Origin of the sequence: Methylomonas paludis, from assembly GCF_018734325.1 — a bacterium.
In the GTDB taxonomy this organism is placed as follows: Bacteria; Pseudomonadota; Gammaproteobacteria; order Methylococcales; family Methylomonadaceae; genus Methylomonas; species Methylomonas paludis.
In genome coordinates this window covers 230025-344683 of record NZ_CP073754.1, presented here as the reverse complement: position 1 = coordinate 344683, position 114659 = coordinate 230025, and the positions used below count along the sequence as shown (strand labels likewise).

Genomic DNA, 114659 nt, shown 5'->3' with positions numbered 1-114659 from the left:
AATAAGGCCAGGGTTTTCAGGCGTTCTGAAATGATTTCCGGCAGCGGTGAGAACACATCATAGGGGAGTGTTTCCCAATCCGGGAACAGCAGAATCGGTAATGAATTGTCCAGAAAGAATGCCAGTTCATGCTCAAGGCGCAAGGCCGTTTGATGATCCGGCGTGACTATCACCCATAAATGCTGTTCCTGTTTGATTGCAGTTGCCAGCGCCAACGCATCGCCACAGCCGGTTAAGCCCGACCAGAAAATACACTGGTCAGGCTGTTGGGGAATGGCCGAGGCAGGAATCAGCGGTAAAAACATGGGTAATTATGGGTGTAAGCAAAGCTTGGCATTATAACCTCTCCAGCTCAACCGGGAAAAACCGATTGCATATCAATAATGCAATCTTGATTTTTGGTTGCTATTTCATAAACAAGAGATTTTGTATAAAAAATAATGCCTATTATGAAAAGTTTGAGGACAACTAAATTGATAACAAAATCAATTTTTCTGTAATTTCTTTAAAATATCAGCATGAAATACCTGAGCAATTTTCATGGTTGCATCAGCTGTAAAATGACCATCATCGACAAAATTTCTAGCGTTTGTACTTGGAGCAATGGTGTGCGTGCTTAAATAAGGAATATCTAATTGTTTAAGCTGGGATTCAAAGGCTAAGGCAAGATGGTTTTTATAACCTTTATCCTGAATTAGCAATACATAAGGAATTTGGCCTTTAGCTTTTACATCGGCAGCAAAGTCAGCGATAAGGGCATTGGCAACATCCAAAATCCCATCGGTATTGGTAAATCCATTTGGATTCCAGTATCTGGCCGTGGCATCGTATACATGCTTTTGGCCAATACTACGGCGCACCAATCTTGCTAAAGAGGAATAATCAAACCAATCAGACTCGAATATCCAGCTATTGTAGGTTGGAGTGGTTCTGAGCATTGCCAAATATTCGTTCCAGACAGCGGGTTTACTCCACAGGGCAATTCGCAACTCTTCCAGGGAATGAATAATGGGATCCTGAGCTGACAGATGCTCATTTTTCAAGGAATAAAGCGGGTATGTATAGGGGACCGCTCCCTCAAAATTTATTGTCGATATCGTTGGTGCCATCATATAGGGCAAGGATGATGCCAATATCCCCAACACGACTACATCGGCCCGCTGATGCTGGGAATCGATTTTGTAAAAAGCATGTGAATGCGACAAAGTCGCGGCCGGCCCCCCTTTAAGACGCAGTTCAAAACGCGGATCCAGACTGTTTAGGGCCTTGCATATATTGTAGGTAAATGATTGTCCGTATGCTGCAACCAAAATGCGGCCTGGACTGGATGGTGCCTTTGGCTGCTGATCAATGCTCTCCTCTACCAGCCAACCGGCATACGCAATTTTGGCTGTAGATTCTTGATCAGTACCAACCATTCTTCTGAATTTACTTTCAACTGAACGACCATGATCAAAAAACTTTTGCAGCTTACTTGGCTGCTCAAGCGGTGAATCCGGCATCACAAACAATGCACTTAGCGATATATCTATCAAGATCAGCCAAAGCAATGCCCACAAACAAGCGGCGAATATTCGGCGGCCAGTTAAAACCGGTAAGGCAGTGTTGTGCAATTCAGAATTGGAAATAGATGAATTGCTGACTGTCATTTGACAACCCCATTATGAACAAAAATATAAGTAAAGCATATACACCACCATGTGCAAAGGCAGGAAAACCCGCATAGAAATGTATATTTTTAGTTTTGAACTGATAGACTTCTATTGAACTTAAAATAAAAATACCTAATAAAGCACTTAAAGGCGGGATTTTCATATGCAAGGACATATCAGATAAATCACCGATTAATATTTGTGTGAATGTATTGATTTGATCGAAAGATGCAGCCCGAAACAATAACCAGCCATAACAAATAAACACGAAAAAAAACACCATTCGCGGCAAACGTAACAACAATGATCCGGCAAATTCTTTTGGCTTGCTACCGACGTATAAGCGATGAATAATCAGCATGGCGCCCTGGTAACCACCCCAAAGCAGAAAGTTCCAGGCGGCACCATGCCATAAGCCGCCAAGCACCATAGTCAACATCAAATTCCGATATGTCATGATTTCCGATCCGCGATTTCCTCCCAACGGAATATACAAATAATCCCGTAACCATGTTGACAGACTGATATGCCAACGTCGCCAAAACTCTGAAGGATTCAAGGAAAAATACGGTTGATCAAAGTTTTTTAATAATTCAATGCCAAACCAAAGTGAGACACCACAGGCTATGTCAGAATAACCTGAAAAATCGCAATATATCTGTATTGCAAATGCCACGGTTGCGGTTACGATGTCCAACCAGCCTACGTCACCAGTGGTGTTGTAAATTGAAGATACTGAACCTGCCAATCCATCAGCAATGGCCATTTTTTTTACCAGACCAAGCAGAATAAGATACGCACCCTGACAGATACTTTCAAAGCTGATGCGTCTGTCTCCCAAGATTCGCGGAATCAAATGCGAGGCACGTTCGATAGGGCCGGCAACCAATGGCGGAAAATAGGCTGCAAATAAGGCAAAATCCCTTAACCGAGAAACCGGCTGCATTTTGCCCCAATAGACATCGCAGACATAACTTAGTGTTTGAAATGTATAAAAAGAAATACCAATAGGCAGAATAATATCTAAATGCATGCTAGGCACATCAAAGCCTACACTTTTTGCACACGCCTCAGCTTCAGCAACAAAAAAATTATAATATTTAAACACGCCTAGCATGCCTAATTGACCAATCAGACTGCATCTTAAAAAGAAAAGACGTTTTGTCTTTTCCGGCATATGCTTAATCACATAAGGGTAAGCTATATTCGCCACGGCTACACCTAATGCAGATAAAGCCAAAACTTTAAGTCCAAAAGATGTTGGAGCAAGTAATCGTACCCAATCGATACTTCCTAAAGACATGCCTTGAAATCTTACCGCACGCCAATCGGGTACCAGAAAAAACAAGGCAAATCCCAGCAGATGACATGAGGGGGCGAGTCGTTGCGATATAGTCATTCGCCCATTGGCTATCATCAAACCCGTGCAGAAATCCAGAACGGTGGATAAGGAAACCAAATACAAGAATCGTATATCCCATACACCATAAAAAATATAACCGGCAATCAACAAAATCCAATTTTGGTAGCGCTTAGCCGATAGATAATAAAAAATGAGTACGATCGGCAAGAAAATGGCGAACGAAAGCGAATTAAAAATCATTTTAATAAATCAGGGGGTTTGAATTGAGAATCGGGTTTAATTTAATAATTACTAGGAACACAAAACACCGTTAACTCTCTTTCAGTTATAAAAAAACAGGTGATTAGTCGGCGTAACACTGCATAACCATCTCAAATAACTTCTGTTAGCTTGGAATACTGCGCTGCGTTTACCACATCTTACAACCGACTGTTTATTGATAGGGAAAAACTAATGCTGCGTAGTTGCAAAAATAGTTAAATGAAAACTATTAATCTCTGTTTTGGATTAAGATAAAAAACCTCTGGTATTATTTTTTCCATAGTAATAATCTTTTAATTTAAAGCAGTAAACCCAAAATTTATCGCCTAATTTTGAGTTCCACTGATCTAGACAAAGTACGAATCCAAGTGCTTGTGGTTTTACGTGGTTTTCCTCAAGCTGTCAATTTTATATTGTCGCTTGGTTAGCCACAAATCAAGCCATCAAATACCGGGCGTTCGAGCATAGAATAAAGCATGCTTTTATCGGCAAATGCGCGGTAACTGTAGCTGTGCCGCATACTTACAAAACGGGACTTCAACTGCCGCAAGGTTTCCGTATAAGGAGGGCTAATCCGGCGCTGCTACCCAGTCAAGCTGACAATAAATCAAACGCCCACCCGGCAAAACTGCTAAAATCAAGTTCTTTTCGTACCCCTTAAATGTCAGCCGCTAACAGGGCGCAAAAAGTAAATGACAAAATTCATCTTTATCACTGGTGGAGTGGTTTCTTCCTTGGGCAAAGGGATAGCGGCCTCTTCTCTGGCAGCGATTCTTGAAGATCGCGGCTTAAAAGTCACCATCACCAAACTTGATCCTTATATAAACGTCGATCCCGGCACCATGAGCCCGTTTCAGCATGGCGAAGTGTTTGTCACCGAAGACGGCGCAGAAACTGATTTGGACTTAGGTCATTATGAGCGGTTTTTAAAAACCACTATGACCAAAAAGAACAATTTTACCACCGGCCAGGTTTACGAACAGGTGTTACGTAATGAGCGGAAGGGCGATTATTTAGGCGCCACCGTACAGGTCATTCCTCATATTACCGACGAAATCAAACGGCGCATCTACGCCAGCGCCGAAGGCACTGATGTGGCACTGATCGAAGTTGGCGGCACAGTCGGCGATATTGAATCGCTGCCCTTTCTGGAAACCATCCGGCAAATGGGTGTGGAACTTGGCCGGGATCGGGCGCTGTTCATGCATCTGACCTTGGTGCCGTACATTAAATCCGCCGGGGAAATCAAAACCAAGCCCACCCAACATTCTGTGAAAGAATTGCGCAGCATTGGTATTCAGCCAGATATTCTGATCTGCCGTTCCGAAAAAACCATACCGGCCAGTGATCGTCAGAAAATCGCGCTGTTTACCAATGTCAGTGAGAAAGCTGTCATTTCTGCCGTGGATGCCGACACCATTTACCGTATGCCGCTGCTGCTGCGTGATCAAGGTCTGGATGATATCGTGGTTGATCAATTGCGTCTGGATGTGCCGCCTGCAGATTTGTCGGCCTGGGAAAAAGTGGTTGACGGCCTGATGCACCCTACCGACGAAGTCAGCATTGCTATCGTCGGCAAATATGTCGACCATACCGATGCTTACAAATCATTGAACGAAGCCTTATTGCACGCCGGCATTCAGACCCGGCACAAAGTTCAAATCAAATACATCGATTCCGAAACCATAGAAGCTGAAGGCACCAATCAGTTGAAGGATGTCGATGCCATTCTGGTACCGGGCGGCTTTGGCGAACGCGGTGTAGAAGGCAAAATTTCCACTGCACGGTTTGCCAGAGAAAACCGCATACCTTATCTGGGAATCTGTTTGGGCATGCAGTCGGCAGTGATAGAATTCGCCCGTGATGTGGTGGGTCTGGAAGGAGCACACAGCACCGAATTCCTACCCAATACCCCGCACCCGGTAATCGGTTTGATTACCGAGTGGATGGACGAAGCCGGCCAGATATTTACCCGTGACGAAGAAACCGATTTAGGCGGGTCTATGCGTCTGGGCGGACAAAAATGTCAGCTCAAACCAGAAACGCTGGCATTCCAGCTTTATCAAAAAGATGTGATTACCGAGCGTCATCGTCACCGTTACGAATTCAACAACCAGTATTTAAAGCAACTGGAGGCGGCTGGTATGCGTTTTTCCGGCAAATCGCTGGATGGCCGTCTGGTGGAAATTATCGAACTGCCCGACCATCCCTGGTTTCTGGCTTGCCAGTTCCATCCGGAATTCACCTCGACACCGCGTAACGGACATCCTTTGTTCGCCGGTTTTGTCAGTGCCGCCGCACAACATAAAAAGAAAGGTTAAGCATGAAATTATGTCATTTTGAAGCCGGCCTGGATCAGCCCCTGTTCCTGATCGCCGGTACCTGTGTGATCGAAAGCGAGCAAATGACGTTGGACACCGCCGGCAAGCTCCAGGAAATTACCAGTGCGCTGAATATTAACTTTATTTATAAATCCTCTTTTGATAAGGCCAACCGCTCTTCAATGAGCAGTTTTCGCGGCCTGGGTCTGGAAAAAGGTCTGGAAATTCTGGAAAAGGTCAAACAGCAAATCAAGGTGCCGGTGCTGACCGATGTTCATGAAGATACCCCGTTAAATGAGGTTGCCGCCGTTGTCGATGTCTTGCAAACACCGGCATTTTTGTGCAGACAAACCAATTTTATTCAAAGCGTCGCCGCACTAGGCAAACCGGTTAATATCAAAAAAGGCCAGTTTCTGGCGCCCTGGGATATGGTCAATGTGGTGACCAAAGCCAAAGCAACCGGAAATCAACAAATTATGGTTTGCGAACGCGGCGTATCCTTTGGTTATAATAATCTGGTATCTGATATGCGGGCACTGGCGGTGATGCGTGATACCGGTTGTCCGGTGGTGTTTGACGCCACCCATTCTGTGCAACTGCCCGGCGGCCAGGGTAATTGTTCCGGCGGCCAGCGCGAACATGTGCCGGTATTGGCCAGAGCGGCTGTGGCGGCGGGTATTGCCGGACTCTTTATGGAAACCCATCCTAATCCTGCTGAAGCATTGAGTGACGGCCCCAACTCCTGGCCTTTACACCGTATCCAAGAATTGCTTGAAACATTAGTAACAATAGACCGGGCTGTTAAATCCGCCAGCCTGATTGAAACCACGCTTTAAATACACATATAGGTTAGCAAATGGCAAGAATAGTAGATGTAAAAGCGAGAGAAGTGCTTGATTCACGTGGTAATCCGACGGTAGAAGCTGAAGTTTATCTGGCTTCCGGCATTGTCGGTACAGCGATGGTGCCATCTGGTGCCTCTACTGGTGAACGCGAAGCAATTGAATTGCGCGATGGCGACAAAGCCCGTTATCTGGGCAAAGGCGTGCTGAACGCTGTCAAATTCGTCAACACTGAAATCCGCGATGCTATTATTGGTATGGATGCCAGTAAGCAAGCCGTACTTGACCAAAAACTCATCGACCTGGACGGCACCCCCAGCAAAAGCCGGCTCGGCGCCAATGCCATTTTGGGTGTGTCTCTGGCTGCTGCCCGTGCCGCCGCTGAAGAAGCCGATGTGCCTTTATACCGTTATCTAAACACCAGCGGCGAATTTATTTTGCCTGTGCCGATGATGAACATTATCAACGGCGGTTCACATGCCGACAACAGTGTAGACTTGCAGGAATTCATGATTCTGCCGGTTGGCGCTCCTTCGTTTCGCGAAGCCATCCGTTATGGCGCAGAAGTATTCCATAACCTGAAAAAAGTTTTGACTTCCCGCGGTCTGGCTACTACTGTTGGTGACGAAGGCGGTTTTGCACCGAATCTGTCTTCCAATGAAGAAGCCATTGAAGTGATTCTGGAAGCCATCGAAAAAGCTGGTTACAAAGCCGGTGAAGACATCTATCTGGGTATGGATGCTGCCAGCTCTGAATATTATAAAGATGGCCTCTATGTGTTGTCTGCCGAGGGCAAAAGCTATAACTCCGAAGAAATGACTGATTTCTTTGTAAAATGGGTGGAAAAATACCCCATTATCTCTATTGAAGACGGTCTTGACCAAAACGACTGGACCGGCTGGAAATATCATACCGAACAACTGGGCGACAAAGTACAGTTGGTGGGCGATGATTTGTTCGTAACCAACCCAGCCATTCTGAAGGAAGGTATCGAAAAAGGTATTGCTAACTCCATTCTGATCAAGGTTAACCAAATCGGCACTCTGACTGAAACCCTGGAAGCGATCAATATTGCTAAAGCAGCAGGTTACAGCGCGGTGGTTTCCCATCGCTCCGGTGAAACCGAAGACACCACTATTGCCGATCTGGCAGTGGCTACCGGTACCGGCCAGATCAAAACCGGCTCATTAAGCCGTTCTGACCGGGTTGCCAAATACAACCGTCTGCTGAAAATCGAAGACGAGCTGGGCGACAAAGCCATTTATGCCGGACGCAGTGCATTTAAACTGTTTTCCTGATCTGTTTTAGATTAATACCCGCCGGGTCAGGCCTCAGTGCCTGGCCCGGCATTTTTCCGGTATCGTCTGGAGCATAACCATTAAACTGCTCATTCTCATCCTTATTTGCTTGATTATGCACTTCCAATATCGTTTATGGCTGGGAGATGCGAGTCTTGCACGCCTGCAGGAATCCCGGCAGCGTTTGGAACAACTCAGCAAAGACGTACAGGAAAAAAAGGAAAGAAACAATTCTCTACTGGCCGAGGTCAATGACTTACGCAAGGGTCAGGAAACAATAGAAGAACGTGCCCGTTACGACTTGGGAATGATCAAGGAAACCGAAACTTTCTTTCAAGTGCTAGAGTAACACATGAATTCAACACAGGCCTGTTGGGCAGTGGTACCAGCTGCTGGTGTCGGCAAGCGCATGCAAGCTGACCGCCCCAAACAATATTTAGTGCTGGCGGACAAAACTGTCATCGAACACACCCTCAACCGCCTAATCCAATCTGCGGCATTTCAGGCAATTGCCGTTGCCATTTCCTCAGAAGACCCGTACTGGCCGGAACTGGCGATAGCCAGCCATCCCCAGGTTATTACCGCGCCCGGCGGTAAGGAACGCGCCGATTCGGTATTGTCTGCCCTAAAAGCCTTGCAAGGTAAAGCTGATGAGCAGGATTGGGTGCTGGTACATGATGCTGCCCGCCCCTGTTTAACCAGTGCTGACATCCATCTGTTGATCAACAGCCTGACAAACGACGCAGTCGGCGGGATTTTGGCTTTGTCTTCCCACGATACGCTGAAGCACGTAGAAGGTAATACCATTTCCGCCAGCGTGGATCGTAAACACATTTGGCGGGCTTTGACCCCGCAGATGTTTCGTTATGGCATGCTGCGCGATGCTCTGCAGCAAACCGAAGGCAATCCGGCCATTACAGACGAGGCCAGCGCGCTGGAATTATTGGGTTATCAACCCAAGATAGTCGAAGGCCGGCCCGATAATCTAAAAATTACCCGCCCTGAAGATCTGGCGCTGGCACAATTCTATATGGAGCAACAAGATGATTAGAGTCGGTCAAGGCTACGATGTCCACCGTTTTAACAATGGCGATTACATTATCCTGGGTGGCGTAAAAATCCCTTACGAACAAGGTCTGGAAGCCCATTCTGATGGTGATGTGGTATTACACGCGTTGAGTGATGCCTTGTTGGGCGCTGCGGCGCTAGGCGATATCGGCAAACACTTTCCAGATACTGACCCGGAATTTAAAGGTGCCGACAGCCGGGTATTATTGCGCCATGTCTACGCTATCGTGCAGAAAAAAGGTTATCACCTGATCAATGCCGACATCACCATTATTGCTCAGGCGCCGAAAATGGCTCCGCATATTACTGCCATGTGCGCCCATATCGCTGAGGATTTGCACGTTGATATCGAGTTTATCAATGTAAAAGCCACTACTACCGAACAACTGGGTTTTGAAGGCCGTAAAGAAGGTATTGCCGTTCAGGCTGTCGTCCTGATTGAGAATTAGGCGATGCCAACCGCATTTAGTCTGGACTGGCCGTACGCATTTGGTGGCCCCTGCGGCAATGGACTGATCAAAATCCAGCCCGACGATTTTTTTGTTGCCGAAATCCTGGGATTTGTGCCGGAAGGCAGCGGTGAACATGTGTTTTTACACGTTGAAAAAATCGGCGAGAATACTGAATACATTGCCCGGTTGCTGGCGCGACATGCTCAGGTTCGTCAGCGTGATGTCAGCTTTGCCGGATTAAAAGACCGCCATGCGCGAACCCGGCAATGGTTTAGCGTATGGTTACCTGGTAAAGCCGATCCGGACTGGGCCGCACTGGAATCGCCGCAACTGCAAATTTTGCAAACCGTGCGCCACGCTCGTAAACTGAAACGCGGCGTATTGGCCGGCAATCGGTTTGAACTGGTGATACGCAACTGGCAAGGCGACCAGGAAACCGCTATCCAGCGACTCAACGCCATTCAACAATTTGGTTTTCCCAATTATTTTGGTGAACAACGCTTTGGCCGCCACGGCCATAATCTGCACAGAGCCCTGGAGTTGTTTCAGGGAACGAAATTCAAACGCGAGCAGCACAGTATTTATTTATCTGCAGCACGTTCTTATTTGTTTAATTTAATTCTGGCGGAACGGGTTACTTCACAAAGCTGGCGGCAAGGCATGCCAGGCGATGTGTTTAATCTTAATCACAGTCACAGCTTTTTTAAAGCCGACAATCTGGACGCCAGTTTGATTGAGCGGCTAGGCAGCGGGGATATTCATCCCACCGGCGCCTTATGGGGCAAAGGCGACAGTGGCGCTCAGGGCGAGGTGCAGGCGCTGGAACATGCCATTATATCGGCCCAAACTGAACTGGCCGCTGGCCTGATTAAGGCTGGCCTGGAAACTGACCGCCGACCTTTGCGGGTTATCCCGGAAAAGCTGTGTTGGTCGTTTGAGCCGGATCAGATACTAAAGCTGGCATTCGAATTACCTGCCGGCAGCTATGCCACGGCGTTGATACGTGAGCTTATTAAAACGGATCAGGTAGACGATGGCTAATGGGCGGGTTTAAGCTGAATACACTAGCGATTTTGCGCTTCCGGCCAGCGATATACCAGAGAATCCAGTAAATTTGACGATTATGATGTCCACTATTTCTGACACCAAGCACTGTCTATGCGGATCGGATTTGAGTTATGCCGATTGCTGCCAACGCTATCATAGCGGCGCAGCGCAGGCCCCTAGTGCTGAAGCTTTGATGCGTTCCCGGTTTAGTGCCTATGCCATGCGCAATGTCGATTATTTACTGGTCAGTTGGGATGTGGCCAAACGCCCGGCCGAGATTGATTTTTCCAAAGAAACCGCACAATGGCAGCATTTACAGATTATCAATTGTAAAAAGGGTGGTATTCAGGACAGTAAAGGCATCGTGGAATTTAAGGCATTTTATACTCAGGATGGTGATGAGTTTTTTATGCATGAAATCAGCCGCTTTGTCAAAAACGGCCAGCGCTGGCTGTATCTGGATGGCATCGTCAAATCGGTCAGCAAAGTTGGTTTGCAAAACCAGACTGGCCGTAACGCAGCATGTGCTTGCGGCAGCGGTTTGAAATTTAAGCGGTGTTGCGGCAAATAGTGCTTCCCACCCTATAGCTGATATTAAATGGCAGCGCCTGATTCAGCACAAAATTCTCAGGTGTTATACCCGCTTTCGCGTTGCCGCATCGAGACTAGGGGTTGCCCGACATTACTTTGGGAAGTGCTAAAGGATGTGCCGACTCTGAAGGTGCATGGTTCGCGATTGATGCGTATCACTGCGTTCAGCGCATCCTACGCCGTATCCGTCAAAATAAGATTGGTACACTACTAGGAGAATAAATTGATGTTTAACGGCCAAGGCCCACAGATCATGGGCATTCTTAACGTCACGCCAGATAGTTTTTCCGATGGCGGCAGATATTGTAGCCTGACTGCGGCACTGAACCAGGCGGAAAACATGATAGCTGAAGGTGCCGATCTGATTGATGTGGGTGGCGAATCCACTCGGCCTGGCTCCAGTCCGGTACCTGCGGAAGAGCAAATACGCCGGGTTATTCCGGTGATTACCGCCCTGCGTACCTTGCATCCCAATATCAGCATTAGTATAGACACCACCCTGAGTACGGTAGCCGACGCAGCCATTCTGGCTGGGGCCAGAATTATTAATGATGTCAGTGCTGGCTTGGGCGATGCGCGAATGCTGGAATTTGCGGCTGCCAGCCGCACCCCGATCATTTTGATGCACGCTCAGGGAACGCCGCAAACCATGCAGGATAATCCCTATTATGCGGATGTGGTGGTTGAGGTGAAAAGTACTTTGCAACTGCGGGTTACTGCCGCTTTGTCAGCCGGAGTAAAACCGGAAAATATTTTGCTCGATCCGGGTATTGGTTTTGGTAAACGCCGGCAGGACAATATTGATCTGTTGGCGCATCTGGCGCAATTTGTGGCATTGGGGTTTCCGGTACTGCTGGGGACGAGTCGCAAACGCTTTATGGGTAATTTGCTAAAGTTAACCGATCCCGGCGAATTGGTAACGGCTACGGCAGTAACCACAGCATTGGGGGTAATGGCCGGCGTGCAGATGTTTAGAGTGCATGATGTCAAAGCCAACCGTCAGGCTGCCGATGTGGCCTGGGCCATCAAGCAGGCACAATAACTTGACTTTACACCCGCGCTTGCAGATGCTGGCGCAGCAATTAGCTACGACGCCCTTGCAACGGATTGATGATGCCGAATTTCGGCAGCGCCAAGTTGAATTATGGATAAAACGCGATGATTTACTGCATACGGTGATATCCGGTAATAAATGGCGCAAATTAAAATATATTTTGGATGATGTCTTGCACAGCGGCTCCGACAGCATTGTCAGCATGGGCGGCTGTTATTCCAATCATTTACATGCCCTGGCATTTGCCGGGCAGGCGCTGGGCCTGAACACGGCGGCATTGGTGCGCGGTGAAGAGCCGGCACAGTTTAACCCGACTTTGGCTGATTTACGTGGCTGGGGCATGAGCTTACGCTTTATCTCACGCGATGCTTACCGACAGTTGCGGCATTACAAAACACCCGATAGTCTGCCGGGCCTGACGGCGGGTGAATACTGGCTGCCGGAAGGCGGTGCCTGTGGTTTGGCGCTGCAGGGCGTGGCCGAGATTATCCGGGAAATAGATATGTCTTATGATGTGCTGGCAGTAGCCTGCGGCACGGGCACCACTTTGGCAGGGCTGATTAGTCAGGCACCGGTAAGCAGCCGGGTGTTGGGAGTGGCGGCGCTAAAAAATGCCGGTTTTCTGGTAGCGGATGTGCAAGCCATGCTGGCCGAACAGGGAATTTACCGGGATAGCTGGCAGGTGTTGTTGGATTATCATTTTGGCGGCTTTGGTAAAACCAGCCCGGATTTACTGGCTTTTATGCGCCAATTTCAGGCCGAACATGACATAGCACTGGAGCCGATCTATACTGGTAAACTGTTGTTTGCCCTGTATGATTTATTGAAACAAGGCTATTTTTCGGCCGGACAGCGTATAGTGGTATTACATACCGGGGGCTTGCAGGGTTGGCGAATATAATCACAAAGTAGGCGCACTCCGGTTACAAACTGAATTAACAAGAAACAACCATACAGTATGATAAAAGTTGCAATGATAGGCTGCGGCAAGCTTGGCCTGCCGACCGCAGAACTGATGGCTAAACACTATGATGTTGTTGGTTATGATTTAGTGGCCGACCCCCAGTCGAAAATCACCATGAAAGTCAGTATTGCCGAAGCAATGCTGGAGCGCGATATTATTTTTGTGGCGGTGCCTACCGCACATGAACCGGAATACGGCGGTGAAAAGCCGATTGCCGAATTGCCGGCCCGAGATTTTAATTATGCTGTTGTTAAAGATGTATTAACCACGATTAGTTTATATGCCACCGATAGCCAATTGATTGTCTTAATCAGTACGGTATTGCCGGGCACTATCCGTCAGCAATTACGCCCGTTACTGACTAAAGGCCGGTTTATCTACAATCCCTATGTTGCCGCCATGGGTTCCATCAAACAGGACATGACCAATCCTGAGTGTTTGATTATCGGCACGGAAAATGGTGATATGAGTGAAGATGCTGCGACCATTGTTGATTTTTATCTGCCTATTTGCGGGAATCAATGCCCAATAAATATCGGCACCTGGGATGAAGCCGAAGCCATCAAGGTGTTTTATAACACCTATATTTCGGCAAAAATCAGCCTGGTAAATATGATTCAGGATGTTGCTGAACGCAATGGCAATATTAATGTTGATGTGGTGACGGATGCGCTGATTTCAGCTACTCAAAGGATAACCAGCGCCAAATATTTAACTGCTGGGCTGGGTGATGCCGGGCCTTGTCATCCTCGAGATAATATTGCCCTTAGGCATTTGTCGGAACGGCTTGATTTGGGCTATGATTTATTTCAAGCCATCATGGTCAGCCGGGAAAGTCAGGCTGAGAACTTGGCGAAACGTTTGGTTGGCATTGCCAATGAACGCCAGTTACCGGTAGTAATACACGGTAAAACTTATAAACCACATATTCCTTATACTCACGGCAGCTATAGTCTACTGGTGGGACATTTTGTTGCTGCAGCCGGCGTGACAGTTTTTTACGTGGATCCACTGACTGATGATGCCCTGGCAGAAACCATACCCGCCGTTTATTTGATGGCGCATAATGCTGCTGTTAGTTACGCCGGCACTGATCTTTCCAGTAAACCAGAGGAGTTTTACTGCCCGATTCCGGCTGGTTCGGTTATTCTTGACCCTTGGCGCAGCATTTTGGCCCACCCTGGCTGTGAGGTGATTCATTACGGTAATACCCGCGGCAGACACTGATGGTTTAAACAGGACAACGGCAATGGCTGGTGATAAATAGCATGCTGAATTTTTTTAATAAACCAGTTGCCGACCGGCACTTATTCATTCTGGAGTTTAATTTAAGCTCGCTATCCGGCCATTACTTTAATCAACTGCTCGGTTTTAAGTACGCCGCGGCAGAATACGGCATAAAACCCTACATCTTGTTAAATCAGGATGCCGATCCCGTCCTGGCTGAACAACTGGATGCATTTAGGGTAATTAGCTGGCAGCCAGTGGATATTAATCTGCTGGATTATCAATTTGATATTTTTGCGGCCGGCGATAAGCAATTGCAACCGGTTTGGGAAAAGCTTGAAGAACTGCAGATATCCAGCCAAGATATGCTACTGGTTTTATCCGAGAACCCGGTTTTTATTTACAGCCTGGGTGCCTGGTTTGGACGTATTGCGGCGGTCGCACGTCCAACAGTTTTTATGCGCTTTGTCAGTGCCGCCAATTATCTGGATTTAAAAACCCTGGATTACCATGAACAGAGCTGGATGTATCGATTTGCCGGCCAGGATCTGGCCTTGCGGCCCGGTCAGGAAAAAGTATTTTTTCTGGCCAATAATCACCGGGCGCTGACCGATTTGGGCCGCTTATGCTCGCGGCGGATTTTTTATATGCCGCTGCCAAAATATTATGGTGATGCGTTTCCGGCTCACAGGCTGAATATTACCGCACCGGTGGTTTATATTCATCTGAATATTCGTGCCGGGGCTTTGATTGCTGAGATTGTGTCGGTAATAACTGCCATACTGGCCAACTGGAATAATATAAAATTTAAGCTAAAAACCTGTATCGCTTTAAACCGGGGGGTGACCGAGCAGTTAAACCCATATCTGCAGGAAAATTTACTGGAATGGCTGCCGGAACAGCAATCCCATGAAGAATATATGCAGGCGATTGCACAAAGCGACATTATGATTTTGCCTTATCAGGCGCAGGAATATCAAATCCATCATTCCGGGGTATTTGCCGAAGGCGCAGCGCTGGGTAAAGTGATGATATACCCGGCTGAAACCTGGATGGCTGAACAGGTAGCAGCCGGCCATGCCGCCGGGGTGAGCTTTGCGGCTGCCGGCCAGGATGACATCAGATCGACTTTGCTGACGGTGTTGACACAATTGCCGACTTTGGCCGAACAGGCTTATCATCGTGCCGAGCGGTTTAGAACAGAACATAGCTGCCAACGCAATCTGTATTTAATGACTGACTATGCGAGACATGAACAAGATATGCGCTTGGTTTATGTTTTGGGCAATGTGATTCATTTTAATAAACGTGCTACTTCCAGAGGCTATATGGCTGAAGGCTGGGGTGAAACGGAAACCGGTGGCGTGTGGACGGTAAGCAGCGCAGCCAAATTAAGACTGAACCTTGGCCAAAAACCAGAGACAGCGCTGTTATTGCAGCTTTTATATACCCCTTTTGTATATGGCGACATTCAGCAGGGTGTTATGATTAGTATTAATGGTCATGATCTGCAGGACTGGGATTATTTTACCAGTATGCAAACTTATCCGCTGCGGTTAAGCTATAGGCTACCCATTAAGCCTATTTGATGGTAGTGAATTGTGTATCGAAATCCAAATCAAAAGCCCAACGGCACCTCAGCAGTTGGGGTTATCTACTGATGGCCGCTTATTGGGGGTAATGTTGCATGAGCTGGTGGTTACTGAAATTTAGCGGCCCATAGCGGATAATTAAAGTTAACTTGCAAACCTATTGTAAAAATTGCTCAACAAAATCCAAATTTCTAGCCTAGCCGAACTTAAACATCGCGCGGTCAACTAACACTGTTACTAACCTTTTTCTTTCTGTTATGAACTGGCTATATCTAAGCATTGCAATTATTTCTGAAGTTATTGCGACATCGGCATTAAAGGCGACGAATGGCTTTTCGAATTTAGTCCCGTCTCTCATCGTAGTTTTTGGTTATGGTCTGGCTTTCTTTTTTTTATCACTAACGCTCAAAACTATTCCAGTGGGCATTGCCTATGCTGTTTGGTCGGGTGCCGGTATCGTGCTGGTTTCTTTGGTTGGGTGGCTAGTCTATGGTCAACGGCTGGATATTGGGGCTATTGTGGGCATGGCGCTTATCGTAGTCGGGGTTATTGTGTTGAATGTTTTTTCTAAAGCGGTGGGGCATTGACCGATAGGCTGGACACTTTTGCTGGAATTTGTCAGCCGGGTTCCGACAGAATTATCCTGATGGTCTCAAGTGTCATGAACAATGTGATTGGCTGAATTGGTGATGACACGAAGCCACGAGACAGATAAAACTGTTTGGCCGGTTCGGAAAGTGCTTGCACCAATAGCGCAAATAAGTCGGCTTCTCCTGACACACTGAGTGCCCCTCAGCATTACATCACGTAACAGCACCTGTCCAAGACTGTGGTTGTGCGACTGCGAGTCTAGCCAGCAGCAAAATGGGCAAGGGATTAGGCATATTGCGACGCATGTTGTTTACCTGAAAGTGTGCAACTATATGCAGTGTCATCAACTGTAAGCCCGTAAAACCAATCTCAATTCCGCGTTGCTAAATTGAGACAACATGGAATCGCTACTAAAACCATTTTGGAATCAGATCATGATTGAAATCCATCCCGCCCAACGCCGAGGCACTGCCAATTTTGACTGGCTGTTCTCTCGACACACATTTTCTTTTGGCCAGTATTATGATCCGCAGCAAAACGGCTTTTCTGATTTGCGGGTGATTAACGAGGATATTGTCCAATCTGGTAAAGGCTTTGGCACTCACCCGCACCGGGATATGGAAATATTTACTTATGTGATAGACGGCGCCCTGGAACATAAAGATTCTATGGGTACTGGTTCGGTGATCGAAACCGGTGATGTGCAGTTGATGAGTGCCGGCAGTGGTATTACCCATAGTGAATTTAACCATTCCGAGCAAGAGTTGGTGCATTTTCTGCAAATTTGGCTGATTCCAGATCAAAAAGGCATTCAGCCAAGTTATCAACAAAGTCACTTTAGTGCGGCAGAAAAGCAAGGGCAACTGCGTCTGGTTATTTCGCCTGATGGTAGAGACGGTTCTTTGTCTATACATCAGGATGTACAGGTATATGCTGGCTGTTTTGACGGGGATGAACAGACGCAATTAGTATTGGCCGACAAGCGTTACGTTTTTGTACACATGGTACGCGGCAGTTTGACAGTTAGCGGCACGGTGCTAAATGCCGGTGATGGCGCACGCATACGCGACGAAAATCTGATTAGTTTTGGCCAAGGCCAGAATGCTGAGGTTTTGGTGTTTGACTTGCGCCCTTTTGAACTCGCCGGCGCTTAAGTAGTTGCGTCGAATTCTGATAAATTTAAGCTGTTGTTTTAAATTGGGCTGATTCCGTGAAGATATCCGCCAAGCGCCTGACGCCTGGCCCGGCACAGTCTGGATTAGCCAGAATCAGGTAGAGCGGTGCTTCACGGATGTGGCCTTCCCGCAAGGGTAAAGGTTTTAACAGGCCAGTTTCCAATTCCTGACTGATATGTGCTTCGGGTAGCCAGGCAAAGCCATAGCCCATACACACGGCCTTTATTGAGGTTGCCACCTGGCTAACTGTCCAGCGTTGATCAACTTCTATGGTTAGGGTACGTTTATCACGCTTGGCACCGGAATCGCGAATCACCACATGGCGCTGGGCTTGTAAGTCGCGATAGCTTAATGGGCGCCCCTGATGATGCAGGGGGTGATCGGCATGGGCAACGGCCAGCAGGCGGATACGTGTTAACACATTCCCCAAAAAACCCGGCGGGAGCTGCGGCGAAATGACTAAATCAACATTGCCGCTAAGCAAGGCATCCGAGGTGCCGCCCAGCACAGACTCAATCAATTCCACCCGAGTGCCGGGACTTTCCTGACCAAAACGATCCAGACAGCTTAATAGCAGGTCAGTGGGAAATAAAATTTCAGCGGCTATGGTAATGATTGCTTCCCAGCCAGCTGAGAGCTTATGTGCGGCGCGTTCTAAATCATTGGCTTCGTTGACTAACGCGAGTGCCCGTCTATACAGCATTTGTCCCGTGGGAGTAAGTACCGCCTTACGCCCTTGAATTTCAAAGGCTTTGACATTGAGCAGTGATTCGATTTTTTGGACGGCATAACTGACAGCCGATTGGCTTTTACAGAGCTTTTCTGCTGCCTGGGCGTAGCCGCCGGCATCCACGACGGCAATTAAGGATTGCCATTGTTCCAGGGTAATATAGGGAGCCATAAAAAATCCTATCCAATAAACTGATTATTTTTAGCCAATTATTATGCTTTTTTATCTGATTAATAAGAAGTTAAATATACACACCTTCACTGACTTAAGGAACAAAGCCATGACTACTCTCTTACAACTTAATTCCAGCCTATTCTTAGCCGACGGTCAGTCCAGTCAGCTTGCCAATGAATTTGTCGCCACCTGGCACGCAGTAAATCCCAATGGCCTGATTAAGCTGCGTGATCTGGCCAAGGAACCCTTGCCACATCTGGATGCCCAACGGGTTACCGCATTTTTTACTCCGGCTGAAGCCAGAACGCCTGAACAGCAAACTTTTGTGGCTGAATCTGATGCGCTTATCGAGGAGATTAAACAAGCTGACATTATTGTGCTTGGCTTACCCATGTACAACTTTGGCATTCCTTCGACACTGAAAGCCTATTTTGACCAGATAGCGCGCGCTGGGGTAACTTTTAATTATACGGCGAATGGCCCAGTAGGGTTGCTTACCAGAAAAAAGGTTTATGTTTTTGCCACTCGCGGCGGGATTTATGCCGGTACCGCGCTGGATAGCCAAACGGCTTATGTACGTGATTTTCTGAATTTTCTGGGCATCAGCGATGTCGAGTTTGTTTATGCGGAAGGTTTGAACAAAAGCGGCGATGTCAAAGAAAAAGCCTTAGCCAGCGCCAAGCAACGTCTGGCAGAACTGGCGGATTGACTTAGGCACCAGTCATTTTACAGGAGCAGCAATGAACCATAATCATTACACCACGACTGCAATTTGCCTGCATTGGTTGATGGCCTTATTGCTGATTGGCTTATTTGCGGTGGGCATTTATATGCATGATCTAGCGCTATCTCCCTGGAAGTTGCAAATCTATGCCTGGCATAAATGGGCGGGTGTAACCGCTTTTTTGCTGGTGGTTTTACGTTTGCTATGGCGGTTTAGCCATCGTCCACCGGCGTTACCTGGCAGATCATCAGCCTTCATGCGTCGGTTGGCCCAGATTAGTCACGCTACGCTATACCTGTTAATGGTAGCCATCCCTGTGTCCGGTTGGCTGATGAGTTCGGCAAAGGGATTTCAGACGGTTTATTTTGGCATTTTGCCGATACCGGATTTGTTGAGTAAGGATAAGTCTCTGGCTGAATTGCTGGAAACCGTACATCAAAGTCTGAACTTTTTGCTGATTGGACTAGTGATGGCTCATGCAGGTGCCTCCGTTAAGCATCATTGGCTGGACAAGGATGAGGTGCTGGTGCGGATGTTGTTTCAACACAAATCTTAACCTGGGAGAGCTACTGATGAAAATCCATATGCTACCGCTGTTGCTTACCGGCCTTGCCCTAAGCCCATTAGCTGAGGCCAGCGAATTTAACCGTATCCTGACTGACCGTAGCACTGTGAGTTTTGTCTATAAGCAAATGGGAGTGCCGATGGCAGGACGTTTACAAAAGTTTGCGGCACAGCTCAGTTTTGACCCGGATCAGTTATCAACCGCTAAAGCCGTATTTGATATGGATCTAACCAGTATTGATGCGGGTAGTGACGAAGCCAATGCTGAAATCAGCAATAAGGACTGGTTCAACACGCCCACGTTTTCCCAAGCCAAATTTGTATCCACAGACATCAAGACCTTGGCTGGAAACCGTTATGAAGTGCGCGGCAAAATGACAATTAAAGGCAAAACCCAAAATGTAACGGCCAATTTTACCTGTACCACGCAACACAATACCGCTGTTTTTGACGGTAGGTTCACGCTGAATCGGGCCGACTTTGCTATTGGCGAGGGAGCCTGGGCCGACTTTGACGTTATTGCCAACGAAGTTTTAATTCAGTTTCATTTTCTGGCTTAGGCTGGAAAATAACGTTTTATTTTGTACCTATTCACTGCAAAGAATACGCCCTTATTGAAGTCGTGCAATCAAGGGATTCATAGCCTACATCCTCGATTCCGCGTTGCTGCATCGAGGCTACCCTGAGTTTTACCTGTTTTTGCTAACCCAACCCTAATCTTAGGAGATTTACCATGAAACGTATGACATTTTTAGCTTTAATTGCCACATTTTCAGGCACTACTCTGGCTGCTCCAGACACCTATGTGATTGATAACAGCCATACTTTACCGCGTTTTTCTTACAGCCATTTTGGTTACTCTAATCAGGAGAGCCGCTTTGACAAAACCTCCGGCAAAATTGTACTGGATCGCCAGGCGAAAACCGGTGCTGTTGAAGTCAGCGTTGATACCACCTCGGTGGATACTGGCTCCACTTTATTTAACGAACACATTCAAGGTGAAGATTTTCTGGATACCGCCAAGTATCCCACCATGACTTTCTCTTCGAGCAAGCTGAAATTCGAAGGTGAAAAATTGGTGGCAGTTGAAGGTACGCTGACGTTGAAAGGTGTCAGCAAACCAGTGGAACTGACCGTGACATCTTTCCATTGTATGCCGCACCCTATGCTTAAAAAAGATGCCTGCGGCGCTAATGCAACGACTGTTGTGAAACGTACCGATTTTAATATGGGCAAATATGCGCCGCATGTGGGTGATGAAGTAACAATTACCATTCCAGTTGAAGCCGTTAAAGAATAAGTTGTAACTGAGTCTACGGCAACAGGCAGGTTTGTTGCCGTCTGCAAAATCAGGAGTGAGACATGAGCACACGTATACTGCAACAAATCATTCCAGCCATTGCCACATCGGATGGCGACGGCGTTAAGTTGCATCGGAGCCTTGGCCAAACCCAAACATTGAGGCTAGATCCTTTTTTAATGCTGGATGAGTTTTCGTCAAGCAATGCTGATGATTATATTGCCGGTTTTCCCGACCATCCGCATCGCGGCTTTGAGACAGTGACTTATATGCTGGACGGTCATATGCTGCATCAGGATCATCTGGGTAATCAGGGGAATTTGCAAAGTGGCGGTGCCCAGTGGATGAGTGCGGGGCGCGGTATTATTCATTCTGAAATGCCGCAGCAGGAAAGTGGCCGGATGCGTGGCTTTCAGCTTTGGGTTAATTTGCCAGCCAAGGAGAAAATGAAACCGGCCAGTTACCAGGATGTGCAGCCGGCAGAAATTCCGTTACTAAGCTTGGCTGAGGGCGGTGAAGTAAAAATTATTGCGGGTATTGCCGAGATAGATGGCCAAAGTATTAAAGGGCCGATTCAAGGTATCAGTGCCGATGTGCTTTATCTGGATGTACGACTGCCGGCAGGAGGCTTTTTTGCCCATGCGCTGATTGCAGAGCACAATGCTTTTGTTTACCCCTATGAGGGTAAGGTGATGATTGGGCCTATCACTAACAGGCGTACCCTGAAAGCTGAAAATACCGGTGTACTTGCCAGTGGCGATCGGGTGGAAATCCTGGCCGGCGACCAGGGATCCGCATTTTTATTATTGGCCGGCCGGCCATTACGCGAGCCGATTGCTCAATACGGGCCGTTTGTGATGAATACCCGGGAAGAGATAGAACAGGCTATGGCCGACTATCGTAATGGCGAGTTGGTATAAGCGCTTAGCGGCATAATATTCCACTAATTAATTGTTATGGGGAATTGCTGCACGTTGAACTAGAGGTGCACCAGCTTGACGAGCTTGCCAAAGATCGTAGGCAGCGCTTGTTCAGCAATCCAGATATCGGCGCTACCGCCATTTTCAACGCCTAACCAGCTTTCTATTCTTAATGCCATTTGCGGCGACATGGCCGCCTTGCCATTTAATACCCTTGATAACGATGCACAAGTAACGCCAAGCTGTTTTGCTGCTTCTGTGATGGTTAGCCCTAAAGTTGGTAACACTCTTCCCGTAAGGTTTCGCCCGGATAAGGCGGCTCGTAAATTTGTGACATGTTGAAGCTCCTAGTGGTAATCAAGATAATCGACCAAAACAACATCTTCACCAGCAAATTTAAAAATAATCCGCCAGTTACCATTAACGACTATCGAATAATAACCAAGCAAATTACCGGAGAGTTGATGCAGGCGCCAGCCAGGCAAATTGACGTCATTGACACTCTTGGCTATATCGAGCCTGGTTAATGTTTTAAGGCATGATCTGAATTTATACCAGCCGCTTATTTCCCGATACAGAAAGCACAGTAAGTATATAAATCAATTTCTTGTGCTATATGAGGGGTAATACAGGGGTAAATAATCAAGTTTTACAGCTTGGCTTAGGTGCGTTAATGTGGAATCGCGGCCCGCTGTACCGACAGCGATCCGGCTAGACTGGCCTGCCGTAAATCATGAAATGACGAACAACAATGGACATGTGACAATAAAAAACCCGCCTAAGCGGGTTTCTAAGAATGCTTGATTAGGCTATTGCCGTTTGATTTCCGAGATCGTAAATTGTTGTATCAAAGGGCTTAAGTCCTTTTTTTGCTTTGTTAAGCATTCTGCGTTCGTTGAGCAAGTGAAAATTCAATGCCATTTTAATTACGAATGCGAAAGGGAACAAGACTGGTGACGTAAGTCCAAGATGGGCAAGCATCACAAAATGCATTTCATTATGTAACGCAAGTATCTTTTTTTTCTGATTTAAGTTTAGGTTTTGCATGCACTTTTCGAAATGCGTGTCATATTGGTCTTGAATGTTTTTATTATGTTTTTTCTGTACCCAGATAGCTAACAGCAAATCTGTCAACGTGAGGCGATGCGCAAACCGAAGAGAGCCGTTGATTATGGTTCTAGTCAAAATGTAAGCAGGATCATCAAAGGAAATTTTGCCGTCTTCAGCGAACGCAAATAATTTGTCTCTTAAGAGAAAAAGTCGATAACGTAAAACATCTATGCGATAGTCATAGTGTAGCCAGACAAAAAAACACCAGATTGCTGCCAATAACATGTAGAAGATTATGGTATGTGTGATCATGGTTCACCTGTCTTTTGGGTGTGTTGAGCCATCACCTAGTAGTCCACTAGTGGAGCGATTCGGGTCTATCATCTTTTCGTATTTCTCTTTGTAACCAGCTAGATTTTCAATGGTATTTTTGCGTAATGTACGCTGATTGAAACCGTAACTTATTGCTGTTGCACATAAAACCGCTGATAAAGCTGCTATCCAATATGGCCAATTAGCACACGCTTCATCTGGGTTAAAAATGGCACTAGCTTTTAAATCAATTGTTGCATCTGTAGTTTTCCCGCTTAAATAGCCAATAGCTGTTGTTCCTTGTACAGCGATAAAAGCCAATGCACCCCATTTAATCGCAGGAGAGATGATTTTGCTGACATTGTCCCAAAAACAATTGGCTTTTACTCTATTTAATTCATTTTTTAAGCTGCTTAACTCTGCTTCTAACTGTTCTACCTTACTGTGTTTCGTCATGCTAAAGGCTATTTTAGTTCAATAGTAGTTCTATATTATTTATTTATTTATTGTTATTTGCGACTTGCATCATGGAAACCAGCTTAAACAGATAGTCAATAAGCACTGGTGCGCAGCAGATTACAGGTTTTCTAACTTTATTGTCACTTTCTTTATCTGTTAGTGTCAAGTTATGCAAATGGAAGATAAGCGGAGTAGTCATTATTGCATGCAAATAAAGTATACATTATTTTACACCACCAGCCACCCCCGCAAACCCGCAATCTATCGTGTAAATAAAAGTTAATTTGACATTTTATTTACACATGATAAGCTTAGTCTAAGACTTTATTTTACACTTAGCGGGGCAAGATCATGAAAGGTCAACACATTGGATACATCCGGGTAAGCTCAACTTCTCAAAACACAGAACGCCAATTGGCAGACGTGCAACTAGACCGCACCTTTATCGACAAAGCCAGCGGCAAAGACGCAAACCGGCCAGAACTCACCAACTGCCTTAACCATTTAAGAGAAGGTGACATTTTACATGTCCACAGCATCGACCGGTTAGCCAGGAACTTAAAAGACCTGCAAACCTTAATCGAAGCGTTAACCCTAAAAGGCGTAACCGTTAAATTCTACAAAGAGCATTTAACCTTTGAGGCCGCCAACACCTCACCCATGCAAACCCTTATGCTGCAAATGCTGGGCGCGTTTGCAGAATTTGAAAGAACCCTGATTAAAGAAAGACAACGGGAAGGCATAGAAGTCGCCAAAGCCCAAGGCAAAAAGCTGGGCGCACCGGCTAAACTGACAGCCGACCAGGTAGCGGCCATCAAAGCCCGAATTGAACAGGGCCAAGATAAAAGCAAAGTAGCCAAAGAATACGGGATTAGCAGACCAACTTTATACAAGCTGATTGCTGCATAACCGGCTTAATGCACAACTACACCGCTTTATTTGCTATATTTCTAATAGCTGGACGAAAGGCGAGCAGTGTCACCCTTTCGGTTAATCTCAATAGTGTCCGTCCTCGTATTGTCTCCAGCCTCAGATTGACCAATACCAAGCCACCAAACGCACAAAGGCTGCGTTAACTTGATAACACCAGGCTAACCCTGGAACAATCAAGCCAAGCGGCCTTTTTCGGCTAATCGGCAACCACGGCTAATTGATCAAATCAGCCCATGCTCAGCAAACGAAAAATAACCCCGTTTGCTGACAATAAAATGATCTAACACCCGAATATCAACCAGCGCCAAAGCCTTAACCAGCTTTTCGGTGATGTATTTGTCTTCATTACTGGGCGATAAAATACCGCTGGGGTGATTATGAGCAAAGATCAGGGCTGCTGCATTTAACTGTAAAGCCCGTTTCAGTACTTCGCGCGGATAAACAGACGCGCCATCTATCGTACCCCTGAATAGCTGTTCAGCATTAATGATACGGTGCTGGTTATCCAGGAACAGACAAACAAATACTTCATGTTCTAAATCACGGTAATGGGCTTGCAGCCAGGTGGCGGTAAAATTTGGACTGGTCAGCGCCACGCCTTGGCTGATTTGCCTATTCAACAGCACCTTGGCCGCCTTAATGATTTGCGCTTCAGTCAGGGCTGCTCTAGCACGATACCTGCCGCGTTCATCACAAACAAAATGCGGGATCTTAATTATGCTGCCTGAATCGGCTGAGTGATTGCTAACCGCTCTCATTGCACACCCCCGACGCGACTGGCGCGAATAGACTTAACCAGGGCGGCCAGTGCTTCACACTCGCTTTGTAGGCAAACCAAGGCGCTGCCGGTCAATTCATTGCGTTCAATCTCTTTGGCCGTCATACCATAGCAGAACGCCAACCCGGCAAAGGATTGATGCAGATTATTAAGAATGCTTTGATTATGCTCGATTTGAGCGGGATTATTGGTGCTGTTCATGGCAGTTACTCCGATGCTGAAATATAAACCACCACCCGTGATTCTCACGTCATGGGTGACGGGATTGCAAGGGGTGAGAATACCGCGCATCGGTGCGGCCAGCCTTGCGACTGCCCAAACAACCCCGCCATAACAGAAAGCAATTAACGCCACGCAAAATAGCGGGCATAAAAAAGCCACTGGCAAAAGTGGCGATTATTCGCCGGTGCAAACGGGTTCTCACGCCCGGCCTTGCTGCTGCAAGACGGTTTGATTGTGGCACTATGCAAGTAGGGTGTCAACAGAGAAAACCAACAATTCGCCGCCGGCTGATCAATCAAAACAAAAAAGCCTTTACCGAAGCAAAGGCTTTTAATCCGGTGGCGAGACGCAACAATCGCGATGGCCACAACGTCAGATCGGCAATAAGGATAGTTAATCCCGATAATCTTGTCAAACACACCCCGCGCCCCTATTTTCCACGCCATGAGTAGCGGGCAAAGCCCGATTGGTAACGCCTAAACCAGTGCTTTTATACTCAAAACCCGACAATTTATGCATAACCTATTGAAAAAATTTTCAAAATGTCATGATTTGTCATGTTTTGTCGGGTGTCCGGCAAGGCCAAAACAAAACCAAAACACCGGCCAGGCATCCAGCGCCCATCCATTCACAAAAATGGGTTTTCCCATTTCATTAATTTTGCCCATGACCGGCCATCTTGAGAACGCTACCTTATAAAATATTTATACCCCCCCATGTGTGAAAACTTGGGGAGTTGGGGAGATAGGCCGCTAGGCCAGTAATGACACGGCCTACAGCCTCCCCAACACTTGGGGAGCTCCCCAAATAAAATAGGCTATTTTTAGGGGAGACGGCAAAAATCCGCCTAATTCTTGAATACTGGCCTTTTGACTGCCTCCCCTAAATTTTTGGGGATTTCCCCAACTATAAAAAACTTTTGGGGAGGCTGTAAGCCTTGGTATCTATAGGCTTAAGTAGTATTTCCCCAAATTCCCCAAAAATTTATATATACCCTATAACTGTTTTTCAGCATTGAGCGGTTAAACTCACAAAAAACCGGCCTTCAAAGCGGCTGACAGCTATCCTATGGCGTAAATTTCGGGGGGTGCGGGGATTAACCAGACTCAATTAATTCAGCAGACAGCACCATCACACGAACAGAACGCCCGGCAACTGTGCGCTTAACGGCTGTACGCGGTTTTTTAGACTTGGTATCCGGTTCAGTTTTCAATATCAAGCCTTTTTCCTGCATCCGCCGCCATAAGCTAGGCTGACTTATTAGAAAGGTTTCACCTTGACCTCTGGCGAACTGTTGCACGACCTTAAAAACGCATTCCGGTTGTAGCCAGACTTCAGCTGGCCCGGCTGAACTGATTTCAGAATACCACCCAATCAAATCACCTTTAGGGCTGAGTATTTTATCCCCTGTAACATCGGTACCCGCATCACGCCAACCCCATGAAAATGGCCGCTCATTCGGTGGCCCTTGGTTTAATCTATCGGCTATATGGGCCTCACCACTACTTAACGCGGCCTGTAATAGCTTTAAGAATCGCTCGGTTTCGTCTTGTTCGGTCTGGTACTCTGTTTGCTCGGTAAAGGCCTGTTTTAAGCTGGTTTCAATCGCCAGTAACAGGCTATTGCTTTGCACTGATGTTACCGCTTCAACATCCGTTAAGAACTCCAGAAAAGTATCAATCCCGGCCATCAGGTTGGCATAAATTTCAGGGGCGCGTGGGTGACTGGCAGCAAAGCCTTCACGAATAGCCAGGCTGCGTAACTGCTGTATCATTTCCGGGAAACTGCGCTTTAGATCATCCAGGCGCGGCGCTAACCATTGCAGATAGGCAGACATTAGACCTGTAAATTGTTCTAACGCTGCAGCCCGCTGTAATTCGGATAAAACCGCGTTATCAACATCCATTCGGTTTAATTCAAGAATCAGCAAGCGGCCAAGCAAGGATTGACCACGCGGTAAGTCTTCCGCTGTAATCAGCATCATAGAACGATTAAAAGGCGCGGCCTTGGCCTGCATATTAGAATCCCGCCGCCCACGCCCGGCCTGATTGCCAGTGTTTCTAATCAACCGTTCCGCCATAGCGTGCAGTTTGGCCGCTTCGGCTTGGCTGACACTGGGCTTAAAATCGTCTACCGTAAAAACGCCATCTTTGGCTTGATGAGCTTTCATTTCACAATCGTTGACGGAATCCGACCAGTTACCGGGAAAACCCCGGTTAGCATCAAAATTGCCAAAAAAGGCTTGGACAATGGCGGCCAGCGCCGATTTGCGCGAACCGGTTAAACCATGCAGCCAGATAGCAAAAGCAGTGGGGTGGCATTCACCCAACGGGGCACGAACCGCAGCGGCCAGCAATGCCGCGCCTATATGTGGTTTTGTCGGGCAGACTTTCAACAACATTAAGGCATTATTCACTGCTTGTTTAAGTCCATCACCAGCCAAAGGCGCGGGTAACTGGTAATTGCCCATCTGGCCCCGGCCAAGATCAACGGTAAAGCCATCCGTCAGACCGGTGGCGGATATAGCCCCCGTACCAGTCAAATACAGCCAGTGTTCGTCTATTTCTTTCCAGCCGCCGTGCTTATAAACGGTGGTTACTGGAATATCACCATCAAGCCTAGAATACATTTGAATACATACCCTGATATTGTCCATTTTTTGAGAACCCGCCAATACCAGTGCCTTCATTCCCCAGGCGTCCGTAATCCAGGTGGTTTGCCTGGAAGAGAAGCTTTTAGTCGATACTTCAACGCGTCTTAACAGTTGACCATTTTCACGCACCCCCTCAATAATCAAGATGCTTTCTTCACTTAAACCATCATCAGTCAGTCTTTCTTCAATCACTTTACATGAAAAATCACAAAGTTTAATTTTTTCAAAACCGCCATCATTCTTTGATTTCAAATGATAAAAACAATTATCAATGATTTGATAATTGCCAAATTGTCGCCCTTCATTCTTGCTTTTCCCGCCCCCCTGGCCACTACCACCTCCAACATTACCGGCTTTTTTGGTCGGTGGTTTATTGGCGGAATCAATCAATTTCAATACAGGCTTAGTGTCCTTATCCGACATGGCCCACCTCGCGTAAATACAGCGCATAGTCGTTAAAATCCCCCACAATCGGGGGAACGGCCACACTGCCGCCAACGTCAGCCGCCGCTTCGGTGGCTTTGGTCAGGCCAGGATTACCGGCTGATTGATCATTATCAGCACAAAACACAATCTCAGCCGCCGGTAACTTAGCCCGCACAATCCGCCCCACGGCCATCAGGTTATTGGCCGTAAACGCCAGGTAAACCCGATAACCGCTTTCTTCATGCAAAGTGGCCCCGGTAGCGTAGCCTTCACAAATCAGCACCTTGTCAGTTTTTGCCCCCAGCCACCAAAACAAGCCAGCTAGACCTCCACTAGGCAAAAAGTCTTTATCACGATCTAAAACCGGGTGCTTATCCGGAAAAATCGCCTGCAAACTACTCAGCGTACCTGTTTCGCAAAACATCGGTACCAACAAACAACCCTCAATTAATAACGTGTTATGCCTGCCGTCATCGGTTTTAATCACCCGCTTCCAGCAGCCCAACCGCAAACCATAAGGCTTAACTTGCTTACGCGCCAGGTAAGGATGATCAACTGGCGCGGGAGCAGCCGCCGACCAGATGGCTTGCGCCCGCCGACTAGCCTTTTCCAACTGCTCTAACTGTTCCGCCGTCCGCCGGCGCTGTTCCGCTTTAATACGCGCCCGCTCGGCGGCTTGTACCGGGGTAGATTTATCAATTGTGTTATTAACGAAAAAGCTCTGTTTCTGGCCGCTTTTGTGATTCCAAACGATACCGCCTTGCCGATCAGGAAAAACCTTAATCCGGCCATCGTTACGGCCCCGGTGATCGTCCACCAAATCAGCCACATGAAAACGGCCATCACTAGGCACAGCCTTATATTCAACGCCAATGGCCAGGCAGGCCACCCGGCAAGCGTCATCAATGCTTTGCCGGGTCATAATTCACCCCTACTAAGATTTTTCAAGGTATCAGGCGATAAAAACTTATTAATATCAGACTGGATGTCTTGAATAATTGGTAACAAAACATCCCAATCATCAATTTCTAATTGATTCAATGTTCCAAACCGCCCCATGATCTGCTTATGTTGGTTAACAAAACAAGAAGCCCTGATGCTATCAACCCTAATAATAAGGTCGTCTGCAAATTGGTTAATGACTTCCTGTTCTTTGCTATGCGGCCAATTGCGAAGACTCATAATATTGACCAAAACACCATTAATAATTGGTAACAATGACTCCCATTGCTCGCGACCATATTCGTTTACACTGATACAACCAATTATTTGATTAACCTTACTAATTTTTGCAGATAACGCCGTTAACAGATCAAACTCTTTCAATTTTCGGCGAGCTATTAATGAATTGCTGCTTAACTTCCGAAAATTCCCAGGCTTGTAGTTATGAATAGATTTATATTTAAATCGCCAGCCGTTAGTAACGAGTTCATCAATTAATAAATCATCAATTTCTAACCATCCACCATCAAGGAATTTAGCTAATAATTCACGTTGTGCCGAACTTGTAATTTTGCGCCGCATTACACACCCCTGCTAATATCGTGTAACAGCTTTATATCCATCCTTTTTAAGCGTACCTTGCGATCAGTCAAAACATAATTCCACCAACACGCCAAGTTACTAAAAACAGTTTTAGAAGAATACACCCGACCATTCGGCGCAATACAAACATAGCTGCTTTCAAAAACGCCAATAGGGGTAATTGGCTTAATCTCAGTTTCGTGGACTTGCCAACCGACTATGTGATATTTTTTCAAAGTCATAATGTCCGACCTCTTAAAACTATCAAGCTCTTTCTGGCTAACTTTTAAGGCGTACCAACCTTCACGTGCAGATGTAATTCTCATTACACACCGCCCGCGACATGATTAGCCGCTTCCTTATTGATTTCATCGATTGATTTAATACGACGCTGAAGCAACCATCTTTCCAACTCAGCCCGATCAAAATACAACATCTTGCCGCGTGGTTTATAGTGGGGGATTTCTTGGGTAGAAGTTAGCTTGTAAAGATAACTAACAGCCAACCCTGTAAAGGCTGCTGCTTCATCAATATTTAAAGCATTTTTATTGCTGAGAACAGCCGTTATAAGTACATCCAGACGGCTTAATATGTCATCAAGCGTAATAGGTTTCTTTATTTCTGCCATTTTTTTACTACCTTGCTATTGTTAGCGGTTGTTAAAGCTGGCAGGAATATTAATCACATAAAACTGATTTGTGTAGGTGTAACTGTTCCAGGGGATGGGGTTGTTGGGAGGTGGTTAGGTTATAAATAAACAATTAATTTCAAATAGTTAGCAGGTGGTTATGTTATTTTTGATAGCTATGTTAATTTTTTAAGGTGTGGAAGGTGCGCCGCCGGCTTTATCTGGATTCAGCATAGTAGCAATACGGTTTTTCGCTTCATCTGATAATATGTCTAATGATTTAGGATAAGAATCTTCTAACCATCGTTCAATTAACTTTTTTCTACTACCTTGGTTTGGTCTATCTGGATTGCACTTTAAAACAGCCTCCCATGCATCAATAGCGATCTTCAATTCTTTACTATGCATAGGGTGACTTGTATCAAGATATGATGGCGTAACAACCCTATTATTATGTATTGGTATATCTAAATTATCCCTCAAAAAATTCTTAACTCCCAAGGCGTCAATTATTTCTATCGCATATTCCTTATTAACAGAATAATCGAGCTTTTCCTTATATCTGTTAAAACTATCATCAGCCTCATATATTCTAAAGTTTGGTGTATAAGGAAACGGATTTTCTTTTTCAAGCTTTTTTTTATTTAAAAAATTAAGTATATCCGAATACATTCTATTTAATAAATGCGTAGAATTCGTGCAAGCATGATTTTTGTTTTCTGGCTCTAAATCGCAAGCTAAATATGTTAACTCAAGATAGGTATAAGTCTCCCGATTTTTCCAAATAGGATTAATTGCCATTCAACACCCCTTCAAAGTGCCAGCCCTCAAAATAGAAACCAAGCCAGCCGGCTGAAGGTATCCGGCTTTCACCCCGTCGGGCTAGACTTGGTTAAACTGATTTATAAGCCTATGTCCGGTATCCGATGCATAGCTTCTTTTCTAACGCTGTCGATAATATCCGCGTAGATTTGCGTAGTTTTTACCTCACTATGCCCCAACAATTTAGATACAGTGTAAATATCCACGCCATTACTAAGCAGGCTTACCGCGAACGTATGCCGTCCGGTGTGAAAGGTAACGTGTTTGCTTATCCCTGCCGCCATAGCCCAACGTAATAATTCAACATTCATGTAGTCAGAATATTTCAAGCCCTGAAAAGCCCGGCCTTCCTTTTCCGGTTCGCCCAGTAAATTGTAAGCCTGCTGAGTAATATCTAAATATTGCAAGTTCCTGGTTTTTTTATGATTAAAGGTTATCCGGTACACCCCATCAAATTGGCTAACTTCATCCCATTCCAGTTTATTTATATCGCTCCAGCGTAAACCGGTCAGGCAGGAAAATAGAAAGGCCCGTTTCAGCACATCATACCGACAATCAGTTTTAACCAGGTTCCGCACCTCTTCAATAGTCAGGTAGACCCGTTCTGCCTGTTCGGCCTTAATACCTTTAACTTGCGCCAATGGGTTACGGGTAATCATGCCTTTTGCATAGGCCGCATTGATAACAGCCCTAACCTTATTGAAATAAGATGAAGCGCTGCCTTTGCTAATCAGATTACCGCTTTTGGTTTTGGCTTGAGTATCAAAGAACTTCCGCACCCCTTCCAACCATTCCGGAGTGACTTGTTCAAACGTGAGGCTTTCATCTGGGTGATGACGCTTTAATTGAATAAGGCAACACTGCCACACGCTGTAATTGCTACTGCTTTCATTGGTTTTTTTGGTTTCCATAATCTGATTATAAAAACTAAAAAAACTAGCTTTTAACTTGGTTTCATTGGTAAAACCATACTGACCACTGGCCGCCTCTGTAATCCTCTTAGCTTTGATAGCTTCGACCAGTTGCAAGGTTTCTTTATTGTGCAGCTTTTCAACCTTGCTTTTAGGGTTGACGTATAAAAATTGGTCTAATTGTTCACGCTTTCTATCGTGTACCAGCTTACCATCTTTAAGGTGGCTACCGTACCAGTACACAAGCCGAATGCTTTGCTTGTCGCCCTCGGAGTTGATGCGTTTTTCGATGGTCACTTTCACGAATTTTACCCCTTTTTACCCCTTGAAATGCTTAAGGGGTAATATAGGGGTAAAAAATGGTAAAGTAAAGTCAAAAATCAGAAAACAAAAAGGGTTAAATTTCTTTAACCCTTTGTATTATTTGCCTTTGATTGCCGGTTTCTTTCCCTTGTTTTACCACTTTACTTTCCGATACAAAAACTGCCAAAAATCTCACCTAACAGGTCATCGGCGCTGAATTCACCGGTGATTTCGGCGAGACTGAGCTGGGCCTGACGGAGATCTTCGGCGACCAGTTCCGGGGCGTGGCTGTCCAGTTGGGCAGCGGCGCTTTGCAGGACGGCGGCGGCCTGATCAAGCGCCTGAATATGGCGGCGGCGGGCGGTGAATACGCTGTCGCTGGTTTCGGTATAACCCGCGCTGTGTTTGAGATGCTGTTTTAATAAATCCATGCCGATGCCGGTTTTGACGGACAGGTAGATTTCCCAACCCTGGGGTGTTTGGCTGATTCTGGCGGTTTCGCCCAGCAAATCGATTTTGTTGAAGATTTTGGTGAGATGGATATCGGCTGGAATGCTGTCGAGTATGGCGGCGGTTTCCGGTCGGGTGCTGTCTATCAGCACCAGCACCTGATCGGCTTTACGGATTTCTTGATGGGCGCGGCGGATGCCTTCCTGTTCGACCGGGTTTTCGCTTTCGCGCAGTCCGGCGGTGTCAATGATGTGGAGCGGCATGCCATCCAGTTGGATGCGTTCGCGCAGTACATCACGGGTGGTGCCGGCAATATCGGTGACAATGGCGGCTTCGTGGCCGGCCAAGGCGTTGAGCAGACTGGATTTGCCTGCATTGGGCTCACCGGCCAGCACCACATTCATGCCGTCGTGCAGTAAGCGGCCTTGCCGGGCGGTGGCGTAAATGGCCAGCACTCTTTGATGCAGACCGGCTATTTTGGCGGCGACGAGACCATCGTGAAGAAAGTCGATTTCTTCATCAACAAAGTCGATGGCGGCTTCGATATACACGCGCAGTTCGATTAATTCATCGACCAGTTCGTTAATTTTTGCGGAAAATTCGCCCTGCATGGAGCGTTGTGCGGAGCGTACCGCTTGCTCGGTGCTGCTGCTGATTAGATCGGCTATGGCTTCGGCCTGGGCTAAATCCAGTTTGTTGTTAAGAAAGGCGCGCTGGCTGAATTCGCCGGGTTGGGCCAGACGTGCTCCCAAGGCCAAAACCCGGCGTAACAGCATGTCTAACACGACTCTGCCGCCGTGGCCGTGCAATTCCAGGCTGTCTTCGCCGGTAAATGAGGCGGGGCCGGGAAAGTAAAGCATTAAGCCGCTATCAAGACTGCTGCCGTCTGCCTCCAGAAACTGCACAAAATAGGCGTAGCGGGGTTTTGGGATTTTACGGCTAAGTTGTTTGGCAATAGGCCCGGCTGCCGGGCCTGAGATACGGATGATGCCGACACCGCCGTTACCCGGCGGTGTGGCGATAGCGGCTATGGTGTCGCCACTAGTGAGCATGGCTTAATGAGCGTGGTTGTCTGCTTCCAGGATGTGTTTGGTGATGTACCACTGCTGGATGATGGACAGACTGTTGTTGCAAATCCAGTACAGTACCAATCCTGAGGGGAAAAACAGGAAGAACACGGTGAAAATGATAGGGAACATTTTCATGACTTTGGCTTGCAGCGGATCAATAGGGGCCGGATTCAGACTTTGCTGAATTTTCATGGTGATGCCATACACAATCGGCAACAGATAGAACGGGTCTTGGGCGGACAAATCCTGAATCCACAGGGCAAAATCAGCCTGACGCAATTCTACGGTTTCGATTAATACCCAGTACAGGGAAATAAACACCGGAATCTGTACCATGATGGGCAAGCAGCCACCCAGTGGGTTAACTTTTTCGCGCTTGTACATGGACATCATTTCGGTGTTGAATTTCTGTCTGTCATCGGCATAGCGTTCTTGCAGTTCTTTCAGGCGCGGCTGTATTTTGCGCATTTTAGCCATAGACTGGTAGCTGGCTTTGGAAAGTTTGAAGAACAGTAATTTGATGAAGAAGGTCACACCCAGGATGGCCAGTCCCCAATTGTTGATATAGCTGTGCAATTGGTTCAACAACCAATAAATTGGTTTGGCAATGATGGTTAACCAGCTGTAGTCGACGGTCAATTCCAGGCCTGGTGCGGTGGCTTCCAGAACCGGCTGGATTTTTGGGCCGGCAAACAGTTCGGCACGAAATACGCCTTCGCTATTGGGCTGAACGGTGGTATCCGGTGAATATGAGCCTATTACATAACGAAAATCGTTAAGTGCTTTAGTATAAAAATGATTTTCCTGGTCAACAGGCGGTATCCAGGCGCTGGCGAAATAATGCTGGATCATGCCGCTCCAACCACCTGCAGCTGTAATGTTGACGTTATCACCCATATCGGCATATTTGACTTTTTTGAATTTGTCTTTGTCGGTATAGATTACGCCGCCGGAATAGGTTCTGATGAAGTTGTTGCCGCTTTTATCGCTATGCTCTATTCTCAACAGTTGATCGTACTGTCTGCCTGACCAGGGTTTGGCTGACTGGTTGACGATTTTTTGTTCCAGGCCAATTGCATAACTACCGCGTTTAAGGGTAAAGGTTTTGGTTACCTTGAGGCCTTGTTGATCTGTCCAGGTCAGGGGAATACTGATTTGATCCTGACCTTCGGCTAATACATATTCTGTTTTTTCTGCATTAAATTGAGCGTGATGATCCGGCGCTACAGCAGAGCTTTCGCTGGCAACCAGACCGCTTTGAGCTAAAAACAGGTTTTCCGGGCTATTGTCGAACAGGCGAATCGGGGAAAGGTTCTTCACCGGTGCTGCCAAACCGATCAGGGCATAGGCTTTGTTGACGATGGTGTTTTCTTTTTCGTGCGGGTATTTCAACAAATCCAGATTGCGTAATGTGCCGCCATTGGTGTCGATTTCCAACGCAAATACGTCAGTTTTGACGCTGATGATTTTGTCCTGGCTATGTGCGGCCGGCACTGGCACGTTGCTGTTTTGTTGACCGGTAAGCGACTGGGCTTGATTTGGGCTTGCCGTTGTAGACTCGGTACTGCTAACGACTGGGGTGTCGGAGATAATAGCTTGCGGTTTTGGGCCATAATCAATTTGCCATGACTCCCAAAGCATATAGGAGATCATCAACATCGCCATGACAAGTACAAATCTAATGTTATCCATTGTTATTTACTCAATTTTTCTGGAACAGGGTCAATGCCGCCCTCGTGAAAAGGGTGGCATTTCAATAATCGGCGAATAGTGAGATAGGAGCCATTGGCGGCACCATGTAACTGGATAGCCTCCAAGCCATAACTTGAACAACTGGGATAAAATCGGCACGTTGGTCCCAGTAAAGGACTTATGAAGTATTTGTATGCCTTAATTAGAGCTATCAGCAGGATACGCATCGTTCAACCAATTTAAGCCAATGCTTTTCCAATGACTTTCTCAATACCAACAAGGGTGCGCTTGCAGCATCTCCTCGCGCCAATACAACTATATCTATGCCGACGATATGCTGCCGTTGCAATCTAAAGCTTTCTCTGGCAGTTCTTTTTATGCGATTCCTTGCGACTGCTTTTTTTATTGTTTTTTTTGCTATCGCCAGCCCTAACCGAGAGTACGACAAATCGTTCCGGATTGCTAAAACCGTGAAATATTTGTCTGTAGACTTTACAGGATTGGTAAATACATTTTTAAAATCAGCGGGTGTCCCTAGTCGAAACTGAACCGGAAAGCCGTAATCTTCCGCCGACAATTAAACTGTCAAGGAAGCGCGGCCTTTGGCTCTGCGCGCGTTGATAACTCTGCGGCCACCTACTGTTGCCATTCTGGCACGAAAACCGTGGGTTCTGGCGCGTTTAAGTTTGCTTGGTTGGTATGTTCTTTTCATTTGTAGAAAACCTGTTTAAGAAACGAATAAAAAAGACTGGGAATAATACGTTATGCTGAGCCGTTCTGTCAATTTGATGTCGTTATCGGCAACCAGCATCGCCATTCCACAGCGGATTAAAAGCATAGTCTACCAGACAAATATGTCTTTTTAGTGGTTCTCTAAATTAGAGCAATGTGAATGGGGCTATTGACACTGTCGATTATTATTCATACGATGGGTGGCTGAATAATGTAAAACTGAACGCTGCCGAAATTTCCAAAACTCCCATGATAGCTAATGATTTAACGACAGCTTCGGCAATCATCGATTTTGACTCCATTAAAAACTTAACTGCAACGGAAGCTCTAGCCGTTGATCAGTTGATTCTTGACGAACTTAGTTCGGATGTAGTGCTGATCAACCAGATCGGCCACTATATTATCGGGAATGGCGGCAAGAGATTACGACCCATGTTGCTGCTGCTGGCAGCCAAAGCACTAGGTCAGGTTGAGGATCATCACCTGATTATGGCGGCTGTGATTGAGTTCATTCACACCGCGACTTTGTTGCATGATGACGTGGTCGACGAATCGGTGTTACGCCGAGGCAAAGAATCTGCCAACGCCGTATGGGGCAATGCCGCCAGCGTTTTGGTTGGGGATTACCTATACTCCAGCGCCTTCGAGATGATGGTACGCACCAACAAAATGCGGGTAATGGAGATATTGTCCAAAACCACTACCGCCATCGCAGAAGGCGAGGTTTTGCAGTTGCTGAACTGCAATAATCCCGATACTACCGAAGCCAAATATTTGGAAGTGATTGCCCGTAAAACGGCTATTTTATTCAGTACCGCTACCCGACTGGCTGCGGTGATTTCCGGCACCGATACGGTTGTTGAAGAGGCTTTGGCGATTTATGGCCAACAATTAGGCGTGGCTTTTCAGCTGATTGATGATGCACTGGACTACAAGGCCAGTACGGAAGAGCTGGGTAAAAATCTGGGCGACGACTTGGCTGAAGGCAAACCCACCCTGCCCTTGATTTACGCCATACAGCACGGCACTGAGCAACAGGCGCAAATTGTGATTGATGCTATCCGGCATGGCTCCCGCGCAGCCTTTAATGAGGTGTATGCTGTGGTGAAAGCAACCCAGGCGATTGAATATACTGAAAAATGCGCAGAACAGGCAGCGGCAAAAGCGATTGAGTCGCTACAGGTATTGCCTGACTCGGACTATAAAAGTGCGCTGGAAATGCTGGCGCGTTTTTCGGTTCAGCGCGATCATTAACAAAACCTGAAAGCCTGGATAGCAGCCACCAAGCAACTTCGAGCTATTAAGGCTAGATCCAGGTTACCAATATACCGGCTATTTTGAGACGTAACTACTGTTGGCAAACAGGGACATAAACCGATTTCCGGTATTTTCCTTTTTGAGCCGACTGTTGGTCAAGGCCACTTTTACTTCATTTTGCAGTTGGGTGTCGGCATACACTTGCTGTTTACGCACTGGCGCTTGCAGCGCTTTTTGCAAATATTCTTCTGCTTCTCTTTCCCTGTCCTGTTCCAGCAAAAAATCCGCATAAAAATAATTGGCATCTATGCCATGCGGATTAATTTCCAAGCTGGTTTTCAACAATTTCTCAGCCATTTGATTGTCGCCAAACGAAACCGGCCAGGCAGGCAGCTTATAATAGAGTACGCCCAAGGTTATATAGGCGGAACCATCCAAGGCTTTGGGGTTTTCCTGAATCGCCTCTTCTAATAGCAGCCTGGCTGCTTCCAGGGCTGACAATGCGGTAATGGAGGATTGCACACTGGCATTGGTTATCATGATGGTAGCCTGCCAGATTTTAGGCTCTGCCGCTTGCGGATAGCGCTTACCCAGTTCGACAGCTTTGTCCAGCAAAGCCGGATACAGCTGTCTTTGCTGGATATCTGATTTTGCGTAATAGGCCAGCGCCCACTCACTTTCCAGCTCGGAAATTGAGCCAAGCAAGTCCGCTGCCTGCAAGCGGAGGCTATAAAGTATCAAAAAAACAACAATAGTAGCTTTATTCATACATGAAATATAGCCTATTGCTGACCACATTTCAACATGCTTCGTAACTATTTGTTATTTATTCCAGTCCTTAAATGCATGTTTGGCTAAATTGTTGTTGTAGTAACGCAAATCATGTGTGACTTCTACCCCTATCCAGCTAGGTTTGGCAAAGGATTCGTCAATTTGCAACAATTCTATTTCGGCTACAATCAGACCAGCATTGTCTCCAAAAAATTCGTCGATTTCCCAGACATGCCCATCCCGGGCAATAAAATGGCGCTGCTTTTCTATCCAGGGCTTGACGCATAGTTCGGTGATGATGGTATCGGCATCAACCAAGGGTATTTCGTATTCGAACTCCAGGCGGTGATTGCCGATAGTCGCACTTTTTAGATTCAGCCAAGCCTGACTGTCGGATATTCTGACCCGTATTGAGCTGGTCGGACTGCTGCTTAGATATGCCTGTTTGTAATACACCGAACTCTGTACTTCTGTACGCCAGTCATCATTTGCCAGCAGAAATTTGTGTTCAATTTCTAGTGCCATCAACTCTCCTCATTTTTAGTTTTAGTGCGCTTGGATAATTCTTTATTATAATACTTGGTAATTAGGTCAAAGGCTCGCCGCCCGCGCCTAACTGTTGCTGTTCATTTATTATGGAGAATTAAGATGACTTTCGAATTACCTGCATTACCGTACCCAAAAGACGCTCTGGCTCCGCACATTTCAGTGGAAACAATTGAGTACCACTACGGCAAACATCATCAAACCTATGTGACCAACCTGAACAATCTGGTACCGGGCACTGAGTTTGAAGGTCTGACGCTGGAAGAAATCGTTAAGAAATCCAGTGGCGGCATTTTTAACAATGCAGCCCAAGTATGGAATCACACTTTTTACTGGCACAGCCTTTCTCCTAACGGCGGCGGCGCACCAACTGGTGCTTTGGCCGAAGCCATAGACAAGGCTTTTGGTTCTTTTGAGAAATTCAAAGAAGAATTCAACAAAACGGCAGTGACCACTTTTGGTTCCGGCTGGGCCTGGCTGGTAAAAAATCCTGACGGCAGCCTGGGTCTGGTTAGCACCAGCAATGCCGCCACACCATTAACTACCGAGAAAACCCCATTGTTGACTGTTGATGTCTGGGAACATGCTTATTACATTGACTTCCGCAACTTGCGTCCAAAATATCTGGAAGCATTTTGGGCTTTAGTCAATTGGGATTTTGCCAGCGCAAATTTCGCAGCATAATTCTGTAGGATGCGGGTTAGGTTAATGCCTAACCCGCCCCCCATTCAAATACTTTCAGCACTACCAGCTTAAGCTTTACTACTCACTTCGATTGAGAAGCCAGCCGCTGTCAAATCAATTCATTGGCAATATTTTGTTCCAGAAAGCCTGAGACGGCTTTAGGGTCGCTAAAATTGCCGTAAGCCAGCAACAGTTTTACATATGCCACTTCCAGAGTGGTATTCCAGATGATGTGCAGACCTGCTGCCAGTAATGCCTGTGTGGAGCGGTAGCTCTGCTCGGTCTTGATGGCCGGCGCCAGATATACCTTGATGTCGCGCTGCCGACAAATTTGGCTAAATTCCAGCAAATTATTGAAATCCCCTGAACCTGATACTGTACAGGCGGTGCCGGAGTGATAGAGATCATGCAGTACCGCATCCACTCCCTCCAGATTGAAGTGCCGATAATCCAAACCTGGATAGGGCTTGATCAGTAAGATTCGCGCGGCAAAATTGGCCTGTAAGGCGATAGGTTTAACATTGGGCCTTTCTGCCAGCTCCTGACTATGAAAGCGGCCATCTGTATAAGTCATAAAGCTTTTGGACTGTACGCCGCTAAAATCACCGGATAATGGTAAACAGGATAGCAGGCGGGTTGCCCGATAAATCCGCAGGGTTTGCCCAAAATTTTTATAGGGGACGTATACGCCGCTTAAGCTGAACTGCCTGATAAAGGCTACGGCTGCCTGAAAATTTGACAAGCCGTTGGCATTGACATCTGCCAGTGGCAAATCACTGGAAACCAGCAACAGTGGAATTTTTAAGCTATTAAAATACAGACCCAACGCAGCAGCACTGAATGCCAGGGTGTCTGTACCGTGGGTTAGGATAATGCCGTGAAATTGACAGAGCTCCTCGGCTTCAATAGCCGCGATCATGAGCGGCCAATCACTGGGACGCAAATTTTCGCTGAGTATTTCTAAGGGCTGAATGGCTTTGAAATTGACGGCCTGCGAAGCATGATCTGCTGTGCTGAATATCTGTAGCAGTTGGCGACCAGTTGTTTTACTGGTATCAATAGTGCCCTGCACTACCTGAGAACCGATGGTGCCGCCGGTGAAAACCACTAAGATGTTTTTCATAGTATTATATGCAACCCTTGAATCTTAAAGCCGGGCATCATAAACGTAAACCATGAAAATATCACTGATTGTTGCCATGGCGAGTAATCGTGTGATTGGCGTAAATGGTAAAATGCCCTGGCATTTGCCAGCAGATCTTAAGCGGTTTAAGCAAATCACCTGGGGTGCGCCAATTTTGATGGGCAGAAAAACCTTTGAAGCGATAGGTAAGCCTCTGCCTGGACGTAGCAATATTATTATCAGTTCAAATCCCGATTATCTGGTATCTGGCTGTCAGACGGCGAGCAGCATTGCAGATGCCCTGCATCTGTGCCAAAGCAACCTGGAAGTGTTTGTGATCGGTGGCGCCACTTTATATGAAAGTTTGTTGCCTAATGCTGATTTTTTGTATTTGACCAGGATAAATAAAGATTTTGCCGGAGATACTTATTTTCCGGAAATTGTTGCCGAGGAGTGGCTTGAAGTTGAGAATGAAGCCATAAACAACGACACAAACGTTGATTTTAATTATAGTTTTTCCAAACTGAAACGCAATCCACCTCCAGATAGGCTCTGAACTGACGGGCTTATCCCAAGCCAAGGGCCAATAGGATTGTAAAGTTGTCACAAAACTGTCATATTTGCTTCATACTATTGTCATGCTATCTTGGCAATATGTAACTAGATTCTAAAATACTCTTTATGAAAAACAATATGAAAACACCATTTCAGCTGAAGTCGCTCATTCTTGGATTTGGCTTTGTCTCGTCTGCGCTGATCGCTAATGATGCCTTGGCTGCTGCCCCTGCCACTCTGGACCCTGCGCTGCCTGAATATACTCAAGCCAGCGGCGTTTCAGGCAATATTTCCAGTGTTGGCTCCGATACTCTGGCCAATCTGATGACATTGTGGGCTGAAGAGTTCGGCAAGATTTATCCTAATGTTAATATTCAGATTCAAGCCGCCGGGTCTTCAACTGCACCACCGGCTCTGGCAGAAGGCACTGCTAATCTCGGCCCAATGAGCCGCAAGATGAAAGATAATGAAATTGATGATTTCGAAAGCAAATATGGTTATAAACCAACTGCGATACCTGTTGCCATTGATGCGCTGGCTGTATTTGTCAACAAAGACAACCCGGTGACTGGTTTGTCGATTCCACAAGTGGATGCCATCATGTCTTCAACCCGTAAATGTGGTTTTGCGACTGATATCAGTACTTGGGGACAAGCCGGTCTGACCGGTGGCTGGGCCGGCAAGCCCATTCAGTTGTATGGCCGTAATTCAGTTTCCGGCACTTATGGCTTCTTTAAAGATGAAGCCTTATGCAAAGGCGACTTTAAAAGCAATGTTAATGAACAGCCCGGTTCGGCTTCTGTGGTGCAAGGTATTACCACTTCTGCTAACGGTATCGGTTATTCCGGGATCGGCTATTCAACTTCCGGTGTTAAGGCGATTGCTTTAGCGCGTAAAGATGGCGAAGCTTTTGTAGAGCCTTCCCCTGAAAATGCTATTTCCGGTGCCTATCCTTTATCTCGTTTTCTGTATGTTTACGTGAATAAAAAACCGAATGAGCCGCTTGCTCCGTTAGAGAAGGAGTTTCTGAAAATGGTGTTGTCCAAAACTGGTCAGCAAGTGGTAATTAAAGATGGATATATTCCTTTACCAAGTAAAACCGTGGAAAAAGCGTTGACGCTAATCCAATAATTTTGCAAGGATTGCTGAAACAGGGAGTTTAAGCAAGGATGCTGCAAAGGATGGCTAGACAAAATTATCTGATTTCTTTCTGCGATAGCATCAGATTTTGTAGATAATAAGCCGATAACCGCTAAAGCTGTTGTCGGCTTTTCTATTTTTATGTCGCGCCATGACCAAATGACAAATACGTCTCACTGACTCTCAGTTATGCCTGAAAAAATTTCAAATCAATCTAATTATTCTCTGCTACAAATCTCTACCGGTGATCAGCGTCAGCGCTGGCGTTTGTTGAAAGACAAGCTTGCCGCCTATTGCGTTACTATCGGCGGCTTAAGCATTATTATGGCCATTGTGCTGATTTTCTTTTATTTGTTGTATGTGGTATTTCCGCTACTGCTGCCTGCTCATGCGACAGATATAGGTCGTTACGCCAGTCCTGAGCCACAGCTGGGTAATACTGTGTTTCTGGCCATGGAAGAACAGAATGAAGTGGCTGTACGTTTTACCGATACCGGTAAGGCGGTGTTTTTTAGTGTGCCTGACGGTAAAACCATCGCCATTGAAAGTCTGCCGATTCCTGACCAGGCTCAAATTGTCAGCTTTGGCCACGGCAGCTTCGAAAATGGTGAGGTGATTTATGGTTTGTCAGATGGCCGGGCTGTAGTTGCCAAACATGATTACAAGCTGAGCTATATTGGCAATAAGCGCTTGATTACCCCTACGCTACTCTACCCTTTGGGTAAAGAGGCCATTGTTGTTGATAGCCAAGGCCATGCTTTGCAGCAAGTTGAGGTTAAACTCAGCGAAAAAAATAATATTCTGCTGGCAAAAACGGCTGACAACCGGGTTATTTTGTGCAATTTAAGTAAAAAAGCCTCGCTATTTGACGATGAAGCCGGGCTGGAACGTAATGAAAGCCTGCTGGCCGATGTGGGCGGTCAGGTTGATTTTATGCTGGTTGATAAAGTCCAGCGTAATTTGTATCTGGCTAATCAGCAAGGCGATCTGACTGTTTTTGATATTAACGATAAAACTAAGCCGATTATCAAGCATAAACTGAGTGTAGTTAGTCAGGGCACCTCTATCACCAGTATGGATTTTTTGAATGGGGATATTTCCTTGTTAATTGGGGACAGCAGCGGCTTATTATCGCAATGGAGCATAGTCCGGGACGCGCAAAATCATTTTAGCGTGGAAAAATTACGCGTATTTAAAGTTTCTGACGCTCCTATTAAGGCCATTAGCCCTGAACAACGCCGGAAAGGCATGCTGGTCGCGGATACCGATGGCAATTTTGGTATTTATAACACCACAGCCGAACGCGAACTGATCAAAGAAAAAATTGGCACCGGCAAACCAGACGCCATTACTTTGTCGCCGCGTGCCAATGCCATGCTGGTGGAAACCACTGACGGCCAAATAAATTTTTGGACGGTGGAAAATGAACACCCGGAAGTTTCACTGGCATCTTTGTGGCAAAAAGTTTGGTATGAAAGCTATCCAAAACCGGATTATATTTGGCAATCTTCTTCAGCCAGCAATGATTTTGAACCGAAAATGAGTTTGGTACCCTTGGTATTCGGCACTATCAAAGCTTCATTTTATGCCATGCTGGTGGCCATACCTTTGTCTTTGTTTGGGGCTATTTATACCGGTTATTTTATGGTTCCCAGAATCCGCCAATATGTTAAGCCCGGCATTGAGATTATGGGCGCTTTACCAACGGTTATTTTAGGCTTTTTAGCAGGTTTATGGCTGGCTCCCTTTGTTGAAGTTCATTTAACCGGCATCTTTACTTTATTAATGGCGGTACCGCTAGGCATTATGGGCTTTGCTTTTGCCTGGCAAAAAATCCCTAAGGCATTGCGTCATAAAGTTCCTGAAGGCTGGGATTCTCTGGTACTGATACCTGTGATTCTATTATGTGGCTGGCTGGCGTTTGCGATTAGTCCGCTAATTGATGATGTGTTCTTTAACGGTGATTTACGCACCTGGATGAATACTACTCTGGGTATAGGTTACGATCAACGCAACACTTTGGTAGTGGGTTTGGCCATGGGTTTTGCGGTGATCCCGATGATATTTTCCATTGCCGAAGATGCTATTTTTAGTGTTCCCAAACATTTGACCACCGGCTCTTTGGCTTTGGGCGCGACACCTTGGCAAACAATGACTAAGGTAGTTTTGCTGACCGCCAGTCCGGGGATTTTCTCGGCGATTATGATCGGTTTTGGCCGAGCGGTCGGCGAAACCATGATTGTTTTGATGGCAACCGGGAATACACCGGTGATGGATTTGAGTATTTTTCAGGGTTTACGCACACTATCCGCCAATATTGCTGTAGAAATGCCGGAATCTGAGGTCAACAGCACTCATTACCGGGTATTGTTTTTTGCAGCTTTGGTGCTGTTTATGTTTACATTTATCGTCAATACCCTGGCGGAAATTGTCCGTCAGAATCTAAGACAAAAATACAGTTCATTATGATAAAAGCATGGTTTAGAAGCGGTTCTCCGTGGATATGGATGACCGCCGGCGCTGTCAGCATCAATTTGATTCTGGTTGTGGGATTATTGTTACTGATTGCTGTACGTGGCTTAGGCCATTTCTGGCCGGCGAATATTGTTGAATATCATTATCAGGATCAGAATAGCCCGGAAAGCCTGATCATCGGCGAAGAAGTGGCTACTTCATTGCTACCAGCGGCACAGGCCAGAGCAGCAGGACATGAATTGCTGAATAACGGTGAATATTTAGTGCAGCATTTGGTGAAAACCGGCAATAGGGATGTTTTGGGCAGTGATTTTCGCTGGATACAGGATCAATATGTACTGAGTAAATCAGAGCCTGATGATTTAATTAGTATTGAACGCCGGGAGTGGGGCAATTTCTATGGTCGTTTGTCGGCAGTTAAAGAAAGTGGCAAGTTGATCGCGGAAGGCACACAAGCCTGGCCGGTGGCTCAGGAAAAACTCAGCAGGGCGCTTCAACTTCGGAAGGAAATTGATCACTTGCAAAATAAAAAAGTGGGTGCCATCAATTATGATCTGGAGCGTTTACGGCTTAAACAACGCGCCTTGGAGTTAAAAAGCCAGTGGCAGGATAAGGATCAGGCCGAATTTGCTGCCAAAAAACTGCACTATGAGCAAGAATACAAAACCATACAGGAACAACTGGGCGGCCTTAATAAGGAGTTGAAACTGTATAGTTTGGTGGTAACTGAGGCCGGTAATAAGGAAATATCCATCCCTTTAGCCAGAGTGGTAAAATTGACTAGGCCCAACCAGATGAGTGTGGTCGATAAAACTTTTGAATATATTTCAAATTTCATCAGTTTTGTCAGTGATGATCCACGTGAAGCTAATACTGAAGGTGGGATATTTCCAGCCATTTTCGGAACTGTTTTGATGGTAATGCTGATGGCTGTGGTGGTTACTCCGTTTGGTGTGGTTGCCGCTGTTTATCTGCGTGAATATGCCAAGCAAGGTCTGATAACCCGTATCATCCGGATTTCGGTTAATAATCTGGCTGGTGTACCTTCTATTGTTTACGGGGTATTTGGTTTAGGTTTTTTTGTCTATATTATCGGCAGCGGTCTTGACAAGGTGTTTTTTCCAGAAGCGGCCCCTGCCCCGGTGTTTGGCACTCCTGGTTTGTTGTGGGCATCGCTGACTCTGGCCTTGCTAACCTTGCCGGTTGTAATTGTAGCCACCGAGGAAGGGTTGTCGCGTATTCCCAAATCCATTCGTGAAGGCAGCCTGGCTTTAGGCGCTACCAAAGCGGAAACTTTATGGCGTACGGTGTTGCCTATGGCGAGTCCGGCGATTATGACCGGCCTGATCCTGGCAGTGGCGCGGGCAGCCGGTGAAGTGGCTCCGTTGATGCTGGTGGGCGTGGTTAAACTTGCCCCGACTTTACCGCTGGACGGTAATTTTCCTTACCTGCATCTTGATCGCAAGTTTATGCATTTGGGCTTTCATATCTATGATGTAGGTTTTCAAAGTCCCAATGTTGAAGCGGCACGGCCTTTGGTTTATGCGACTTCATTGCTATTGGTGCTGGTGATTATTGGCCTGAATATGTTTGCGATAGCTATTCGTAATAATCTGCGGGAAAAATATCGTGCACTTGAAAATTAAACTGCTATTCAATATATCCTGACGGCTCTGGAATAAAACGATGACGACAGCACCAACACGTACCCATGGTATTGATATTAATGCTTTGAACCGGGACGATAAATCTCAACAATCAGGCAATATTCAAACCTGCATCAAGATTGAAAATCTTGATCTGTTTTATGGCGAAAAACAGGCTTTGCATAACATTAACATGTCTATGCCCAGAAAGAAGGTGACCGCCTATATTGGCCCCAGCGGCTGCGGAAAATCAACTTTGCTGCGCTGTATCAATCGGATGAACGATCTGGTGGATGGGGTCAGCATAAAAGGTAAGATATTGCTGGATGATGAAGATATTTACGCTAAATCAGTTAATGTATCGGCATTACGGCGCCGGGTGGGCATGGTTTTTCAAAAACCTAATCCGTTTCCGAAAACTATTTATGAAAACGTTGCTTATGGCCTGAGAATTCAGGGCATTAATGACCGGCAAATTTTGGACGAGGTGGTTGAAAAATCCTTGCGCGGCGCGGCACTCTGGGACGAAGTGAAACATAGGCTAAATGATAATGCCCTGGGCATTTCGGGTGGACAGCAGCAACGGCTGGTAATTGCAAGAGCAATTGCTATTGAACCTGAGGTGATTTTGCTGGATGAGCCGGCTTCTGCGCTTGATCCGATTTCGACTTTAAAAATTGAAGAACTTATCAACGAATTAAAGGACAAATATACCATAGTGATTGTTACCCATAATATGCAGCAGGCTGCGCGGGTTTCCGATTATACCGCCTTCATGTATATGGGAGAGTTGATTGAATTTGGTGAAACCAGTGAACTGTTTACCAATCCAACCAAGAAACAAACTGAAGATTACATTACTGGTCGCTACGGTTAAGAGAACCCCATGGACAATAACAAAATTAAACAACACATTTCCCGGCAATTTAATGAGGAGATGGAAGATATTCGCAATAAAGTGCTTGCTATGGGTGGCCTGGTGGAACAACAGGTTGATCTGGCCACCAAAGCCTTTATGGGTTATGACATGGAGGGCGCGGAAACTGTAGTCAAACAGGATCAACTGGTTAATGAGCTGGAAAAAGACATAGACCATGAATGCACGGAAATCATGGCCAGACGCCAACCGGCAGCATTTGATTTGCGTATGTTGATTGCAACCATTAAAATTATTACAGATCTGGAGCGTATTGGTGATGAGGCGGCTCGCATTGCCCGTATGACTATGCGTCTGGAAGGTTCTGATTATTATCAGGATAAATACTACGAAATTGAACATTTACTGGAATTGGTAAAAGACATGCTGAATGGGGCATTGGATGCCTATGCCAGAACCGATGTTGAAGAGGTGATAGAGATTACCGCTCAGGACACCAAAGTCGATAGAGAATATACCAGTATCACCCGGCAGCTGATTACCCAGATGATGGAAAATCCCAGAAACATTACCCGTGCCCTGGATATGCTGTGGACTGCCAGAGCGTTGGAACGTATAGGCGATCATGCCTGCAATGTTTGTGAACATGTTATTTACATGGTCAAAGGTAAGGATGTGCGCCATGTCAGCAGGGAAGAGCTGGAAAAAACTGTGAAAACAGCTCGTTAATTATCATACTCAATACCCCAGGGGGTTCAAATAATGCTGAATTACATTTCCACACCGGTGTCGCGTTCTATCGTGTTAGTGGTTGTAATTGTTGCGTGGATAGGGCTTCTGTTTACGGAGTCTTCCCATCCCTCGGCTGAAATTTTTGACAAAATTGAAGGTTTGGATAAGGTAGCGCACTTTTTTGCGTTTGGAGTGTTGAGCCTGTTGGCTTCCGCAGCCAGTCTGTTGCTTAGCTCCAAACCCAGCCTATCCATATTTTCGGCTCCATTGCTGATTGTGTCGGTTGTCGGTGCTTTGGAAGAATGGTATCAAATGTATGTGCCTACCAGAAATGCCAGTTTTGCCGACTTAATGGCCGATGTTTTAGGGGCAATTTTCGCTATTCTACTGGCTAATTGGCTGGCACGTCTGAACCGTACCCATCAACATTTTCCTACCAATAAAGCCTGATTCCTCAAATTTGGGTGCAGAAACGTGGTGTCGCTTAATATCAGCGACCCGCGCTGTTATTTAAGCTTAAGTTGTTCCGGCTTCTGACCGACCAAGCACTCAACGGTTTTGAGTATCCGTAAACAATTACCGCTATTATCTTAATTAGCAATTTTGGGAAATAGTCTATTTACTATTTATAGACTTTAAGGCTGCTGTGTGAGCAACTATAGCACGGTGATTTGCATTAGAATAAGACCTAATGCCGACACCCATCGGCACTTAACGGGAGCTCAAAATAATGGCTGATAAAAAAATCTATCTACGTCTAGATCAACAAGAACAGCAACACGAACTACCCATTGTCTCCGGCAGTCTTGGGGCCGATGTTATCGATATACGTCGCTTATATGCGCAAACCGGTTTATTTACTTACGATCCGGGCTTTACCTCTACTGCCAGCTGTACTTCCAAAATTACTTATATTGACGGCGATGCCGGCATATTATTGTATCGCGGTTATCCTATTGAACAATTAGCCGAAAAATGCGACTTTTTGGAAGTGTGCTATTTGCTGCTGAAAGGCGAATTGCCGAATGGCGGCGAAATGAAGGGATTTGTGACTAATATCAGTCAACACGTCATGGTACATGAACAATTAAGCCGGTTTTATAGCGGCTTCCGCCGTGATGCCCACCCGATGGCGATTCTGGTTGGTGTGGTTGGCGCTTTGTCTGCGTTTTATCATGATGTGATGGATATCAACAGCAAGGAAGACCGCTATATATCGGCTATTCGGCTGATTGCCAAGATGCCAAATCTGGTGGCTATGTGTTACAAGTACAGCATCGGTATGCCGTTTATTTATCCCAAGCGCAAACTGGGCTATGCGGAAAACTTTTTGCGTATGATGATGGGTGACCCGGGCGATGATTATCTGGCCAACCCGGTACTGGTGCGGGCCCTGGACAGAATTTTGATCTTACACGCCGATCACGAGCAGAATGCATCGACTTCTACCGTTCGACTGGCTGGTTCCAGCGGCGCCAATCCTTACGCCTGTGTCGCGGCCGGCATAGCCTGTTTGTGGGGAGCTGCTCATGGCGGCGCTAACGAAGCTGTGCTGAATATGTTGGCCCAAATCGGGGATGTGTCCAGAATTGGCGAATATGTTAACAAGGCTAAAGATAAAAACGACCCGTTCCGCTTGATGGGGTTTGGTCACCGGGTTTATAAAAACTACGACCCACGCGCCAAGCTGATGCGGGAAACCTGCCATGAGGTGTTAAACGAACTGAACCTGCATGACGATAAAATGTTTAAACTGGCAATGGAACTGGAGCGTATTGCTCTGGAAGACCCGTACTTCGTGGAAAGAAAGCTGTATCCGAATGTGGACTTTTATTCCGGTATCGTCTTGCGGGCTTTAGGCATCCCAACCGAAATGTTTACGGCTATCTTCGCTATGGCGCGTTCGGTTGGCTGGATTGCCCAATGGGATGAAATGATTTCTGATCCGGAAATGAAAATTGGCCGGCCACGCCAGCTGTATCAGGGCGTGACGGCACGCGATGTGAAGTATATTTCCGGTCGTTAATTGTTCTTAACGACTGTCTACACCAAACCGCTCTGACCAGCCATGGTCAGGGCGCGTATTTATAGACTCATGAGTCTATAAATACGCGCCTGAGCCACATTAATTCTTACTATCGGACTTATCGCCACGGGGCAATCAAAAGTCCCTACCCTTGCCCTGACCCGGCCAAGTGCATTCGCAAAACGGGATACACTTGACTTGGCGCTCATCTGCCCTACAAATTCTCGCTGTCCAGTTCGTCCGCCGATAATTTTTTACCCGGCAGATAATTAGGCGCAACGCTAATCAGGATGGTTAAGAAGGTAGCCAGATAGGGCACAGATTGCACAGCCAGTACCGCAACCCATAATCTGCCGCTAAGGTTATCAAAATGCTCAATGGATCGCATAATGACTATGCCGGCAACCAATAATGATAACAGCAGCAACTCCTGCCAGATGATTAATAAACCAGCCACCAAAGGCCCTTGTGTTTCGTATTTCGGAGTACGCATAAAGGGTTTACCAGAGGTAAACAAACCTTGCAGGGTACCGCGCGCAACGGTATGGGTTAAGGACAAACCGGCTAAAGCCGCGCCGAAAGCCTGAAACAGCGAACAATTGACCCGCGCTTTATACAGCCATAATCCGCGCAAAACCTTAAAGCCGAACAGACCAATGGTGGGCAGCAAAAAGGCGTTGACCGGCAGTTCGCTGTGTATTGGGTCCTGAACTATCAGGCCGGTCAGTACCAGACTGGTAATGGTAAATAATAAGGCCAGCGCATCTGAGAACCAGGGCAGCCAGCCGGCAACGAAATAATAACGCTGGGCTGATGTTAAAGCTGACTTTTTATTAGGCAGAAAATGCCGCCAATGGCGTTTGATGATCTGCATGGCGCCATAGACCCAACGAAAACGTTGCGTCATATAGCCGGAGAAGGTATCCGGCATCAAGCCTTTACCAAATGACTCTTTGCAATAAACTGAGTCATATCCGGCTTCATAGAGGCGCAGGCCTAATTCACTGTCTTCACAAATACACCATTCACCCCAAGCTCCCACTTTTTCGAAAGCCGATTTGCGGATCATGGTCATGGTGCCGTGCTGAATGATTGCGTTATATTCATTACGCTGTACCATGCCGATATTGAAAAACCCGGCATATTCCCAGTAACAGATTTCTTTGAAAGAGCTTTGCTCCAGATCGCGGTAATCCTGAGGGGATTGAACAAAGCCGACATTCTCTTGATCGAAATACGGCACCATGGATTTTAACCAGTCGGGTGACAAAATATAATCGCTGTCTATGACCGCAATAATCTCGGCATCGCTGGCGGTGTTGGCCAAGGCATAGTTGATAGCACCTGCTTTGTAGCCAGGCCAATTTTCCAGATGGAAAAAGCGGAACATGGGGCCGAGACGCTGGCAATCCTGCTGGACAGGTTGCCAAATTGCCGGGTCTTTGGTGTTATTGTCCATGACCAGCACTTCGAGATTGGGGTAATCCACTCTGGCTAAGGCCTGCAGGGTTTTACGCACCATTTCCGGTGGTTCGTTGTGGATAGGTAAATGTACCGATATTTTTGGGTAGCGGAACTCGGGATGCGGGGTCAATGGCGCAAAGGTACGTCGGCCTTTTCTGTGCCACAGTACTTCGGCCAACTCCAGGCTCTCGGTCAACAAGACTAAAACTGCCATCGCCTGCATCATCAGCAAAATCGCCCAAAACACCACGGAAAATCCGGTCTGATACTGGGCGGCAGCAATGGAAGCTGACCAGAACAAAACGGAGGCCGCCAGATTAGCGATAATGCCGAAAAACAATTTGCCGGTTAGTTTTAAGCTTTTCCGGGTGAATAAAAACCCCGCCATTAAGATGAAGCTGAGTAATGCTGCGCCTGTGGCCCAGTTGCGCCAAGCTGGATTGGCCAATACATCGCCTTCCATTGGGAATTTAGGCTGTCTGTCGACATTAAACAGACCCCAATAGGCACCAGCAGTACCTTCGATACTAATTTTCCAAGGTTGGTCAAAGGCTTCAACTACGTAATAAACCAGATTTTCTTCGTTGGCGCGATTAAGAAATTCGCGTAAAAATTTGGCCTGATTCGCCAGGGAGGCAGTCGCATGTTTGAACGGTTGTCCATCTGAGGGCCAACCAACCTCGGTAATGACGATTTGTTTACCGGGAAAGGTTTGTTGTAAATCATGGTAACGTTCAAAAATGTAATCCACAGCTGCTTCCAGCGGGATGCCCTCCCAATATGGCAAGATATGTACGGCAATATAATCTACTTCATTAACCAGTTCGGGGTTGGCTTTCCATATATCCCAGGTTTCAGATGTGCTGACTGGTTTCCAGGTACGTTTTTTTACTTCACGAATGTATTCGATGAGTTGTTCAATATCGACATCTTTGCGCAATAACGTTTCGTTGCCTACCAGAGTTCTGACGATGGCTTTGGGATATTGATTGCTAAGGGTGATCAGGCTTTCTATTTCGCGACGGTTTTTCTCAAGATCGCTATCGATCCAAGCTCCCATGGCTAGATGTTCACCATATTTTGCCGCCAGTTCCGGCACGACTTCCATGCCTTCCAAAGAGGTATAGGTTCTAATGGAATGGGCTTTACCAACCAATAGTGCAACATCCTCACCTATTTGCTCTTTGGTTGGATAAATGCCTTTTTGCGGATTGGAATCACGGCGCATCGGACTGAAGGTTAGTCCCATCATGGTTTTATTCCATGACGGCAGCTTCAACGGGTTATTCACATAAGACCAGATTCCCAGATTGACGACTACTAGGAATAATAAGGTAAACAGCGTAGCAATTTTGGCTTTCATTACGAGAAAAATACTCCAATCTCTTTGGAATTGTTTTTATTGTCAAACGAAGCGGAATTTCCGACTCATTTGTGCATTTTTATTAAGTTATTTATTTCGAGACAGGATATCCGGCGGACTACCTTTGCCAGGCAGAGCGACACCGGGAACATTTTGATATGCCTATCTTTTGAAAAAACGCGGCTTAAAGCCGGTTAAGACTTACCATAAACTTTGAAATAAGCTAATTTCATATTTAAAATAAGTTGATTAAGCCGGCCTTAAACGAAACAGAAGCAAGCTGGACTTTATTTTAAGGACAGAGTTTCAACTCGGCCTTTCAACTCGAAATTAAGCTTATCTTCTTTTGCCAACCAACCGATAGCTCTTTGCACATCATTTATGCTAAGCCCGGTTTCGTTTTTAATTTTATTGACACTGGACTCGCCCTGAGTATCCAGAAATTGCCAGACTATTCCAGCAGATTCACCAATTGCATCTATCATTTCATCTCCTCATATTTACGTAAAAAAACTGACATTCATAGGTGATTTGGCTGATTCTTGATGAAAAAGCTACTTAGTTATGATGTTGCAAATCTATCATGTTCGCTTAACGCCCATCAGGCAAAATAATATTGAGTTCCAATGTTTCCTGGTTGCCTTCCTGTTCAAAATTGACTGAAATGGCATCGTCACTAACATTGACATATTTACGGATTACCGCCAAGAGCTCCTGCTGTAATTTTGGTAAATAGGATGGCTGATTGCGGCTTGAACGTTCATGGGCTACCAGGATTTGCAAACGCTCCTTTGCTAACGAGGCAGTGTTAGGTTTGGACGATCTAAAATAATCCAAGAGACTCATTATTTACTCCCGAACAACTTACTGAATAATCCTTTTTTCTCCTCTTCAACAAAACGATGCGGTTTATTATCGCCAAGATAGCGGGCGACGATGTCGGCATACGCTTGTCCGGCATCACTTTGTTCATCCAAAATGACGGGAACCCCTGAATTTGATGCATTGAGAACTGATTTTGATTCTGGAATTACCCCCAATAAATGCAGCGATAAAATTTCCTGAACATCATCAACACTTAACATTTCACCCAATTTAACCCGCTCTGGTGAGTAACGAGACAGCAACAAATATTCTTTAATTGGCTCTTCACCTTTTTCAGCGCGCCGTGATTTACTGGATAAGATACCCAACATTCTATCGGAATCACGCACTGACGAAACTTCGGGATTGGTGACGACAAAAGCATCATCGGCAAAATACATGGCCAGCGTGGCACCACGCTCTATACCGGCCGGCGAATCGCAGACGATGTATTTAAAATCTTTGGCCAGTTCTTCCAGGATTTTACCAACCCCTTCAGTTGTCAGAGCATCTTTATCACGGGTTTGCGAAGCCGGCAGAATGAAAAGATTATCACAACGCTTATCTCTGATTAAGGCCTGATTTAATGTGGCTTCGTTGTTGATAACATTAACCAGATCATAAACCACCCTGCGTTCACAGCCCATGATTAAATCCAGATTGCGCAAGCCTACATCAAAATCAATCACAGCGGTTTTATAGCCGCGTTTTGCTAAACCCATTGATATTGCCGCACTGGTCGTGGTCTTACCCACACCACCTTTGCCGGACGTTACTACGATTATTCTGGCCAATGTTATTTCTCCAAGAAAACACTTAAATTTGGTAACTACTCAGTGTGAATTAAAAATGCTGTTTGTAATTCACCCGCCTAAGCTTCGTATGGAGCGACTACAAGTTTCAGCCGATCTACTAACAAGCCAGGATTTCGCTGATTAGCGCTTAAATTTGTTTAATAATCAATTTTTGATTTTCCAAACTGATTTGTAAGGGTATATGCGCTGCATGTTGGCTTAAATCATCACGTAACTGATAAATGCCGGCTATAGAGATTAATTCCGCCTGTAAATCGGAACAAAATATTCTGCTTTCCGTGTTACCCAGTACACCGGCCAAGGCCCGACCACGCAATGAGCCATAGATATGAATATTACCTTCGGCCAGTATTTCGGCACCAGCGCTAACCGTAGCGGTTACAATCAGATCACCTTTGGCATATACTCGCTGCCCGGATCGAATTGGCTGGGTAATGAGTTTGTTCTCGACAGGCGGGTTGTTAATAACCACAGATTGCTGCTCTGGCGCTAACAATTTTTTACTACTTGTTTTCTTCTCGCTCTGGCCTGAACTTTGTGTCGACGCAGTATGTACAGGCAAACTCATGGTTAAGGATTCGGCATTTTGCTTGTCTGTACCACCACGAATACCAATGGGCATGAAATTGTATTCTCGCAGCAAACCAACGATGGCTGCGACAGATAGCTCAAGATTCTGGGAAGTCAGTTTTTGAAAATCGATTAAAACCGGCGAATTTTTAAAAAACTCTGGAGCCTGGGCTATTTTTCCTCGCAGTTGTTGGGAAATCCCCAATAAATCATTATCAGCCAGTATCAAAACCGGGACGCTAAGCGAAGCACTTTTAAACTCGATAGCAGTTCTTGATGGGGAAAATGTGTCCATTGACATTACAATTTTGTAATCGGCTATTGTGTGGCAAATACTATCATTTTCCCGATAAAAAAACACGGGCATTACTGTTTAAGGCCAATGTTTACCAGTTTATGCTAGTTGCAGCATTAGATTTGATGTTTTCCGCTTACTTGGGCGGAATCACGGCAGAATTTGGCGCAATTCCCGATGCCTGACAATAACATTGGCGCTAGCACCCTGCCATTGTTTGCTCAGGGCTTCAACCAGAAACACCGAGCGATGTTGTCCGCCGGTGCAGCCAATGGCTATGGTTAAATAGCTGCGGTTGTCTGCTTGAAAATGGGGCGCCCAATGGCTAATGAAATGACCGATATCCTGTAAAAACGCCATGACGGTCTGTTCGTTTTGCAGAAAGTCCATGACTTGGCTATCTTTACCGGTTAAGCCTCTTAACTCCGGCAGCCAATAGGGATTTGGCAGGCTACGGGCATCGAAAACAAAGTCGGCATCCAGAGGGATGCCAAATTTATAGCCAAAAGACAGAAACTGGATGGACATGGCACTTTTGTCAGTTTCTCCAATCTTGTTTTTTACCATTTCCCGCAATTGATGATATTGGGTATAACTGGTATCAATCACAATATCCGCGCAGCCTGCCAGAGGTCGTAAAATTTCACGCTCTATATCCAGCGCTTCGCGTAGCGATCTGTTTTCGGTGGTCAGGGGATGGCGGCGGCGGGTTTCGCTATAACGCTTAAGAATGGTGCCTTCTTCGGCTTCCATATAAATGACTTGGCAATCTATGCCGTTACGGCGAATAAATTCTAAGTCGGTCGGGAAGTCCTGAAGTTTATCGGATCGGTTTCTGGCATCAATGCCGATTGCGGTTTTGTTATAAGTAACTTTATCCTTGAGCATGACATGATCGATAAAGTCTTCCAGCAGCAGTACCGGCAAATTATCTATGCAGTAATAACCGCAATCCTCCAAAGTACCGAGTGCGATACTTTTGCCGGAACCAGACAATCCGCTGACTATAACCAGTTTCATAATGTTGGCGATACAAGATTATGCTGATTATCTTGTATCGCCTGACTCCGATTAACGGTGGTTTTGATTTTTTTCTTTAAATTTGACGATTTGTCTGTCTAATTTATCGACCATATTATCAATTGCGACATACATATCGGCCTGCACATCTTCCGCAAACAGTTTTGCGCCACTAATCTGTACGGTTGCTTCGGCTTTTTGTTCCAGCTTTTCCACAGTTAAAATGACATGAATATCCACAACATTATCGAAATGGCGTTTTAAAATACCAATTTTGTCTTCGATATGTGATTTCAATGAATCGGTGACTTCGACATGATGGCCTGTGATACTAATTTGCATGGAATTACTCCTCCTGTTCTAAAAATTTGCTTCCAGATCGGGTTAAATAAGCCTTTTCCGTTGGCTGGTAGACGGGATTGACATCGCCTCGCGATATTTTGCAATGGTGCGGCGTGCGACATTAATGCCTTTTTCGTTCAATAAGTCGGATATTTTACTATCGCTTAATGGTTTGGCTGGATTCTCGTTTCCGACCAACTCTTTTATGAGTGCTCTGATGGCAGTTGCCGAGCACTCGCCTCCTCCGTCGGTACTGACATGACTGGAGAAAAAATATTTGAATTCGATGACACCACGCGGGGTATGCATGTATTTTTGGGTAGTAACCCTGGAAATGGTTGATTCGTGCAATTCCAGTTCTTCGGCGATATCCCTGAGTACCATAGGCTTCATGGCGATGGCACCATGTTCGAAAAAATCACCTTGCTTTTCAACAATGCTTTTGGCAACTCGCAACAGTGTGTCGTTGCGGCTGTGCAGGCTTTTGATAAACCAGCGCGCCTCCTGCAAATGATTTTTCATACTGAGATTATCCTGACTGCTGTCGGCACGTTTTATCATTGCTGAATAAAGCGGGTTGACGCGCAGTTTTGGAGCAATATCCGGATTCAGGCTGACTATCCACTGGTCTTTGATTTTGGAGACGAACACATCGGGCACTACATATTCAACATCGGCTTCCTGTAATTTGGCTGCCGGCTTGGGTTGCAAGGTACGTATCAGCGCCAGTAAGCCTTTCAGTTGATCCTCAGTTAATCCCACCCGCTTCATTAATCTGGCTTGATCGCAGCTTGCCAACAGATCAAGATGATGCCGGACAAAATCAATAGCTTCGAGTCTATAGGGCGTGGTGTCGGGTAATTGCTGCAATTGCAAGCCTAGGCAGTCGGCCAAATCCAGAGCTGCCACGCCAACTGGGTCAAAATTCTGTACCATATGCAATACAGCCAGTACTTCGTCTTTTTCCAGACCATCCAGCTGTTGTTGCAAGCCCTGGAAAATATCGTTCAGATCACTGGAGACATAACCATCGTTATTGACCGCATCGATGATTGCCACGGCAATTGCATAATCGCGGTCAGATATCGGCAGCATTTCCAATTGCCAGATTAAATGGTCGCGTACGGTTTCGGCATTGCCGCGAAATGTTTCGAATTCAAAGGCTTCACTGCTGCCGTCATCTCCTGCCGGCAAGGAGCTTTCATAAACATCGTCCCAACTGACGTCAACCGGTAACTCATCGGGCATATCGGTCTGCGACCCTTCGCTGGTCACTTGGTCGGTATTGTCGATTTTTTTTTCGCGATAATCGTGGTTTTGCAAGTCTTCGTCATCAAGCTCGAGCATGATGTTGGACTCAAGCGCCTGCTGGATTTCCTGTTGCAGATCCAGGGTGGACATTTGCAGGAGTTTGATGGCCTGCTGCAATTGTGGCGTCATGGTCAGACTTTGACCAATTCGGAGTTGCAGGGATTGTTTCATGACTGAATTGACCTATAAACTAAACTTGTCGCCCAGATAAACCCGGCGCACTTCTTCATTATCGACAAGCTGCTGTGACTGGCCCTCGGCGATAACTTTACCACCGTTCAGGATGTAAGCACGATCACAAATTTCCAAGGTTTCCCTAACTTTATGTTCGGTAATCAAAATACCGATACCCCGCTGTTTTAAGTGAGCAATAATTTTTTGCAGTTCCAGCACAGATATAGGATCTACGCCGGCAAATGGTTCATCAAGCAATATAAATTGGGGGTCGGAAGCCAAAGCTCTGGCAATTTCCACACGCCGACGCTCTCCTCCCGACAGGCCTAAAGCGGTTTGCCGGCGTAAATGACTGATGCCAAATTCATCCAGCAAGTCATCAATGATCAGCTCAATCTGACCATTGGTCAAATCATCACGAATTTGTAATACCGCGCGCAGATTATCCTCTACACTCAGTTTGCGAAAAACTGAGGCTTCCTGGGCCAAGTAGCCGATACCCAAACGCGCCCGTCTATGCATGGGATAAAGGGTGATGCGCTGATCATCGAGGAATATTTCACCACTATCTGCCCGCACCAATCCTACCAGCATATAGAAGCTGGTGGTCTTACCTGCACCATTTGGGCCAAGCAAGCCAACCACTTCGCCGGTTTTGACTTCCAGACTGACACCATTGACCACATTACGCTTGTTATAGCTTTTATACAGGTTTTCCGACACTAATCGTGCCATATCATTCCGCCTTCCGTGATTGCTGTTTGGGTTTAATAACAGAATGAACCCGTTTGCTGTCTGAGGCGGTTTCACCAGCTTTCAATAGCGAATTCTTGGTATCGTATTCAATATATTCGCTGGATTGTTTGGCGTCACCTTGCCAAACCGAAGCGTTTTGCATAAAAATCAACAAGTTTTTATCGGGATAGAACTCGTTAATCAATCCCTCGCCATAGATTTCTTCTTTGCCGACTGCCGGCAATTGCTTGAATTTAGACGGTGTTCCGGTTGCCACCAGCTTAGTGATATTACCGTCCTTCATATAAACAACCAATTTTTCAGCATCGATGCGAATACTACCCTGGGTAGCAAACACATTACCGGTATAGGTACTGGTTTGCTGCTTTTCATCGTAATAGGCTTTATTTGAATCAATATAGATAGGCTGTTCCGAGTCGGTCTCGAGCGCTGACACGGCGCTGCAAAATAACAGCAAAAAACAGCTTATAATTTTAGTTAAGCTCATAACGTCCTTTGACCTTGGCTAACAAATTCAGGTTAATAGGACTTACAAAAGTCACTTCCATACCGGTACCCGAAGTCTGATTCGGCGGGCTAATAATTTCGGCCCAAGCTTGGGTTTCAGCATAATTCCGGTCCAACTTGACCTGCAAATCGGCGGTATGGATAGTCAAGGCGCTATTCCGCGCGGAAACTTCACGACTGATCAAAGTCTGACCGTTCAATTTCAGGTTATCGCCATCGGCTGCCAAGACTGCTGTTTCGGATTTAATCAGCCAAGGCGATTGACCGGTACGGTTGTATAGAGTCATAACCGGTTTTTCTAAATATGTTGCACCATCAGTTTTTTGGTGCTGCATTTTATCCGCATACAACTGATTTTTTGGTAAGCCTTCACTATCCATTTGTTTTTTATAATATCCGGAACTAAAAAAATCCAGGTTATTTTCTGCAATTTTCATTTCTACGTCACGTTCTTGGTTCCAACGCACTAAGCCCCAGGATAATAGTGCCACTATTATCAGGCCCAGATAAAGCTTAAGTTCTTGCCAAACCATCATAGATAAGCTTGCAGCACCGTTTCGAAATTACCTTGCACTTGCATGATCAGATCACATACTTCGCGTACTGCACCTTGACCACCACCTGTTTTTGTACACCAATCGGCATAGTGCTTGACGGCAAAATTAGCATCTTGCACCGCTACGGCAAAACCAACCTGATTCATGACTGGCAAATCCAGCAAATCATCACCGACATGTGCGGCTTGCTCGGGCTTTAATTGCAGTTTACCTAATATTTCCGCCAAGGCTAGCCGTTTGTCTTCATGCCCCTGATAGACATGCTTAATGCCCAAATGTTGCATACGCACAGCAACAGATGCCGATTTTCGTCCGGAAATGACAGCAATTTCCACTCCGGTTTGCATCAATAATTTTAGGCCATGCCCATCGCGGGCATGAAAGCTTTTGTATTCATTACCCTGATTATCGAAAAACAGCCGGCCATCGGTGAGAACGCCGTCAACATCGAGAATCAACAATTTCAATTGTCTGATTTTATTTATTTGTTCAGGAGTCAAATCAAACATTATAAAACAAGCCTGTTAAACAATACCGGCACGAACCAAATCGTGCATATTTAAAGCCCCCTGCAAACATTGTTGTTCATCAACAATCAGCAAGGCATTAATTTTTTTGGTTTCCATGATTTGCATGGCTTCTGCGGCCAGAATTTCGGCACTGATAACGCTGCAGCCGCGGGTCATGACTTGATCAAGACTGGTACTGTGAACATTGAGATTTTTCTCCAGCATCCGGCGCAAATCACCATCAGTAAAAATACCCACCACTTTATTTTCCGGATCAACCACGGCTGTCATGCCTAGTTTTTTATCGGTCATTTCCAGCAGAGCCTGACTCACCAGAGCATCCTGGCTAACTACCGGGATGGCGGAGCCGCTATGCATGACATCGGCCACTTTCAGCAATAAGCGCCGCCCCAGACTTCCACCGGGATGAGACAACGCAAAGTCATCACGGCTAAAGCCTTTGGTTTGCAACAGCGAAACGGCCAGCGCATCCCCCATGACCAAAGCAGCCGTACTGCTGGATGTCGGCGCCAAACCCAAAGGGCAGGCTTCTTGGGCCACGGCAACGTTAATATGTACCGTGGCAAATTTTGCCAAACTTGAGGATGGGTTGCCGGTCATGGCTATCAAGGGCACTCCCAGGCGTTTGATAATCGGCAAAATTATTATAATTTCTTCAGTTTCCCCGGAATTGGACAAGGCCAATACCACATCCTGGCGGGTAATCATGCCTAAATCGCCATGACTGGCTTCGCCGGCATGGACAAAAAAAGCCGGGGTCCCGGTACTGGCCAAAGTAGCGGCGATTTTACCGGCAATATGCCCGGATTTACCCATGCCGGTGACAACTACCCGACCTTTACAAGCCAGCATTAAACGACAGGCACTGACAAACTCGGCATTGATCTGCTCAGCCAGCGCTGCTACCGCTTGCGCTTCGGTCTGTATCACAGCCAACGCCAATAAGCGAATTTCTTGATCACACTCCACTTTCGCTACTGCCCTGCATGTAAGGAAATAAAAAGTACACATTATTGCATGTTATTACCGATCTTTTCACCTTGAGTCATTGACTTATTCTAAGCGCCTCATACAAAATAGCCTGTTTGAAACTAAATAATCCTAAAAATTCCAGCAGATGCCTAAAAGTGCAAATCCAGACTCTAATATTGTCAGTGTTGAAAAGCTGAGCTTTTCCAGAGGTTCCAGAAAAATTTTTGACGATATCAGTCTGAACATCCCTCGCGGTAAAATTACCGCCATCATGGGCCCTAGCGGCACAGGCAAAACCACACTTTTAAAATTGATAGGCGGTCAACTTTATCCCGACCAGGGCCGCATTCATTTTGATGGTAAAAACGTGCATAAGCTGAACACCACCGAGTTATATACTTTGCGTAAACGCATGGGTATGTTGTTTCAAACCGGTGCTCTGCTAACCGATATGGATGTTTTTGAAAACGTGGCATTCCCTCTGCGCGAACATACACAGCTGCCGGAATCCATGATCCGGACCCTGGTACTGATGAAGCTGCAAGCGGTAGGTTTACGCGGGGCACGCGGCTTGATGCCGAACGAACTTTCCGGAGGCATGGCCAGACGAGCGGCCCTGGCCCGAGCGATTGTGCTTGATCCGTTGATGATTATGTATGATGAACCTTTTACCGGCCAGGACCCGATTTCCATGGGGGTGTTGGTACATCTGATCAAAGCCTTGAACAGTACCCTGGGATTAACCAGCATTATTGTCTCGCACGATGTTGCGGAGACTGCCGCGATTGCCGATTACATTTACGTGCTTTCAGAGGGTAAAATTATCGGTCAGGGCAGTCCCGAGCAATTGCAAAAATCGGACTCCCCGTGGGTACAGCAATTTTTAAACGGTTATGCGGATGGCCCGGTGCATTTCCATTATCCAGCCAATAATTATTTTGATGATTTATTAGCGGCCACTTAACCTACACCGGCTTTGATATGCTTGAATTTTTTGAAAACCTGGGCAAAACCACACGCACTAGTTTTACCAAACTAGGCCGCGGCAGTTTTTTCCTGATCCACACATTGGCGGGCATTAGCTATGTTTTACCGCGCCCTAGCCTGTTTGTTAAGCAAATGTACTCGGTGGGGGTACTGTCATTTTTGATCATCAGCATCTCCGGACTTTTTGTCGGGATGGTGCTGGGCCTGCAAGGCTTTTATATTCTGTCGGATTTTGGCGCTGAAGAATCCTTGGGCGTGATGGTTGCCGCCTCACTGGTACGGGAACTTGGCCCGGTAGTGGCTGCGATTTTATTTGCCGGTCGGGCCGGTTCGGCATTGACGGCAGAAATTGGTTTGATGAAAGCCACCGAACAATTGTCGGGCATGGAAATGATGGCGGTCGATCCGATTAAACGCATTATTTCGCCGCGCTTTCTGGCTGGTTTTATTTCCACCCCGCTTTTGGCTGCATTATTCAGCGCTATTGGCGTCATGGGCGGTTATATGGTGGGGGTGGGCATGCTGGGTGTTGATGACGGTGCGTTTTGGGCGCAAATGCAATCCAGCATCGATTTTCAGGAGGACATTCTCAACGGGGTGATTAAAAGCGTGGTGTTCGGCTTTATTGTGTCGTGGATTGCCCTGTTTGAGGGCTATGATGCCGTTCCAACTTCAGAAGGTGTCAGCCGCTCCACCACCCGCACCGTTGTCAACTCTGCTTTTGCCATCTTGGGCATTGATTTTATTCTAACCGCACTCATGTTTGGAGATATTTAACATGCAGCACTCAAAGACACAGGACACACTGGTTGGTCTGTTTGTCGCCAGCGGCATCGCCGCTTTGTTTTACATGGCCTTACAAGTCAGCAATCTGGGCAATTACACCGGCAGCGCCAGTTATACGGTAACGGCCCGATTTCAAAACTCTGGCGGCTTGAAAGTAAAATCACCGGTATCGGTTGCCGGCGTGCGGATAGGCAGGGTGTCTGCCATCACCCTGGACAAAGAAAGCCATGAATCTTTGGTGGAAATGCATATTGACGCCAAATACGATAATCTGCCTGACGATTCCGGCGCCAGCATTTATACCGCCGGTCTGTTGGGTGAGCAATACATCAGTATTGATCCCGGCCCAGGTTTGTCCGGCGCATTTCTAAAAAACAACAGTAAAATTGAAAATGTCAGTTCCGCCATTATTCTGGAAGAAATGATAGGCAAGTTTCTCTTGAATAAAGCTGACGAGAAATAATGTCCACATTAAAACTAATCAAGCAAACTCCCGGTTACTATGTCGTAAAAGGCCAGCTAACTTTTGCCGCTATCGACAGACAAACCAGTAAAGCCCTAAAGTTTCAACCGGGACAGGATAAAATCTGCATTGATCTGGCCGCAGTTACCGCTACCGATAGCGCCGGTCTGGCTTTGATGATCGAATGGATCAAACTGAGCCGGATTAACCAGTCAAGATTGCGTTTCAAGAATATTCCAGAACAGATTCTCGCGCTTGCCAAACTTAGCAGTTTAGACAAAAACGAATATTTTGCCAGCGATGCCTAGCATAACGCTTGCCTTAGCCTTTATAACAACCTATACATCTCATGGATAAATTACTGATTACCGGCGGCCAACCTCTTTGCGGAGAACTCCGCATTTCCGGCGCCAAAAATGCAGCACTGCCAATTCTGGCCGCCACCCTGCTGTCCGACACACCGGTCAGCATCGGCAATATTCCGCATTTGCATGACATTACCACCACTCTGGAATTACTGGGACAAATGGGAGTGGGTCTGATGGTCGATGAAAAAATGAATATCGAAGTCGACTCAAACAGCATTAACCGCTATGAAGCGCCTTATGAACTGGTAAAAACCATGCGTGCCTCCATTCTGGTGCTGGGTCCTTTGCTGGCTCGTTTTGGTGAAGCTCATGTCTCCCTGCCGGGCGGCTGCGCGATAGGTACACGTCCGGTTGATATTCATATCGACTCTCTGATCAAGATGGGTGCTGATATCCAGGTTGAAGCCGGCTATATTCATGCTACCGCAAAAAGATTACAAGGCTGTCATCTGGTGCTGGATAAAATTACCGTTACCGGTACCGAAAATATTTTGATGGCGGCGACCTTAGCCAAAGGCATTACCATTATTGAGAATGCCGCCAAGGAGCCTGAAGTAACTGATTTGGCGAATTTTCTGAATAAAATGGGCGCCAAGATTTCGGGTATCGGTACTGATATTCTGGAAGTTGAAGGCGTGGAGAAATTAGGCACACCAGGATTGCATTATGAAATCCTGCCGGATCGAATTGAAACCGGGACTTATCTGGTTGCCGGCGCCATCAGCCGGGGCCGGGTGAAATTAAAAAACACCGACCCGCATATTCTTGACGCTGTGCTGGTCAAATTACGCGAAGCGGGAGCCGATATCACGACTGGTGAAAACTGGATAGAACTGGACATGCACGGCAAACGCCCCAAAGCCGTCACCATCCGCACTGCGCCTTATCCGGCTTTTCCGACAGATATGCAGGCCCAGTTTACGGCTTTGAATTCAGTGGCAGACGGTATAGGCCTGATTACCGAAACCGTGTTTGAAAACCGGTTTATGCATGTTCAGGAATTGCAGCGCATGGGCGCGCAAATTCGTCTGGAATCGAATACCGCGATCTGCTCGGGTACGGCACAATTGACTGCCGCGCCGGTGATGGCCACCGACTTGCGGGCTTCGGCCAGCCTGGTCTTGGCTGGTCTGGTAGCGGATGGCGAAACCCTGGTAGACCGTATCTATCATATAGACCGCGGTTATGATCATATTGAAGAAAAACTGGCGCAATTGGGTGCCACTATCCGCCGTGTACCGCGCTGAGATCTGACTAATCATGTTGACTATAGCTGTTTCCAAAGGCCGTATTTATGACGAAGCCTTACCTTTACTGGCTGCTGCCGGCATTACGCCGATAGATGACCCGCAAAAAAGCCGCAAGCTGATTTTGCGCACCAGCCGTGATGATGTGCAATTGGTTATTATCCGCGCTACCGATGTACCGACTTTTGTTGAATACGGGGCGGCAGACCTGGGCATAGCCGGTAAAGACGTGTTACTGGAACACGGTGCGGAGAGTCTTTACGAGCCTTTGGATTTAGGCATCGCCGGCTGTCGGCTGATGACGGCGGCGCGGGTTGGTTCGCCGGCCATTTCCGGCCGGGTGCGGGTTGCCACTAAATATGTTAAAACCGCACAGCGTTATTTTGCCGACCTGGGCATACAGGCTGAAATTATCAAGCTGTACGGTTCCATGGAACTGGCTCCCCTGGTGGGGCTAGCCGATTGCATAGTAGATTTGGTGGACACCGGCAATACCCTGAAAGCCAACGGTCTGGAAGCGCGGGATTTGATTATTAATATTACCTCCCGGCTGGTAGTGAATAAGGCGGCGATGAAAATCAAACATCAGGCTATCCAAACCCTGATAGACCAAATTGAACATACTCTAAAGCACAGGTGAGCTGATGTCCCTTGTTACCATGACCCGACTTGACAGCCAGTCAGCCGATTTTCACCAACAGTTGCGGGCCAGGCTGGCCTGGGATGCAAGTGATGATTTGGCGATTCACCAACAGGTTCTGGAAATTATCGGCGCGGTACGTCAACATGGCGATCAGGCCGTGGTGGAATACACCAACCGCTTTGATAAACGCCAGGTCAGCAATGCGGCGGAACTGGAATTACCTCAGGTTGCATTACTGCAAGCCCGCGCCAGCATAGGTTCCGATCAGTTACATGCCCTGGAAACCGCAGCCGAACGGATACGCACTTATGCCCAGCAACAAAAGCTGCAAGCCTGGCAATATACGGAGGACAACGGTAATCAACTGGGCCAAAAAATTACTGCGCTGGACAAGGCCGGACTTTATGTTCCCGGCGGCAAAGCGGCTTATCCGTCTTCGGTGTTAATGAATGCGATTCCGGCCAAGGTGGCTGGAGTCGGCGAACTGGTAATGGTGGTGCCCACCCCCGGCGGCGAAACCAATCCGCTGGTATTGGCGGCCGCCCATATCGCCGGTGTGGATAGAGTTTTCACGATAGGCGGTGCACAGGCGATTGCTGCTCTGGCTTACGGTACTGAAACGATTCCGGGGGTGGATAAAATTGTCGGCCCCGGCAATATTTATGTGGCTACCGCCAAAAAACTGGTGTTTGGTCAGGTCGGTATCGATATGATCGCCGGGCCTTCGGAAATTCTGATCATTTGCGACGGCCTCACCAACCCGGACTGGATTGCCATGGATCTGTTTTCCCAGGCAGAACATGATGAAAATGCTCAGGCTATTTTAATCAGTAACTCTAGTGCATTTCTGGATAGCGTGGAATTGAGCATTAAGCGTTTATTGCCGGAAATGGAGCGAGCCGAGATTATTGCCAATTCGCTGATCCGGCGCGGCGCCTTCATCAAGGTTAACGATTTAAATCAGGCTGCGGAAATAGCCAATCGCATTGCTCCTGAGCATCTGGAATTGTCTGTCGCGGACCCAGAGGCCTTGGCGGCACAAATCCGCAATGCCGGGGCTATCTTTATGGGCCGTTATACTGCCGAGGCATTGGGTGATTATTGTGCCGGGCCCAATCATGTATTACCTACCTCCGGCACAGCCCGCTATTCATCACCACTAGGCGTTTATGATTTTCAAAAACGCAGCAGCCTGATTAATTGTTCGGCTGTGGGGGCCGCAGAATTGGGTAAAATTGCCTCGGTACTGGCTCGCGGCGAAAGCCTGACCGCTCATGCCCGTTCTGCCGAGTATCGCTTGTCCTAATGGTTGCCCAATTTGCTATGACGGAACAACTAAATATATGTGCCTACGTCCAGCTGCATTGGGCGCGATTGATGCGCTTCACTACGTTCAGCACATCCTATAGCCGGAAGTTTGTCTCTACTCCTTACCTGAATGATTTAGTTGCTGATGCCTGATAATTTATCTGCCAAACTTTTCCGACCGGAACTACTGTCCATGTCGGCCTATCATGTCGCTGATGCTGCTAATTACATCAAGCTTGATGCTATGGAAAATCCTTATTCATGGCCGGAATCCATCCAGCAAGCATGGCTGGAAACCCTGAAAACTTGTGCACTGAATCGTTATCCTGATCCGGAAGCCAAAGCGCTGGCCGCTGTTTTACGCTCCAGCAACGCTATTTCTGAACATGCCGGCTTGATACTGGGTAACGGCTCGGATGAAATCATCCAGATACTGCTGATGGCACTGGCCCCTCAGGCCAGTGTACTATCGGTAGAGCCCAGTTTTGTGATGTATAAACAAATCGCCTTAAGCCTGAGTTTGAATTATTGTGGTATACCTTTGCGGGAGGATGACTTTGGCCTGGATCTGCCGGCTATGCTGAACGCCATCACCGCTTTGCAGCCAGCGCTGATTTTTCTGGCTTACCCGAATAATCCCACCGGCAATTTGTTTGATACAGCATCAATTCTGGCTATTTTGGCAGCAGCACCGGGATTGGTAGTGATAGATGAAGCTTATGCGCCGTTTGCCGAGGCCAGTTTTCTGCATTTATTGGCCGAGCTTGATAATCTGCTGGTGATGCGGACTGTATCTAAACTGGGGCTGGCTGGATTACGCCTGGGCTTTCTGGCGGGCAATCCGAAAATATTGACTGAGTTGAACAAAATCCGTCTACCCTACAATATTAATTGCCTCACGCAAAGCACGGCTGAATTTGCCCTAAACTATGGCGAATTTTTGTTGGATCAGACTAAAGATATCTGCCAACAAAGGACTGTTGTGTTTAATGCTCTGCAGGCTATGGATCAGATATACGCCTATCCAAGTGCGGCTAATTTTATTTTGTTTAGAACTTTGGATATATCTGCCGATCAGGTATTCACGGCCCTGAAACAACAAGGCATTTTGATAAAAAATCTATCTAGGCAAGGCGGGGTTTTAACGAATTGCCTGCGAGTCACCATAGGTACAGAATCTGAAAATCTGGCTTTTCTGCAGGCCTTAAAAAACGCATTGAATCAGTAAAAACCCTGAATTTAATAGTTTTGAACGGCGGTATTTTTAAGCATTGAATTTCTCTTTACAGCACCGGGCTTCTATAAATGCCATCAGTAAGGTATATTTGCCCAAAATTATAAAAAATTGATGCACAGTGAAATGCATCAAACTAACACAGGAGCGTTACTCATGAACGAACAAGGCGTCGATAAATCCAAACGCCAATTTCTGACCACTGCGCTATCGGTGGTTGGGGCAGTGGGTACAGGTTATCTAGCCGTACCCTTTCTCTCGCAAATGCGTCCCAGTGCGAAAGCCATGGCTGCCGGAGCACCCGTCGAAGTCGATATCAGCAAAATTGAGCCTGGTCAGTTAATCCGGGCTGCTTGGCGTGGTAAGCCGGTATGGGTACTGAATCGCACCCCGGAAGTACTGGCAACATTGGTGACTCTGGATGCCAAATTGGCTGATCCACAATCCGGCGCGTCCTTGCAACCTGAGACCAGCAAAAATACTTTGCGTTCCATTAAGCCAGAAATTTTTGTAGCAGTTGGGCTTTGTACTCACTTAGGCTGTTCACCCACTTTCCGTCCGGAAATTGCCCCCAACGATTTGGGCGAAGACTGGAAAGGCGGATTTTTTTGTCCTTGCCACGGTTCATGGTTTGACTTGGCCGGCCGGGTCTATCGTGGTGTTCCTGCTCCTACCAATCTTGAGGTTCCGCCCTATCGTTATGTGACGGACACCCTCATTATCATCGGCGAAGAAATCGAGGCTAGCAAGGCATGAAACAAAGAATCAACAATATTTCCGATTGGTTTCTGGAACGCTTCCCGCTTTCCGATCTCTGGAACGATCATATGGCGCACTACTATGCGCCGAAAAATTTTAATATCTGGTATTTTTTCGGTTCACTGGCGCTATTTGTGCTGGTCAACCAATTTGTCACCGGTATTTTATTAACCATGAACTACAAACCGGATGCCAAACTGGCTTTCGATTCTGTGGAATACATCATGCGTGATGTCGATTGGGGCTGGCTGGTGCGTTATATGCACTCTACCGGCGCTTCGGCCTTTTTTATTATTGTTTATCTGCACATGTTCAGAGGCTTGCTGTACGGTTCTTTCAAGCAGCCGCGCGAATTGATCTGGATTTTTGGCATGCTAATCTTTGTCTGCCTGATGGCCGAAGCCTTTATGGGCTATCTGTTGCCGTGGGGCCAAATGTCTTACTGGGGCGCTCAGGTAATCATTTCCCTGTTTAGCGCTATCCCGGTCATCGGCGATGAATTATCGTTATGGGTACGTGGCGATTATGTGGTATCTGATGCCACTTTAAACCGCTTCTTTGCTTTTCACGTTATCGCGGTACCTTTGGTACTGCTGATCCTGGTATTTCTGCACATTGTGGCTTTGCATGAAGTCGGTTCCAATAATCCGGACGGTATCGATATTCATGACAACGTTAACTGGCAGGGCAGACCGCTGGACGGCATTCCTTTTCACCCTTATTACACGGTAAAAGATATCGTTGGGGTGGGAGTATTCATGTTTTTCTTTGCCACGGTGATTTTTTATATGCCGGAGATGGGCGGTTACTTTCTGGAACACGCCAATTTTATCCCGGCTGACCCGTTGAAGACGCCGGAACATATTGCGCCGGTCTGGTACTTCACGCCGTTTTACGCCATTTTGCGGGCTGTTCCTGACAAATTTGCCGGCGTAATTGCCATGGGTGGCGCCATTGTGGTGTTATTCATGCTGCCTTGGCTGGATCGCAGCAAAGTCAAATCTATCCGTTATCGCGGCGGAATGTTCAAAAAAGCCTTACTGCTGTTCGTTATCAGCTTTGTTAGCTTGGGCTATCTGGGCACCCAACCGGCTACCCCGCTGGCTACTACTATGGCCCGGCTGTTTACTGCCGTTTACTTCGGCTTTTTTCTGTTAATGCCGCTGTATACCCGCTGGGAAAAAACCAAGCCTGTACCTGATAGACTAACCGATCAACCTAGCCTGGAAGATCGTATTCCAGCTGTTGTAGCGGTTTTTAACGAAGTAACGACACTGACAGCAGTAAATGCTGGAGGCGCAACTACCTATAAAAGAAGTCCGAATCCGGCAGGCATTAAAGCAGTGCTGTTTCGATTTGCAAAAAAAATAATAGGAAGCCTTGAATAATCATGAAACGAATTCTATCCACTCTTTTATTATTGCTTTCCTGCAGCGCCTATGCCAATAGTGGTGGCATTGAGCTTGAGGAGGCCGATATCAATCTGTCTGACACCCTGTCTCTGGAGCGCGGTGCTCAACATTACGTCACTTATTGTCTGGGCTGCCATTCTGCCAAACAAATCCGTTATAAACGGATTGCGTTGGACTTACATCTGGATGAAACGGAAATCCTCAAGAATGTGGCACCTATCGGCGCCGGGATATATGACCAAATGCATTCGGCCATGAATGGTCACGATGCCGAAAAATGGTTTGGTACCACGCCACCCGACTTGTCGTTGATTGCCCGTTCACGGGGTGCTGACTGGCTGTATACTTATCTGAAGGGTTTTTACACTGATAAAAGCAAGCCGACCGGCGTGAATAATTCGGTATTCAAAGACGTGGCTATGCCTAATGTGTTCTGGCAGCAGCAAGGTACCCAAGTGGCGGTGATCAAAAATATTGATGGCCAGGATGTGCTGACTGACTTGCATCTGGAACAGCCCGGACAATTATCGCCCAAGGAATTCGACAAAATGGTGAATGACTTGGTGAACTTTCTGGTTTATGTGGGTGAGCCGGTGCAACTGGAAAGACAGAGCATGGGCAAATATGTGCTGTTTTTTATCCTGATGTTCATTGCGGTCGGCTACTTGCTGAAAAAAGAATACTGGAAAGACGTACACTAAGCATTTACGGCGGAACAAGCCACCTTGTTCCGCCTTCCTCAGCCTGCTGTTTTCGGTCTCTCGCTTCCCCCAAATCCACGTTTAACCGTGATACAATTCGAGTCGAAACAAACCCCGTTACTCAAAGAGGTTATTCTTCGTGGCAAACATCACCAGCCGAAAATCCGCAATGACTCTTTTTTCATCCCCAACCTGCATCATGAGTCATTGTGCACGTCTGGTCATCCATGAAAAAGGTGTTCCTGCCGATATCGAATTTTTTGACCCGAACGATCCGCCCGAAGATCTGCTAGAACTCAATCCCAATGGTAATGCGCCAACATTGGTGGAAAGAGATCTGGTGCTTTATGACGCGCGTATCATCATGGAGTATCTGGACGAACGTTTTCCGCACCCGGCCCTGCACCAGATGGATCCGGTGTCACGCGCCAATACCAGAATGCTGATCAAACGTATCGACCAGGAATGGTATCCGATGCTTGAGGACATCCTGACCAATGGTGAAAAAAAATCCGGTAAAACCAAAAAATCCCTCAAAGAAAGTTTACTGGCTGCCGGCCCGGTTTTTGACGCTACGCCTTATTTCATGAGTGAAGAGTATTCATTAATCGATTGTGCCATGGCACCGTTTTTATGGCGTTTGGGTAGTGTAGGTATCGATATTACCGGTCTGGGAAAAGGCATTACTGCTTATGCTAACCGCTTGTTTGCCAGAAAAGCCTTTCAGGACAGCCTGACCAACCAAGAAAAAGAAATGATGGCTGTTGCTCACAAATGACTCCACTGAAACCTTATCTAATCCGTTCCATTTACGAATGGATACTCGACAACGGCCTAACCCCGTATCTGCTGGTTAATGCCAATTTTCCTGAAGCCGTTTTACCAACTGATTTTATTGAAGACGGTAAAATTGTGCTGAATATTCGCCCGGAAGCCGTACATGGTTTAGCGCTGGATAATGACGAAATAAAATTTAACGCCCGCTTTGCCGGCAAAGCCATGGCCGTCAGTACCCCGACCAGAGCCGTGCTGGCTATTTTTGCCAAAGAAACCGGTAAAGGCATGTTTTTTGACAAAGAACATGAAGGCGAAGATGAAACCCCGCCACCAGCTCCTGTCGAGCCCAAGAAACCGCAGAAGCCGCAATTAAGAGTGGTTAAATAAGTCTATGTTTGCGACAGCAAAACGCCAAACACGTTGGGAAGCTTTGGTGGATTGCCTGGCGGCGAATCCACCCTACCCTCCCAAAAAGGGCTAAATGATCCAAATTACCCAATGTTGCCGCGTCTCTTTAAGCCAAGAAAACCTAACAAGCCAGTGCCAAGCAACCAGATTACATTGGGTTCCGGCACGGCGGCAACATTGCCGGGACTAACTGCCCATGCGTAAAACTGGCTGGTCTTGTAATTGCCGTCCTGGTAGCCATTGCGGGTACCGAAAAACCATGCGCCCTCAGGATCAGTCCCATATTCCGTACCAGACCAGTACGCAGAGGATTGGACATTGCTGAACGGACCTGAGGAAATAGAACTGCCTGCTGTACCACCCAGTTCGTTGTAAAACAGCTCACCTAGCTGACTGCTGATTTGGTTGTAACCATACAATGCATCGTTATCTGGAGTGGTGGGTAAAGCCCAATGACTGGAACCAGCGTAATGTTGGGTATCCAGGTAATTCACAAACGCTAGACCAGCCCACCAGTCTACCCTGCCGCCACTGCCGAAATCCGCAGCAGTCAGGGTGTAAGTGCCATTATCGTAAGCATTGGGGGTGTCATAGATCACACCGCTGCTGGCATTGATGATAGCGGTAACAATGTTATTGTAGCTGGTAGATTGATACGCGCCTTCCCAAGTACCTAACAGATTGGCATCTTGGATCCAGGTGGTATTGAGGCCGCTGTCGTAAATCCCTAAACCGCCGACGGTAGTGGTTAAGGTGGCTTGGGCATTGAGGCTGATGAGACTGAACAGCAGACTGGCAATCAATAAAGTTTTTCCGTGTGTCATGTGTTACTCCTTAGCTTTTATGTTTTAAATTAATAGTGACGTTGCACGACATTTGCAAACTCCAGCGCTAGGCTGGTCTCTAGACTTAAGCACACAGGTATAAGTATAAGCCATGTCTTATAGGCTAGTGGCTATTTTATGTAGGCTAATGAATTAGTATCTGGCTAGCACCTTAACAGGGCAGTCGTACCCCAGATGCTCTTGACGTTGATCATGCTTTTAACTGCATTAACCCGCCAGGACTTTCGGCTAACGGCGACAGTTATTATTGCTAACGAGGCTTGACGGGTTACGATGCACTGCACTGCGTTTAGCACATCTACAACTACTCGCTTTTAATCGGGATATTTGGACGCTGATTAGTTACAATAAAATTATGTTTGGGTTAGTTGTTGATTTATAGTGCAGTTGTAGAAGCCATCATCAAATCCCCTAACCCTGTTTTTCAAAGGGAGGAACTGGTTAGTCGGCTTTTAATCTGAGGACATTTTTTAAGCAAAAAATCTGGCAATTACCCTGTGTAAGGTTGCTGATCTTTTTTAAACAAGTACTTAGCTTAGAACCATGCGCTGCACTGCGTTTAGCACATTACAAGTACATGCTTTTTAAAGCGGTACTGGGACGCTAAGTAGTTACAAATCTGGCATCAAATGTTAACGCAAACATAGCCTTAAATAATCCCCGATCTGACTTTGGCTGCTGGTTTTCCGACATTTTCTCAATTCTACTAAAGACAGTTGCAAATCGATTGCGATAGAATGGCTATCTAGCGGTGGAGGATTAAGATCATGTCCAAAGATATTGCCTTGAATGAGGCTGAAATTGTTGCACGTCTTGCCGGCGAACTGCCGCACTGGTATTACGAAAACGGCTGGATCAGACGCAAAATCAAAACCAGCGGCTGGAAGGCCACGCTGATGGTGGTTAATACTATCGGTCATTTGGCTGAGGCTGCTTGGCATCACCCTGATTTAACGGTGTCCTATGCCTTTGTGATTGTCAAACTGGTCACCCACTCTGCCAAGGGCATTACTGAAAAAGATTTTAGCTTGGCTAAAAAAATTGAAGACGTTGTGCTATGGGACGCCGCCGCTGAATCCGGCGGGGTGTTTGAGGGTACGCCGGACGACCCGCGCTTCAAGTACATCAAAAAAGATTAATCACAGGATAAACGATATGACTGAAATAACAGAAGTGCCGAGTCCTTTCTGCGGTATCGGCACCGACGACTTGACGATACGGGTGGAAGGCACCAGCGTGACAGTCACTGCAAATGGCTGTGCGGTGAATACCCCGGCTTTTGAACGGCCTATTTCCGATACCCAACCCAGGGTGAACGGCCAGACTGTGAGTTTGGAAACAGCTGTAGCGAAGGCAGCGGAAATCTTGAGTCATACCAATCTGCCTGTGTTCAGCGCTTGTGCAACCGATGTCAATGGGATGCGAGCTTTGTTGGCTTTGGCCGATCGTACCGGTGCAGTGGTCGACAATGGTAACTTCAATAACGCCCGGCGCAATTTACTGGCTCAGCAAGATACCGGCTGGATGAACACCACCTTGGCGGAATTCAAAAATCGCTGTGATTTGTTATTAATAGTTGGTACGGATCTGGAAGGTTTTGCGCCGCGTTTCTTTGAACGCTATCTGTGGAATCCGGAAGCCATGTTCGTTGAAGACACATCCAACCGGGAAATTATCTATTTGGGCAAAAACCCATCCGGCACGGCATCAAGCTCGCCCTCCGGCCGCAAAGCCACTGTATATGCTTGTGCAGATGCTGATTTGCCTGATGTCACTGCCGCCCTTTCGGCTTTGATTCGCGGTAAAATCTTACAGGTGGAAAGCGTTGGCGGCTTGGCTATTGCTGATTTGCAAACCATTGTTGCCAAACTGAAAGCAGCAAAATACGGTATCGTCTGCTGGGGTGCGGCGGCTCTGGCATTTGATCAGGCAGAACTAACCGTACAAAGTATTTGCAGCCTGGTTAAGGACGTCAATCAACAAGGCACCCGTTGCTCCGGGTTTCCACTAGGTGGTAAAGAAGGCGATCAAACGGCCAATCAGGTCTGCGGCTGGACCACCGGATATCCGGCCAGGGTCAGTTTTGCCCGGGGTTATCCTGAATATGATCCTTATTTGTTTGAAACCCAAAGTCTGCTGAATAATGGCGAAGCCGATGCCTTGATCTGGGTACAAACTTTTAATATCACACCTCCTCCCAGCAGCCAACTCTCCACGATAGTGCTGGGCCGTTCCGGCATGAAGTTTGAGCAGGAACCCGAGGTTTTTATTCCGGTAGGCACGCCCGGCATAGACCACAACGGCCATGCTTACCGGCTGGATAATGTGGTTGCCATTCGTTTAAAAAAACTGAGAGACTCCGGTCTACCCAGCACGGCTAAAGTGTTGCAGGCCATTGAACAGATTTTGCAGGTATCGTCATGCTGATAAAACTCACCGATGGAACTATTTACGACCCTGCCAGCGGCATAGATGGCCAAAAACTGGATATTTATATCCAGGATGGCCGGATTATCGCCAAACCGGTAGAGGACTTACCGATAGACAAGGAATACAATCTGCAAGGCAAGATTGTGATGGCGGGCGCCATTGATTTGCACACCCATATCGGTGGCGGCAAAGGCAATATCGCTCGTACCTTGTTACCGGAAGACCATCGCATGGATCCGGTGGCGCGTACCAATATTACCCGCTCCGGTAACGGTCACGTGATACCCAGTACCTTTGTTACCGGCTACCGTTATGCGGAAATGGGATATACCGCCGCTTTTGAACCAGCTTTGTTACCGATCAACGCGCGTCAGGCTCACATGGAAATGGGCGATATTCCAATTCTGGATAAAGGCGGCTATGTGATGCTGGGCAGTGATGATTTTCTGTTACGGATGCTGACTGCCAAAAAAGATCAAAAAGCTATTAACGACTATGTGGCCTGGACTATCAATTCGGCTAAAGCCATAGGCGTGAAAGTGGTGAATGCCGGTGGCATCAGTGCTTTCAAATTCAACCAGCGCAAACTGGATCTGGATGAGAAAAATGCCTATTACGATGTGACACCCCGGCAAATTTTGCAAACCCTGGCTAGAGCGGTTAGAGAGATCGGTATCACCCATCCCTTGCATGTACATGGCTGTAATCTGGGCGTACCCGGCAATGTCAATACCACGCTGGATACCATAACCGGTATTGAAGGTCTGCCTATGCATCTGACCCATATTCAATTCCATAGTTACGGCAAAGAAGGCAATTTCAAGTTTTCTTCCGGCGGCGCCCAAATTGCCGAAGCCATCAATCGCAATAAAAACATTACTGCCGATGTCGGCCAGGTGATGTTTGGTCAAACGGTTACGGCTTCCGGCGATAATATGCGTCAACATTACAATCACAAATACGCCAGCCCAGACAAATGGGTGTGTATGGATATTGAGTGCGATGCCGGTTGTGGGGTGGTGCCGTTTAAATACCGCGACCAGAATTTTGTTAATGCTCTGCAATGGGCTATCGGTCTGGAAATCTTCCTGCTGGTTGAAGATCCGTGGCGGATATTCCTGACCACTGACCATCCAAACGGTGCGCCGTTCATGAGCTATCCGCATCTGATCCGGCTGCTGATGGATAAAAGTTTCCGCAATGACATGCTGGCAACTATTCATCCTGAAGCGCAAAAAATGACCACGCTGGCCTCGATTGATCGTGAATATACCTTTAACGAAATAGCGATTCTGACACGAGCCGGTGCGGCAAAAATTATCGGCTTACAACACCGTGGCGCCCTGGCTCCCGGTAACTGGGCGGATATTACTGTTTATACCGAAGATGCCGACCGGCAAAAAATGTTCACCAAACCGGATTATGTGTTTAAGGATGGCGAACTGGTGGCCAAAGACGGCGAGATTGTGCATGTTAAATGGGGCACTACCCATACTGTGAAACCGGAATTTGACCCTTCGGTAGAAAAAGACCTGCAACAGTATTTTGACCGGTTCTTGACCATGAAAGTGGGCAATTTCAAAATCAGCGACGACGAAATTACAGAAGATGGACGCGGCAGCATCACTGTGCATCCATTAAGAGGTACAGCATGATAATCAACGGCGTAACCATAGATAAAACTTTTGCCGAAGCCTTTCCGATGAAGGCGACCAGGGCCATTATCACCGCTCAAAATGAAAAATGGGCGTTGATTGCGGCGCAAGCTATGACCGGATTTGCCACTTCCGTGATCGGCTGCGGTTGTGAAGCCGGTATTGAAAAAGCTCTGGCGCCCAGCGAAACGCCGGATGGCCGTCCCGGTGTTGCCATATTGATATTCGCCATGGGCGGCAAAGGCCTGGCCAAACAGCTGGAAACCCGAGCCGGCCAATGCGTGCTGACTTCACCCACTTCGGCGCTGTTTGCCGGTATTGAAGGCGGCAAACCTATCGCTCTGGGTAAAAACCTGCGTTATTTTGGCGATGGTTTTCAAATTGCCAAAAAAATCGGCGGCAAGCGCTATTGGCGGGTGCCGGTAATGGATGGCGAGTTTTTGGCTGAAGCGACTACCGGCATGGTGGAAGCTGTGGGCGGCGGTAATTTTTTAGTGCTGGCAGAATCCCAACCGCAGGCACTGGCAGCTTGTGAAGCAGCTATTGAAGCCATGAGGGCTGTACCTAATGTGATTATGCCTTTCCCCGGCGGTGTGGTGCGTTCCGGCTCTAAAGTCGGTTCAAAATATCCGACCTTGGGAGCATCTACCAACGATGCGTTCTGCCCTACCCTGAAAGGGGTGACCAAAACCGATTTATCAGCGGAAATTGAGTCGGTGATGGAAATCGTGATTGACGGCTTGAGCAAAGAGGATATTGATAAAGCCATGCGTGCCGGTATCCAGGCTATTTGCGAACTGGGCGCAGCCAACGGTATTAAACGGATCAGTGCCGGTAATTATGGCGGTAAACTTGGCCCCTATCACTTTCATTTGCAGGAGATTATGGCATGAGCGCCTTAACGTTTACAGTGAAACGCCCAACCGAGCAGCGTATCGATCTGTCGCCGCTGGTCTGTCAAAAACTCCGGGATCTGGAACTAAGCCAGATTGCCGCGCTGAAATTACAAACCGGCAATAAACTGGTACGGGTTGATGAGCTGTTTGATGTGAGCGGTACTGACAGCCAGAATATCGTTATTGAAGGTGGGTTTTATAAACTGGATTATATCGGCAAAGAACTGGACGGCGGCAGTATTAGCGTCAACGGTGATGCCGGTGCCTATTTGGGCCAGGGCATGAAGGCCGGCACGATTAAAGTCAGTGGTAATGCCGGGATTTACGCGGCCTGTGAGCTGAAAAACGGTTATCTGGAAATCGGCGGCGATGTCGGCGATTTCGTGGGCGGCGCTTTGCCCGGCAACAAACAGGGTATGAAAGGCGGTACGGTGCTGGTGAAAGGCAATGCCGGCAGCCGGGTTGGCGATCACCTGCGCCGTGGACAAATCCTGATTGAAGGCAATGCTGGTGATTATCTGGGTTCCCGGATGATAGCCGGTACCATTGCCGTGATGGGTAACACTGGCCGTTATGCCGGTTACGCCATGCGTCGCGGTACCTTGCTGTTATGGAATCAACCGCAGATTTCTGCAACCTTTAATGACTGTGGTACGCATACACTGGCATTTTTGCCTTTGTTGTTTGCGTCGTATAAAGATTTAAATTCGCGCTTTGCCGATGCCACAGTTGCGTTTAACCGGGTGCGCCGCTTTGGTGGTGATCTGGCTGAAACCGGACGCGGCGAGATTTTGGTAAAAGCTTAACGTAATTATTTGGCGTAATGTTGTATGGCGTTTTTTTAAACCAGTAGCAGTGTGTTTAGCGCGTCCTGCAAGTGCCTGTTTTAGGCAGAGTTTGCGTTGATAGTTGATTTTGGTTGAAGCGGGATATTGTTGAATCCCGCTGACACTGATTTGATTGAGGCTACGCTGCGAACCCCTCGATTCCACTACGTTGCATCGAGGCTACGGGTTTCGATGATGCCGGCTATGGTAGCCGCGCTACGCAGGGTGTTGTTGATGCGGTACAGGATTTTGTTGAACCCGGCTGACTCTGGTTTGATAAAGGCTACGCTGCGAACCCCTCGATTCCACTACGTTGCATCGAGGCTACGGGTTGCGATGATGCAGGCTATGGTAGCCCATTGTGCAGGGTGTTTTTGGGATAGTTAAACGCCAAACACCCGCGAAGTTTTGGTGGGTTTCCTTCCATCCGGTTAAATTCAGCCCGCTAATCATGTCTTTGCAACTCACCACTAGTAATCACAATCGAGATATCGCCGGACTGCGTTATGTGTATCCGGTATTGTCTCGCCGGGCCGGCGGGTTGTCGATAGGCATTAATCTGAATCCGAACAATGCCTGTAACTGGCGCTGCATTTATTGCCAGGTGCCGGGATTGACGCGAGGCACGGCCCCGGATATAGATCTGGCCTTATTGGCTAGCGAATTGCGTGGTTTTCTTGATTATGTGCAATCCGGGGAGTTTTACCGGGATTTTAAGGTCGAGGCGGCACAGCAGTGCATTAAGGATGTTGCCATTTCCGGGAATGGTGAACCCAGCAGTGTGAAAAATTTTGCCGAGGTAATCCACCTGCTGGGCGATATTGCCAGTAGCGCTGGTATTTTCCCGGCAGCAAAATTTGTGCTGATCAGCAACGGCAGTCTGATTCAGCAAAGCAATGTCCAGGAGGGTTTACGGGCATTGGCTCAATACCAGGGCGAACTTTGGTTTAAGCTGGATAGCGCCAGTTTTGCCGGGCGCAAGCTGGTTAATAATACGGTGCTAGGCCAAGCAAGACTGTTGGAACACCTGAAAATTGCCAGGGCTTTATGTCCTACCAAGCTGCAAACTTGTATGTTGCAGTATCGGGGGCAATTATGGACGGCTAGTGAAAAACAGGCTTATTTAGAATTGTTGAAAGCGCTGCCGGCAGCCGGCATTCTGATCCGGCAGATCATGCTGTACAGCATAGCCCGGCAGTCGTTTCAACCGGAAGCAGACGAGTTGCAAGCTATGCCCTTGGCGGAAATGCAGGCCTTTGCCGACCAGATCAGCGCCTTGGGTTATCAGGTTAGTGTCAGCGCCTAAGTATAAGCGCATATGGGCAGGCATAAGGCCTGCCCACCTCCATCAGGACTATTTCTTTCTGAATTTGCCGTAAAGGGCTTTAAGCGCCGGGATGCCCTGCTCATTGGCTTTGGTCCAAAGCGATAAGCCCAACTTTTTAGTCAAGGCCACTAGCTTGTACCAAAAATCTTCGCCGCCTAACTGTTTAAATTTGCCTTCGACATAAACACTCCATTGCGGGTAACGCTCGCCTTTTGAATTGACAAAGGCCAGATCAAACCACCACATTTCCAAGAGTGACACTATCCACATAAAACCAAAGGATATCGCCATACCGGAACCTGCCAGCATCACCAACCAGGCAAAGCTGGGCGACAGTTTGGTCAGCCACCAGGAAACGATGTCCGCCAACAAAAACACATAAGGCATACCAATAGCCAAGGATTTGTATCTGACCGTACTGGTTTCGCTAAAGCTGAATATCAGCCCCACGAACATGAAGATAAAGGCGATACCAAATAAATGGATATGCGAGACTCTGGTCAGCGAACTGAAGGTTGCCCCCTCATCCTGACTGGCCAATTCTTTTAACACTTTGAAGTCGGTAAAATCCGGAACCGGTGCGCCTTTGCTGTGACACATCACACAACGGTCCTGGATGATTTTTTCCACACCGGTTTCGCTAAATTCCTGACGATCGGCACCATCACGCACCCATTGAATAATCTGAAAGCGTTCCTGATCGGAGGCATTATCCTTCATGGAGCCGTTAAGCTTGGTTTCCAGCATACTGCCGGAACGGTTGCCGTAATAACTATAGACGATATCATCGATAGACAGGCCAAATTTGCCGTCGGCCATACCGTGAGTAAACAGAATCTGAATGATGGCTACCAGATAGCCTATAGCTACGGTACTGAGGTAACCGGTAAATAAAACTTTTTGAGGAGTGTTGAGTTGTCTTAAGCTAGGGAATTCGTTTGCCATAGTAGGGTACGATTATAGCGGAGGAGGTTTGATTATAGTCCCAAAATATAGCGAGTGGCTACAAAATATTGATAACAATACAAAATTTAGGGATATAGCATTTATCCCTGCAATGATTGACGCTAAAATCAGCCGATTTTTTTTAAAATCACTCTGGCTTTAGAACGGCTATGTTTGGGTTAACAGTTGATTGGGCAAAGGTGGTAGAGGCGGGATCGCACCCGCATCTTGGATAAAGGCTAGGCTGCGAACCTCCTCGATTCCACTGCGTTGCATCGAGGCTACATTCGCCTTAATCAGAAAGGGGATGGGCAAAGCCAATTTGGCTAGATTTTAGGCATAAAAAAGGCTCCGTGAAGAGCCTTTTCTGTGGAGTTTTACACTTATTTGGCTTGAACGTTTGTTGCTGTCAAACCTTTGGGACCGGACTCAATCTCGAATTGTACGGATTGACCTGGTGATAAGGTTTTAAAGCCTTCGCCCAAAATCACCGAGTGGTGTACAAAAACATCCTCACTCCCTTCTGTTGGCTGAATAAAACCGAAGCCTTTGGTGTTATTAAACCACTTCACAGTACCTGTTGCCATTTAGAAAACTCCTACAAATTAAAACTAATGATGACACAGCAGTGGAATTATGAATGTTAACCATGGCCGTATCATCCAAAATTCAGTAGCTGTGCGGGTCTAATTGTACTGTGATTTGGCTTTGATAGCTATGCTGTGTTGCTGGTTGCCGCTAATATTAAGAGCTAAGCCGAATGAATTATCTGTTAATTTTTGTGGAAAATGAGTTGGTGTCCTTGAAAACATAAGGGGATTGCCCCATTTCAGCAGCATCATACAATTCCTTGAGGTACGCAAATGCGAATGGATAAATTAACCAGTAAATTTCAGTTGGCGCTGGCCGATGCGCAAAGCCTGGCACTGGGTAAAGATCAGCAATTTATTGATCCTTTACATGTCATGCTGGCACTCATCGACCAGGAAGGCGGCAGCATCAGGCCTTTACTGGTACAAACCGGCGCTCAGATTAATAGCCTGCGTAAGGATTTACAGCAAGCCATCGACAGGTTGGCCAGTGTGGCCGGCACCGGTGGTGATGTGCAAATTTCCAACGAGTTGAGCCGCATCCTGAATTTAACCGACAAACTGGCGCAAAAACGTCAGGATGCGTTTATTTCCAGTGAGCTGTTTTTGCTGGCTGCGCTGGACAGCAAAGGTACGCTGCAAACCCTGTTGAAACAGGCTGGTGTGACTCAGGCGGCGGTGGAAAAAGCCATAGACAATATGCGCGGCGGGCAAAATGTGAATGATGCCAATGCCGAAGATCAGCGTCAGGCTTTGAAAAAATACACCATCAACCTGACCAAGCGCGCCGAACAGGGCAAGCTTGATCCGGTGATTGGTCGTGACGACGAAATCCGCCGCACCATTCAGGTGTTACAACGCCGCACCAAAAATAATCCGGTGCTGATTGGTGAACCCGGCGTGGGTAAAACCGCTATTGTGGAAGGTCTGGCGCAACGTATCGTCAACGGCGAAGTGCCGGAAGGTATTAAGGGTAAGCAATTGCTGTCGTTGGATATGGCGGCGCTGATAGCCGGCGCCAAGTTTCGTGGCGACTTTGAAGAGCGTCTTAAAGCTGTCTTAAGCGATGTAGCGAAGCTGGAGGGCCAGGTGATTCTGTTTATCGACGAACTGCATACCATGGTTGGTGCCGGTAAAGCCGAAGGCGCGATGGATGCCGGCAATATGCTGAAACCGGCACTGGCGCGCGGTGAGCTGCATTGCGTGGGTGCCACCACTCTGGACGAATACCGCCAATACATCGAAAAAGACGCGGCGTTGGAACGGCGCTTTCAAAAAGTGCAGGTGGATGAACCGAGTGTGGCCGACACTATCGCGATTTTGCGCGGCCTGAAAGAGCGTTATGAGATTCATCACAGCGTGGATATTACCGACCCGGCCATCGTGGCGGCGGCAACCCTGTCGCATCGCTATATTGCCGACCGGCAGTTGCCGGACAAGGCGATTGATCTGATAGACGAGGCGGCCAGTAAAATTCGTATGGAGATGGATTCCAAACCGGAAGAAATGGATAAGCTGGACAGGCGTTTGATTCAGTTAAAAATTGAACGTGAAGCGATGAAAAATGAAAATGATGCTGCATCGATAAAGCGTCTGGATATTTTGCATCAGGAAATTGCCGAACTGGAAAAAGTTTATTCCGATCTGGATGAAGTGTGGAAAGCCGAAAAAGCTGCCCTGCAAGGCACATCTTCGATTAAGGAAAAGCTGGAACATGTGCGGCTGGAACTGGAAGCAGCGCGGCGGGCGCAGGATTATGGCCGTATGTCTGAACTGCAATACGGCGAGTTGCCGAGACTGGAAAAAGAACTGGAAATTGCCGCGCAGGCCGAACAACAGCAAACTACTTTAGTGCGCAGCAGGGTAACCGAAGAGGAAATTGCCGAAATCGTTTCCAAATGGACCGGTATCCCGGTGTCAAAAATGATGGAAGGCGAGCGGGAAAAATTGCTGCGCATGGAAGAAGAACTGGGTCATAGGGTCATCGGTCAGCAGGAAGCCCTGAAAGCGGTCAGCAACGCGATTCGCCGCTCACGGGCCGGCTTATCCGACCCCAACCGGCCTAATGGTTCCTTCCTGTTCCTGGGGCCGACCGGGGTGGGTAAAACCGAGTTGTGCAAAGCGCTGGCCGAATTTATGTTTGACACCGAAGAGGCCATGGTGCGGATTGATATGTCCGAGTTTATGGAGAAACATTCCGTAGCGCGGCTGATTGGCGCACCGCCCGGCTATGTAGGCTATGAAGAAGGCGGTTATCTGACCGAGGCGGTGCGGCGCAAACCTTATTCGGTAATTTTGCTGGATGAAATTGAAAAAGCCCATGCCGATGTGTTTAACATCCTATTACAGGTGCTGGACGATGGCCGCTTGACCGATGGCCAGGGCCGCACCGTGGATTTTAGAAACACGGTAATCGTGATGACCTCTAACCTGGGTTCACAACTGATTCAGGAACTGGCCGGCGAAGAAAACTATGTGGCGATGAAGGATGCGGTAATGGAAATTGTGGCCCAACATTTCCGTCCTGAATTTATTAACCGGATTGACGAGGCGGTGGTGTTTCATCCGCTGGATGAGAGACAAATCCGCGCCATTAGTGAAATTCAGATCGACCTGTTGCGGCAGCGTTTACAGGACAAAGACATTGGCCTGGAAATTACCGAAGCTGCACTGGATTTGCTTGGCGAAGCCGGTTTTGACCCTGTGTATGGGGCAAGACCGTTGAAACGGGCGATTCAACGTCAGTTGGAAAATCCGCTGGCTAATCAACTGCTGTCCGGTAACTATGTGCCTGGGGATGTGATTAAGGTCGATGTGGCTGGGGATGGGCTGGTGTTTGGTAAGTAAGGGATAGGTTTTTATTGGGTCGGGTGAGACCACCCTGGCTTTGGGGCTGGGGTGGTTTTTTATTGTCTTAACTTAATTGCCGTTATCGGCCACTTTGCGACACTCAAGAATTTAAGTGTATGGCGGCGATAGAATCGAAAGCAGTCTTTTAAAGTTTGAGCTAACCGGCGTGCATAAGTGGCACGAAGCGCCGCCTATGCACGTCCGTGTTGAGCGAGTTGTCATGCGGCATGTGAGTACTAGCTTTCATGGGATCCAGGTTGTCCGAAGAGATATTTACCTGTATACCAAACCGCTCGCCCGAAGTTGTGGATCAGCTGCTCACCTTGTCTTAGGTGCGAGCGGCTTTGGTCAATGCCTGCAAGCTTGATTGCATCTGTAATTTTTGATCCGGTCGGATGTGCATCACCGACGCGCATATCATAAGCACCAGCAATCTCGGAAAAGACTTGGCGAGCCTTATCGGCCCCAATTTTCTGGGACAGAATATCTTGCAGAAGCTTGTTTGATCCAAGCTTTTCTTTTTCCGCGTGGGTTGAAAGTTTGCGGAGATCGCGAATGTTGAGTCGGTCGGAGAATGCACGGACAAGCTCTTTCGCCAGCCTTAGCAATGACGCCTGGTCCTTGCTATGGAAACGAGATACCTGCTGCATAACTGATTCGTCATCGATATCGTGGCTGAACAAGTCAACACCGAACCTTTCTCGGAAGCCTTGTTCGAGCATTCGCATGCTCCCAAAGAACATTTCCTCTACAGCGTGTGTGGACGCCGGTTGAGCCTTGACTTGCGCCGACAACAATTCTCCTGAGACCTTCCCATCGGGAGCAACGTTATGGGCAGCCCAGACATGCTGTTCCCAAGGTGGGAGACGAGCGATGTCGTAAGCGTAGACTGTTAGTAAATCAGCAGAATTAATACCGAAGTGAGTGGCGTAGCTAGAGGCCGAGCAAATAGCACCGGTCTCCGCCGTGTACCACTTAAGGGCGAAGCCGCGGTGGCCTAGAAGGTCGGTCACTACACTTGAACGAAACCAAAGCCATCGACCAATATCCTCGTTATCCAACTCGGAAGATCCTATGCGTTTGCCGTTAGTCTCGACAATAAACTGAGGGAGACTCGTGTCTGCATCTCCCCCCGCGTCAGACTAGTTGTCGTCTCAAATTTTTAAAGCCAATAAAATTTGAGATTAGAGATGAAAACATATACAAGGTATTCTGAAGACTTCAAAGAGCAAGCTCTGAGAAAAGTTTACAACCGTGGAAACGACCAATCGATTCAGGATATTGCGAAGGACTTGAACGTTTGCTGGCAAACCCTAAAAACATGGATGAAAAAAGCTAAATTGCATAACTCCCGAGATCTACCGTCGAAATCGAAACGCCCTGATGATTGGCGTCCTGAAGAACGTCTCTCAGCGTTACAGAAATCTTATGGCTTGAACGGGGAAGACTTGAATGCCTGGTGCCGTGAACAAGGGTTATTCGTTCATCAGCTTGAGCAGTGGAAAGCTGAATTCTGTCGTCAGGGTGGCGTATCTGAAAAAGGTGAAGTGCATACCCTAAAAGCGGAAATTCATACCCTGGAGCGAGAGTTGTTACGCAAAGACAAAGCCTTAGCAGAAGCCGCCGCGCTGTTGGTTCTGCAAAAAAAGTTCCGAGCGCTCTTGGGGGGAGAGGTCGAATGACTGCCCACGAAGAGCGCAAGCAAGTAATTGTTTTACTGAATGAATCGATAATAGCGGGTGCGCGGCAAGCCCAAGCTTGTGAAGTGCTGGGTTTAAGCGAACGCACCTTGCAGCGCTGGCAGACCGGTGAGACCGTTCATTGTGATCAACGTCCATTACGTGAATATCAACCGCCGCATAAGCTTACCGTCATGGAGCGAGCCGAGGTGTTGGCTGTTGCCAATTCCGATGAATTTGGGCATCTGCCGCCGAGTCAGATCGTACCTCGGCTGGCCGATCAAGGCCGCTATCTGGCTTCTGAATCGACATTCTATCGCGTACTGCGAGCAGAAAACCAATTGGCACACCGTCGCAGTGAACGCCCTGCTCAATCCCGCACTAAACCGCGTGCCCTCTGTGCCACCGTACCTAACCAACTTTATAGCTGGGATATTACCTATCTGCCATCAGCAATCCGTGGACAGTTTTTCTATCTTTACCTGTTTGTGGATATTTTCAGCCGAAAGATCGTGGGTTGGCAGGTGTTTGAAGAGGAAAGCAGTACCTTGGCAGGCGAATTGTTACGTGACCTGTGCCATCGTGAGGGGATACAGCCCAAACAGCTGATACTGCACTCTGATAACGGTAGCCCCATGAAAGGCGCTACCATGCTGGCAACCTTGCAACAACTCGGTGTCATGCCCTCGTTAAGTCGGCCTTCGGTTAGCAACGACAATCCTTACTCAGAATCGCTCTTTAAGACCTTAAAATACCGGCCAAACTATCCGTTAAAGCCGTTTGCAAAGGTGACGGATGCTCGTGACTGGGTAACGAGACTGGTGGAATGGTACAACCACGAGCATCGCCACAGCGCCATCCGGTTTGTCACGCCAGCGCAACGCCATGAAGGCTTAGATCAAGGCCTACTGGTTAAGCGTAAAGCCGTTTATGAGGCTGCCCGTGATCGAAACCCGAAGCGATGGACTGGTAACACGCGGAATTGGGATTGCATCCAAGCAGTCCACCTTAATCCTGATAAGCCAGTGACTAACAGTAAACCTAATACAGAGGAGACAACTCAGAACAAAAATGCCGCTTAAGATTTAAACGTCGAGGCGACAACTACATTGACAATTTCCGATCTCCACGAACTCGCACGCTTTGAGATTGGTGTTCAATCCATTCATCCCGCCAGAACTCACCCTCAATCCGAACACCCTGATAACCGCCACGTTGACCTTGCGAGCTTTCATGGCTCGTGTTTTGGTCATTTTCTGGCCCCATCACAGGTGCGTCTTCATCTTCGTCGACGTCCGTTCGCCAAGCATGGAACATTGCCCAGCTTCCTCCGAAAACGTCATTAATGTCACGGATTCGGAGCTCAAATCGGCCTCCATTTCGCTCCTCTTGAAGTTCTGTCAAATCTGCGTACTCACTGCCTTCAAGCAATGGCACGTTTTCCACTCTTTGCCGGTAATAAGAGAGGCGAAGTGAAAGATTTCTTGCGGCCAAATAGTCAAGGAGGAATTCTCGCTTGATCTCGATCAGCTGATGTTCACCTCTTTCATTGAAACTCTCACGGGCTACTACAACGAAATCCTCTTCTGGCCTAACCCAGTTCGTCCCTTCTTTTATCAGTCGGAGCGCAACTACTAGGTCAGGATTCAATATCCATTGCTTTCCACCAACGACAGGCTGAGGATGCTCGAAGACGAGATTAACACCTATTGGCTCTTTGTCGTTGTATTGAAATTGATCAATGGATGCGTAATAGCCATCGTCATAAGCATAAGGTGCTACGGTATGCCCTATTCCAATATCACTCCAGCCTAGGCGATCTTCAACCAAGTTTCGATGCTCTGGCGGGAATGCGGCAGACCCACAACCAAAATAGTCACCGATGTAGCCTATATCTTTGACATTTCCCTTCTCGTCAATTACTAATGCTCTTAACGGAACCCAAGTGGCGTTGGAGAATGCTCGGCGAGTTTCTTTTGTTTGGAGAATCCAGTCTTTTTTCATTTCAAATTTTCTGCCATCAACTCATTGCAACGTCGGTACCAGCCGCATAACGACAAGGGTAACTTGACGGTAAAGGCGTAGCGAGATAGGAGCGTAGCTTTTGCCGGTCAAGTTGACCCGCTGGTTAGCCATTCATTACTTTCTGCCCGCACGAATATCTATAAGGAGTGAATACGATGTTGCAAAATGTATTGCCTCAATTGGCTCCCACAGTGAAATAACCGCCTGACTCTGGTTGTTGTCACCGTCAAGAAAGTAACCGATATAGTGGTCATTTGACCATATGAATTTCAACTCAGCCGAGGAAGGCCGCATCGCGGCCTGACGTCGGCTGGAGTGCCGTGTTAGACATAACCTTTGCTCCGCAACCAGTGATGTACAAGAGTCTCGACCAATGCTCTAGCCTCAGAGAGAAGCATTGGAGATTTCGGCGGCTCGGTGTGCTCTTTTCCATGTCTTGCATCATCGCCGACGGCGTTTGGGCTGTTTGCGGTATGTTTGAATGTCTTGACTTGCGTTTTCGTTGACCAATCGTTTTCAGCAATCTTGTTAATGCCTCCAACATCATTTTCGATTACCTCAAATATCCTGTACAAGTTAACCCAGTCGTGCTGTCCCCCCGCGTCAGACTAGTTGTCGTCTCAAATTTTTAAAGCCAATAAAATTTGAGATTAGAGATGAAAACATATACAAGGTATTCTGAAGACTTCAAAGAGCAAGCTCTGAGAAAAGTTTACAACCGTGGAAACGACCAATCGATTCAGGATATTGCGAAGGACTTGAACGTTTGCTGGCAAACCCTAAAAACATGGATGAAAAAAGCTAAATTGCATAACTCCCGAGATCTACCGTCGAAATCGAAACGCCCTGATGATTGGCGTCCTGAAGAACGTCTCTCAGCGTTACAGAAATCTTATGGCTTGAACGGGGAAGACTTGAATGCCTGGTGCCGTGAACAAGGGTTATTCGTTCATCAGCTTGAGCAGTGGAAAGCTGAATTCTGTCGTCAGGGTGGCGTATCTGAAAAAGGTGAAGTGCATACCCTAAAAGCGGAAATTCATACCCTGGAGCGAGAGTTGTTACGCAAAGACAAAGCCTTAGCAGAAGCCGCCGCGCTGTTGGTTCTGCAAAAAAAGTTCCGAGCGCTCTTGGGGGGAGAGGTCGAATGACTGCCCACGAAGAGCGCAAGCAAGTAATTGTTTTACTGAATGAATCGATAATAGCGGGTGCGCGGCAAGCCCAAGCTTGTGAAGTGCTGGGTTTAAGCGAACGCACCTTGCAGCGCTGGCAGACCGGTGAGACCGTTCATTGTGATCAACGTCCATTACGTGAATATCAACCGCCGCATAAGCTTACCGTCATGGAGCGAGCCGAGGTGTTGGCTGTTGCCAATTCCGATGAATTTGGGCATCTGCCGCCGAGTCAGATCGTACCTCGGCTGGCCGATCAAGGCCGCTATCTGGCTTCTGAATCGACATTCTATCGCGTACTGCGAGCAGAAAACCAATTGGCACACCGTCGCAGTGAACGCCCTGCTCAATCCCGCACTAAACCGCGTGCCCTCTGTGCCACCGTACCTAACCAACTTTATAGCTGGGATATTACCTATCTGCCATCAGCAATCCGTGGACAGTTTTTCTATCTTTACCTGTTTGTGGATATTTTCAGCCGAAAGATCGTGGGTTGGCAGGTGTTTGAAGAGGAAAGCAGTACCTTGGCAGGCGAATTGTTACGTGACCTGTGCCATCGTGAGGGGATACAGCCCAAACAGCTGATACTGCACTCTGATAACGGTAGCCCCATGAAAGGCGCTACCATGCTGGCAACCTTGCAACAACTCGGTGTCATGCCCTCGTTAAGTCGGCCTTCGGTTAGCAACGACAATCCTTACTCAGAATCGCTCTTTAAGACCTTAAAATACCGGCCAAACTATCCGTTAAAGCCGTTTGCAAAGGTGACGGATGCTCGTGACTGGGTAACGAGACTGGTGGAATGGTACAACCACGAGCATCGCCACAGCGCCATCCGGTTTGTCACGCCAGCGCAACGCCATGAAGGCTTAGATCAAGGCCTACTGGTTAAGCGTAAAGCCGTTTATGAGGCTGCCCGTGATCGAAACCCGAAGCGATGGACTGGTAACACGCGGAATTGGGATTGCATCCAAGCAGTCCACCTTAATCCTGATAAGCCAGTGACTAACAGTAAACCTAATACAGAGGAGACAACTCAGAACAAAAATGCCGCTTAAGATTTAAACGTCGAGGCGACAACTACATTGACAATTTCCGCTGTTGACCAAACAATCTAAAGACTTTTCTGACAGAATCATCCATCAGACTAGCTTGCAGCCAAGTCGGTATTGGGTCAGCTGGCTTGTGCTCTTCAATTACATTTCCTTCTGAGTCCACGACTGATAGGACAAACGATTCCCGAACATGAATCGTATCAGACACATGCATATGGAACGTCTCTGTTCCATCGAGACGATGCTCAAGAACACCTGATTCAGTGATACCCAGGTTACCCCCAAGTGCTAGCTTTGTTGCCCCGTTCAAGACACCAAGAATTTCTTCCGCAATCTCAAGAACCTCATTGGCTGTCTTGCAGTTATTGAACCGGGAGCTTGCTAAGTAATATTGTAAGCGCTCAATTATCCGCGTAATTCACAACCCTTATGGGCCCTGTCAGACTATCCCCACGCTATAAACTTGGGATTTACGATGGCATCAACCGAAAGCAATACCGATCACGAATTCTGGCAACGCCATATCGAGCAATGGCACACCTCCGGGTTATCTCAAGCCAGTTACTGCCGCCAGCAAGCGCTACTTGTCCATCGATTTAGTTATTGGAAGCGCAAGTTCCTGGCAGAGTGCGAACCGATTTCGCCTGATCCAAAAAGCGGCTTTGCCCGAGTGCAAGTAGCGGCACCTGTCGCCACACCTTCCTCGCCGGGCTTGTCCTTGTGCTTTCGGGATGGCATCCGGTTGACCGGGATTACGCAGACTAATCTGGCTTTGATTAAACCCTTGCTTGAGGTATTGCGGTGACTTATATCATGCGCCCCGCCTTGGAACTGACAGAGGTCTATCTTTACCGGCAAGCCATTGATTTTCGCAAATCCCATCGTGGCCTGGCGGCGATTATTGAGTGTGAGCTCGGCCATAATCCGTTTGATGGTGGGCTGTATGCGTTCACCAATCAGCAGCGAACTAAAATCAAATGTTTGTTCTGGGAAAACACGGGCTTTGTCCTTTATTACAAGGCTTTGGTCGAGGATAAGTTCAAGTGGCCGAAGGGTGATGAGGCACTGTTAACGTTAACCGGTCAGCAGTTGAATTGGCTTTTGGATGGCTATGACATTAGCGTCATGAAAGGCCATAAAAACCGGCATTATGAATCTGTTTTTTAAGGGAAATATCAGTATTTACGGAGTGAAATCGCGTATAATATCAGCATGATTTCACCTCACTTTCCTGCCTTAGAACACGATGATTACTCGGCTGTCTTGTTGCCGGGGATGCTCGCTGAATTACTTGAAAAAGCACAACGCGTGGAGTAAGCGCTTAATAAAGCACGTAGTACCCCTATCTGGCAAAATTCTGATTTTTAAAATTCCAGGGCAACAAGGCTTCAATTTTTTCAACCGTATCGGCATAAGGCAGTGCTTTGAGGACTTGGGTTAAATAGGCGTAGGGTTCTATTCCATTAGCTTTAGCCGTTTCAATCAAACTGTAATGGATTGCGCTGGCTTGTGCGCCTTTGGGGCTATCACTGAATAACCATGCTTTGCGACCAATCACAAAGGGACGAATAGCGTTTTCAGCAAGAATATTGCTGATGTTCAATTCCCCATTCGAGCAATACACCATCAGCTTATCCCATTGATTACTGAGGTAAGTCATGGCCTTGCCGGTTAAACCGTCCTTCGGCACTTTGTGTTGATTGTCATCCAGGTACGTTTTCAGTTTTTTCAAAACAGGCAGGCTTCTTTTGCAGCGTTGCTGAAATTTTTCTGCGGCGCTCAGTGTTTTGATCTGCCGCTCTATCATATAGAGTGTATTGATTAAACCCAGGATGTGATCCGCTTTGCTCGCCTTATACGGTTTACCTTTCTTCGGTTTGGGTTGCGCATCTTGAGCCTCTTTAAATTTGCGGCGCACATGATCCCAACAACCTAGTTGGGTAATGTTGTTAATAAGGCACGCGGCATTGTAGCCAGCAAAGCCATCGGTTTGCAGATAACCCTGAAAACCATCAAGCAGGCGCAACGGCACGTCCTGGCTGCGGGACGGATCGTATTCAAACAACACGCTAGGTTGTCCAGGCGGACCGCCCAGTGTCACCCACATGAATTTATCCGAGGTCGCCGGTCGCCCCGGTTCTTTGAGGACCTGCACCCGTGTTTCGTCGGCCATGATGAGGTTGCCGGCCTGTTGATGATCCCGGAGGAGATTAATCAAAGGTTGCAAGGGTCTGGCCAGCGCGATGACCCAGTTGGCTAGCGTGGCCCTTGAGAGTTCGCCGCCATAACGGGCTAAGATGTTTTCAAGTCGATAAAGCGGTAAGCCATCGCAGTATTTATAGATGAGTACAGAGCACATCAGGTCAATGCTACCCATTGCACCCGGAACAGGATGCTTGGGCAGAACGGCAGCTATAATCCGGCGTTGCATCTCATCTTGACTCGGTTCCAGAAACACGGCTTTTTCTTGCATGTATTCTAAAACCCGTACTTGTGCGGGGATAATGTCCAGTTCTTCTTTGACTTTAGTAAAGAAGGTCGTAATGGCACCGGCTTTTTCTTCATCGCTCAGCTTGATAAAGATTTGCTCGCGGGGTAAGTTGTCGGCAAACGGTTTACGTCCCGGTTTTTGCTTAGTTTGACCGGCCTCAGGGGATTCGGACGCAATGCCGGACGCAATCGCCTCGACTTCGTCGACCGCTTCATCCGTTGCGGTTTCAAAATCCACCGTGGCTTCAATTTCAGCATCATCAAATAACGAGATTTGCCCCGACTGTTCACTCGAAGGTGCAAAGCGTTTGACTTTGGATAACCGTAGCGCTTCTTCGAGTAACTCAATCCGTTGTTTGAGCGAGGCAATGACTTCGGATTTAAGTTCAACGGTTTGCGTTAACTCATCCACGCGTTGTGCTTTTTCAAGTAATTCAGCGAGCATCCCCGGCAACAAGACAGCCGAGTAATCATCGTGTTCTAAGGCAGGAAAGTGAGGTGAAATCATGCTGATATTATACGCGATTTCACTCCGTAAATACTGATATTTCCCTTAAAAAACAGATTCATAATGCCGGTTTTTATGGCCTTTCATGACGCTAATGTCATAGCCATCCAAAAGCCAATTCAACTGCTGACCGGTTAACGTTAACAGTGCCTCATCACCCTTCGGCCACTTGAACTTATCCTCGACCAAAGCCTTGTAATAAAGGACAAAGCCCGTGTTTTCCCAGAACAAACATTTGATTTTAGTTCGCTGCTGATTGGTGAACGCATACAGCCCACCATCAAACGGATTATGGCCGAGCTCACACTCAATAATCGCCGCCAGGCCACGATGGGATTTGCGAAAATCAATGGCTTGCCGGTAAAGATAGACCTCTGTCAGTTCCAAGGCGGGGCGCATGATATAAGTCACCGCAATACCTCAAGCAAGGGTTTAATCAAAGCCAGATTAGTCTGCGTAATCCCGGTCAACCGGATGCCATCCCGAAAGCACAAGGACAAGCCCGGCGAGGAAGGTGTGGCGACAGGTGCCGCTACTTGCACTCGGGCAAAGCCGCTTTTTGGATCAGGCGAAATCGGTTCGCACTCTGCCAGGAACTTGCGCTTCCAATAACTAAATCGATGGACAAGTAGCGCTTGCTGGCGGCAGTAACTGGCTTGAGATAACCCGGAGGTGTGCCATTGCTCGATATGGCGTTGCCAGAATTCGTGATCGGTATTGCTTTCGGTTGATGCCATCGTAAATCCCAAGTTTATAGCGTGGGGATAGTCTGACAGGGCCCATAAGGGTTGTGAATTACGCGGATAATTGAGCGCTTACGGTGGACGGTAGAATACCTGTTTCACAGGGTATCAAAACCTCGGATTTAGTCAAAACCACTGTTGGCCTTTTAAGTATAGGCAAAAGCGACTTCGAGGCTGTTGAGCCGTTTCGTGAAGATCGTTTTTTCAAGAAGGCATTGGATGTACGTAAGGTTCCCGGCAGCGTGTGGCTGCGGCAACGTCTTGATCGTGTCAGCGGCAGCCTGCTGGAGCCGGTGGATGATCTATCGATACGACTCATCGAACGAACAGAAGCCCCAATTACGCCGCATAAAGGCTACGTCTGTCTGGACATGGACACCTTCGTCATGGATCAGAGCGGTACCAAGAAGGAAGAGGTGAGTCGAACCTATCAGGGAGTGGATGGCTATACGCCTGTCGCGGCTTATTTGGGCAATGAAGGCTGGTGTATAGGATTGGAACTGCGTCCAGGCCGCTGGCATTCATCGCTGGAGATTGATTATTTTCTAGAAAGGCTGTTTCCTCGAGTTGAGCGCTTGGTTGCACCGGGTTTGCCGTTGTTATTACGCAAAGACTCAGGGTTTGATAGCGCCAAACTGTTATTTACGGTTGCGGCTGAGAAAGAACGCTGGGCAGCCATGAACAGGCGCTTTGAATACTTGATCAAGTGGAATCCAAGACGGCAAGATAAGACATCCTGGTTAGAAAAAGCGGAAGCGGCCGGCGCCTTTGTTGAAAAACGCCCCGGTAAACGGGAAGCGTTAATGACACTGACGGTGGAACGTGCTTGGAAAAAACAGACTCGCCCCTTCAGACTGGTCGTGCGGATCATTGAACGCACGAGCAATAAGCACGGCCAGATGCTATTACTGCCGGACATTCAACTGGAAGGCTGGTGGACGAGTCTGGAGGAACCCGAAGAAACCGTCATTGAACGCTACCGCGACCACGGCACCCATGAACAATTTCATTCGGAATTCAAAACTGACCTGGATATGGAACGCTTACCATCTGGAAAGTTTGAGACCAACGACTGTCTATTGAGAATGGGTATGTTTGCCTATAATTGCTTGCGACTGATTGGTCAACTGGGCTTGACTGGCGACTTGGCGCCAATACGTCATCCGGCAAAACGACGGCGGTTACGAACGGTGCTGCAAGAAGTCATGTATCGAGCAGCCCAGGTGATCCACAAAGCCCGGCAATGGTGGCTGGACTTAGGGTGCGCCTCACCCGTGGCAAAAGTATTCGCTTATTTACAAGAGCGATTGGTGGTGCAGCCTGGCTTTGCATCAGGATAAGCGGCGCGAAAGCTGAGATGCTGGTTACGAGCTGATTCTCCGGGTAGAGAAGAAGATTGCTTGTCTTGGCGTCAGGTTTTTCATCTGGCGATGCCGGCAATACCATGGAAACGATTGATTTTTGCGACTGAGGGCTTGATGAACGGCAGTTAAATTTCGATTGGTGGTAGATTTTTTTAAAAAACGCGTCTGAAACGCGACTGCCCTCACTTAAACCGAAAGGAACACGGATTCAGGAAATTTTATTCGCCGCCACTAGTATCAAAGTTTGATTCAGATTACACCAATTATCTGGATAAAATTCAGTTTTAACAAATCGCTGTAACTCAAATATTCCAATCCGTGCATGAAATACCAACCGTCAGACGACGTATTGTCAGCGATACTCGATATATCTCGTTACAAACATTTTTTTACGGTATTTCGTTGCCGTATGGATTGCGACTTATCGCCTTAGCCTATTCATTATTCCATTTTTTGGAATTAAATATTGTAAATTTAGGATATTCTTGATTTTTACGTTCTCCGTTAAAGTTTACTCACCCCAAGCATTGCGGGTAAACCACTTAATCAACATCAGAAGTGGAGAATTATCATGAGCCGCATTAACATTGTAACTACTGAAACCGCTAATACTGAACAACTGGCTTTATTGCAGGCCATTCAGTCTAAATTGGGCATGGTGCCGAATTTTTTGAAAGTGCTGGCCAACTCGCCTACGGCTTTGCGGGCTTTTTTGGGTTTGCACGGCATTGCCAGTGAAGGCCGTTTAAGCCCGCAAACCAGAGAGCGGATTGCTTTAACGGTGGCGCAGCAAAATAGCTGTGAATATTGTGTGTCTGCGCATACTGCGCTTGGCCGTAAAACCGGTTTAACGCTTAGTGAAATTGAGTGCAATCGTTTAGCCAGCAGTGAAGATGGCAAAGCGGCGGTTGCGGTAAAATTCGCTCGGCCTCTGGTGGAGATTATCACCCATGTGGGGATGAATATATTGACCAATATGATAGGTAAAGCCAGCCGGGTGGAAATCGACTTTCCCAAAGTTGAGCTGAAAATGGCGGCCTGAACCTTAAACTTTATGGTTAATCCGGCGGCAGTTGCTGTCACCGGTATTACAGGAGAATGAGCATGGTGACTGCGTTTGCCCAGATTGGGTTTACGTCCAGTCTTTAGGTTAACCGTGATTTTGAATGAGCTGACGAAGCTGAGATGGGCATCAGTGAGTTGGGGGCTGAATTTATTAACCGGCGTGATTGTTTTTATCAGGCCACGGTATCGGAATCCGGCTGGCCTTATGAGCAGCATCATGGCGGCCCCCAGGTTTTGTAAGGACATTGTTGAATCTCGCTGACGCTGGTTTGATTAAGGTTGTGCTGCGAAGCCCTCGATTTCACTAAGTTGGATCGAGGCTTCGGGTCGCGATGATGCAGGTTATGGTGGCCTCTGTTGCGTTGGGTGTTTTGAGATGGCTAGACGCCAAACGCCCGCGTAGTTTTGGTGGCTTGCCTGGCGGCGAAGCCACCCTACATGGTTGACGAAGCTGAGATGGGCATCAGTGAGTTGGGGGCTGAATTTATTAACCGGCGTGATTGTTTTTATCAGGCCACTGTATCGGAATCCGGCTGGTCTTATGTGCAGCATCATGGCGGCCCCCAGGTTTTGTAAGGACATTGTTGAATCTCGCTGACGCTGGTTTGATTAAGGTTGTGCTGCGAAGCCCTCGATTCCACTACGTTGCATCGAGGCTACGGGTCGCGATGATGCAGGTTATGGTGGCCTCTGTTGCGTTGGGTGTTTTGCGATAGCTAGACGCCAAACGCCCGCGTAGTTTTGGTGGCTTGCCTGGCGGCGAAGCCACCTTACATGGTTGACGAAGCTGAGATGGGCATCAGTGAGTTGGGGGCTGAATTTATTAGCCGATGTGATTTTTTTTATCAGGCCATTGTATCGGAATCCGGCTGGTCTTATGTGCAGCATCATGGCGGCCCCCAGGTTTTGTAAGGACCTTGTTGAATCTCGCTGACGCTGGTTTGATTAAGGTTGTGCTGCGAAGCCCTCGATTTCACTACGTTGCATCGAGGCTACGGGTCGCGATGATGCAGGTTATGCTGGCCTCTGTTGCGTTGGGTGTTTTGCGATAGCTAGACGCCAAACGCCCGCGTAGTTTTGGTGGCTTGCCTGGCGGCGAAGCCACCCTACATGGCTATATTTGCGTTAATAATTGATTTTGGTTCAAGCGGTATAGGGAATTGTTGAATTCCGCTGACGCTGGTTTGATTAAGGTTGTGCTGCGAAGCCCTCGATTCCACTGCGTTGCATCGAGGCTACGGGGCGCGATGATTCAGGCTATGGCAGTCCGCTGAACTTGGATACTGAATAGTTACAAACTTTTTAAACACTCACACCTTTACTGATCAGGAGTTTTCTATGAGTACCAATGAAGCGGCTCGGCCACCTTTACCGCCGTTTAACTACGAAACGGCAAGCCAAAAAGTCCGTATGGCGGAAGATGGCTGGAATGGCAAAAATCCGGAGCGGGTGGCGCTGGCTTATACGGTTGACAGCCAATGGCGTAATCGGGCTGAATTTCCGGTAGGCCGGGAGCAGATCATCGCTTTTTTGACCCGGAAATGGGCGAAGGAGCATGAGTATCGGTTAATAAAAGAGCTGTGGGGTTTTACGGATAGCCGCATTGCGGTGCGATTTGCCTACGAGTGGCACAATGATGATGGTGAGTGGTTTCGTTCTTACGGTAATGAGAACTGGGAGTTTGATGCTAACGGTCTGATGCGGCGGCGTTATGCTTCGATTAATGATTTGGCTATTACGGAGGCTGAACGTCAATTTCGTTGGCCGCTTGGGCGGCGGCCTGATGATCATCCTGGACTTAGTGAGTTGGGGCTTTAACTCTGCGGGCAACGAATTAACGGGATATGGCTGCTTGCAGCTCAGTTAAGGCATTACGGTAATTCTTCAGCGAATAATCGTACGCTGATAAGAATAGATACTTGGACGCTGAATAGTTAGCCCATTTTTAAAGTACCGCGCAATCACACTGCCAGCACCGCGACCAGGGCTGCCAGAGCACCGACCAGCAGGCTGGCTTTGTCTTTTAGGGCGAAGATGACCGGGTCGTCGTGCATTTCGCCGCGATGGGTTTTTAGCCAGATGCGGCTGATCCAGTACAGCAGCAGGACACACAGGCACCAGATGACCTGGGGGTGGTGGTACAGGGCCTGGATATCCGGGGAGTTGATATATAAAGCCAGTACCAGTACGCATAAATAGCCGGAAGAGCTGCCCATACTGTGCAGCATGGGCAGATCCTGGATGCGATAGCCGCGCCCGGCGGCTTTGAGTTTGCCCTGCCGCTGCATGGCATCCAGTTCGGCATAGCGTTTGACCAGCGCCAGACTGAAGAATAAAAACACCGAAAACAGTAACAACCAGAACGACAAGGGCACGGCGATGGCGGTGGCACCGGCAATGATGCGAACGGTGTATAAACCGGCCAGGGTGATGGTGTCGATTAAGACGATGCGTTTCAATCCAAAGGAATAGGCGATGGTGAGCAGATAATAGCCGGCCAGCACTAAGCAGAATTTGCCGGGCAGGTTGAGCGCCAGCAGCAGGGTTGCCAATAGCAGCAAGGGTATCAGCACCAGGCCGTAAGCCAGCGACAGGCTGCCGGATGCGAAGGGCCGCCGGCATTTTCTGGGGTGTTCGCGGTCTACTTCCAAATCCAGCATGTCGTTGAGCAAGTACACGGAGGAGGCACAGAAACCAAACGCCAGAAAGGCCATCAGCGTCTGTTGAACGCTAATAAAGTCACTCAGTTTATGGGCAGCCGCCAAGGGCACGAAAATCAGTACGTTTTTGGCCCACTGATGCAGGCGCATTGCCTTTAGGATAGGCCGCAGCAAGCCGTTGGACTTGGGGAATATTCCGGCTATTTCGGCTATTTTTTCCGCTTGTTGCTGCAATTTTGCCCCGGCATTTACGGTGATGGCGGCACGACTTTCTGCCCAAATCGCTAGGTCGATATGGGCGTTGCCACAGTAATCAAAAGCTTTGGTACCAAATTGCTGCACCAGTTTTGCGGCTTTTTTGCGCCCGGACAGGTTAAGCTGATCGGTACTGGCCAGTACTCCGTTAAAAATCTGTAAATGGGCGGCTACGGCATCTGCCAGACGCTGATTGGATGCTGTACATAGCCAGAGTTGACGACCGGCCTGCCGCTGACTGTGCAACCAACCCAGCAGGGCTTTGTTGTAGGGTAAGGCGGCCGGGTTGAGGCTGACTCGTGCGGCAATTTGGGCTTTCATGGCGGCTTTGCCTTTTAATAACCAGACCGGCACCAGAAAAACGTATAAAGGATTACGCTTGAGCAGCAATACTAAGGTTTCCAATAATAGATCGCTGTGTATCAGGGTGCCGTCCAGATCGACACATAAGGGTATTGACAAGGTTTCCGGCTGATCGTCCGGTACTTTGATGCGCCGGTCTGGCTGGGGACGCAGCATGAATACGGCTATCCAGCCTATCAGCACGGCAAACCACAGGGTCAGCAGGCGGCAGACCAGGGTTAGTAGAATGGCATCCGGCATGGTATAGCCGTGTGCAGCAAGCAGGGCCACCATCAGGGCCTCGGTGCCGCCCAGTCCGCCTGGTAGAAATGACAGGGCGCCGACGATCACGGCAATTGAGTAGATGCCTACCGCCGCACTGACATCCATGCCTACTTCGGGTGGGATGTTGCCCAGTACCATCAGGCCCACACCTTCACAAGCCCAGGCTATCAGGCCCAACACAAAGCCTTTGAGCAGGATACCCGGCTGCAGCAGCGCTCTGGCGGAAAGCAGGGTACACAAGACAGTATGGATAATGCGCCGGAAAAATACCGGCAACCAGCTTTGTGCCTCCAATCGCTGCATGATGGCTGACCAGGGGGCAATGGTTAATAAGGCCATGATGACGATGATGACGGCAACCGCTCCCCAGATCAGGGATTGATAGCTGGAGTATGCAACTGCCAGGGTTGCCAAGGCGATCATGGCCAGCAAATCCAGCAGGCGTTCTACAAAAAACGCTGCTGCGGTACTGGTCAAGGGAACACCGGATTTTTGCAGATAACGGCCTCTGACCATTTCCCCGACTTTGCCTGGCGACAGGGTAAAGGCAAAACCGGCAAGATAGGTCAATGCCGAGAAACGAAACGTCAAACCGTGCCCCAGGCGTTGGAGATAGGCTGTCCAGCGCATAACGCGCAGCAAATAATTCAGCAGGGATAAGGCCAGGGCCAGCAGCACTTTATCCCAGGCCTGAACCACCGGCAGTAATTTGATCTGGGCGATGTCAGCCCGAAACGAGATGACACACCAACCCAAAAAAACCAGCAAAACTGCGTAATACCATAATCCTTTATATTTCATCACTGACTTGACTCCTGACAATTTTTAAACCTAATGCTCACGCTGCACAGTATACCAAATTAATTTTGTAGCCCTGCGCCATACCACAAAACCATTTTTGTCGGATTTACGACACAGCTTTATACCAAAAATTTATTTAAAATCAAATTATTAACAAATGGCACACCGGTTGCATTGTTTATACCAAAACAGCGAGGTGTGGCTATGAAATCGAGCAAAGATATTGCGGAACTGTTAGACGAACCGGCTTGTGAGCATAACAAGAAGGAAAAATCCGGTTGCGCCAAACCCAAACCGGGTACGGCGGCCGGGGGCTGCGCTTTTGACGGCGCCCAGATTGCCCTGCTGCCGATTGCCGATGTGGCCCATATAGTCCACGGCCCGATAGCCTGTGCTGGCAGTTCCTGGGACAACCGGGGTACCCGCTCTTCTGGCTCGGAATTGTACCGCACCGGTATGACAACTGATTTAACTGAACAGGATGTGATTATGGGCCGCAGTGAAAAGCGGCTGTTTCACTCTATCAAACAAGCTATAGACAGTTTTAATCCTCCGGCGGTGTTTATTTACAACACTTGTGTGCCGGCTTTGGTGGGCGACGATATTAATGCCATCTGCAAATCCGCCCAGGAGCGCTGGAATGTTCCGGTGGTGCCGATTGATTGCGCCGGTTTTTATGGTACCAAGAATCTGGGTAACCGGATTGCCGGTGATGCTATGGTTAATCATGTGATAGGCACCCGTGACCCCGACCCCTTACCGCCTGGCAGTGAACTGCGCGGCATTAAGATTCATGATGTGAATCTGGTGGGTGAATACAACATTGCCGGGGAGTTCTGGCATGTACTGCCTTTACTGGATGAAATGGGCCTGCGGGTATTGTGCACGCTCTCCGGGGATGCCCGGTTCCGTGAGGTGCAAACTATGCATAAGGCTGAAGTGAATATGATGGTTTGTTCCAAGGCGATGGTGAATGTTGCCCGGCGTTTGCAAAAACAATACGGTACGCCGTGGTTTGAGGGTAGTTTTTATGGCATCACCGATACTAGTCAGGCTTTGCGCGATTTTGCCAGGGTGATAGACGATCCGGATTTGATTGCCCGCACCGAAGCCATTATTGAACGCGAGGAAAACCGGATTCGCACCGAACTGGCTCCCTGGAAGGAACGTTTGAAAGGCAAGCGGGTACTGCTGTTTACCGGCGGGGTGAAAAGCTGGTCGGTGATTTCTGCTTTGCAGGATTTGGGTATGGTGGTGGTTGCCACCGGCACTAAAAAATCCACTGAGGAAGATAAGGCTCGAATTCGGGAATTGATGGGTGAAGATACTTTAATGATAGAAGACGGCAGTCCGAAAGCGCTGCTGCAAATCGTCCGCGATTACAAGGCCGATATTCTGATCGCTGGTGGCCGGAATATGTATACCGCGCTGAAGGCGCGTATCCCGTTTCTGGATATTAATCAGGAACGCGAATTCGGTTATGAAGGTTATCAGGGCATGCTGGAGTTAGTACGGCAGCTGGCTTTGACTATGGAAAGTCCGGTATGGCAGGCGGTGCGGGCTCCGGCGCCGTGGCGTAGTGGCGTGACAAAGACGGCATTGGCCGAACCGGTCAGCGACTTGCAATCACAGGCGGCTTGATATGGCTGAGGTACTGAAACGCAGTAAAGCTTTATCGGTTAATCCTTTAAAAGCCAGTCAACCTATGGGTGGTTCGCTGGCCTGTCTGGGTTTTGACCGGGCCATGCCTATGTTACATGGCTCTCAAGGGTGCACGGCATTTGCCAAGGTGTTTTTTGTCCGGCATTTCCGTGAGCCGATTCCTTTGCAAACAACGGCGATGGATCAGGCCAGTTCTGTGCTGGGCGCTGATGAGAATGTGATTGAAGGTATTAAGGCGATTGCCGAAAAATCCAATCCGGCACTGGTGATGGTGTTAACCACTGGGCTGGCGGAAACTCAAGGTGCTGATGTACACCGCAATGTTCGGGAGTTTCGGGAAAAATATCCGCAATATGCTCATGTGGCTGTGGTGGCGGTTAACACACCGGATTTCACCGGTTGTGTGGAAAGTGGTTACGCGGCGGCTGTTTACGAATTGATTAATGCACTGGTACCGGAAGCAGCTGTGGCGGGCACTAAGCCGGGTAATCGGCAACGTCAGGTTAATGTGCTGGTTAGTCCGATGCTGACACCAGGCGATTTGGAAACCTTACGTCATTTGATTGAACAGTTCAATTTGCGACCGGTGATTCTGCCGGATATTTCTGATTCCTTGGACGGTAGTCTGACTGAGGATGAATTTTCGCCGGTTACTATCGGCGGTACGCCGATTTCTGAAGTGTATACGCTGGGTGAGGCCAAGGCCACGCTGGTGATCGGTGCGTCTTTGTTCAAGGCCGGTGAACTGCTGGAGCAGAGAACCGGGGTGCCTAGCCACCATTTTGATCATTTATATGGTTTGCAGGCCAATGATGCTTTGATTATGGCTTTGGCCGAAATCAGTGAAGTGCCAGTACCGGCAGTTATTGAGCGGCAGCGCGCCCAATTGCAGGACGCTATGCTGGATACCCATTTTATGCTTGGCCAGTTACGGGTGGCCATTGCCGCTGACCCCGATCAATTGAATGCTTTTATTCATCTGGTGCAGGGTATGGGGGCAGAAGTAGTTGCAGCTATCAGTGCGGCCAATGCGCCGATACTGGCCACTACTCCGGTTGCCAGTATTAAGATTGGTGATCTGGAGGATCTGGAATTGCTGGCTAAAGAGCATAAGGCGCAATTGCTGATTGGTAATTCGCATACTGTTGCCAGTGCCGAGCGCTTAGGGATTCCAGTGCTGCGCGCCGGTTTTCCCCTTTACGACATCATCGGCGGTTATCAGAAAACCTGGATAGGCTATCGCGGCACCCGTCAGGCTCTGTTTGATCTGGCCAATCTGGTGATTAATTTTGCGCATGAAGAAATCGAAGTTTATCACTCGATTTATGCGCAAAAACCTGAATCAGAACGTAATACTAGTTCAGCAACATGTCATTAACTCGCCGCATGCACATTGTGCATAACCATGAACAGAGAGTGCCTATGGAAACTGCTATTAAAGTCGCTTTTGCTACCTCGGATATGCTGCATGTCAATCAGCATTTTGGTTCCGCCAAGTCATTTGCCGTGTATGCGGTAGATCCAGAAAACGCGGAAATACTGGAAGCCGCTCAATTTGGTGAATTGGCCCAGGACGGCAATGAGGACAAACTATCGGTAAAACTGCAATTGCTGGACGGCTGCGCGGCGGTGTATTGCCAGGCGGTTGGTGCTTCGGCCATTAAGCAGATTGTGAATCATGGGATTCAGCCGATCAAGGTACATGAAGGCAGTACTATTAAAGACTTAATTACTGATTTGCAGAATGAAATGAAGTCCGGGCCTTCCAGTTGGCTGGCTAAAGCAATCAGTCTGCATAAGGGCCCGGATCTGAAACGCTTTGATGAAATGGAAGATGAAGGTTGGCAAGAATAGGTCTTAATCATCCGTCTTGACCATCAGGTTCAATCAAAACTATCCAAATGGTGGGGGTTGCCCCACCTGAATATTAACTAACAGGAGAATTACCATGACTCAACCCGCTCTTGCCGTGGAAAGCGGCGACCCTTTCATGACTTCAGATGTGGTGGTGGAAATGCTCAAGCAATTGCGAGCAATGGATACTTATGACAAATATGAAGGCTGGTCACAGGAAAAAATTATTGATCCTTTGGTATTGACCAAGGAGCGCAAACGGGAAATCCCTATCGTTGGTGATCCGGATGAAATCACTTTGGCGCGGGTAAAGGCTTATTACAACAGTATTGCCTGTCTGATCGAGAAAAAGTCCGGCATGATGGCGGTACCGGTGATCAATATTACCCATGAGGGTTTTGGCCGGGCTTTTGTGCTGGTGGGCAAGCTGATTGTGGTGGATAAAATTCTGCGTGATGTGCATCGCTTCGGTTTTCCGAGTCTGGCGGATTTGGCTGAGAAAACTGATCTGGTGGTTAATAAAGCTGTTGCCTTAATCGAGCAATACCGGGAAGTTGCGGAAGCCTGAGGTAGATGATCATGAGCGAAGTCGATTTGAAAGTATTGGAAAAAGAAGTGAAAAAAACCAAGCGTCTGGCTAGTGAGCAGGCTATGGCTTTACACGATTTGATTGAAGACCGCTTACCGGATGCTTATGGCGAGTTGATGGGCATAGCCCAGGCAACGTTTGATGCCTGTCAAGCCTGGGATGAAGCCAACAAGAAATTTCAGGCCGCCAGCAGCGGCTCAGTCTGAGGAGCCGTTATGAGCGAATTTATTACCGGAACGACTTTTGGTGGTACGGTTTGGACGCCTGCTTATGTAACCAATCTGAATCCACGCACCTGTATTGGTTGCGGACGCTGTTTTAAAGTGTGTCCACGCGATGTTTTTGATTTGGTTGACAAGGATGAAGTGCTGGAAGCTGAGCAGTTTGATGATAGTTATGCGGATTTTGAGGACGATGACGATAACAGTCAGGTAATGACGTTGAAAAATCCGGCTGATTGCATAGGTTGCGAGGCCTGTTCTAAAGTTTGCCCTAAAGACTGCTTTACTCATGAACCTAAGATTGCGGCTTAAGCCGACTGCTGCTGTTGTGAGCGGTGCTTGCCGCTCCGGTGATTGATTACTACTGCCCATATTTCCCTACAGGAGCCTGCCATGCCTAGACCCGAAAAACATGTTTTTGTCTGCACTCAGAATCGCCCGCAGGGGCATCCACGCGGCTCCTGTTCCAGCAGTGGCTGTGCGGAAGTGATGAATGAGTTTATGAATGAGATTCAATCCCGTAATTTATTCGAAAAAATCGGCTTGACCAATACCGGTTGCATGGGTCCTTGCATGCTGGGACCTAGTGTGCTGGTTTATCCTGAAGGGATTATGTATGGCCGGGTGACTAAAGATGATGTGAAAACCATTATTGATCAGCATTTATTGGGCGGTACACCGGTTGCTGCCTTGCAGGCCCCTGCCGAGGTCTGGTAATCATGCAGGCGCTGTCGGTGCTTGAGGAGCGGGTACTGTTCAGCCCCGATTTACCTGAAGCGGTTAATCAGTTATTACAAGCCGGTGTAGTGGCCAATCATGTCGACAGACCCAGGGCCGAAGCTTTGTTTAAGCAGGCCCAGCAACTGGACGGCAGCTGCTTGCAAACTTATTTTGCTCTGTATAAATTTTATTTTTATCAGGGTCGTTTGGATGAAGCCGAACGTGAAGTTCACGCCGGACTGGCCGCTGCCGCTCTGCAGGGCGGCTTTCCCGGCAATTACCGGCAGTTGGCAGCTGTTGCCGCATCTTGGGATATGTACGCCAGCGAGGTTAGTCTGTTTTATTTGTATACGCTGAAAGCCTTGGCGTTTATTAAGCTGCGCCAGGATCAGACTGATGATGCGCAGTATATTCTGACATTATTAAAGCAACTTGATCCGGAAGACCGTTCCGGCGGCTCGGTGATTATGCAGTTGGCCCAAGCTTTAAACGAGGATTAGTATGAGTAGTAGCGATGTAAACATGCAGATTGATGAAAAACGTGTCTATGGTCAAACTGTATGCGGAAAGATAGCCGAATGTATCGCTAAACTGGGTTTTCCGTTAGAACTTAAGTTACCAAGCCCGGAATTTGATGCGGCGGTGTTTCATTTGGTGGTAGATCCTTATACGCAAAGTCAGGATTTGACCGGCTATTGGTATGATACGGCTAAGCAGCGCATCGGCCAGATCAAATTTTATGGCGATGGTAGTTTCTACGCGGAATATGATGTGGTGCAACCCCACCCTACTAAAAAGCGCTGGTTTGTGGAAGCTATCAATGCCTGGGGTAAACTGGATAATATTAAGGTGGAAGCTAAATTACTGGATATCCCGCAATAAGCCCTTATGCATAATCCCAAGCGCCTCTATGAATTACTGATTGATTATTGCAGCAGCAATGCTGTGATTGATCAGGTGTTTATTGGTCTGGTGTGGACGCTTTGCCGTAATTCGGCTCACAACGGTGCCGGGTTAGCTATGAGTCCAGGCTTGCCCACTCGTACCCTGCCCTGGTCCGGGACATTATCAGGGATGGCGTTGACCGATATCGCCGCCTGGATTTTGGAATGGGAACCTTATAAAGCCACGGTGGCGATGGCTGCTATCAATAGCTGTATCAACAGCAGGCCATTGCCGGACTCGATTGGCTTGGCTAATATTAGCGAATATCCCAATCTGGCAGTATTCGATTATTTTTTACCGGACTTACAGGGTAAAAATGTGGTGGTGATAGGCCGTTATCCGGGTATTGAACGCTATGAACAGCAAATGCGGCTGACCATTTTGGAAAAGCAGCCGATTGCGGCCGATTTACCTGATTCTGCCTGTGAGTTTTTGTTGCCTCAGGCTGATTGGGTGTTTTTAACTGCCAGTTCAATTACTAATAAGACGTTTCCTCGCTTGGCAGAATTAGCCGGCAATGCAAAAACTGTCTTAATGGGGCCGACCGTGCCTTGGTTGCCGCAGCTCCATGAATTTGGCATTGATTATCTGGCTGGGGTGGAAGTTAATGATGTAGAGACTTTGCAACAAACTGTGGCTCAGGGCGGTGGGGTAAAAATTTTCGGCAGCGGTTTGCGTTACCGGATTGCCGATCTGAACCCAAATCAGAGTATGAGCTGGCTGAAACAACAAATTGCCGATTGCGCTGCGGAGAGATCCCGGTTGTCTGCGGCGATGGAAGCTTGGTATAGCGCCGGTAATAGTAGCCGTTTTCCGGATTACGCTTTGCTGGAACGAGTAAATATCCGCTTATCGCGCCTGGATAGCAGCTATAAACCTCTCTGGGATCAGTTCAGTACTGTTTGAGGCATGACCGATCTTAGCGTTTTCAATCATCATCGGTTATTGCTGTATTACAAGGGCGATATCAGTGCGTTAACTTTGTTTGCTCAACAAGCAAACGGCAGTGTGTGCTTTCCCAAGGCCTTACCGGCATTATCTGAAGCGCTGGAGGAGGACGAGGTGGAGTCAAGCAAGATTACCATGCACCCTGCCGCTCTGGTGAATGTGATCAACCGGATTTTACGGCTGGATACAGATTTGTTACGCGCTGAGCCAGGCTTTAGTGAGCAGATTGATGCACCCGGTGGGATTATTACCGTTTATATGGCCCGCTTTACGGTGCTGGATCCGCCACATAAACTGATGTCCAAGTTGGATTGCTGTTTAAAAACCCTGCCAGCTTTACGCGGCAGACCACCGGCAGAAATGGAATTGTTACGCCGCGCTTATGTAAAAGTCATGGAGTCTTGATATGTTCGATTTCATGGATTTTGGCAGCGAAGATGATCCAGTTGCCGCACCAGATGGGCCTTATATTCCCGAAGCCGCTGAATGCATGCGTTGCGGGATGTGTGTAAGTCATTGCCCTACCTTCCGGTTGTTTGAAATTGATGAAGAAACACCACGGCGGCGAATTCGCACTATCAGCAAAATATTGGTGAGCCAAGAGCCAGTGAGTTCAGCTGAACATCAGCATTTGCGCAATTGCGTGCAATGCCGGGCCTGTGAAACGGTCTGTCCAAGTCGGATGGCTTATGGTGCGCTATTTGATCAAGCTCTTGCGACTGTGGCTACTGCGCCAGGACGTTTGGCCAAACTGGCTTTGTGGCTGATAGACCATAAAAACTGGCGAGCTGCACTAATGCCCGCGCTGGTGTTTTATCGAAAATCCGGTTTGCAGGCGCTACTTAGAGCGACCGGTATTTTGCTAAAACTCGGTGTGGCAGAGACTGATGCGATCATGACTACTCCGGCAATGACTGCTTTAGCCGGGCGTTATCGCACTTCACTCCCCTGTCGTGGTCGGGTGGCCTTATTCAGCGGCTGTATTGCCGAGCATTTTGACCGGGAAAATTTGACTGCCGCCATTAAGCTGCTGAATGCGATAGCTTATGACGTGCTGGTACCGGCCCAGCAAAGTTGCTGCGGCGCTATCCACCAACATAATGGGATCACCTCCCAGAATTTGATTGAAAATAATCTGGCGGTGTTTAATGCTCTTGATGTTGAGGCGGTGTTGTATGCCGCATCCGGCTGTGGTGCCATGTTGCATGAATATCAAAGTGAAGATACCGCAGCTGCCCAAGTTTTTCATGAGCGCTTGCAGGATATTAATCAGTTTTTACTCAGTCATTGGCCTACCGAACTTAAACTCAGGCCTGCCAGCATCAAGGTAGCAGTCCATGAACCTTGCAGTCAACGCAATGTTCTGAAAAATCAGCAGGCTGTTTATGCTTTGCTGGAAAAAATCCCCGAACTGAGTATTGCGCCATTGGCAGACAATAACCTCTGTTGCGGGGCGGGCGGCAGTTATATGCTGACCCATCCCGGCAATGCTCAACGCCTACGGGCAATGAAACTGGATTGTATATCAGCAGCCCCGGCTGATGTGGTGTTAAGCAGCAATTTTGCCTGTACGGCTTTTTTGCAGCGTCATGGCGCCAAGTTGTGCCACCCGGTAAAGTTGTTAGCCTTGCAGTTACCAATTAATCAGCATTAGGCTTTGATTTAACCTTGCTTTTAGCGTTGTTCGGCCTTAATACATGGTTACTGACTTAGCTTAATCAATTGCTGCGCAGTGGCATAAGCAATTGGCATTGCCAGGCCTTGTTTATGGATTTGTTCTGTGACAATAGCGCCGGAAATCAACATGACTAATTGGCCCGCTAATTGTTGCGGTTTATTGATGCCGGCTTGACGGGCCAATTCGGTCAGCATTTCGGTTAGGGTTCGGTAAAACTCGGCAACGGCCTGTGACACGGGGTGAGCCGGATCAGCATATTCTGCAGCCGCATTAATGAATGGGCAGCCGCGAAAACCCGGACTCGCCAATATCTTCGTAAACTCGTCAAATACCAGCAGCAGTTTGTCAGCAGTCTGATCAATCCTTTTGGCTTGTATGCCTGAATGGATCTGGGCCAGCAAGTCTTGAGCATTTTTACGCAAATACGCCACCACCAAAGCTTCTTTGGAAGGAAAATATTTATACAGCGTCATTTTGGCGACACCGGATGCGTTGACAATTGCATCTATCCCGGTAGCTTGGATGCCATGACTATAAAACAAGCCGGAAGCTGTATGAAGTATATGTGCCTGAAGATTACGCGCCATAAAAATTGTGAAAAATAATTTGAAATTATACAGACCAGTCTGTATTATTTCAATAGACAGATCAGTCTGTCTTTTTTTCTGTTTTTAAACCTCGCGGAGAATGCTTAGATGATCACCCTATATGGCCTGGCCATTAGCAACTATTACAATAAGGTCAAACTGGCACTGAAGGAAAAGGATATTCCATTTACTGAGGAGTTGACTGCGCCTAGCCGGGATACGCAGATATTAGAAAAATCCCCGCTGGGTAAAATCCCCTTTATTAAAACTCCGGACGGTTATCTTTCGGAATCGCAGGCCATACTGGAATATCTGGAAGAGGCTTTTCCTGACCAGCCTTTATTTCCGACCGATACCTTTCAACGCGCTAAATGCCGGGAGTTTATTCAGCATCTGGAACTGAATGTGGAATTGGTGGCGCGACGCTTATACGGGGAAGTGTTGTTTGGCACTCCGGTTTCCGCTGAAGTGAAAGAAGAGGTTTATACCAAGTTGACGACTGGCTTGTCCGGTTTGGCCAGACTGTTCCAGTTTAGTCCTTTTGCATTAGGTGCACGGTTTGGGGTGGCGGATGTGGTAGCTTGGCCACATTTGCAGGTGGTGGGCTATGTCACACAAAACATTTACGGCAAAAATTTGGTGATTGAACTGATTCCGGGTATAGAAGCTTATCTGAACTTGATTGAAAGCCGACCGCATGTACAGCAGGTCAGCGCTGACCGCACGGCGGCACGGGCTAAGTTTTTTCAAAATAAATAGCGGCCTGACCCTCGATGGTTTACAACGCACACTGCAGGATCAGTTGGACCCTGCAGTGTTTAATGGTTTAGACCGTTTGCCGGATTGGGGTGATGAGTAATTTTGCCAGTTTAAGCAAACCGATCGGCAAGGCGCTGTACATCACGGCGGCACCAAGATATGAGGGGTAATATAAGACAAAACCCTGAGCATATTGGCTCCAGGACATATCGCTAATTTTATCTGACAGTAAATAGAAGCTGGTATCCGAGATAAAAAATGCCGCTGAAACGGCCATAACCAGCCAGACCAAGGTTTTTGCGACAGCGGTCAGGGTAGACATGGCCTGTTTGCCACAATATTTGCCGGTTTGCCAGAGCAGTGCATAAGCGGGCAGCAAAAAGGCATAAGCGAATGAAATACAATAATCACTAACGCCTAACTGGTTAATGGCTAGATAGTCTATTAAACCGGCTTCTATTAATAAGGCGACCAACAAATAGCGTCCACTTTGCCAGAATCCGGCCAGAAAAAACACCGCCAGAGAAGCGTCCGGTAAGGAAACAGCGGTACCAAAATGGTGAAATCGGGTGGCGGCCATCAACAGCATTAAGCCGACTGCGGCAGGTCTAATGGCTAATGCCTGTGTTACATTCATAGTTAAACTCCGTTAATTTTGCAGCTAAATAAATAGTAAATAGGTGTCATCGCTGGCCTAAACTTTGATAAGACGCTGTGTCAGTAAGGAATTTACTGCCAATATCCTCGCTTCCGCGTTGCTTATTGAGGCTAAGCATAGTAAGTTTGGCTCCACAACAGCAAGATGGATCATGTTGTTTATTATATGCCAATGCCGCCCTGAGTGGAGAATAAGCCAGACTTAACCAGAACAACCCCACCTCCCGAAACCCTAGAAGGTGGTTTTTATCCCGCCGTAGCCGGCGATGCTGGAGGTGCCGTAGCCATATATTTCTTCATAGCGTTTATCCAGCAAGTTATCAATGCGACCAATCAGTTGTAATTTTGGATGAAGATCGTAACTGCCGGACAAATTTAACAGGGTATAGCCGGCCACTCCAGTCGGATCTACATCTGCCTTATGACCGACTACCAGCACGTTGACATGCAGGTGGGCTTTTTCCAAGAAGCGGTAATCGATATCAAAACTGGCTTTGTCATTGGGCCGGCGAATCAGCTGACTACCGGTATCTAAATTTTTGGTCTGTTGGTAGGTGTAGGTGCCGCGTAAGCTTAAATCGGTATAGGGCCTTACTTCAAAAAACGTTTCTACCCCGCTGGCTTTAGCATGACCGATATTCTGATTCAGATAGTTTTGGGCAATATTACCCTGAATCAGATTATTAAAAACATTATTAAAGTAGGTGGCGCCGGCGGTAATTTTGTCGTGCCATAAATCCTGTTCCACCCCGGCATCCCAATTGACGCTGGTTTCGGGTTTGAGATTGGGGTTGCCGGTACCATAAATGATATCGTAGAGCTGTTGCAATGCGGGGGCTTTAAAGCCGGTGCCGTAACTGGCTTTTAACCGACTACCGGTTTCTTTGATCAGAAACGATTCGTTGGCACGCCAGGTGACATGACCGGGAAAACGGTTATTATCATCATATCTAACCCCAAAAGTGGTGAAAGATCGTTCAAACAGCTGCAGCTGATCCTGTAAATAATAGCCCTGGGTGTTCATGGTCTTGATCGGGATAACGCCGGATGAACTACCATCATAAGTGGCCGAACTATGTAAGCTATCGCCTTCTTCTTCTACGCCCATTGTGGCTGTATTGGCTTTATTGATGTGAAAAATACTCTGATAATCCAGTTTTAATTTTTCACCCAGATTTTGCGCTGTCCAGCTATAAGGATTAACCGGTGCATACTGGTTTTGGTTGATAGTGCCCCGGTCACTGCGGCTATAGGCCAAGCCTAAGGTTTGCTCCCATTTGCCGTCAAACAATTGTAAATGACCAAAGCCCCTGGTAAACAATTCATGAAAGGTATTCCATTCGTTCTGGTCGTCACAATTTGGGCCACCGCAATCATCCAGAAAAGCCTTGCCGCCGTTATAACGCATGGTCATACCCAAATCCAACGCATCATTGACTTTGACATTGCTGCGTCCACTGACGGTTGTGTTGCGATAGGCATTGGGACTGCTATTACCTTGCAGATTTTGATCGGCCGCAGAAAAGCCATTGGTCTCATATCGTGAGGCATCCAGGCTGTAGTTGACCCGCTGGGTGCCGCCAGACACCGCGCCGCCGGTTTTCCAGGTGCCGAAAGAACCGCCTTCTGCTGTACCTGTGAATTTTGTCGGGCCCTGACCTTTTTTGGTGATGATGTTGATAACACCGCCGATGGCGTCTGAGCCATATACTGCGCTGGCGGCACCGCGCAATACCTCTATACGCTCTATATTGTCGGTTTGTAGAAAGGCGAAGTCGAATCCACCGGTTGGGCTTGATGGGTCATTCATCTCAACACCGTCTATCATGACCAGGGTGTGATTGGAATTAGCACCGCGCATAAACACTGAAGTCTGCTGCCCCTGACCGCCGG

The 114659-nt window shown here is 47.5% G+C and carries 121 protein-coding genes and 3 pseudogenes (2 of these 124 cut by a window edge); 72 read left to right on the top strand and 52 right to left on the bottom strand.

Translation table 11 applies throughout. The features are described 5' to 3' along the window. The 3 genes from mfd to KEF85_RS01680 form a co-directional block, all read right to left on the bottom strand. A protein-coding gene (gene mfd, locus KEF85_RS01690) for a transcription-repair coupling factor (protein WP_215582975.1) crosses the window boundary here: on the bottom strand, nt 1-305 show its 5' portion. The gene continues 3139 nt to the left of window position 1, outside the view; 305 of the gene's 3444 nt are visible here — the first part of the coding sequence; the start codon lies at nt 303-305; its stop codon lies beyond the left edge, outside the window. Nucleotides 306-485: 180 nt separating this feature from the next. After that, entirely contained in the window at nt 486-1649 is a 1164-nt protein-coding gene (locus tag KEF85_RS01685) for a hypothetical protein (RefSeq protein WP_215582969.1), read from the bottom strand. Continuing rightward, entirely contained in the window at nt 1615-3255 is a 1641-nt protein-coding gene (locus tag KEF85_RS01680) for an MBOAT family O-acyltransferase (RefSeq protein WP_215582968.1), read from the bottom strand. Before KEF85_RS01680 ends, KEF85_RS01685 begins: the two co-directional genes overlap by 35 nt. 713 nt (nt 3256-3968) lie before the next feature. On the opposite strand from KEF85_RS01680, the gene pyrG reads away from it, so the two are divergent. The 14 genes from pyrG (at nt 3969) to KEF85_RS01610 (ending at nt 17477) form a co-directional block, all read left to right on the top strand. Continuing rightward, nucleotides 3969-5597 carry a CTP synthase gene (pyrG, locus tag KEF85_RS01675; protein ID WP_215582966.1) on the top strand — a complete coding sequence of 543 codons (1629 nt, stop codon included), beginning with the start codon at nt 3969-3971 and terminating at the stop codon, nt 5595-5597. A 2-nt stretch (nt 5598-5599) separates the two neighbouring features. Beyond that, the gene (kdsA, locus tag KEF85_RS01670) at nt 5600-6433 is read left to right on the top strand and encodes a 3-deoxy-8-phosphooctulonate synthase (RefSeq protein WP_215582965.1); all 834 of its coding nucleotides are present in this window, start codon (nt 5600-5602) and stop codon (nt 6431-6433) included. Between the two features lie 20 nt (nt 6434-6453). Beyond that, the gene (eno, locus tag KEF85_RS01665) at nt 6454-7737 is read left to right on the top strand and encodes a phosphopyruvate hydratase (protein WP_215582964.1); all 1284 of its coding nucleotides are present in this window, start codon (nt 6454-6456) and stop codon (nt 7735-7737) included. Between the two features lie 115 nt (nt 7738-7852). Next, a complete protein-coding gene (locus KEF85_RS01660) occupies nt 7853-8086 on the top strand; it encodes a septum formation initiator family protein (RefSeq protein ID WP_343222142.1) in 234 nt (77 codons plus the stop codon). Nucleotides 8087-8089: 3 nt separating this feature from the next. After that, the gene (gene ispD, locus KEF85_RS01655) at nt 8090-8788 is read left to right on the top strand and encodes a 2-C-methyl-D-erythritol 4-phosphate cytidylyltransferase (protein ID WP_215582962.1); all 699 of its coding nucleotides are present in this window, start codon (nt 8090-8092) and stop codon (nt 8786-8788) included. Beyond that, nucleotides 8781-9254, top strand: coding sequence for a 2-C-methyl-D-erythritol 2,4-cyclodiphosphate synthase (gene ispF, locus KEF85_RS01650; RefSeq protein WP_215582959.1), 474 nt, complete (start codon nt 8781-8783; stop codon nt 9252-9254). Before ispD ends, ispF begins: the two co-directional genes overlap by 8 nt. 3 nt (nt 9255-9257) lie before the next feature. Next, nucleotides 9258-10298, top strand: coding sequence for a tRNA pseudouridine(13) synthase TruD (truD, locus tag KEF85_RS01645; RefSeq protein ID WP_215582955.1), 1041 nt, complete (start codon nt 9258-9260; stop codon nt 10296-10298). A gap of 82 nt (nt 10299-10380) precedes the next feature. Next, nucleotides 10381-10875: a YchJ family protein gene (locus KEF85_RS01640; RefSeq protein WP_343222141.1), complete on the top strand. Its 495-nt coding sequence runs from the start codon at nt 10381-10383 to the stop codon at nt 10873-10875. Nucleotides 10876-11121: 246 nt separating this feature from the next. Continuing rightward, complete coding sequence (folP, locus tag KEF85_RS01635; RefSeq protein ID WP_215582952.1) at nt 11122-11937, top strand: dihydropteroate synthase; 816 nt, start codon at nt 11122-11124, stop codon at nt 11935-11937. Next, the gene (locus tag KEF85_RS01630; RefSeq protein ID WP_425515584.1) at nt 11876-12850 is read left to right on the top strand and encodes a 1-aminocyclopropane-1-carboxylate deaminase/D-cysteine desulfhydrase; all 975 of its coding nucleotides are present in this window, start codon (nt 11876-11878) and stop codon (nt 12848-12850) included. Before folP ends, KEF85_RS01630 begins: the two co-directional genes overlap by 62 nt. Before the next feature lie 57 nt (nt 12851-12907). Then, nucleotides 12908-14140 carry a Rossmann-fold NAD(P)-binding domain-containing protein gene (locus KEF85_RS01625; RefSeq protein ID WP_215582950.1) on the top strand — a complete coding sequence of 411 codons (1233 nt, stop codon included), beginning with the start codon at nt 12908-12910 and terminating at the stop codon, nt 14138-14140. Nucleotides 14141-14181: 41 nt separating this feature from the next. After that, complete coding sequence (locus KEF85_RS01620) at nt 14182-15729, top strand: hypothetical protein (RefSeq protein WP_215582948.1); 1548 nt, start codon at nt 14182-14184, stop codon at nt 15727-15729. A gap of 260 nt (nt 15730-15989) precedes the next feature. Beyond that, nucleotides 15990-16319: a DMT family transporter gene (locus KEF85_RS01615; protein WP_215582946.1), complete on the top strand. Its 330-nt coding sequence runs from the start codon at nt 15990-15992 to the stop codon at nt 16317-16319. A 438-nt stretch (nt 16320-16757) separates the two neighbouring features. Then, a complete protein-coding gene (locus KEF85_RS01610; RefSeq protein ID WP_215582944.1) occupies nt 16758-17477 on the top strand; it encodes a pirin family protein in 720 nt (239 codons plus the stop codon). Nucleotides 17478-17502: 25 nt separating this feature from the next. Here the strand turns inward: KEF85_RS01610 and KEF85_RS01605 are convergent, their stop codons facing one another. Then, a complete protein-coding gene (locus KEF85_RS01605; protein ID WP_215582942.1) occupies nt 17503-18399 on the bottom strand; it encodes a LysR family transcriptional regulator in 897 nt (298 codons plus the stop codon). A 109-nt stretch (nt 18400-18508) separates the two neighbouring features. Here KEF85_RS01605 and KEF85_RS01600 point away from each other — a divergent pair, with 109 nt between their 5' ends. The 5 genes from KEF85_RS01600 (at nt 18509) to KEF85_RS01580 (ending at nt 21910) form a co-directional block, all read left to right on the top strand. Beyond that, entirely contained in the window at nt 18509-19111 is a 603-nt protein-coding gene (locus KEF85_RS01600; RefSeq protein ID WP_215582940.1) for an FMN-dependent NADH-azoreductase, read from the top strand. Nucleotides 19112-19142: 31 nt separating this feature from the next. Next, nucleotides 19143-19682: a cytochrome b gene (locus KEF85_RS01595; RefSeq protein ID WP_215582939.1), complete on the top strand. Its 540-nt coding sequence runs from the start codon at nt 19143-19145 to the stop codon at nt 19680-19682. Nucleotides 19683-19698: 16 nt separating this feature from the next. Continuing rightward, nucleotides 19699-20250: a YceI family protein gene (locus KEF85_RS01590; RefSeq protein WP_215582938.1), complete on the top strand. Its 552-nt coding sequence runs from the start codon at nt 19699-19701 to the stop codon at nt 20248-20250. A 173-nt stretch (nt 20251-20423) separates the two neighbouring features. Further along, the gene (locus KEF85_RS01585) at nt 20424-20990 is read left to right on the top strand and encodes a YceI family protein (RefSeq protein WP_215582936.1); all 567 of its coding nucleotides are present in this window, start codon (nt 20424-20426) and stop codon (nt 20988-20990) included. 62 nt (nt 20991-21052) lie between these two features. After that, nucleotides 21053-21910 (top strand): pirin family protein, encoded by an 858-nt coding sequence (locus KEF85_RS01580; protein ID WP_215582935.1) that lies wholly within the window; start codon nt 21053-21055, stop codon nt 21908-21910. A gap of 59 nt (nt 21911-21969) precedes the next feature. On the opposite strand, the gene KEF85_RS01575 is transcribed toward KEF85_RS01580, so the two are convergent. From KEF85_RS01575 to KEF85_RS01560, 4 genes are all read right to left on the bottom strand, one after another. Further along, nucleotides 21970-22197, bottom strand: a complete 228-nt coding sequence (locus KEF85_RS01575) for a HigA family addiction module antitoxin (RefSeq protein WP_246535012.1) — start codon at nt 22195-22197, stop codon at nt 21970-21972. A 60-nt stretch (nt 22198-22257) separates the two neighbouring features. Next, on the bottom strand, nt 22258-22395 hold the full coding sequence (locus KEF85_RS16775) for a type II toxin-antitoxin system RelE/ParE family toxin (RefSeq protein WP_246535011.1): 138 nt from the start codon (nt 22393-22395) through the stop codon (nt 22258-22260). 319 nt (nt 22396-22714) lie between these two features. Further along, nucleotides 22715-23272, bottom strand: coding sequence for a hypothetical protein (locus KEF85_RS01565; protein ID WP_215582933.1), 558 nt, complete (start codon nt 23270-23272; stop codon nt 22715-22717). 3 nt (nt 23273-23275) lie between these two features. Continuing rightward, on the bottom strand, nt 23276-23728 hold the full coding sequence (locus KEF85_RS01560) for a hypothetical protein (protein WP_215582931.1): 453 nt from the start codon (nt 23726-23728) through the stop codon (nt 23276-23278). 354 nt (nt 23729-24082) lie between these two features. On the opposite strand from KEF85_RS01560, the gene KEF85_RS01555 reads away from it, so the two are divergent. Further along, nucleotides 24083-24640: a recombinase family protein gene (locus KEF85_RS01555; protein ID WP_215582929.1), complete on the top strand. Its 558-nt coding sequence runs from the start codon at nt 24083-24085 to the stop codon at nt 24638-24640. A gap of 245 nt (nt 24641-24885) precedes the next feature. Here the strand turns inward: KEF85_RS01555 and KEF85_RS01550 are convergent, their stop codons facing one another. From KEF85_RS01550 to rpmH, 16 genes are all read right to left on the bottom strand, one after another. Further along, entirely contained in the window at nt 24886-25422 is a 537-nt protein-coding gene (locus KEF85_RS01550; RefSeq protein WP_215582928.1) for a JAB domain-containing protein, read from the bottom strand. After that, entirely contained in the window at nt 25419-25643 is a 225-nt protein-coding gene (locus tag KEF85_RS01545; protein ID WP_215579996.1) for a hypothetical protein, read from the bottom strand. Before KEF85_RS01545 ends, KEF85_RS01550 begins: the two co-directional genes overlap by 4 nt. Nucleotides 25644-25786: 143 nt before the next feature. Further along, on the bottom strand, nt 25787-26110 hold the full coding sequence (locus KEF85_RS01540) for a hypothetical protein (protein ID WP_215579994.1): 324 nt from the start codon (nt 26108-26110) through the stop codon (nt 25787-25789). 99 nt (nt 26111-26209) lie between these two features. Then, on the bottom strand, nt 26210-26332 hold the full coding sequence (locus tag KEF85_RS16865) for a hypothetical protein (RefSeq protein WP_281413627.1): 123 nt from the start codon (nt 26330-26332) through the stop codon (nt 26210-26212). A gap of 428 nt (nt 26333-26760) precedes the next feature. Beyond that, on the bottom strand, nt 26761-28740 hold the full coding sequence (locus tag KEF85_RS01535; RefSeq protein ID WP_215579992.1) for a cell wall-binding protein: 1980 nt from the start codon (nt 28738-28740) through the stop codon (nt 26761-26763). Continuing rightward, nucleotides 28730-29665, bottom strand: a complete 936-nt coding sequence (locus tag KEF85_RS01530; protein ID WP_215582925.1) for a toprim domain-containing protein — start codon at nt 29663-29665, stop codon at nt 28730-28732. The genes KEF85_RS01535 and KEF85_RS01530 overlap by 11 nt, the downstream gene beginning before the upstream one ends. Further along, a complete protein-coding gene (locus tag KEF85_RS01525) occupies nt 29662-30267 on the bottom strand; it encodes a hypothetical protein (protein WP_215582923.1) in 606 nt (201 codons plus the stop codon). The genes KEF85_RS01530 and KEF85_RS01525 overlap by 4 nt, the downstream gene beginning before the upstream one ends. Continuing rightward, nucleotides 30267-30593 carry a hypothetical protein gene (locus KEF85_RS01520; RefSeq protein ID WP_215582921.1) on the bottom strand — a complete coding sequence of 109 codons (327 nt, stop codon included), beginning with the start codon at nt 30591-30593 and terminating at the stop codon, nt 30267-30269. Before KEF85_RS01520 ends, KEF85_RS01525 begins: the two co-directional genes overlap by 1 nt. Beyond that, entirely contained in the window at nt 30593-30895 is a 303-nt protein-coding gene (locus KEF85_RS01515; protein ID WP_215582919.1) for a helix-turn-helix domain-containing protein, read from the bottom strand. The genes KEF85_RS01520 and KEF85_RS01515 overlap by 1 nt, the downstream gene beginning before the upstream one ends. Nucleotides 30896-31084: 189 nt before the next feature. Continuing rightward, the gene (locus KEF85_RS01510; protein WP_215582917.1) at nt 31085-31696 is read right to left on the bottom strand and encodes a hypothetical protein; all 612 of its coding nucleotides are present in this window, start codon (nt 31694-31696) and stop codon (nt 31085-31087) included. Nucleotides 31697-31797: 101 nt separating this feature from the next. Beyond that, nucleotides 31798-32931, bottom strand: a complete 1134-nt coding sequence (locus KEF85_RS01505) for a site-specific integrase (protein WP_215582914.1) — start codon at nt 32929-32931, stop codon at nt 31798-31800. A 161-nt stretch (nt 32932-33092) separates the two neighbouring features. Beyond that, the gene (mnmE, locus tag KEF85_RS01500; protein WP_215582913.1) at nt 33093-34433 is read right to left on the bottom strand and encodes a tRNA uridine-5-carboxymethylaminomethyl(34) synthesis GTPase MnmE; all 1341 of its coding nucleotides are present in this window, start codon (nt 34431-34433) and stop codon (nt 33093-33095) included. A gap of 3 nt (nt 34434-34436) precedes the next feature. Next, on the bottom strand, nt 34437-36143 hold the full coding sequence (gene yidC, locus KEF85_RS01495; RefSeq protein ID WP_215582911.1) for a membrane protein insertase YidC: 1707 nt from the start codon (nt 36141-36143) through the stop codon (nt 34437-34439). 2 nt (nt 36144-36145) lie between these two features. Next, on the bottom strand, nt 36146-36370 hold the full coding sequence (yidD, locus tag KEF85_RS01490; RefSeq protein WP_215582910.1) for a membrane protein insertion efficiency factor YidD: 225 nt from the start codon (nt 36368-36370) through the stop codon (nt 36146-36148). Further along, on the bottom strand, nt 36355-36720 hold the full coding sequence (gene rnpA / locus KEF85_RS01485; protein WP_215582908.1) for a ribonuclease P protein component: 366 nt from the start codon (nt 36718-36720) through the stop codon (nt 36355-36357). The genes yidD and rnpA overlap by 16 nt, the downstream gene beginning before the upstream one ends. Next, nucleotides 36721-36855, bottom strand: a complete 135-nt coding sequence (gene rpmH, locus KEF85_RS01480) for a 50S ribosomal protein L34 (RefSeq protein ID WP_013820710.1) — start codon at nt 36853-36855, stop codon at nt 36721-36723. It abuts the gene before it with no gap. Nucleotides 36856-37124: 269 nt separating this feature from the next. On the opposite strand from rpmH, the gene KEF85_RS01475 reads away from it, so the two are divergent. After that, complete coding sequence (locus KEF85_RS01475) at nt 37125-38129, top strand: polyprenyl synthetase family protein (RefSeq protein WP_215584933.1); 1005 nt, start codon at nt 37125-37127, stop codon at nt 38127-38129. 78 nt (nt 38130-38207) lie between these two features. Here the strand turns inward: KEF85_RS01475 and KEF85_RS01470 are convergent, their stop codons facing one another. Both KEF85_RS01470 and KEF85_RS01465 read right to left on the bottom strand, forming a co-directional pair. Continuing rightward, entirely contained in the window at nt 38208-38900 is a 693-nt protein-coding gene (locus tag KEF85_RS01470) for a tetratricopeptide repeat protein (protein WP_215582904.1), read from the bottom strand. A 54-nt stretch (nt 38901-38954) separates the two neighbouring features. After that, entirely contained in the window at nt 38955-39428 is a 474-nt protein-coding gene (locus tag KEF85_RS01465; RefSeq protein WP_215582902.1) for a CYTH domain-containing protein, read from the bottom strand. A 123-nt stretch (nt 39429-39551) separates the two neighbouring features. Between KEF85_RS01465 and sodB the strand changes: the two genes are divergently transcribed. Then, on the top strand, nt 39552-40133 hold the full coding sequence (gene sodB, locus KEF85_RS01460; protein ID WP_215582900.1) for a superoxide dismutase [Fe]: 582 nt from the start codon (nt 39552-39554) through the stop codon (nt 40131-40133). A gap of 109 nt (nt 40134-40242) precedes the next feature. Here sodB and KEF85_RS01455 read toward each other — a convergent pair whose 3' ends face one another. Then, nucleotides 40243-41256 carry an asparaginase domain-containing protein gene (locus KEF85_RS01455; RefSeq protein ID WP_215582898.1) on the bottom strand — a complete coding sequence of 338 codons (1014 nt, stop codon included), beginning with the start codon at nt 41254-41256 and terminating at the stop codon, nt 40243-40245. A gap of 52 nt (nt 41257-41308) precedes the next feature. Here KEF85_RS01455 and KEF85_RS01450 point away from each other — a divergent pair, with 52 nt between their 5' ends. The 8 genes from KEF85_RS01450 (at nt 41309) to gltA (ending at nt 50707) form a co-directional block, all read left to right on the top strand. Continuing rightward, nucleotides 41309-41812 (top strand): dihydrofolate reductase, encoded by a 504-nt coding sequence (locus KEF85_RS01450; RefSeq protein ID WP_215582896.1) that lies wholly within the window; start codon nt 41309-41311, stop codon nt 41810-41812. Between the two features lie 137 nt (nt 41813-41949). Next, nucleotides 41950-42942 (top strand): PstS family phosphate ABC transporter substrate-binding protein, encoded by a 993-nt coding sequence (locus KEF85_RS01445; RefSeq protein ID WP_215582894.1) that lies wholly within the window; start codon nt 41950-41952, stop codon nt 42940-42942. Between the two features lie 198 nt (nt 42943-43140). Next, nucleotides 43141-45420 (top strand): ABC transporter permease subunit, encoded by a 2280-nt coding sequence (locus KEF85_RS01440; protein WP_215582892.1) that lies wholly within the window; start codon nt 43141-43143, stop codon nt 45418-45420. After that, nucleotides 45417-47072: a phosphate ABC transporter permease PstA gene (gene pstA / locus KEF85_RS01435; RefSeq protein WP_215582891.1), complete on the top strand. Its 1656-nt coding sequence runs from the start codon at nt 45417-45419 to the stop codon at nt 47070-47072. The genes KEF85_RS01440 and pstA overlap by 4 nt, the downstream gene beginning before the upstream one ends. Before the next feature lie 40 nt (nt 47073-47112). After that, nucleotides 47113-47949 carry a phosphate ABC transporter ATP-binding protein PstB gene (gene pstB / locus KEF85_RS01430; protein ID WP_215582885.1) on the top strand — a complete coding sequence of 279 codons (837 nt, stop codon included), beginning with the start codon at nt 47113-47115 and terminating at the stop codon, nt 47947-47949. 9 nt (nt 47950-47958) lie between these two features. Continuing rightward, nucleotides 47959-48678, top strand: a complete 720-nt coding sequence (gene phoU, locus KEF85_RS01425) for a phosphate signaling complex protein PhoU (RefSeq protein WP_215582884.1) — start codon at nt 47959-47961, stop codon at nt 48676-48678. Between the two features lie 33 nt (nt 48679-48711). Continuing rightward, nucleotides 48712-49131 carry a VanZ family protein gene (locus tag KEF85_RS01420; protein WP_215582883.1) on the top strand — a complete coding sequence of 140 codons (420 nt, stop codon included), beginning with the start codon at nt 48712-48714 and terminating at the stop codon, nt 49129-49131. A 280-nt stretch (nt 49132-49411) separates the two neighbouring features. Then, nucleotides 49412-50707, top strand: coding sequence for a citrate synthase (gene gltA, locus KEF85_RS01415; RefSeq protein ID WP_215582882.1), 1296 nt, complete (start codon nt 49412-49414; stop codon nt 50705-50707). 214 nt (nt 50708-50921) lie between these two features. Here gltA and KEF85_RS01410 read toward each other — a convergent pair whose 3' ends face one another. From KEF85_RS01410 to KEF85_RS01350, 13 genes are all read right to left on the bottom strand, one after another. Beyond that, nucleotides 50922-53534, bottom strand: a complete 2613-nt coding sequence (locus tag KEF85_RS01410; RefSeq protein WP_215582881.1) for a glycosyltransferase — start codon at nt 53532-53534, stop codon at nt 50922-50924. Between the two features lie 287 nt (nt 53535-53821). After that, nucleotides 53822-54019, bottom strand: coding sequence for a winged helix-turn-helix domain-containing protein (locus KEF85_RS01405; protein ID WP_215582878.1), 198 nt, complete (start codon nt 54017-54019; stop codon nt 53822-53824). 106 nt (nt 54020-54125) lie between these two features. Then, the gene (minE, locus tag KEF85_RS01400) at nt 54126-54380 is read right to left on the bottom strand and encodes a cell division topological specificity factor MinE (protein WP_215582876.1); all 255 of its coding nucleotides are present in this window, start codon (nt 54378-54380) and stop codon (nt 54126-54128) included. Next, a complete protein-coding gene (gene minD / locus KEF85_RS01395; protein WP_215582872.1) occupies nt 54380-55192 on the bottom strand; it encodes a septum site-determining protein MinD in 813 nt (270 codons plus the stop codon). The genes minE and minD overlap by 1 nt, the downstream gene beginning before the upstream one ends. Nucleotides 55193-55340: 148 nt before the next feature. Then, nucleotides 55341-56078: a septum site-determining protein MinC gene (gene minC, locus KEF85_RS01390; protein WP_215582871.1), complete on the bottom strand. Its 738-nt coding sequence runs from the start codon at nt 56076-56078 to the stop codon at nt 55341-55343. A gap of 150 nt (nt 56079-56228) precedes the next feature. After that, nucleotides 56229-57098 carry an RNase adapter RapZ gene (gene rapZ / locus KEF85_RS01385; protein WP_215582869.1) on the bottom strand — a complete coding sequence of 290 codons (870 nt, stop codon included), beginning with the start codon at nt 57096-57098 and terminating at the stop codon, nt 56229-56231. 51 nt (nt 57099-57149) lie between these two features. Beyond that, nucleotides 57150-57440 carry a ribosome hibernation-promoting factor, HPF/YfiA family gene (gene hpf, locus KEF85_RS01380; protein ID WP_215582867.1) on the bottom strand — a complete coding sequence of 97 codons (291 nt, stop codon included), beginning with the start codon at nt 57438-57440 and terminating at the stop codon, nt 57150-57152. Between the two features lie 42 nt (nt 57441-57482). Beyond that, nucleotides 57483-58922 carry an RNA polymerase factor sigma-54 gene (locus KEF85_RS01375; RefSeq protein WP_215582866.1) on the bottom strand — a complete coding sequence of 480 codons (1440 nt, stop codon included), beginning with the start codon at nt 58920-58922 and terminating at the stop codon, nt 57483-57485. A 12-nt stretch (nt 58923-58934) separates the two neighbouring features. Next, entirely contained in the window at nt 58935-59660 is a 726-nt protein-coding gene (lptB, locus tag KEF85_RS01370; RefSeq protein WP_215582865.1) for an LPS export ABC transporter ATP-binding protein, read from the bottom strand. A 1-nt stretch (nt 59661) separates the two neighbouring features. Continuing rightward, on the bottom strand, nt 59662-60117 hold the full coding sequence (lptA, locus tag KEF85_RS01365; RefSeq protein WP_246535010.1) for a lipopolysaccharide transport periplasmic protein LptA: 456 nt from the start codon (nt 60115-60117) through the stop codon (nt 59662-59664). A gap of 37 nt (nt 60118-60154) precedes the next feature. After that, a complete protein-coding gene (gene lptC, locus KEF85_RS01360; RefSeq protein WP_215582858.1) occupies nt 60155-60724 on the bottom strand; it encodes an LPS export ABC transporter periplasmic protein LptC in 570 nt (189 codons plus the stop codon). Further along, the gene (gene kdsC / locus KEF85_RS01355; protein WP_215582856.1) at nt 60721-61254 is read right to left on the bottom strand and encodes a 3-deoxy-manno-octulosonate-8-phosphatase KdsC; all 534 of its coding nucleotides are present in this window, start codon (nt 61252-61254) and stop codon (nt 60721-60723) included. The genes lptC and kdsC overlap by 4 nt, the downstream gene beginning before the upstream one ends. 15 nt (nt 61255-61269) lie before the next feature. After that, the gene (locus tag KEF85_RS01350) at nt 61270-62244 is read right to left on the bottom strand and encodes a KpsF/GutQ family sugar-phosphate isomerase (RefSeq protein WP_246535009.1); all 975 of its coding nucleotides are present in this window, start codon (nt 62242-62244) and stop codon (nt 61270-61272) included. Nucleotides 62245-62392: 148 nt separating this feature from the next. Between KEF85_RS01350 and KEF85_RS01345 the strand changes: the two genes are divergently transcribed. The 13 genes from KEF85_RS01345 (at nt 62393) to KEF85_RS01285 (ending at nt 73319) form a co-directional block, all read left to right on the top strand. Then, the gene (locus tag KEF85_RS01345) at nt 62393-63211 is read left to right on the top strand and encodes an ATP-binding cassette domain-containing protein (protein WP_215582848.1); all 819 of its coding nucleotides are present in this window, start codon (nt 62393-62395) and stop codon (nt 63209-63211) included. Nucleotides 63212-63228: 17 nt separating this feature from the next. Beyond that, nucleotides 63229-64011 (top strand): lipid asymmetry maintenance ABC transporter permease subunit MlaE, encoded by a 783-nt coding sequence (mlaE, locus tag KEF85_RS01340; protein WP_215582843.1) that lies wholly within the window; start codon nt 63229-63231, stop codon nt 64009-64011. Nucleotide 64012: 1 nt separating this feature from the next. Continuing rightward, a complete protein-coding gene (mlaD, locus tag KEF85_RS01335) occupies nt 64013-64483 on the top strand; it encodes an outer membrane lipid asymmetry maintenance protein MlaD (RefSeq protein WP_215582840.1) in 471 nt (156 codons plus the stop codon). Continuing rightward, nucleotides 64483-64791, top strand: coding sequence for an STAS domain-containing protein (locus KEF85_RS01330; RefSeq protein WP_215582838.1), 309 nt, complete (start codon nt 64483-64485; stop codon nt 64789-64791). The genes mlaD and KEF85_RS01330 overlap by 1 nt, the downstream gene beginning before the upstream one ends. Nucleotides 64792-64832: 41 nt before the next feature. Continuing rightward, complete coding sequence (gene murA, locus KEF85_RS01325) at nt 64833-66098, top strand: UDP-N-acetylglucosamine 1-carboxyvinyltransferase (RefSeq protein WP_215582836.1); 1266 nt, start codon at nt 64833-64835, stop codon at nt 66096-66098. Nucleotides 66099-66111: 13 nt separating this feature from the next. Continuing rightward, nucleotides 66112-66738, top strand: coding sequence for an ATP phosphoribosyltransferase (gene hisG, locus KEF85_RS01320; protein WP_215582833.1), 627 nt, complete (start codon nt 66112-66114; stop codon nt 66736-66738). 4 nt (nt 66739-66742) lie between these two features. Beyond that, the gene (gene hisD, locus KEF85_RS01315; protein ID WP_215582829.1) at nt 66743-68047 is read left to right on the top strand and encodes a histidinol dehydrogenase; all 1305 of its coding nucleotides are present in this window, start codon (nt 66743-66745) and stop codon (nt 68045-68047) included. 147 nt (nt 68048-68194) lie between these two features. Further along, entirely contained in the window at nt 68195-69277 is a 1083-nt protein-coding gene (hisC, locus tag KEF85_RS01310) for a histidinol-phosphate transaminase (protein ID WP_215582827.1), read from the top strand. A gap of 162 nt (nt 69278-69439) precedes the next feature. After that, nucleotides 69440-70039, top strand: a complete 600-nt coding sequence (gene petA / locus KEF85_RS01305; protein ID WP_215582825.1) for a ubiquinol-cytochrome c reductase iron-sulfur subunit — start codon at nt 69440-69442, stop codon at nt 70037-70039. Continuing rightward, the gene (locus KEF85_RS01300) at nt 70036-71430 is read left to right on the top strand and encodes a cytochrome b (protein ID WP_215582824.1); all 1395 of its coding nucleotides are present in this window, start codon (nt 70036-70038) and stop codon (nt 71428-71430) included. The genes petA and KEF85_RS01300 overlap by 4 nt, the downstream gene beginning before the upstream one ends. Nucleotides 71431-71432: 2 nt before the next feature. Beyond that, complete coding sequence (locus tag KEF85_RS01295) at nt 71433-72155, top strand: cytochrome c1 (RefSeq protein WP_215582821.1); 723 nt, start codon at nt 71433-71435, stop codon at nt 72153-72155. 169 nt (nt 72156-72324) lie between these two features. Further along, nucleotides 72325-72933 carry a glutathione S-transferase N-terminal domain-containing protein gene (locus KEF85_RS01290; RefSeq protein WP_215582819.1) on the top strand — a complete coding sequence of 203 codons (609 nt, stop codon included), beginning with the start codon at nt 72325-72327 and terminating at the stop codon, nt 72931-72933. Further along, nucleotides 72930-73319 carry a ClpXP protease specificity-enhancing factor gene (locus KEF85_RS01285; RefSeq protein ID WP_215582817.1) on the top strand — a complete coding sequence of 130 codons (390 nt, stop codon included), beginning with the start codon at nt 72930-72932 and terminating at the stop codon, nt 73317-73319. Before KEF85_RS01290 ends, KEF85_RS01285 begins: the two co-directional genes overlap by 4 nt. A 104-nt stretch (nt 73320-73423) precedes the next feature. Here KEF85_RS01285 and KEF85_RS01280 read toward each other — a convergent pair whose 3' ends face one another. After that, the gene (locus KEF85_RS01280; protein ID WP_215584931.1) at nt 73424-74164 is read right to left on the bottom strand and encodes an Lcl domain-containing protein; all 741 of its coding nucleotides are present in this window, start codon (nt 74162-74164) and stop codon (nt 73424-73426) included. A gap of 788 nt (nt 74165-74952) precedes the next feature. Between KEF85_RS01280 and KEF85_RS01275 the strand changes: the two genes are divergently transcribed. From KEF85_RS01275 to KEF85_RS01250, 6 genes are all read left to right on the top strand, one after another. Further along, complete coding sequence (locus KEF85_RS01275) at nt 74953-75324, top strand: 4a-hydroxytetrahydrobiopterin dehydratase (protein ID WP_215582815.1); 372 nt, start codon at nt 74953-74955, stop codon at nt 75322-75324. A gap of 16 nt (nt 75325-75340) precedes the next feature. Further along, a complete protein-coding gene (locus KEF85_RS01270; RefSeq protein ID WP_215582813.1) occupies nt 75341-76612 on the top strand; it encodes a formylmethanofuran dehydrogenase subunit B in 1272 nt (423 codons plus the stop codon). Beyond that, on the top strand, nt 76606-78270 hold the full coding sequence (locus KEF85_RS01265; protein WP_215582811.1) for a formylmethanofuran dehydrogenase subunit A: 1665 nt from the start codon (nt 76606-76608) through the stop codon (nt 78268-78270). Before KEF85_RS01270 ends, KEF85_RS01265 begins: the two co-directional genes overlap by 7 nt. Continuing rightward, complete coding sequence (gene fhcD / locus KEF85_RS01260; protein WP_215582810.1) at nt 78267-79163, top strand: formylmethanofuran--tetrahydromethanopterin N-formyltransferase; 897 nt, start codon at nt 78267-78269, stop codon at nt 79161-79163. The genes KEF85_RS01265 and fhcD overlap by 4 nt, the downstream gene beginning before the upstream one ends. Further along, nucleotides 79160-79972 carry a formylmethanofuran dehydrogenase subunit C gene (locus KEF85_RS01255; protein ID WP_215582807.1) on the top strand — a complete coding sequence of 271 codons (813 nt, stop codon included), beginning with the start codon at nt 79160-79162 and terminating at the stop codon, nt 79970-79972. Before fhcD ends, KEF85_RS01255 begins: the two co-directional genes overlap by 4 nt. Before the next feature lie 472 nt (nt 79973-80444). Continuing rightward, nucleotides 80445-81299 carry a radical SAM protein gene (locus KEF85_RS01250; RefSeq protein ID WP_215582805.1) on the top strand — a complete coding sequence of 285 codons (855 nt, stop codon included), beginning with the start codon at nt 80445-80447 and terminating at the stop codon, nt 81297-81299. A 48-nt stretch (nt 81300-81347) separates the two neighbouring features. Here the strand turns inward: KEF85_RS01250 and KEF85_RS01245 are convergent, their stop codons facing one another. Together KEF85_RS01245 and KEF85_RS01240 are read right to left on the bottom strand one after the other, a co-directional pair. Continuing rightward, entirely contained in the window at nt 81348-82265 is a 918-nt protein-coding gene (locus tag KEF85_RS01245; RefSeq protein WP_215582803.1) for a hypothetical protein, read from the bottom strand. Between the two features lie 383 nt (nt 82266-82648). Beyond that, the gene (locus KEF85_RS01240; RefSeq protein WP_215582801.1) at nt 82649-82852 is read right to left on the bottom strand and encodes a cold-shock protein; all 204 of its coding nucleotides are present in this window, start codon (nt 82850-82852) and stop codon (nt 82649-82651) included. 276 nt (nt 82853-83128) lie between these two features. On the opposite strand from KEF85_RS01240, the gene clpB reads away from it, so the two are divergent. Then, nucleotides 83129-85702, top strand: a complete 2574-nt coding sequence (gene clpB, locus KEF85_RS01235) for an ATP-dependent chaperone ClpB (RefSeq protein WP_215582799.1) — start codon at nt 83129-83131, stop codon at nt 85700-85702. A gap of 239 nt (nt 85703-85941) precedes the next feature. Here the strand turns inward: clpB and KEF85_RS01230 are convergent, their stop codons facing one another. After that, entirely contained in the window at nt 85942-86766 is an 825-nt protein-coding gene (locus KEF85_RS01230) for a hypothetical protein (protein ID WP_215582797.1), read from the bottom strand. 129 nt (nt 86767-86895) lie between these two features. Between KEF85_RS01230 and KEF85_RS01225 the strand changes: the two are divergent. After that, a pseudogene (locus tag KEF85_RS01225) lies at nt 86896-88466 on the top strand (IS3 family transposase). Nucleotides 88467-88488: 22 nt separating this feature from the next. Here the strand turns inward: KEF85_RS01225 and KEF85_RS01220 are convergent. After that, complete coding sequence (locus KEF85_RS01220) at nt 88489-89388, bottom strand: hypothetical protein (RefSeq protein WP_215582796.1); 900 nt, start codon at nt 89386-89388, stop codon at nt 88489-88491. 677 nt (nt 89389-90065) lie between these two features. Between KEF85_RS01220 and KEF85_RS01215 the strand changes: the two are divergent. The 3 genes and pseudogenes from KEF85_RS01215 to tnpB (KEF85_RS01205) all read left to right on the top strand — a co-directional run bounded on the left by KEF85_RS01215 (nt 90066) and on the right by tnpB (KEF85_RS01205) (nt 92800). Continuing rightward, nucleotides 90066-91636: pseudogene (locus tag KEF85_RS01215) on the top strand (IS3 family transposase). Between the two features lie 472 nt (nt 91637-92108). After that, the gene (gene tnpA / locus KEF85_RS01210; protein ID WP_215579477.1) at nt 92109-92438 is read left to right on the top strand and encodes an IS66 family insertion sequence element accessory protein TnpA; all 330 of its coding nucleotides are present in this window, start codon (nt 92109-92111) and stop codon (nt 92436-92438) included. Between the two features lie 8 nt (nt 92439-92446). Beyond that, on the top strand, nt 92447-92800 hold the full coding sequence (gene tnpB / locus KEF85_RS01205; RefSeq protein WP_215579475.1) for an IS66 family insertion sequence element accessory protein TnpB: 354 nt from the start codon (nt 92447-92449) through the stop codon (nt 92798-92800). 175 nt (nt 92801-92975) lie between these two features. Here tnpB (KEF85_RS01205) and tnpC read toward each other — a convergent pair whose 3' ends face one another. Genes tnpC through tnpA (KEF85_RS01190) form a run of 3 tightly spaced genes read right to left on the bottom strand, consistent with a single transcriptional unit; the run spans nt 92976 to nt 95368 of the window. Next, nucleotides 92976-94631 (bottom strand): IS66 family transposase, encoded by a 1656-nt coding sequence (gene tnpC / locus KEF85_RS01200; RefSeq protein WP_215580179.1) that lies wholly within the window; start codon nt 94629-94631, stop codon nt 92976-92978. A gap of 45 nt (nt 94632-94676) precedes the next feature. Next, nucleotides 94677-95030 (bottom strand): IS66 family insertion sequence element accessory protein TnpB, encoded by a 354-nt coding sequence (gene tnpB / locus KEF85_RS01195; protein ID WP_215579475.1) that lies wholly within the window; start codon nt 95028-95030, stop codon nt 94677-94679. 8 nt (nt 95031-95038) lie between these two features. Then, nucleotides 95039-95368, bottom strand: coding sequence for an IS66 family insertion sequence element accessory protein TnpA (tnpA, locus tag KEF85_RS01190; RefSeq protein ID WP_215579477.1), 330 nt, complete (start codon nt 95366-95368; stop codon nt 95039-95041). An 83-nt stretch (nt 95369-95451) separates the two neighbouring features. Here tnpA (KEF85_RS01190) and KEF85_RS01185 point away from each other — a divergent pair. From KEF85_RS01185 to KEF85_RS01165, 5 genes and pseudogenes are all read left to right on the top strand, one after another. Next, nucleotides 95452-96714: pseudogene (locus KEF85_RS01185) on the top strand (IS1380 family transposase); the annotation flags it as partial. Between the two features lie 595 nt (nt 96715-97309). After that, nucleotides 97310-97780, top strand: coding sequence for a carboxymuconolactone decarboxylase family protein (locus KEF85_RS01180; protein WP_215582791.1), 471 nt, complete (start codon nt 97310-97312; stop codon nt 97778-97780). A gap of 461 nt (nt 97781-98241) precedes the next feature. Continuing rightward, the gene (locus KEF85_RS16770; RefSeq protein ID WP_246535006.1) at nt 98242-98379 is read left to right on the top strand and encodes a hypothetical protein; all 138 of its coding nucleotides are present in this window, start codon (nt 98242-98244) and stop codon (nt 98377-98379) included. Nucleotides 98380-98577: 198 nt separating this feature from the next. Next, complete coding sequence (locus KEF85_RS01170) at nt 98578-98715, top strand: hypothetical protein (RefSeq protein ID WP_215582788.1); 138 nt, start codon at nt 98578-98580, stop codon at nt 98713-98715. Between the two features lie 426 nt (nt 98716-99141). Continuing rightward, complete coding sequence (locus tag KEF85_RS01165; RefSeq protein WP_215582786.1) at nt 99142-99621, top strand: nuclear transport factor 2 family protein; 480 nt, start codon at nt 99142-99144, stop codon at nt 99619-99621. A gap of 143 nt (nt 99622-99764) precedes the next feature. Here KEF85_RS01165 and KEF85_RS01160 read toward each other — a convergent pair whose 3' ends face one another. Continuing rightward, nucleotides 99765-102146, bottom strand: coding sequence for a UbiA family prenyltransferase (locus KEF85_RS01160; RefSeq protein WP_246535088.1), 2382 nt, complete (start codon nt 102144-102146; stop codon nt 99765-99767). Between the two features lie 204 nt (nt 102147-102350). On the opposite strand from KEF85_RS01160, the gene nifE reads away from it, so the two are divergent. From nifE to KEF85_RS01100, 12 genes are all read left to right on the top strand, one after another. After that, nucleotides 102351-103787: a nitrogenase iron-molybdenum cofactor biosynthesis protein NifE gene (gene nifE, locus KEF85_RS01155; protein WP_215582778.1), complete on the top strand. Its 1437-nt coding sequence runs from the start codon at nt 102351-102353 to the stop codon at nt 103785-103787. Between the two features lies 1 nt (nt 103788). Next, nucleotides 103789-105186: a nitrogenase iron-molybdenum cofactor biosynthesis protein NifN gene (gene nifN, locus KEF85_RS01150; protein ID WP_215582777.1), complete on the top strand. Its 1398-nt coding sequence runs from the start codon at nt 103789-103791 to the stop codon at nt 105184-105186. A gap of 44 nt (nt 105187-105230) precedes the next feature. Beyond that, entirely contained in the window at nt 105231-105662 is a 432-nt protein-coding gene (gene nifX / locus KEF85_RS01145) for a nitrogen fixation protein NifX (RefSeq protein ID WP_215582765.1), read from the top strand. Nucleotides 105663-105756: 94 nt separating this feature from the next. Next, entirely contained in the window at nt 105757-106230 is a 474-nt protein-coding gene (locus KEF85_RS01140) for a NifX-associated nitrogen fixation protein (protein WP_215582764.1), read from the top strand. 11 nt (nt 106231-106241) lie between these two features. Beyond that, a complete protein-coding gene (locus KEF85_RS01135) occupies nt 106242-106457 on the top strand; it encodes a CCE_0567 family metalloprotein (protein ID WP_215582763.1) in 216 nt (71 codons plus the stop codon). 9 nt (nt 106458-106466) lie between these two features. After that, nucleotides 106467-106784 (top strand): ferredoxin III, nif-specific, encoded by a 318-nt coding sequence (gene fdxB, locus KEF85_RS01130; RefSeq protein ID WP_215582761.1) that lies wholly within the window; start codon nt 106467-106469, stop codon nt 106782-106784. Between the two features lie 81 nt (nt 106785-106865). After that, nucleotides 106866-107189: a (2Fe-2S) ferredoxin domain-containing protein gene (locus KEF85_RS01125; RefSeq protein ID WP_215582759.1), complete on the top strand. Its 324-nt coding sequence runs from the start codon at nt 106866-106868 to the stop codon at nt 107187-107189. Between the two features lie 2 nt (nt 107190-107191). Then, entirely contained in the window at nt 107192-107692 is a 501-nt protein-coding gene (locus KEF85_RS01120; protein WP_215582756.1) for a hypothetical protein, read from the top strand. 1 nt (nt 107693) lies between these two features. Then, the gene (locus tag KEF85_RS01115) at nt 107694-108074 is read left to right on the top strand and encodes a hypothetical protein (protein WP_215582754.1); all 381 of its coding nucleotides are present in this window, start codon (nt 107694-107696) and stop codon (nt 108072-108074) included. Between the two features lie 6 nt (nt 108075-108080). Next, a complete protein-coding gene (locus KEF85_RS01110; RefSeq protein WP_215582753.1) occupies nt 108081-109043 on the top strand; it encodes a DUF364 domain-containing protein in 963 nt (320 codons plus the stop codon). 3 nt (nt 109044-109046) lie between these two features. Continuing rightward, nucleotides 109047-109490, top strand: a complete 444-nt coding sequence (locus KEF85_RS01105; RefSeq protein WP_215582750.1) for a hypothetical protein — start codon at nt 109047-109049, stop codon at nt 109488-109490. Between the two features lies 1 nt (nt 109491). Beyond that, nucleotides 109492-110739 carry a (Fe-S)-binding protein gene (locus KEF85_RS01100; RefSeq protein ID WP_215582749.1) on the top strand — a complete coding sequence of 416 codons (1248 nt, stop codon included), beginning with the start codon at nt 109492-109494 and terminating at the stop codon, nt 110737-110739. Nucleotides 110740-110786: 47 nt separating this feature from the next. Here KEF85_RS01100 and KEF85_RS01095 read toward each other — a convergent pair whose 3' ends face one another. Then, entirely contained in the window at nt 110787-111350 is a 564-nt protein-coding gene (locus KEF85_RS01095; protein ID WP_215582748.1) for a TetR/AcrR family transcriptional regulator, read from the bottom strand. 108 nt (nt 111351-111458) lie between these two features. Here KEF85_RS01095 and KEF85_RS01090 point away from each other — a divergent pair, with 108 nt between their 5' ends. Further along, the gene (locus KEF85_RS01090) at nt 111459-112109 is read left to right on the top strand and encodes a glutathione S-transferase family protein (protein WP_215582747.1); all 651 of its coding nucleotides are present in this window, start codon (nt 111459-111461) and stop codon (nt 112107-112109) included. Between the two features lie 67 nt (nt 112110-112176). Here the strand turns inward: KEF85_RS01090 and KEF85_RS01085 are convergent, their stop codons facing one another. Beyond that, on the bottom strand, nt 112177-112746 hold the full coding sequence (locus KEF85_RS01085; protein WP_215582745.1) for a hypothetical protein: 570 nt from the start codon (nt 112744-112746) through the stop codon (nt 112177-112179). Nucleotides 112747-112998: 252 nt separating this feature from the next. After that, on the bottom strand, nt 112999-114659 hold the 3' portion of the coding sequence (locus KEF85_RS01080; protein ID WP_215582743.1) for a TonB-dependent receptor plug domain-containing protein. It continues 271 nt past the right edge of the window; only the last 1661 of its 1932 coding nucleotides appear in the window; the start codon falls outside the window, past its right edge; its stop codon occupies nt 112999-113001.

Bases quoted from the DNA above. Each gene is read 5' to 3' on its own strand.
- KEF85_RS01685 (WP_215582969.1), bottom strand. From the start codon at position 1,649: ATGACAGTCAGCAATTCATCTATTTCCAATTCTGAATTGCACAACACT.
- KEF85_RS01680 (WP_215582968.1), bottom strand. From the start codon at position 3,255: ATGATTTTTAATTCGCTTTCGTTCGCCATTTTCTTGCCGATCGTACTC.
- pyrG (WP_215582966.1), top strand. From the start codon at position 3,969: ATGACAAAATTCATCTTTATCACTGGTGGAGTGGTTTCTTCCTTGGGC.
- kdsA (WP_215582965.1), top strand. From the start codon at position 5,600: ATGAAATTATGTCATTTTGAAGCCGGCCTGGATCAGCCCCTGTTCCTG.
- eno (WP_215582964.1), top strand. From the start codon at position 6,454: ATGGCAAGAATAGTAGATGTAAAAGCGAGAGAAGTGCTTGATTCACGT.
- KEF85_RS01660 (WP_343222142.1), top strand. From the start codon at position 7,853: ATGCACTTCCAATATCGTTTATGGCTGGGAGATGCGAGTCTTGCACGC.
- ispD (WP_215582962.1), top strand. From the start codon at position 8,090: ATGAATTCAACACAGGCCTGTTGGGCAGTGGTACCAGCTGCTGGTGTC.
- ispF (WP_215582959.1), top strand. From the start codon at position 8,781: ATGATTAGAGTCGGTCAAGGCTACGATGTCCACCGTTTTAACAATGGC.
- truD (WP_215582955.1), top strand. From the start codon at position 9,258: ATGCCAACCGCATTTAGTCTGGACTGGCCGTACGCATTTGGTGGCCCC.
- KEF85_RS01640 (WP_343222141.1), top strand. From the start codon at position 10,381: ATGATGTCCACTATTTCTGACACCAAGCACTGTCTATGCGGATCGGAT.
- folP (WP_215582952.1), top strand. From the start codon at position 11,122: ATGTTTAACGGCCAAGGCCCACAGATCATGGGCATTCTTAACGTCACG.
- KEF85_RS01630 (WP_425515584.1), top strand. From the start codon at position 11,876: ATGATGTCAAAGCCAACCGTCAGGCTGCCGATGTGGCCTGGGCCATCA.
- KEF85_RS01625 (WP_215582950.1), top strand. From the start codon at position 12,908: ATGATAAAAGTTGCAATGATAGGCTGCGGCAAGCTTGGCCTGCCGACC.
- KEF85_RS01620 (WP_215582948.1), top strand. From the start codon at position 14,182: ATGCTGAATTTTTTTAATAAACCAGTTGCCGACCGGCACTTATTCATT.
- KEF85_RS01615 (WP_215582946.1), top strand. From the start codon at position 15,990: ATGAACTGGCTATATCTAAGCATTGCAATTATTTCTGAAGTTATTGCG.
- KEF85_RS01610 (WP_215582944.1), top strand. From the start codon at position 16,758: ATGATTGAAATCCATCCCGCCCAACGCCGAGGCACTGCCAATTTTGAC.
- KEF85_RS01605 (WP_215582942.1), bottom strand. From the start codon at position 18,399: ATGGCTCCCTATATTACCCTGGAACAATGGCAATCCTTAATTGCCGTC.
- KEF85_RS01600 (WP_215582940.1), top strand. From the start codon at position 18,509: ATGACTACTCTCTTACAACTTAATTCCAGCCTATTCTTAGCCGACGGT.
- KEF85_RS01595 (WP_215582939.1), top strand. From the start codon at position 19,143: ATGAACCATAATCATTACACCACGACTGCAATTTGCCTGCATTGGTTG.
- KEF85_RS01590 (WP_215582938.1), top strand. From the start codon at position 19,699: ATGAAAATCCATATGCTACCGCTGTTGCTTACCGGCCTTGCCCTAAGC.
- KEF85_RS01585 (WP_215582936.1), top strand. From the start codon at position 20,424: ATGAAACGTATGACATTTTTAGCTTTAATTGCCACATTTTCAGGCACT.
- KEF85_RS01580 (WP_215582935.1), top strand. From the start codon at position 21,053: ATGAGCACACGTATACTGCAACAAATCATTCCAGCCATTGCCACATCG.
- KEF85_RS01565 (WP_215582933.1), bottom strand. From the start codon at position 23,272: ATGATCACACATACCATAATCTTCTACATGTTATTGGCAGCAATCTGG.
- KEF85_RS01560 (WP_215582931.1), bottom strand. From the start codon at position 23,728: ATGACGAAACACAGTAAGGTAGAACAGTTAGAAGCAGAGTTAAGCAGC.
- KEF85_RS01555 (WP_215582929.1), top strand. From the start codon at position 24,083: ATGAAAGGTCAACACATTGGATACATCCGGGTAAGCTCAACTTCTCAA.
- KEF85_RS01550 (WP_215582928.1), bottom strand. From the start codon at position 25,422: ATGAGAGCGGTTAGCAATCACTCAGCCGATTCAGGCAGCATAATTAAG.
- KEF85_RS01545 (WP_215579996.1), bottom strand. From the start codon at position 25,643: ATGAACAGCACCAATAATCCCGCTCAAATCGAGCATAATCAAAGCATT.
- KEF85_RS01540 (WP_215579994.1), bottom strand. From the start codon at position 26,110: ATGGCGTGGAAAATAGGGGCGCGGGGTGTGTTTGACAAGATTATCGGG.
- KEF85_RS16865 (WP_281413627.1), bottom strand. From the start codon at position 26,332: ATGGGCAAAATTAATGAAATGGGAAAACCCATTTTTGTGAATGGATGG.
- KEF85_RS01535 (WP_215579992.1), bottom strand. From the start codon at position 28,740: ATGTCGGATAAGGACACTAAGCCTGTATTGAAATTGATTGATTCCGCC.
- KEF85_RS01530 (WP_215582925.1), bottom strand. From the start codon at position 29,665: ATGACCCGGCAAAGCATTGATGACGCTTGCCGGGTGGCCTGCCTGGCC.
- KEF85_RS01525 (WP_215582923.1), bottom strand. From the start codon at position 30,267: ATGCGGCGCAAAATTACAAGTTCGGCACAACGTGAATTATTAGCTAAA.
- KEF85_RS01520 (WP_215582921.1), bottom strand. From the start codon at position 30,593: ATGAGAATTACATCTGCACGTGAAGGTTGGTACGCCTTAAAAGTTAGC.
- KEF85_RS01515 (WP_215582919.1), bottom strand. From the start codon at position 30,895: ATGGCAGAAATAAAGAAACCTATTACGCTTGATGACATATTAAGCCGT.
- KEF85_RS01510 (WP_215582917.1), bottom strand. From the start codon at position 31,696: ATGGCAATTAATCCTATTTGGAAAAATCGGGAGACTTATACCTATCTT.
- mnmE (WP_215582913.1), bottom strand. From the start codon at position 34,433: ATGCTCACTAGTGGCGACACCATAGCCGCTATCGCCACACCGCCGGGT.
- yidC (WP_215582911.1), bottom strand. From the start codon at position 36,143: ATGGATAACATTAGATTTGTACTTGTCATGGCGATGTTGATGATCTCC.
- yidD (WP_215582910.1), bottom strand. From the start codon at position 36,370: ATGCGTATCCTGCTGATAGCTCTAATTAAGGCATACAAATACTTCATA.
- rpmH (WP_013820710.1), bottom strand. From the start codon at position 36,855: ATGAAAAGAACATACCAACCAAGCAAACTTAAACGCGCCAGAACCCAC.
- KEF85_RS01475 (WP_215584933.1), top strand. From the start codon at position 37,125: ATGATAGCTAATGATTTAACGACAGCTTCGGCAATCATCGATTTTGAC.
- KEF85_RS01470 (WP_215582904.1), bottom strand. From the start codon at position 38,900: ATGAATAAAGCTACTATTGTTGTTTTTTTGATACTTTATAGCCTCCGC.
- KEF85_RS01465 (WP_215582902.1), bottom strand. From the start codon at position 39,428: ATGGCACTAGAAATTGAACACAAATTTCTGCTGGCAAATGATGACTGG.
- sodB (WP_215582900.1), top strand. From the start codon at position 39,552: ATGACTTTCGAATTACCTGCATTACCGTACCCAAAAGACGCTCTGGCT.
- KEF85_RS01455 (WP_215582898.1), bottom strand. From the start codon at position 41,256: ATGAAAAACATCTTAGTGGTTTTCACCGGCGGCACCATCGGTTCTCAG.
- KEF85_RS01450 (WP_215582896.1), top strand. From the start codon at position 41,309: ATGAAAATATCACTGATTGTTGCCATGGCGAGTAATCGTGTGATTGGC.
- KEF85_RS01445 (WP_215582894.1), top strand. From the start codon at position 41,950: ATGAAAACACCATTTCAGCTGAAGTCGCTCATTCTTGGATTTGGCTTT.
- KEF85_RS01440 (WP_215582892.1), top strand. From the start codon at position 43,141: ATGCCTGAAAAAATTTCAAATCAATCTAATTATTCTCTGCTACAAATC.
- pstA (WP_215582891.1), top strand. From the start codon at position 45,417: ATGATAAAAGCATGGTTTAGAAGCGGTTCTCCGTGGATATGGATGACC.
- pstB (WP_215582885.1), top strand. From the start codon at position 47,113: ATGACGACAGCACCAACACGTACCCATGGTATTGATATTAATGCTTTG.
- phoU (WP_215582884.1), top strand. From the start codon at position 47,959: ATGGACAATAACAAAATTAAACAACACATTTCCCGGCAATTTAATGAG.
- KEF85_RS01420 (WP_215582883.1), top strand. From the start codon at position 48,712: ATGCTGAATTACATTTCCACACCGGTGTCGCGTTCTATCGTGTTAGTG.
- gltA (WP_215582882.1), top strand. From the start codon at position 49,412: ATGGCTGATAAAAAAATCTATCTACGTCTAGATCAACAAGAACAGCAA.
- KEF85_RS01410 (WP_215582881.1), bottom strand. From the start codon at position 53,534: ATGAAAGCCAAAATTGCTACGCTGTTTACCTTATTATTCCTAGTAGTC.
- KEF85_RS01405 (WP_215582878.1), bottom strand. From the start codon at position 54,019: ATGATAGATGCAATTGGTGAATCTGCTGGAATAGTCTGGCAATTTCTG.
- minE (WP_215582876.1), bottom strand. From the start codon at position 54,380: ATGAGTCTCTTGGATTATTTTAGATCGTCCAAACCTAACACTGCCTCG.
- minC (WP_215582871.1), bottom strand. From the start codon at position 56,078: ATGGACACATTTTCCCCATCAAGAACTGCTATCGAGTTTAAAAGTGCT.
- rapZ (WP_215582869.1), bottom strand. From the start codon at position 57,098: ATGAAACTGGTTATAGTCAGCGGATTGTCTGGTTCCGGCAAAAGTATC.
- hpf (WP_215582867.1), bottom strand. From the start codon at position 57,440: ATGCAAATTAGTATCACAGGCCATCATGTCGAAGTCACCGATTCATTG.
- KEF85_RS01375 (WP_215582866.1), bottom strand. From the start codon at position 58,922: ATGAAACAATCCCTGCAACTCCGAATTGGTCAAAGTCTGACCATGACG.
- lptB (WP_215582865.1), bottom strand. From the start codon at position 59,660: ATGGCACGATTAGTGTCGGAAAACCTGTATAAAAGCTATAACAAGCGT.
- lptC (WP_215582858.1), bottom strand. From the start codon at position 60,724: ATGATGGTTTGGCAAGAACTTAAGCTTTATCTGGGCCTGATAATAGTG.
- kdsC (WP_215582856.1), bottom strand. From the start codon at position 61,254: ATGTTTGATTTGACTCCTGAACAAATAAATAAAATCAGACAATTGAAA.
- KEF85_RS01345 (WP_215582848.1), top strand. From the start codon at position 62,393: ATGCCTAAAAGTGCAAATCCAGACTCTAATATTGTCAGTGTTGAAAAG.
- mlaE (WP_215582843.1), top strand. From the start codon at position 63,229: ATGCTTGAATTTTTTGAAAACCTGGGCAAAACCACACGCACTAGTTTT.
- mlaD (WP_215582840.1), top strand. From the start codon at position 64,013: ATGCAGCACTCAAAGACACAGGACACACTGGTTGGTCTGTTTGTCGCC.
- KEF85_RS01330 (WP_215582838.1), top strand. From the start codon at position 64,483: ATGTCCACATTAAAACTAATCAAGCAAACTCCCGGTTACTATGTCGTA.
- murA (WP_215582836.1), top strand. From the start codon at position 64,833: ATGGATAAATTACTGATTACCGGCGGCCAACCTCTTTGCGGAGAACTC.
- hisG (WP_215582833.1), top strand. From the start codon at position 66,112: ATGTTGACTATAGCTGTTTCCAAAGGCCGTATTTATGACGAAGCCTTA.
- hisD (WP_215582829.1), top strand. From the start codon at position 66,743: ATGTCCCTTGTTACCATGACCCGACTTGACAGCCAGTCAGCCGATTTT.
- hisC (WP_215582827.1), top strand. From the start codon at position 68,195: ATGCCTGATAATTTATCTGCCAAACTTTTCCGACCGGAACTACTGTCC.
- petA (WP_215582825.1), top strand. From the start codon at position 69,440: ATGAACGAACAAGGCGTCGATAAATCCAAACGCCAATTTCTGACCACT.
- KEF85_RS01300 (WP_215582824.1), top strand. From the start codon at position 70,036: ATGAAACAAAGAATCAACAATATTTCCGATTGGTTTCTGGAACGCTTC.
- KEF85_RS01295 (WP_215582821.1), top strand. From the start codon at position 71,433: ATGAAACGAATTCTATCCACTCTTTTATTATTGCTTTCCTGCAGCGCC.
- KEF85_RS01290 (WP_215582819.1), top strand. From the start codon at position 72,325: ATGACTCTTTTTTCATCCCCAACCTGCATCATGAGTCATTGTGCACGT.
- KEF85_RS01285 (WP_215582817.1), top strand. From the start codon at position 72,930: ATGACTCCACTGAAACCTTATCTAATCCGTTCCATTTACGAATGGATA.
- KEF85_RS01280 (WP_215584931.1), bottom strand. From the start codon at position 74,164: ATGACACACGGAAAAACTTTATTGATTGCCAGTCTGCTGTTCAGTCTC.
- KEF85_RS01275 (WP_215582815.1), top strand. From the start codon at position 74,953: ATGTCCAAAGATATTGCCTTGAATGAGGCTGAAATTGTTGCACGTCTT.
- KEF85_RS01270 (WP_215582813.1), top strand. From the start codon at position 75,341: ATGACTGAAATAACAGAAGTGCCGAGTCCTTTCTGCGGTATCGGCACC.
- KEF85_RS01265 (WP_215582811.1), top strand. From the start codon at position 76,606: ATGCTGATAAAACTCACCGATGGAACTATTTACGACCCTGCCAGCGGC.
- fhcD (WP_215582810.1), top strand. From the start codon at position 78,267: ATGATAATCAACGGCGTAACCATAGATAAAACTTTTGCCGAAGCCTTT.
- KEF85_RS01255 (WP_215582807.1), top strand. From the start codon at position 79,160: ATGAGCGCCTTAACGTTTACAGTGAAACGCCCAACCGAGCAGCGTATC.
- KEF85_RS01250 (WP_215582805.1), top strand. From the start codon at position 80,445: ATGTCTTTGCAACTCACCACTAGTAATCACAATCGAGATATCGCCGGA.
- KEF85_RS01245 (WP_215582803.1), bottom strand. From the start codon at position 82,265: ATGGCAAACGAATTCCCTAGCTTAAGACAACTCAACACTCCTCAAAAA.
- KEF85_RS01240 (WP_215582801.1), bottom strand. From the start codon at position 82,852: ATGGCAACAGGTACTGTGAAGTGGTTTAATAACACCAAAGGCTTCGGT.
- clpB (WP_215582799.1), top strand. From the start codon at position 83,129: ATGCGAATGGATAAATTAACCAGTAAATTTCAGTTGGCGCTGGCCGAT.
- KEF85_RS01220 (WP_215582796.1), bottom strand. From the start codon at position 89,388: ATGAAAAAAGACTGGATTCTCCAAACAAAAGAAACTCGCCGAGCATTC.
- tnpA (WP_215579477.1), top strand. From the start codon at position 92,109: ATGGCATCAACCGAAAGCAATACCGATCACGAATTCTGGCAACGCCAT.
- tnpB (WP_215579475.1), top strand. From the start codon at position 92,447: ATGCGCCCCGCCTTGGAACTGACAGAGGTCTATCTTTACCGGCAAGCC.
- tnpC (WP_215580179.1), bottom strand. From the start codon at position 94,631: ATGATTTCACCTCACTTTCCTGCCTTAGAACACGATGATTACTCGGCT.
- tnpB (WP_215579475.1), bottom strand. From the start codon at position 95,030: ATGCGCCCCGCCTTGGAACTGACAGAGGTCTATCTTTACCGGCAAGCC.
- tnpA (WP_215579477.1), bottom strand. From the start codon at position 95,368: ATGGCATCAACCGAAAGCAATACCGATCACGAATTCTGGCAACGCCAT.
- KEF85_RS01180 (WP_215582791.1), top strand. From the start codon at position 97,310: ATGAGCCGCATTAACATTGTAACTACTGAAACCGCTAATACTGAACAA.
- KEF85_RS16770 (WP_246535006.1), top strand. From the start codon at position 98,242: ATGGTTGACGAAGCTGAGATGGGCATCAGTGAGTTGGGGGCTGAATTT.
- KEF85_RS01170 (WP_215582788.1), top strand. From the start codon at position 98,578: ATGGTTGACGAAGCTGAGATGGGCATCAGTGAGTTGGGGGCTGAATTT.
- KEF85_RS01165 (WP_215582786.1), top strand. From the start codon at position 99,142: ATGAGTACCAATGAAGCGGCTCGGCCACCTTTACCGCCGTTTAACTAC.
- KEF85_RS01160 (WP_246535088.1), bottom strand. From the start codon at position 102,146: ATGAAATATAAAGGATTATGGTATTACGCAGTTTTGCTGGTTTTTTTG.
- nifE (WP_215582778.1), top strand. From the start codon at position 102,351: ATGAAATCGAGCAAAGATATTGCGGAACTGTTAGACGAACCGGCTTGT.
- nifN (WP_215582777.1), top strand. From the start codon at position 103,789: ATGGCTGAGGTACTGAAACGCAGTAAAGCTTTATCGGTTAATCCTTTA.
- nifX (WP_215582765.1), top strand. From the start codon at position 105,231: ATGGAAACTGCTATTAAAGTCGCTTTTGCTACCTCGGATATGCTGCAT.
- KEF85_RS01140 (WP_215582764.1), top strand. From the start codon at position 105,757: ATGACTCAACCCGCTCTTGCCGTGGAAAGCGGCGACCCTTTCATGACT.
- KEF85_RS01135 (WP_215582763.1), top strand. From the start codon at position 106,242: ATGAGCGAAGTCGATTTGAAAGTATTGGAAAAAGAAGTGAAAAAAACC.
- fdxB (WP_215582761.1), top strand. From the start codon at position 106,467: ATGAGCGAATTTATTACCGGAACGACTTTTGGTGGTACGGTTTGGACG.
- KEF85_RS01125 (WP_215582759.1), top strand. From the start codon at position 106,866: ATGCCTAGACCCGAAAAACATGTTTTTGTCTGCACTCAGAATCGCCCG.
- KEF85_RS01120 (WP_215582756.1), top strand. From the start codon at position 107,192: ATGCAGGCGCTGTCGGTGCTTGAGGAGCGGGTACTGTTCAGCCCCGAT.
- KEF85_RS01115 (WP_215582754.1), top strand. From the start codon at position 107,694: ATGAGTAGTAGCGATGTAAACATGCAGATTGATGAAAAACGTGTCTAT.
- KEF85_RS01110 (WP_215582753.1), top strand. From the start codon at position 108,081: ATGCATAATCCCAAGCGCCTCTATGAATTACTGATTGATTATTGCAGC.
- KEF85_RS01105 (WP_215582750.1), top strand. From the start codon at position 109,047: ATGACCGATCTTAGCGTTTTCAATCATCATCGGTTATTGCTGTATTAC.
- KEF85_RS01100 (WP_215582749.1), top strand. From the start codon at position 109,492: ATGTTCGATTTCATGGATTTTGGCAGCGAAGATGATCCAGTTGCCGCA.
- KEF85_RS01095 (WP_215582748.1), bottom strand. From the start codon at position 111,350: ATGGCGCGTAATCTTCAGGCACATATACTTCATACAGCTTCCGGCTTG.
- KEF85_RS01090 (WP_215582747.1), top strand. From the start codon at position 111,459: ATGATCACCCTATATGGCCTGGCCATTAGCAACTATTACAATAAGGTC.
- KEF85_RS01085 (WP_215582745.1), bottom strand. From the start codon at position 112,746: ATGAATGTAACACAGGCATTAGCCATTAGACCTGCCGCAGTCGGCTTA.